The organism is Paracoccus aminovorans, from assembly GCF_900005615.1.
Taxonomy (GTDB): domain Bacteria; phylum Pseudomonadota; class Alphaproteobacteria; order Rhodobacterales; family Rhodobacteraceae; genus Paracoccus; species Paracoccus aminovorans.
Genome location: NZ_LN832559.1, coordinates 1152433 through 1261918, shown reverse-complemented (window position 1 = coordinate 1261918; position 109486 = coordinate 1152433). Strand labels below are relative to the sequence as shown.

The window sequence follows — 109486 nt, the reverse complement described above, 5'->3', positions numbered from 1 at the left end:
CGGCGGCGGCACGCTGGCCCTGCCCCCGGCGGCCGAGACCCGGCCGCTGTATGCCGCCATCGATCCTGCCGAAACCGTGCCCTTCGCCGCCCGCGTGGCCCTGCTGCGCGAGATCGATGCCTATGCGCGCGACCTGGACCCGCGCGTGGTCCAGGTTTCGGCCAGTATCGCGACCTCGGTGCAAGAGGTGGCGATCCTGCGCCCCGAAGGCGGGCTTGCGACCGACGTCCGGCCGATGGCGCGCATCAACGTCTCGGTGATCGTGGAATCGAACAGCCGCCGTGAATCGGGCAATGCCGGCGGCGGCGGCCGGGTGGCGCTGGACGGGCTGATCGCGCCCGAGCACTGGCAGGCCCAGGTGCGCGAGGCGCTGCGCATCGCGCTGGTCAACCTGCGCTCGGTCCCCGCCCCTGCCGGGGTGATGGACGTGGTGCTGGGACCGGGCTGGCCGGGGATCCTGCTGCACGAGGCGGTGGGCCACGGGCTGGAGGGCGATTTCAACCGCAAGGGCCATTCCGCCTTCGCCGGGCTGCGCGGCCAGCGCGTGGCGGCCCCGGGCGTCACCGTGGTGGACGACGGCACCATCCCGGACCGGCGCGGTTCGATCTCGGTCGACGACGAGGGCACGGCGCCGGGCCGCAACGTGCTGATCGAGGATGGGGTGCTGGTCGGCTATATGCAGGACCGTCAGAATGCCCGGCTGATGGGGGTCGAGCCGACCGGCAACGGCCGCCGGCAGAGCTATGCCCATGCGCCGATGCCGCGGATGACCAATACCTTCATGCTGGCGGGTTCCGAAGACCCGGCCTCGATCCTGTCGGGACTCGAGGACGGCATCTATGCGGTCGGCTTCGGCGGCGGCCAGGTGGACATCACCAACGGCAAGTTCGTCTTCTCCTGCACCGAGGCCTATCGGGTCAGGAACGGCCAGGTCGGCGATCCGATCCGGGGCGCGACGCTGATCGGCGACGGCGCGACGGCGCTGCAACAGATCCGCGCCATCGGGAATGACCTGTCGCTGGATCCGGGAATCGGCAATTGCGGCAAGCAGGGGCAATGGGTGCCGGTCGGCGTCGGCCTGCCCACGCTGCGCATCGGCGGGCTGACCATCGGCGGATCGGCCGCTTAATTCATTGCGATAACAGTCTTTTGCAAGAATCTTTGGGCGGCTAACGCATTCTTAACCATTGCCATGCGATGACTCGTCTTGCGGATGAGGCAAGGCGAATGACGATGGCAAGACCGCTTCCTTTTGAACCCCACCACACCACACTCACCCCGAAGGGGGACGGGATCGCCACACTGCGCCTCATCCGCTCTCGCAAGGTCGGGCCGGCGACCTTTCACCGGCTGCTGGCCGAACATGGCAGCGCCGAGGCGGCACTGGCCGCCCTGCCCGAAATCGCCCGCGCCGCGGGGATCGAGGATTACGCCCCCTGCCCGCCTGCCGTAGTCCATGCCGAGATCGAGGCCGGCCGCCGCGCCGGCGCCCGGCTGCTGACCTGGGACGATCCCGACTATCCCGCCCTGCTGCGCAACGTGGCCGAGGCGCCGGCGGCGCTGTGGCTGCGCGGCGACCTTGCGGTGCTGGACCGGCTGCCGGTGGCGGTGATCGGGGCGCGCAACGCCTCGTCGCTGGGGCTGCGCATGGCGCGGGGCATGGCGGCCGGGCTGGCGCAATCCGGCGCGGCGGTGATCGCCGGGCTGGCGCGGGGCATCGACACCGTGGCGCATGAAGCCGCGCTGCAGGCCGGCACCGTCGCGGTGATGGCCGGCGGCATCGACATGATCTATCCGGCCGAGAATGCCGCCCTGGCGGAATCGATCTGCGACACCGGGCTGCTGATGACCGAACAGCCGCCGGGGGTCGAGCCTGTGGCACGGCATTTCCCGGCCCGCAACCGCATCATCTCGGGCCTGTCGCGCGCCGTGGTGGTGGTCGAGGCGGCCCATCGCTCGGGCAGCCTGATCACCGCGCGCTGCGCGCTGGACCAGGGGCGCGAGGTCATGGCCGTGCCCGGACATCCGATGGATGCGCGGGCCAGCGGCTGCAACGCCCTGATCCGCGACGGCGCGACGCTGGTGCGCAATTCGGTCGACGTGCTGACCGCCCTGCAATCGAACGGCGCCCCGGAAAGCCGCGAAGCCGCCGAGCCGCTGCCCATGGCCGCGCCGGCTGCCGCCCCTGCCCCTGTCAGTATCGCCCGCGTCTGGCAACCCGCCGCCGTCGCCCGCCGCCTGGCCGATTTGGGCCACGGCCTGCGTCACCGGCCCGAGACGCATACCCTGCCCGCGCAGGGCGGACCGGTCAATCTGGAGGCTCGGATCCTGGACCGGCTGGGACCAAGCCCGACCGAGGAAAACCTGCTGATCCGCGACCTGGGCCTGCCCGCCGCGGTCATCGCCCCGGCGCTGCTGGCGCTGGAGCTGTCGGGCCGGGTCCAGCGCATCACCGGCGGCAGGCTGGCCCTGACCGGCAGCTGACAGGCCGCACGACCTTCAGAAACTTCGCGCAGGCGGCAATCCGCCGTCGGATGCGGATAACGGTGCCCTCACGCGGTTGTTGGGGAACCTTGCCATGCGGCCTCGGGTTTTCTGGCATTCCATGACCATCGGAAAGAGGACCGTCATGCGTCGCATCTACAAGACCACCACCGCAATGGTGGCTTGCCTGTCGATGATCGCCCCGCAGCTTGCGGTGGCGCAGGCCCAACAAGAGCAGACCGGCGACCAACAGGTCATCCTGCCCAATCAGAAAAAACCCGAGGAGACCCGGGCCGAGAAGGCCAAGAAACGCAAGGCCGAGCAGCAGCAGGAGCAGCAGGCCGAGCAACCGGAACCTCAGCGCCGGCAGGCGGAAAAACCGCAGGCCCGGCAGGAAGCTCCGGCCGAGGCCGAGGCCGGACAGCAGCGAAAGCCGCGCCGGCAAGCCGAACCGCAGGGCGAGGCGCAGCAGCAGCCCGAGCAGCGCGAGGCCGCGCCGCAGCGCCAGCCGGAAAAACTGCGCGAACGCATGCAGAAGTCGCAAGGCGATGCCGAGGCCGACGCGCCCCGCCGCAAGCCGCCGGTGACCCAGGCCGACGAGCCGCGCGAGAAGCCGCCGGTCGTCGAAGCCGAGACACCCCGCACCAAGCCCGCCGACGCAGAAAACGCGGCGCGCCGGGCCGAGCAGATGCAGGAAGAGGCCCGGAAACAGCCCGCGCCGAAGCCCGACAGCGCCAAGGCGGTGACAACCTCGGATCCCGCTCCCGGTGAGCGACCGCAGCAAGAGCGGCCCCGGCGGGAGAAGCCAGCGGCGCAGGCGCCCCAGCCCGCCGCCGAAAAGGGCGACACTCCCGACGCGGACCAGCTGAAAAAGGCACTCGAAGCCCGGAACGGCGGCGAGGCGCACCCCAAACCTGGCCAGATGCAGCCGGGCGAAGCGGACTCGGCGCTGCCGCGGAAAGAGCAGGAAAAGGGAGCGCGCGACGCGGCTGGCGCCGACCGGCGTCAAGAGGACCAGCAACAGCGCAAACAAAACCAGCGCGGCCAGCAGCAAGCCGATGAGCAGCAGCCCGGCCAGCGCGCGCCTGGCAAGCCGCCTCAACCCGCCCCGCGCGCGGCCGGAGACCAACCCGAGGCTCCGGATGCGGCCGAACTCGGCCGGCGCCTGCAGCAGGAGCAGCAGCAGGACCGTCAGGCCCAGGACAACCAGAAAGGCCGTCCCGGCGAAGCCCAGCCCGGCGAGATCGAGGCCCCCGAGGCGCGGGTGCGGCCCAATGACGTCGCCCGCCGCGCGGCCGAGAGCCTGCCGCCTGCGGCAGCAACGGCGCTCGCCGCTGCCGGCCAGCAGCAGGAGCAGGGCGAACTCGACGAGGTGCGCATCACCCGCGACAACGCCCGCCGCTCGGACCAGGATTTCGAGACCTCGATCATCAAGGGCCTGCAAGGCGAGCCGCAGCGCGAGACCAAGCGGGACAAGGACGATGACACCCTGAAGGATATCGGCAAGATGCTGCTGGCCGGGGCCGCGGGCATGGCCGTCGGCAAGATGCTGTCGAACGACCGCCAGGTGGCTTTGAACACCGGCGACCGGGTGGTGGTCACCCTACCCGACGGCAGCCAGCAGGTGATCCGGGACGACAACGCCCTGCTCTACCAGCCCGGCTCGGACGTGCGCACCGAACGGTTCGACGACGGCTCGACCCGCACCACGGTGCTGCGCGAGGACGGCAGTCGGGTGGTCACCATCCGCGATGCCGACATGAACATCCTGCGCCGCACGCTGGTGCGCGCCGATGGCAGCGAGACGCGGCTGATCGACGACACCGCGGCCGAGCCGGTGCGGATCTCGACCCTGCCGGCCCCGCCGCCGGTCGAGATCAGCCGCCGCCCGCTGGATGAGACGGCGCTGCGCGAGGCCCTGCGCCGCGAGGCCGCGGTGGACCGGCGTTTCAGCCTGGGCCAGATCCGCGACATTCCCGAGGTGCGCGCGCTGGTGGCCCCGGTGAACGTGCCGGAGATCACCTTCGACACCGGCTCGGCCGCGATCACGCCCGACCAGGCGCAACAACTTGCGACGCTGGGCAAGGTAATCCGCGACAGCATCGACCAGGATCCGCGCGAGGTCTACATGATCGAGGGCTATACCGACGCCGTGGGTTCGGATGCCGCGAACCTGGCGCTGTCGGATCGCCGCGCGGAATCGGTGGCCCTGGCGCTGACGGAATATTTCCAGGTCCCGCCCGAGAACATGGTCGTGCAGGGCTATGGCGAACAGTTCCTGCTGGTGCCGAGCGACGGCCCCGAACGCGACAACCGCCGCGTCGCCGTCCGCCGCATCACCGACCTGCTGGAGCTAGCGCAGAACTGAACAGGCGGCAAGCCGCCGCACTATAGATCGATTGGGCCGGGCGCGGATTGCGCCCGGCCCTTGCGATGCAGGACATGCCTGTCGCCGTCGGCGCGTTGCGCGGGCAAGCGGGCCGAACTTTCGGTTTCAAGGCATAGAGCTCCATCATCGGCCGGTGCGATCAGAAGCAGCAGATGGTCCCCGGATTTCCGCCGCAGAGCTCAGCGTGTCCCTTGCGTCGCATCTGAGCATGTTTCGTGTGCCTGGATTTACTCGCACCAGCGATCCTCGGACAAAGGCCATGACCGCCGTTGACGCGCGATGTTTCGAGACCTGTCGGGTTAAGACGCTTTCTGCGGCAATGCGCGGCGTCCGGCCTAGCAGGCTGCTGGGAAGTCCGCGATCAGGGCATTCGCGGCCGGAAACGGGAAATCCGATTCGTATCGGCCGGGATTGCCCATTTTCTGGTCGGTTTGGGCCGAGGCTGTGTGGAAACTCAGTCGAGCATGGTCGGACGCGGAAGGATGTTCGCCCGCGGGCATTGCGGAGAGACTTGGTTCTCAAGCCGGCCGCATTTCCAAGGAAACTGTTCTTCGTAAATTTTCGGAATTAGAGTTTTCACACAGCCTCGGCCGGACTTGGGATGACCCCGCCACAGTGCCCTTTAAGGATCCTCTATTGGCAGCTTCCGAGAGGTTCGCCACCGTCCGGCCGGGCCCAGACCCGCTGACGGTCAGCCCAGCGAATAGCCGGCGCCGCGCACCGTGCGCACCGGGTTGTCGCCGCCATGGGCCATCAGCGCCTTGCGCAGCCGGCCGACATGCACGTCGATGGTGCGGGTGTCGACATAGATGTCGCGACCCCAGACCCGGTCCAGCAACTGCTCGCGCGTCCAGACCCGACCCGGCTTTTCCATCAGCGTCGAGAGCAGGCGGAACTCGGTCGGACCCAGATGCAAAGGCTGGCCGCCGCGGAACACGCGGTGCTCGGAGGCATCGAGGATGATGTCCGAAAAGCTCAGCCGCTCGCCCATGGCCGCCGGGCGGGTGCGGCGCAGCTGGGTGCGCAGCCGCGCCATCAGCTCGACCACCGAATAGGGTTTGACCACGTAATCATCGGCGCCGGTTTCCAGGCCGCGCACCCGGTCCACCTCTTCGGAGCGGGCCGAGAGCATGATGATCGGGATCTGCCGCGTCGAGGGATCGGCCTTGACCCGCCGGCAGACCTCGATGCCCGAGACATTGGGCAGCATCCAGTCCAGCACGATCAGGTCGGGCTGTTCCTCGGCCACCAGCAGCATGGCCTCGTCGCCATTCTCGGCCATGACCACCTGGAAGCCCTCGGCCTCCAGGTTGTATTTCAGCACCTCGCGCTGCGCGCCCTCATCCTCGACCACCAGGACGCAGGGTTGGGACTGTGCCATCTCAGGCACCTTCCATGCGCGGCACGCTTTCGCCCTTGGGCCGCGGGTCGTCGGGCAGCTCGCCCGTGGCGATGTAGATGACCTGCTCGGCGATGCCGGTGGCATGGTCGCCCATGCGCTCAATGTTCTTGGCGATGAAATGCAGGTGCATGCAGGCGGTGATGTTGCGCGGATCCTCCATCATATAGGTCAGGAACTCGCGGAACAGCGCGTTGTACATCTGGTCGACTTCCAGGTCGCGCTTGCGCACGTCCTCGGCCAGGGCGGCGTCGCGCTGGATATAGCTGTCCAGGGCATCCTTCATCATCGCCTCGACCGTGGCCGACATGCGGCGAAGCGCCATGCCGGCGCCCTCGATGGCGGGCATCTCGGCCAGGACGTGGCTGCGCTTGGCGATGTTCTTGGCATAGTCGCCGACGCGTTCCAGGATATGCGAGATCTTGATCACCGACAGCACCATGCGCAGGTCGGTGGCGCGGGGCGCGCGCAGGGCGATCAGCCGCGCGGCCTCTTCGTTGATCTGCATCTCCAGCGCGTCGATGGCCTTGTCGCGGCGGCGCACCTCTTCGGCCAGCTCGTCGTCGCGGGTTTCCAGCGCGATGGCCGCGTCGTGGATGGCGCTTTCGACCATGCCGCCCATCTTGACGACCAAGGCCTGCACGGTTTCCAGGTCGCGGTCGAAGGCGGACAGGATGTGGCGTTCGCTGTTCATGTCTTGTCCTTTCCGGCTCAGCCGATGCGGCCCGAGATATAGCTTTCCGTGCGCGGGTCGCGCGGATTGGTGAAGATGTCGTCGGTGCTGCCGTATTCCACCAGGTTGCCGAGGTGGAAGAAGGCGGTCTTCTGGCTGACCCGCGCCGCCTGCTGCATCGAATGGGTCACGATCACCACCGAGAACGCGGACCGCAGCTGGTCGATCAGCTCCTCGACCTGGCCGGTGGCGATGGGGTCCAGCGCCGAGCAGGGCTCGTCCATCAGCAGAACCTCGGGCTGGGTCGCGACGGCGCGGGCGATGCACAGCCGCTGCTGCTGGCCGCCGGAAAGCCCGGTGCCGGGGTCCTGCAGCCGGTCCTTGACCTCGTTCCACAGCGCGGCGCCGCGCAGGGATTTCTCGACGATCTCGTCCAGCTCGGCGCGGTTGCGCGCCAGGCCGTGGATGCGGGGGCCGTAAGCCACATTGTCGTAGATCGACTTCGGAAACGGGTTCGGCTTCTGGAACACCATGCCGACGCGGGCGCGCAGTTGCACCGGATCGACGCGGCGGTCGTAGATGTCCTCGCCGTCCAGCGCGATCTTGCCCTGGACCCGGCAGACGTCGATGGTGTCGTTCATGCGGTTGATGCAGCGCAGGAAAGTGGACTTGCCGCAACCCGAGGGACCGATGAAGGCGGTCACGGTCTTGTCGAGAATGTCGACGTTCACGTCCTTGATGGCATGCTTGTCGCCGTAATAGACCTGCACATCCCTCGCCGAGATCTTGTTTTCCGTCTGCTCCACGGCACGCTCCAGAATACTCATGTCGTTCATATCGGTTCTCCGTCCCGGGTTTACCACCGACGCTCGAACTTGCGGCGCAGGAAGATGGCGAGAAGGTTCATGCAAAGCAGGAACACCAACAGGACGATGATCGCCCCCGAGGCGCGTTCCATGAAGGCGGGGTCGGCGCGCTGGGTCCAGTTGTAGACCTGCACCGGCAGGGCCGAGGCGGGATCGAACAGCCCTTCCGGCGGCGCGGCGGGGAAGTTCTTGACGAAGGCCACCATGCCGATCAGCAGCAGCGGCGCGGTCTCGCCCAGGGCCTGGGCCAAGCCGATGATGGTGCCGGTCAGGATGCCCGGCATCGCCAGCGGCAGGACGTGGTGGAACACCGACTGCATCCGGGACGCCCCCACCCCCAGCGCCGCGTCGCGGATCGAGGGCGGCACCGCCTTCAGCGCCGCGCGGGTGGCGATGATGATGGTGGGCAACGTCATCAGCGTCAGCACCAACCCGCCGACGATGGGCGCCGATTGCGGCAGGCCGGCGAAGTTGATGAAGGCGGCCAGGCCCAGGATGCCGAAGACGATGGACGGCACCGCGGCCAGGTTCGAGATATTGACCTCGATGATGTCGGTCCAGCGGTTCTTGAGTGCGAACTCTTCCAGATAGATCGAGGCCGCGACCCCGATCGGCACCGACAGCAACAGCACCACCAGCATCATGTAGAGCGAGCCGAGGATGGCGATGCCGACACCGGCCGATTCCGGACGCTGGTCCGAACTGTCGGGCATGGTCAGGAAGGACCAGTTCCACTCGGTCGCCAGCATCCCCTGCGCTTTCAGCGCATCCGCCAGTTGCAGCTGCGCCGGCGAGGTATTGCCGTCGCGCGCGGCGCTCTCCATGCTGACGCGGCCCTTGTAATAGCCGTCGACGCGGCCGTTCACCAGCACGCGGGTCTCGACGGTCTGGCCGATCAGCTCGGGGTCGGCCAGCACACGGTTGCGCAGCTGGGCCGAGGCCTCTTTCGAGATCAGGTTCGCGCGGTCCTTGTCGGACAGGTCGACGACCTGGATGCCCTTGTCGGCGATGGCCCTGTCCAGCGCCTGCTGCAGGATCTTGCCATAGGTCAGGGTCAGCACCTTCTTGATCGCTTCGGGATCGCGGGTGCCGGACTTGTCGAGCTGCGCCGCGTCCAGCGTCACCGGGATCTCCAGATAGGTCTGGCGAAAGGCGCCGAGGCCGCCGGTCAGGATGGTGAACAGAAGCACCACCAGCATGACCATCGAGACGATGATCGCCGCCAGCCCATAGCCGCGAAAGCGGGATTCGGCGGCATTGCGCTTGCGGGTATGCGGGTCGGCGACCAGCAGCGAGGCCTTCTGCCCGCCGGAAAAGGTGGCGTCGCTCATTCGTACTGCTCCCGGTATTTGCGCACGACGTAAAGGGCGATGATGTTCAGGATCAGCGTGACGACGAACAGCGTCAGGCCCAGGGCAAAGGCGACCAGCGTCTCGGGTGCGGCGAAATCGGTGTCGCCGGTCAACTGGCTGACGATCTTGACGGTGATCGTGGTCATGGCCTCGAAGGGGTTCACGCTCATCTGCGCGGCGGCGCCGGCACCCATGACGACGATCATGGTCTCGCCGATGGCGCGGGACGCGGCCAGCAGGATGGCGCCCACGATGCCCGGCAGGGCGGCGGGCAGCACCACCTTCTTGATGGTCTCGGAATGGGTCGAGCCCAGCCCCAGCGCGCCGTCGCGCAGGCTCTGCGGCACGGCGTTGATGATGTCGTCCGACAGCGAGCTGACGAAGGGGATCAGCATGATACCCATGACCAGCCCCGCTGTCATCACCGACGACCCCGAGGCCCCCAGCCCCAGCGGCTGGGCGAAATAGTCGCGCAGCAGCGGCCCGACGGTGATCAGCGCGAACAGCCCGTAGACGATGGTCGGAATGCCGGCCAGCACCTCGATCGCGGGCTTGGCGATGCTGCGCAGCCGGGGCGAGGCGTATTCCGACATATAGATCGCCGCGAACAGCCCGATCGGCACCGACACCGCCAGCGCGATCAGCGAGATATACATCGTGCCCCAGACCAGCGGCAGGATCCCCAGCTGCGAGCCGCCGCCGAATTTCGGCGACCAGGTGGTGCCGAAGAAAAAATCCTGCCAGGGATATTGCTGGAAGAAGTTCCCGGTCTCGAACAGCATCGAGAAGACGATGCCGGCGGTGGTCAGGATCGCGATGCTGGAACACAGGATCAACAGGCCCTTGACCATGCTTTCGACGGCATTGCGGGCGCGGAACTCGGGCTGGGTCCGGGTCAGCGCAAAGGCCAGCCCCAGGGCGGCCAGCGCCAGCCCGGCCACCGCGATCAGGGTGGTGTTCGCGGCAGGCTGGACGAAGCGCCAGATGGCGATCAGGAACAGGGCGGGCAGCGCGGTCAGCAGCGCCGCATTCCAGCCGTAATAGCTGGGCCGCGAATGCAGCTTGCGGGTATCGCCGCCGGTCAGCGCGACGGCGCGCGCGCGGGTGGCAAGATAGCCCGCCAGTGCCAGCGCAAGCACGATCAGCAGGGTCCAGGAGACAGGCATGAGGCCCTCGTGACTGGGGGAATTGACTGGGAAACGGAACGGGCGCGGGACCCCTGCCCCGCGCCCGAAACCTCACTCGGCGATGGTCACTTCATCGGCGACCGCCTGCTGCGTGGCGGCCAGTTCCGGGTCGGCGACCAGGCCATAGGCAGCCAGCGGGCCCTCGGGGCCGGCGATCTCGTCCGAGACGAAGAATTCGGCGAATTCCTTCAGGCCCTGGATCTCGCCGATGTGCTGTTTCTTGACATAGAAGAACAGCGGGCGCGACACCGGGTATTCGCCCGAGGCGATGGTCTCGGTCGAGGGCGTCACGCCGCCGATTGTCGCCACCTTCAGCTTGTCGGTGTTGTTTTCATAGAAGGACAGGCCGAAGACGCCGATGCCGTTCTTGGCCGACTGGATGCGGGCCAGGGTCTCGGTATAGTCGCCGTCGATGTCCACCGACTTGCCGTCGGTGCGCAGCGCCATGCAGGCTTCCTTGGCCTTGTCCTCGTCGCCCTTCTCCTTGGCAAAGATCTCCTCGGCGCCGGATTCCTTGCAGCCGGCCGCGATCACCTTCTCCTCGAAGACCTCGCGGGTGCCGTGCTTGGTGCCGGGCACGAAGGCCAGGATGTCCTGCTCGGGCAGGTCGGCGCGGATCTCGCTCCATTTGGTATAGGGGTTCTTGACCACCTTGCCGTCCTTGACCACCTCGGCGGCGAGCGCGTTGAACCAGTCGGCGGCGGTGAACTGGAAATCGTTGCCCGCGATCTCGCTGGCGAAGACGATGCCGTCATAGCCGATGCGGACCTCCATGATCTCGGTCACGCCGGCGGCCTTGCAGGCGGCCTTCTCGCTGTCCTTGATCGGACGCGATGCGTTGGCGATGTCGATGGTGTTCTGGCCCACGCCCTCGCAGAACTTCTTCAGACCCGCCGAGGACCCGCCCGATTCCACCACCGGCGTCGGGAAGTCGGTGTTCTCGCCAAAGGCTTCGGCGACGATGGTCGAATAGGGCAGCACCGTGGACGAGCCGGCGACTTGGATCTGGTCGCGGGCCGAGGCGACCGAGGCGGTGGCGGCGATCACGGCCAGGGCCGAAACGGTGAGTTGGGCGGGTTTCATCGGATCACTCCTGAATTTCACTGGGCCGTCTTGGCCTGCGCGCTGTCTAGGCCGGCGATGCGACGGTTATGCGAAATGAATGTGACAGACTTGCGACAATCGGCGCTGTCGCAGGGGTATTTGGAAAACGGAAAGAGCGGCTGCCGCCGCGCCCCGGCTTTTTCCGTTTCGGAAATACCCCATGGGGTGAATTGACCCGCAAAGCGGGGCAAGAGGGGAACAGCGTTCCCCTGCCCGCGCCTCAGCCGATTCGTCCGCGCTGGCCGCCGGTCTGGGCCCGGTCCAGCAGCAGGTGGTCCAGGATCACGCAGGCTGCCATCGCCTCGCCGATCGGCACGGCGCGGATGCCGACGCAGGGGTCGTGGCGGCCCTTGGTGACCAGCTCGATCTTCTCGCCCTTGCGGTTGATGGTCCGGCGCGGGGTCAGGATCGAACTGGTCGGCTTCACCGCGAAGCGCACCACGATGTCCTGCCCGGTCGAGATCCCGCCCAGGATGCCGCCCGCATGATTCGACAGGTAGCTCGGCCCGTCGTTGCCCATGCGGATCTCGTCGGCGTTCTCGGTACCGGTCAGGGCCGCCGCCGCCATGCCCTCGCCGATCTCGACGCCTTTCACCGCATTGACCGACATCATCGCCGCGGCGAGGTCGGTGTCGAGCTTGGCATAGACCGGCGCGCCCAGGCCCGGCGGGCAGCCCTGGATCAGCACCTCGAGCGCGGCACCGACGCTGTCCTGGGCCTTGCGGATGCCGTTCAGGTAATCCTCCCAGGCCGGCACGGCCGAGGCGTCGGGCAGGAAGAACGGGTTGTTGCCGATCTCGGCCGCATCGAAATGCGCGCGGTCCAGGTGCAGCGCGCCCATCTGCACCATGTAGCCGGTGATCTTCAGCCCCGGCACCAGGTCGCGCAGCACCGCCTGGGCGACGCCCCCCGCCGCGACGCGCGCCGCCGTCTCGCGCGCACTGGAGCGCCCGCCGCCGCGATAGTCGCGGATGCCGTATTTCAGGTGATAGGCGATGTCGGCATGGCCGGGGCGAAAGGCCTGGGCGATGTCGCCGTAATCCTTGCTGCGCTGGTCGGTGTTCTCGATCATCAGCTGGATCGGCGTGCCGGTCGTCTTGCCCTCGAACACGCCCGACAGGATGCGGACCTGGTCCGGCTCCTGCCGCTGGGTGGTGAATTTGGACGTGCCGGGCCGGCGGCGGTCCAGGAACTGCTGGATCCAGGCCTCGTCCAGCGCGACGCCGGGAGGGCAACCGTCCACGGTGGCGCCAAGCGCCGGGCCGTGGCTTTCGCCCCAGGTGGTGAAGGTGAAGACGCGGCCGAATGTATTGACGCTCATGGTTCCCGGACCCCCTTTTTGCCTGCGATAGCCGCGAGGGCCGCAAGGGGCAATCCCCCGGCCGCCGAAGCTTCGGCTGGGCGAAGCCGGGGCGCCCACGGGCGCGGCAACGATTCCGCTTTCCTTTCAGGGGCCAGAACATATTTCACGCCGCCTTCACGACCCCGGGCGCACTCTCTTTCCACAAGGATGGACACGCTCCGCGCCCATCCGGACGACAGGAGGAGAACATGCCTACGGGAACAAACGGCAACGACACCCTCATCGGTACGTCTGCCAGCGAAGTCTTCGACGCCCTTGCCGGGAACGACTACGTCCTGGGCCTGGGCGGCAACGACACGATCTATGGCGGCTCCGGCAACGATTATCTGTCGGGCGGCGACGGCAACGACTATATCAGCGCCGGCTCGGGCACCGACACGGTGCATGGCTGGAACGACAACGACACCATCGTTTCCAGCGGTGCCGGCCAGTATTTCGGCGATGCCGGCAACGACTACATCTATTCCGGCCTCGGCGTCCTCGAGACGCTGGACGGCGGCACCGGCACGGACTGGCTGAACACCACGACCTTCACCGGCGCCTATCTGGTCAACCTGGCCACCGGCGCCACGAATTTCGCCGGCGAAAGCTTCGTCAACTTCGAGAACATCTATTCCGGCTCGGGCAACGACACGCTCTACGGCACCGACGCCGCCAACACCATGTATGGCAATAACGGCAACGACTACATCTATGGCTACGGCGGCAACGACTATATTTCCGGCGGTGCCGGGAACGACTACCTGCATGCCGGCACCGGCAGCGACACGATCTATGGCGGCACCGATCAGGACACCATCGTCTCCAGCGGCGGCGGCCGCTATTATGGCGAATCCGGCAACGACTACGTCTATTCCGGTCTCGGCGTCTCCGAAACGCTGGACGGCGGCGCGGATACCGACTGGCTGAACACCACGACCTTCACCGGCGCCTATCTGGTCAACCTGGCCACCGGCGCCACGAATTTCGCCGGCGAGAGCTTCGTCAACTTCGAGAACGTCTATTCCGGCTCGGGCAACGACACGCTCTACGGCACCGACGCCGCCAACACCATGTATGGAAACGACGGTGCCGATTACGTCTATGGCTACGGCGGCAACGACTATCTCTATGGCGGCAACGGCGCCGACTATTTGCACGCCGGCACCGGCACAGACACGCTGTACGGCGCGGCGGACAATGACACGCTGGTCTCCAGCGGGTATGGCCAATACTATGCCGGCGACGGCGACGATTACGTCTATGCCGGATCGGGCGGCGGCGAAACCCTGGATGGCGGCGCCGGAACCGACTGGCTGAATACCGCGTCCTGGTCGGGCGCCTATTCCGTCAACCTGACGTCCGGGGCCACCAATTTCAGCGGCGAGAGCTTCGTCAATTTCGAGAATCTGCATTCCGGCTCGGGCAATGACACGCTGTTCGGCACCGCCGGGGCGAATACGATCCGCGGCAATCTGGGCAACGACGTGATCGACGGGCTGGATGGCGACGACCGCCTGGAAGGCGGCGCCGGCGACGATCTGCTGAACGGCGGCAACGGCAACGACCTGTTGCTGGGCGGGGCCGGGAACGACACCCTGCTGGCGGTCTCGGGCCAGGATACCCTGCGCGGCGGTCTGGGCCATGACCGCCTGGTTTCCAGCGGCTCCGGCCTCTACCTGGGCGAGGACGGCAACGACACCATCCTGGCCGGCCTCGGCACCAGCGAGACCCTGAACGGCGGCGCCAGCACCGACATGCTGGACGCCCGCAGCTATGCCGGCGCCTATGCCATCAACCTGCAGACCGGGGCGACGAATTTCACCGGCGAGAGCTTCGTGAACTTCGAGAATGTCCTGACGGCCGCCGGCCATGACACGCTGACCGGCACGGCCGGCGCCAATCTGATGAATGCCGGGGCAGGAAACGACCGGATCTATGGCCTTGGCGGCAACGACACCTTGCAGGGGGCGGCCGGCAACGACCTGTTGTCCGGCGGTCTGGGCGTCGATCTTATCCAGGGCGGTGCCGGCAATGACACGCTGGTCGGCGGAGGCGGCGCGGATACGCTGGCCGGCAACGCGGGGGCGGATGTGTTCCGGTTCGTGGCGCTGTCCGACTCGGCCGTCGGTGCGGGGGTCGACCTGATCAACGGCTTCGACGGCCCGGGTGCCGCGCCCGGCGACCGCTTCGACCTGTCGGCCATCGACGCCAATGCGCTGATCGCAGGCAACCAGGCCTTTGTCTTCCATGGCACGACGGCCGGCGGCGCCGGCACCGCATGGGTCGTCAACAGCGGCACCGAGACCTGGCTGCAGGTCAATGTCGACGGCGATGCCGCGGCCGAGATGCGGATCCGCATCAACGACGGCGCAACGCTCGCGGGGCAGTATTCCGCGGCTGACTTCATTCTCTGAGGCCGGTTTCCCTTCCCCCCGGCCCAGAAGAAGACGGGCGCGGTCCGAAAGGGCCGCGCCTTTCGCGTTCCGGGCTGATGTGCTGCACGGATGCCGAACCTGCGCCAGAGCTGCACGTCGCGTTCAGTATCGGTTAATCCTGCGGCACAATGCTGGGCAGCCGAGGGCGGAAGTGCGAGAAATGGCCTGCAGAGGGCATTGTCAAGGCGATGGCCGAGCGATTGGCCCGCTTGCCATTGGTTGCAGACCATGCGGCGGAACCGGGCGCATTGAAGCGGTTGATGAGCGACTTCGGCCGCTTGATGGCTCGGGTAGCGCGATGCGTTCCCCGAGAGCCTTGAAATCGAAAGCGGCGGCGTGCGCAAGCCGCAGATGACGCAGCTTGGGAAATCCGCCTCTGCAATTCGGCTAGTTGCCGGTGGATCTCGGCCATGTCCTTAGATTCGGCCTTCTTGCCGCAATGCGGCTCTTCCTCATCCGGAATGGGTCCAATGCTGCTGGCCGTGCCCCAGCCCGCAGCTGGAGGACCATCTGCTGCTGACGCAGGGCCTCGAAGACCGGCACCGAGGACATCGGATTCGGGAAGGTGGACAGATTCTCTACCATCTTCAACTCACCCTCGCGCAGCATTTCGACGCACGGCCAGAAATTGCGGCCCCTGGTTCGAGCGGATCCTGCCGGGTCCTTGCCTCCGACTTCGGAAGTGATAGTCGGACTCGCGCTTCCAGAGCGAACAGGAACCGTGACGGCGTCGGTGCCCGAGGTCGGGACGAAATAGCCGACAAGGCTGTTTCAGTGCAAAATGTTCAGGTCTGACGAATGCCTCGCGCGCTGGCCGCGGACAATTCGTTGCGTGCCTTGGCGGCCGGGCGAACCGGTCGCCATCCGGCCACCTTTTCAATCAACCGATCACGCTTGCAACGCCCGCACTCCGACCTCGCCTTCCCCGCGCGACTTGATCGCCGCCACGGCCGCGATGCTGCCCGCCGCCGTGGTGTAATAGGGGATCTTGTCGTTCAGCGCGACGGCCCGGATCTCGCGCGAGTCGGCGATGGCTTGCGCGCCTTCGGTGGTGTTCAGCACCATGGCGATCTCGCCGTTCTTCAGGCGGTCCACGATGTTCGGGCGGCCTTCGTAGACCTTGTTCACCAGCTCGGTCTCGACCCCGGCCTCACGCAAGAAGCGGGCGGTGCCGGCGGTGGCGACCAGCTTGAAGCCCATCTCGGTCAGGTCGCGGGTGGCCTGGGCCAGCGCCTCGGACTTGTCGGCGTCGCGGACCGAGATGAAGACCAGCCCCTCGGAGGGCAGCGTCGTCCCCGCCCCCATCTGCGCCTTCAGGAAGGCGCGGGCGAAGTTGCGGTCCCAGCCCATGACCTCGCCGGTCGAGCGCATTTCCGGGCCCAGCAGCGTGTCGACGCCGGGGAAGCGGGCGAAGGGCAGCACCGCCTCCTTGACCGAGAACCAGGGCGTGTTCGGATCGGCCAGCGTCAGCGGGTCGGCGAAGGGCAGGCTGTCTTCGGGGCCGACGCCCTCGGGATAGGCGGGCCGGGCCGGGAAGTTCGCCATCGGTTCGCCCGCCATCAGTCGCGCGGCGATCGAGGCGATGGCGCTGTCGGTGGCCTTGGCGACGAAAGGCACGGTGCGGCTGGCGCGCGGGTTCACTTCCAGCACATAAATCGCACCGTCCTTCAACGCGAACTGCACGTTCATCAGCCCGACGACGTTCAGGGCGCGGGCCATGGCGACGGTCTGGACCTTCAGCTCGGCGATGGTGGCGGGGTCCAGCGTGTGCGGCGGCAGCGAACAGGCCGAGTCGCCGGAGTGGACGCCGGCCTCCTCGATATGCTCCATGATGCCCGCGACATGCACGGTCTTGCCGTCCGAGAGCGCATCGACATCGACCTCGATGGCGCCCGAGAGGTAGCTGTCCAGCAGCACCGGGCTGTCGCCCGAGACCTTGACCGCCTCGCGGATGTAGCGGTTGAGCTGGTCCATATCGCGCACGATCTCCATGGCGCGGCCACCCAGCACATAGGAGGGGCGGATGACCAGCGGGAAACCGATGCGCTCGGCGATCTCGATGGCCTCGGCGTCGGAATGGGCGATGCCGTTGATCGGCTGTTTCAGGCCCAGATCGTTCAAAAGCTTCTGGAAGCGCTCGCGGTCCTCGGCCAGGTCGATGGCGTCGGGGGTGGTGCCGAGGATCGGGATGCCCTCCTCCTCCAGCGCATTGGCCAGCTTCAAGGGCGTCTGGCCGCCGAACTGGACGATGACGCCGTGCAGCGTGCCGTTTTCCTGCTCGATGCGCAGGATTTCCAGGACGTGCTCCAGCGTCAGCGGCTCGAAATACAGCCGGTCCGAGGTGTCGTAATCGGTCGAGACCGTCTCGGGGTTGCAGTTGACCATGATCGTCTCGTAGCCGGCCTTGGTCAGCGCGAAACAGGCGTGGCAGCAGCAATAGTCGAACTCGATGCCCTGGCCGATGCGGTTCGGACCGCCGCCCAGGATCACCACCTTCTTGCGGTCGCTGGGGCGGGCCTCGTTTTCGACGTCGCCCATCGCCGGGGCTTCATAGGTCGAATACATATAGGGGGTCTGGGCCTCGAACTCGGCGGCGCAGGTGTCGATGCGCTTGAAGACCGGGTGCAGGTCATGGCCGCGGCGCGCCTCGCGCACGGCTTTTTCGCCGGTGCCGGTCAGGTCGGCCAGCCGGGCGTCGGTGAAGCCCATCATCTTCAGCCGGCGCAGGCCCTCGGCATCCTTGGGCAGCCCGCCCTCGCGCACGGCATTCTCGGCATCGACGATCTCGCGCAAGCGCGCCAGGAACCAGGGATCGAAGGCGGTGGCGTGCTGGATCTCGTCGTCGGTCAGCCCGTGGCGCATGGCCTGGGCGATCAGGCGCAGCCGGTCGGGGGTCTGGGCGCTGATCGCCTTGACCACGGCGGCCTTGTCGGGCGCGCCGGGAATCTCAATGTCGTCGAGGCCGGTCAGTCCGTTCTCCATCGAGGCTAGCGCCTTTTGCAGCGATTCGTGGAAGCTGCGGCCGATGGCCATGACCTCGCCCACGGATTTCATCGCCGTGGTCAGTTCGGGCTTCGAGCCGGGGAATTTCTCGAAGGCAAACCGCGGGATCTTGGTCACGACATAGTCGATCGAGGGCTCGAACGAGGCCGGCGTCACCTTGGTGATATCGTTGTCGAGTTCGTCCAGCGTATAGCCGATGGCCAGCTTCGCCGCGATCTTGGCAATGGGAAAGCCGGTCGCCTTCGAGGCCAGCGCCGAGCTCCGCGACACGCGCGGGTTCATCTCGATCACCACCATGCGGCCGTCTTTCGGATTGACCGCCCATTGCACGTTCGAGCCGCCGGTTTCGACGCCGATCTCGCGCAGCACGGCGATCGAGCCGTTCCGCATGCGCTGGTACTCGCGGTCGGTCAGGGTCAGCGCCGGCGCCACGGTGATCGAATCGCCGGTATGCACGCCCATCGGATCGACGTTCTCGATCGAGCAGACGATGATGGCGTTGTCGGCGCGGTCGCGCACGACCTCGAACTCGTATTCCTTCCAGCCCAGCAGGCTCTCGTCCACCAGCACCTGCGCCACGGGCGAGGCTTCCAGCCCCGAGCGCACGATGCGCTCGTAATCGTCGCGGTTATAGGCGACACCGCCGCCGGTGCCGCCCAGTGTAAAAGCGGGGCGGATGATCGCCGGCAGGCCGATCTCCTCCAGGTCGACCATGGCCTGGGCGATCCCCGAGGCGATGTCGTATTTGCCGCTGGCCAGCTTCGGCGCGGCGACGATGGTCGCGCGGGGGTTTTCCAGCCCGATGCGGTCCATGGCCTCGCGGAACAGCTTGCGGTCCTCGGCCATCTCGATGGCGGCGCGTTGCGCGCCGATCAGCTCGACGCCATAGCGGTTCAGGACGCCCATGTCGGCCAGCGCCAGCGCGGTGTTCAGCCCGGTCTGCCCGCCCATGGTCGGCAGCAGCGCGTCGGGCCGTTCCTTGGCGATGATCTTCTCGACGATCTCGGGGGTGATCGGCTCGATATAGGTGGCATCGGCCATCTCGGGATCGGTCATGATCGTGGCCGGGTTCGAGTTCACCAGAACGACCCGATAGCCCTCTTCGCGCAGCGCCTTGCAGGCCTGGGCGCCGGAATAGTCGAATTCGCAGGCCTGGCCGATGACGATGGGACCGGCGCCGATGATCAGGATGGATTTGATATCGGTTCTCTTCGGCATGACGGTCCCTCGGGCTGGCGGCTGATAAATCGTCCGGGGTTATAGCCGTGGCAGGCCAAGGCGCAAGGGTCCGCGCCGCGCCCCCGGGAAAAAAGCCGGGCGCCGCCCATCAGGCGACGCCACCGCCCCTTTCCGTTTTCCAAATACCCATGCATCCGCGCCACAGGCGGCGCGATCACGCCTTGGGCGCGCGCTTCTTTAACCCCTTGCCGTGGTTCGAGATCCAGTCCATCGCCGCCAGCAGCACACCCGAGACGACGAAGACCAGGTGGATCACCACCATCCAGCGGATCTGGTCGGGGGCATATTTGCCGACATCCATGAACACCTTCAGCAGGTGGATGCCCGAGATCGCCACGATCGAGGCCACCAGCTTCAGCTTCAGCCCCGAGAAATCGACCTCGCCCTGCCATTCCGGCCGGTCCTCGTGTTCGCTCAGGTTCATGCGGCTGACGAAATTCTCGTAGCCGGAAAAGATCACGATCAGCAGCAGATTCGCCGCCAGGCTCAGGTCGATCAGCGCCAGCACCCCCAGCACCGCGTCGTTCACCTTCATCACCGGCAGGATCTGCAGCAGATGCCAGAACTCCAGGCCAAAGACCCAGAGCAGCAACAGAAGCGACAGCGACAAGCCGACATACATCGGCGCCATCAGCCAGCGGCTGGCGAAAAGGCTGCGTTCGATCAGGTGTTCCATGTCGTCCCTCGTTATGCGTCGCAGCCGATCTAGTCACGCCGCAGCGCGGCGAAAAGCCCCCGTGCGCCGGCCGGGCGCAAACGGGGGCTTTCTCTGTTTTCCCAATACCCCGGCAAGGGCAGGAACGCGGCTCAGGCCTCGATGAATTCGCGCACGAAGGGCGTCGCCGGGCGGGCGCGGATGTCCTGCGGCCGGCCGATCTGCTCGATCCGGCCCATGGACATCACCACCACAAGGTCGGCAAGCTCCATGGCCTCGTCCTGGTCATGGGTGACGAAGACCGTGGTCAGGCCGGTGGTGTCGTGGATCTCGCGCAGGCCCTGGCGCAGCTCCTTGCGCACGCGGGCGTCAAGCGCACCGAAGGGCTCGTCGAGCAGCAGCATGCGCGGCTCGATGGCCAAGGCGCGCGCCAGGGCGACGCGCTGGCGCTGGCCGCCCGACAGCTGGCTCGGGAAGCGCCTGGCGATCTGCGGCAGCTGGATCAGGTCCAAGAGCTTCGACACCCGGCGCTGGATCTCGGCCGCGGGCGGGCGCGAGGCGCGCGGCCGGGCGCGCAGCCCATAGGCGATGTTCTCGAACACCGTCATGTGCTTGAACAGCGCATAGCTCTGGAACACGAAGCCCGCGCGCCGCTCTTGCACAGTCATGCCGGTCGCGTCCTGGCCGTCGAACAGCACCCGGCCGGAACTCGGAAACTCCAGCCCGCCCAGGATGCGCAGAAGCGTGGTCTTGCCCGAACCCGAGGGTCCGAGCAGCGCCACCAGCGCCCCCGAGGGGATGGCCAGGCTGACCGGCTTCAGCGCCGTGGTGGCGCCGAATTCCTTGGCGATCTCGTCGATCTCGATATGCATCGGACACCTCAATGTCTGCGGGTTGCGGCAAGCTGGTCGGCGTGGCGCCATTCCAGCACGGTCTTCAGCGCCAGCGTCAGCAGGCCCAGGGCCGCCAGCACGGCAGCCAGCGAAAAGGCCGCCACCGAAAGATACTCGTTATACATCATCTCGATGGTGATCGGCATGGTGGCGGTGACGCCGCGGATCTTGCCCGAGACCACGGCCACGGCACCGAACTCGCCCATGGCGCGGGCGTTGCACAGCAGCACCCCGTACAGCAGCGCCCATTTGATGTTCGGCAGCGTCACGGTGCGGAACACCCGCCAGCCCGAGGCGCCCAGCGTCAGCGCCGCCTCCTCCTCGGCCCGGCCCTGCTCTATCATCACCGGGATCAGCTCGCGCGCGACGAAGGGGAAGGTGACGAAGACCGAGGCCAGCACGATCCCCGGCAGCGCAAAGATGATCGGAAAGCCCTGCGCGACCAGCCAGCCGCCGATCAGGCTGTTGGTGCCGAACAGCAGCACCAGCGCCAGCCCGGCGACGACCGGCGAGACCGAGAACGGCAGGTCGATCAGCGTGATCAGGAACGCCTTGCCCCGAAAGTCGAACTTGGTGATGGTCCAGGCGGCGGCGATGCCGAAGACCGCGTTCAGCGGCACGGCGATGGCCGCGACCAGCAGCGTCAGCCGGATCGCCGATTGCGCGTCGCGGTTCCCCAGCGAGGCGATGGCGGCGCCCGCGCCCTTGGCCAGGGCCTCGGCAAAGACCACGGCCAGCGGCGCCAGCACCAGGATGCCAAGCCCGACCAGGGCTACGGCGATCAGCGCAATGCGGGCCGGGCGGCTTTCCTCGGTCACCGGGCGCCACTTGGCGGGGGCTTGCGTATCAGACATGGCCAATCCTCCGGCGGCTCCAGATCTGGATCAGGTTGATGGCCAGAAGCATGGTGAACGAGATCAGCAGCATGGCGATGCCGATGGCCGCCGCACCGTCATAGTCGAATTCCTCCAGCTTGATGACGATCAGCAGGGGCGCGATCTCGGTCTTCAGCGGCAGGTTGCCGGCGATGAAGATGACCGAGCCGTATTCGCCGACAGCCCGCGCCAGCGACAGCGCGAAGCCGGTCAGCGCGGCCGGCATCAGCATCGGCAGGATCACCCGATACAGCGTGTAGAACCGGCTGGCGCCCAGGGTGGCGCTGGCCTCCTCAACCTCGCGCTCGATCTCGGCGATCACCGGCTGCACGGTGCGGGTGACGAAGGGCAGGCCGACGAAGATAAGCGCGATCAGAATGCCCCATTGCGTATAGGCGATCTTGACGCCCAGCGCCTTGGCGACGCTGCCGAAGACGCCGTTCGGCGCATAAAGCGCGGTCAGCGCGATGCCCGCCACCGCCGTCGGCAGGGCGAAAGGCAGGTCCACCATCGCATCGACCAGCCGCCGGCCGGGAAATTCATAGCGCGCCAGCACCCAGGCCAGCAGCGTGCCGAAGACCAGGTTGAACAACGCCGCGAAAAACGCCAGCCGGAACGACAGATAAAGCGCCGCCCAGACCCGCGGCGTGTTCACCGTCTGCCAGACGCCCTCGATGCCGTAGCTCGCCCCCTGGGCCAGCAGTGCGCCGACCGGCAGGATCACGATCAGCGACAGCATGGTCAGCGTAATGCCCATACCCAGCGCAAAGCCGGGCATGGGAGATTTCTGGATGCGCAAAGCCTGCATCGCCTACTTCCCGGAATAGATCTGGTCGAAGGTGCCGCCGTCGCCGAAATGCTCGGGCTGGGCCTGCTTCCAGCCGCCGAAATCGGCGATGGTCACCAGGTCGAGCTTGGGGAAACGGGCCACGTCGTCCGGATTGGCGGCGCTGGTGTCCCAGGCGCGGTAATAGTGCTTGAAGGCCAGCGCCTGCCCCTCGGGCGAATAGAGGAAGTCCAGATAGCCGTCGGCCAGCGCCTTCTGCTCGTCATCGGCGATGTTCTTGTCCACCACCGCGACCGGCGGCTCGGCCAGGATCGAGACCGAAGGCACCACGATGTCGAACTGATCCTCGCCCAGCTCGTTCAGCGCCAGATAGGCCTCGTTCTCCCAGGCCAGCAGCACGTCGCCGATCTCGCGCTGGGTGAAGGTCGTGGTCGAGCCGCGCGCGCCGCTGTCCAGCACCGGCACATGGGCGAAGAGATCATGCACGAATTCCTTGGGATCCTTGCCGTTCTTCTGCGCCCAGGCCCAGGCGGCAAGATAGTTCCAGCGCGCCCCGCCCGAGGTCTTGGGGTTCGGGGTGATGACCTCGACGCCTTCCTTGACCAGGTCGCCCCAGTCCTTGATGCTCTTCGGATTGCCCTCGCGCACCAGGAAGACGATGGTCGAGGTATAGGGCGAGCTGTTGTGCGGCAGGCGCGACTGCCAGTCCTCGGGCAGAAGCCCCTTTTCGGCGATCTTGTCGATGTCCGAGGCCAGCGCCAGCGTCACCACCTGCGCCTTGAGCCCGTCGATGACCGCCCGCGCCTGCGCGCCGGAACCGCCATGCGAGGTCTCGATCTGCGGCGCCGGATGGCCGTCGGCCTGCCATTTCGCGGCAAAGGCGGCATTCACGTCGCGGTAAAGCTCGCGCGTCGGGTCGTAGCTGACGTTGAGCAGACTGTTGTCGGCATGGACCTGCCCGGCCAGGCCAAGTCCTGCGACCGTCACCGCGACGCCCATCGCACGCCGCAAGCCGAAGCAACGATCCCAGAAACCGGCCCTCAGCGGATAGCCGGTCATGCGCTTGGTTCCGTCATCGACCGTCAGCCGGCCGTCCAGATAACGGCGAATCACGCGGCCATGGGCCAGCTGGCTGTCGGTCACGCGAATGGTGCGGATCATGTTGCCTTCCTTCTTCGACGCCCTGTCACGGGCTTCTTCATGTCCTTAATTACGACAGGGTTTATCGTTTATTTCAAGAAAAAAGACGCGTTTCCCTATCGTTTTTAATATCTATATATATCAGACACTTATATAGTAATTTCGCAGCATCGCACCGCTCTCCACCTCTGCCGCGACGATCCGCGCCACCGGAATCAGGACTTCGCGACCGGCTTTCCCTTGCGACCCCAAAGGCTTTGTTCCAGCCTGCCCCGCCAGAAAGCGACAGCGGAGCCAAGCGCGACATGAGCCTGACAGCCTTTGCCACGGTGCTTTTTGCGGCCGCGCTGCATGCCGGCTGGAACGCCATCGTCAAAGGGGGTCGCGACAAGCTACTGTCCACGGCGCTGATCGCGGTCTTCGCCTCGGCCATCGCTGCGGCGGCCCTGCCCTTCCTGGCGCAGCCGGCGCCGGCAAGCTGGCCCTATATCCTGGGTTCGGTGCTGTTGCAGTGCGGCTATTTCGTGCTGGTCGCGCGGATCTACCATGTCGCGGACATGAGCCTCGCCTATCCGGTGATGCGCGGCGCGGCGCCGCTGCTGGTGGCGCTGGCCAGCATCATCCTGCTCCACGAAAGCCTCAGCCCGCCAGCGGTGCTGGGCATCGCCATCATCTGCGCGGGCGTGCTGGGCATGGCGGCGGCGGGCCGGGGCGGCGACAGCCGCGGCCTGCCGCTGGCGCTGCTCAACGCGGTGGTGATCGCCAGCTATACGCTGGTCGATGGCGTCGGCGTGCGGCTGTCGGGGGCCCCGGCGGGCTACGCCTTCTGGATCTTCCTGCTGACCGGCCTGCCTTTCCTGGCCTGGGCGCTGGCGCGCCGGCGGCAGGACTTCGCCGCCTATCTGGCCCGCCACGCCCGCACGGGGCTGATCGGAGGCATCGGCACCTCGGCCTCCTACGGGCTGGCGCTCTGGGCGATGACGCTGGCGCCGGTGGCGACGGTCTCGGCCCTGCGCGAGACCTCGATCCTGTTCGGCACCGCCATCTCGGGCCTGGTCCTGCATGAAAGGCTGGGCCGGAACCGGATCGCCGCCGCCGGCCTGATCGCCGCGGGCGCCATGGTCCTGCGGCTGGGCTAGGCCGTCACCCGCGCTTCTTCGTTCCCCAAATACTCAAGCGGCCGCGCAACCGGCGCTCAGCCTGGCAGCTGGTCCTCGGCCTTCTGGGCCAGCGCCTCGGCACGGGCGGCCAGTTCGGCCATGCCCTCGAGCAGGCTTTCGGGCACCACCGGCACCTCGACCCGCTGCGGGTTGCTCTTCAGCCGCGCCAGTTCGCGCTCGGCGGCCGCGGCGCGATCCTCCAGCGCCGAGGTGCGGTCGGCCAGCATCAGCCCCGCCAGCAACAGCAGCCGCGGCTCGGGCATCCGGCCGGCCTGTTCCAGGATCACCTGCGCCTCGGCATCCAGCAGCGCGGCGGCGCGCTTCAGCAGCCGCTCCTCGCCCTCCTGGCAGGTCAGGGTATAGGCCTTGTGACCGATCGAGAAATCCACTTCGGCCATGTTCAGCCCCTTTCGCTTTCGGCGGGTTCGGTCGCCGGCGCGGCGCCCGGCCATGCACGGTCCGCCGCATCGCCCGCATCGACATCGGCACCGGCCATGCGGTCCAGCGTGTCGATGATGTCGCCCATCTGGGCCATCTCGGCGGCGCGGGCGGCGCGCAGCGATTCGATCTCGGCCTCCAGCGCGCGTCGGGCCTCGTCCTGCGGCAGATCGGCGGCGTCGATCAGGGCGCGGTTGGCGCGGGCCAGGTCCTCGTTCGCGGCCGACAGGCGCGCCGCCTCCTGTCCGGCGGCGACCAGGCGCTCATGCGCCTCGGCCAGCCGCGCCTCGCAGGCGGCCAGGGTTGCCGATTGGCGCTCGTGCAGCGCCGCCAGCTCCTGCGACAGGCGCCGATTCTCGGCCCGGCTGTCGTCCAGGCCGGATTCGCCGTCGCCGTTCTCGGGACCGGGCCGAACCGCCCGGTCGATCAGCCGGTCGATGCGGTCCAGGGCGGCGGCCAGCCGCTTCTCGCTGGCGTTCAGGTCGTCTCTCATCGGCCGGGCTCCTTCCGGGTCGATTATCCTCGGGCATCGCTCGTCACTTTTTGGCACCCCATGGGCCATATGACAAGGACGGCGGGGGTTTCCCGCCGCAACCCGCGCTTTTCAGCCGCCGGATCGGGTCCTATAAGGCGGCGAGCCTGCATGAGGAGAGACCCCAGATGCGCCGCGCAAAGATCACCCGCGACACGGCCGAGACGCGGATCGAGGTCGAGATCGACCTGGACGGCACCGGCCGTTACGACAATCAGACCGGCGTCGGCTTCTTCGATCACATGCTGGACCAACTGTCGCGGCATTCGCTGATCGACATGACCGTTCGGGCGCAGGGCGACCTGCATATCGACGACCACCATACGGTCGAGGACACCGGCATCGCGCTGGGCAAGGCGCTGGTCCAGGCGCTGGGGGACAAGAAGGGCATCCGCCGCTATGGTTCCTTCCACCTGGCGATGGACGATGCGCTGGTGCGGGCGGCGCTGGATCTGTCGGCGCGGCCCTTCCTGGTCTGGAACGTCGATTTTCCGACGGCGCAGATCGGCCGCTTCGACACCGAGCTGGTGCGGGAATTCTTCCAGGCGCTCGCGACCCATGGCGGGATCACGCTGCATGTGGACCGCATCCACGGGCTGAATTCGCATCACATCGCCGAGGCCGCCTTCAAGGCCGTGGCCCGCGCGCTGCGCGAGGCGGTCGAGCCGGACCCGCGCATGGCCGGCGTGCTGCCCTCGACCAAGGGGGCGCTGTGATGCGCGTCGCGCTGGTCGATTACGACAGCGGCAACCTGCATTCGGCGGAAAAGGCCTTCGCGCTGATGGGGCGCGAGGCTGGAGTCGAGGTGGTGGTGACCTCGGACCCCGCGGTGGTCGCGCGCGCCGAACGCATCGTCCTGCCCGGCGACGGCGCCTTTCCGGCCTGCCGGGCGGCGCTGGACGCGGTGCCGGGCATGGTCGAGGCCCTGCGCGAGGCGGTCCTGGACCGCGCCGTGCCCTTCATGGGCATCTGCGTCGGCATGCAGATGCTGGCCGATATGGGCCACGAATACCGCGACACCCCCGGCCTGGGCTGGATCGGGGGCCGGATCGACGCCATCGACGCACCGGGACTGAAGGTGCCGCATATGGGCTGGAACGATCTCGAGGTGCTGCGCCCGCATCCGCTGCTTGATGGCATCGCCACCGGCGATCACGCCTATTTCGTGCACAGCTGGCAGTTCCGGGTCGCCGATCCGACCCATCTGCTGGCGCGTGCCGATTATGGCGGTCCGGTGACGGCGGTGGTGGGCCGCGACAATATCGTCGGCACCCAGTTCCATCCCGAGAAGTCGCAGGCGGTCGGGCTGCGCATCATCGCGAATTTCCTGCGCTGGCGCCCCTGAGAGGCGCGGGCGGGGGCTCCGCCCCCCGCCTTTCCGGCCCCTCGACGGGGCTGGAAAGGCGTCCCCCGAGGTATTTTTCGAGCAAAGAAGCCGACGGTGCGGACTACTTGACCCGGATCCAGCGCTGCGTCTTGCAAAAGACCGCGATGCAGCCCGACACGTTCAGCGTCTTGCCGTCGAGTTGCATCTTCGACTTGTAGGTCTTGTCGGCGCCCGGGTCCCAGATCGTGCCGCCCGAGAACTTGCCGCCGCCGTCATCGCCCATGCCGGCGACGATGTTCTTGCCGGTATGGGGCGAGGCGATCTCTTTGCCCGCCCTGTCGAAGCTCTTGATCAGCTTGCCGCAATACTTGCCGCCGCAGTCGTAGAACTGGACCATGCCGACATTGCCGTCGTCATTGGCCTGGGTCTGGAAGATGCCGCCGATGCCTTCGGCCTGGGCGGCGGCGGCGGCGAGCACGAGCGATGCGGCAAGAGCCAGTGTTCTCATGGTGATTCCCCTCCCCTGGGGTTGTGATCCGGCGCAGGATGCGGGCGCCCGCCGCCGCCGATCAAGCCTGACGTGAGGTCGCGGCCCGGGGCCTCGGGCCTTTCGGATCCGCGCCGGCTGTGGCAAAGGGGCGCCACGCTATCAGGAGAGATGCGATGATCCTTTATCCCGCGATCGACCTCAAGGACGGCAATTGCGTGCGCCTGCTGCGCGGCGACATGGAGGCGGCGACCGTCTTCGGTTCGGACCCCGCCGCCCAGGCCCGCGCCTTTCAGGACGCCGGGGCGGAGTGGCTGCATCTGGTCGACCTGAACGGCGCCTTTGCCGGCAAGCCGGTGAACGCCGCCGCGGTCGAGGCGATCCTGGCCGCCATCGACGTGCCGGCCCAGCTGGGGGGCGGCATCCGCGACATGGCGACCATCGAAGCCTGGCTGGACCGCGGGCTGGCGCGGGTGATCCTGGGCACGGTCGCGGTCGAACAGCCCGACCTGGTGCGCGAGGCGGCGATGGCCTTTCCCGGCAAGATCGCCGTCGGCATCGACGCCCGCGGCGGCCGGGTGGCGACGCGCGGCTGGGCCGAGGAGACCGACGTGACGGCCGTCGACCTGGCGCATCGCTTCCAGGACGCCGGCGTGGCCGCGATCATCTATACCGACATCGACCGCGACGGCGCCATGCAGGGGCCGAACCTTGCCGCCACCGAGGCATTGGCGCGCGCCGTCAGCGTTCCGATCATCGCCTCGGGCGGGGTTTCCTCGATGCAGGACCTGCTGGCGCTGCGCGACACCGGCGTCATCGCCGGGGCGATCTCGGGCCGGGCGCTCTATGACGGCGCCATCGACCTGAACGCCGCGCTGAAGGCGCTGGCCTGACGGCGCCGGGCGAGGTAACAAGGCGCCATGCTGAAGACCCGTGTGATCCCCTGTCTGGATGTCGCCGATGGCCGCGTGGTCAAGGGCGTGAACTTCGTCGATCTCGTCGATGCCGGCGACCCGGTCGAGGCGGCGCGCGCCTATGACGCCGCCGGCGCGGACGAGATCTGTTTCCTCGACATCCATGCCACGCATGAGAATCGCGGCACCATGTACGACCTGGTGACCCGCACCGCCGAGGCCTGTTTCGTGCCGCTGACCGTCGGCGGCGGGGTGCGCAGCCACAAGGACGTGCGCGACCTGCTGCTGGCCGGGGCCGACAAGGTCAGCTTCAACTCGGCCGCCGTGGCGAACCCCGACGTGATCGCCGAGGCCGCCGACCGCTTCGGCAGCCAGTGCATCGTCTGCGCCATCGACGCCAAGACCGTGGCGCCCGGCAAGTGGGAGATCTTCACCCATGGCGGCCGCAAGCCCACCGGCATCGACGCGGTGGATTTCGCGCGCACCGTCGCCGCCAAGGGCGCGGGCGAAATCCTGCTGACCAGCATGGACCGCGACGGCACCAAGGCGGGTTTCAACATCCCGCTGACCCGCGCCGTGGCCGATGCGGTGAACGTGCCGGTGATCGCTTCGGGCGGGGTCGGCGCGCTGGAGCATCTGGCCGAGGGCGTGCTGGAAGGCCATGCCAGCGCCGTGCTGGCGGCCTCGATCTTCCATTTCGGAACCTTCACCGTGCGTGAGGCCAAGGAGCATCTGGTCGCCGCCGGCATTCCCGTGAGGCTGACATGAGCGGATTGCAGCGCTTGGCCGAGACCGTCGAGGAACGGAAATCCGCCGATCCCGAATCGAGCTGGACCGCCAAGCTGCTGGCGAAAGGCCCCGAGAAATGCGCCGAGAAATTCGGCGAAGAGGCCATCGAGGCGATCATCGAGGCGGTCAAGGGCGACCGCGACAAGCTGATCGCCGAGGCCGCCGATACGCTTTACCACCTGCTGGTCATGCTGGCGGCGCGCGGCGTGACGCTGGCCGAGGTGGAACATGAACTCGACCGGCGCGAGGGGCGTTCGGGGATCGAGGAAAAGGCTTCCCGAAAATAACGCGATCCTTCTCGGGGGTTTTTCGGCCGCAGACCCCTTCAGCCCGGCAGGCCCGCCGTGTTCGGCAGGCTGCCGAAAAAGGGTGCCGAAGGGTGCCGGGCGGAATCGCCGTGGATTCGGATGCGGATCGACATGAAGACTGGGCATTGTCGGCCGAATTGAGGCGAATCTCCGGGCTTTCGGCCCGGACTCTTTCGTCGCAAGGCGTTTTTCAGCAACCTGTCGGGCGGGCAGCAGCGCCCTGCCCGAGGCCCCCGATTGCGGCATGAAGCCTTTGCGCTGCCTTGGCCGGTATTGTTCGCCCCACGCTTGGCGGCAGCGGCGCCGGCCGGCATGAAGCCTGAACAGTTGCACATCGCCTTCTGACGGGATCGCCGCGGCGACCATGCCCCGCGTGCGTTCTCGACGATCCGACGCGATGCCGTCGCGAAACAAATGCCCCGGGGCAGCGCGGCTAGCCGCCGACCGGCACCACTTTCACAGCGCCGTTATGCGCCGAAAGCGCGATCTCGCCCGCCGCAAGCCGCAGCGCGTCCTGGCCGAAGACCTCGGCCCGCCAGCCCGACAGCGCCGGCAGGTCGCGCGCGCCCGAGGCCAGCGCGTCCAGTTCCGCCGCCGAGGCGATCAGCCGCGGCGCCACCCCCGCCGCATCCGACTTGGCCTTCAACAGCACCCGCAGCAGGTCGGCCAGCGCGGCATTGCCGGGGCGGCCGGGTTCCTCGGGGGCGGGCTTCGGCAGGTCCTTGGTCTCCAGCCCGGCCTTGACCGCGGCCAGGATGCCGTTCGCGATCTCGCCCCGGCGGGCGTCGCGCAGCAGCAGCCGCGACTTGGCCAGGTCGGCCTCGGTCAGCGGCTTGGTCGAGGCAAGCTCGATCAGGGCGTCGTCCTTGAACACCCGCGCGCGCGGGATGTCGCGTTCCTGCGCGAAGTTCTCGCGGAAGCGGGCCAGTTCGCGCACCACCGCCAGAAAGCGCGGCGAGCCGGACCGGGTCCGCACCCGGGTCCAGGCCTCGTCCGGGCGGGTGATATAGGTTTCCGGGTTCAAGAGCACCGCGACCTCTTCGCCCAGCCAGGGTGCGCGGCCGGTCTTGTCGAGCTGGGCCGAAAGGAACTCGTAGATCGCCCGCAGATGCGTCACGTCGGCCAGCGCATAGGCCGCTTGCGCCTCGGACAGCGGCCGGTGCGACCAGTCGGTGAAGCGCGAGGACTTGTCCAGCGGCTGGCGCGCGATCTTCTTGACCAGGGTCTCGTAGCCCGCCTGTTCGCCGAAGCCGCAGACCATGGCGGCGATCTGGGTGTCGAACAGCGGGTCGGGAAAAACGCCGGCGTCGTGGAAGAAGATCTCGAGGTCCTGGCGGGCGGCGTGAAAGACCTTGACCGTCGCCTTGTGGCGGAACAGGTCGTAGAGCGGCTCGAGCGACAGCCCCTCGGCCAGCGGGTCGATCAGCACCGCCGTGCCCCCCGCCGCCTTGCTGCCCGAGGCGGGCGGCAGCGCGGCCTGGATCAGGCAGAGCTTCGAGTAATAGGTGCGCTCGCGCAGGAATTCGGTGTCCAGCGTGACATAGGGCTGGGCCTTGGCCAGTTCGCAGAACTCGGCCAGCTCGGCGGTGGCGGTCAGGGTGCGGATGTCGGCCTTGCGGTCGTTCGTGACGTTTGCGGACATAGGGTTCTTTCAGGAGGGCGGTTCCGCCGCCGGCGATTCCCTTTGGGGATTATCGAAGGTCTGCAGAAAATCAAGGTATTACCCGGCGTTCGACAAAGGTTCTATGTCGCCCTGTGCTCGCATTGCCTCGAATTGGGCGACGAAACCGGCCAGCTCCCCGCGCGAGATCGCATCGCGCAGCCCCGCCATCAGCTCCTGGAAGTAATGCAGGTTGTGCCAGGTCAGCAGCATGCCCGAGATCATCTCGCCGGCGCGGAAGACATGGTGCAGATAGGCGCGGGAATAGCCGGTGCAGGCAGGGCAGGTGCAGGATTCGTCCAGCGGGCGCGGGTCGTCGGCATGGCGGGCGTTCTTGATGTTGACCTGGCCGCGCCGGGTCCAGGCCTGGCCGGTGCGTCCGGAGCGCGAGGGCAGCACGCAATCCATCATGTCGACGCCGCGCAGAACCGCGCCGACGATGTCGTCGGGCTTGCCAACGCCCATCAGGTAGCGCGGCTTGTCCGCGGGCAGGAAGCCCGGCGCGTAGTCGAGGACGCCGAACATCGCCTCTTGCCCCTCGCCCACGGCAAGGCCGCCGATGGCATAGCCCTCGAAACCGATCGCCTTCAGCGCCTCGGCCGATTCCTCACGCAACGCGCGGGTGACGCCGCCCTGCATGATGCCGAACAGCGCATGGCCCGGCCGGTCGCCGAAGGCGTCGCGGCTGCGCTGCGCCCAGCGCATCGACATGCGCATGGATTGCGCCACCTCCTCCTCGGAGGCCGGCAGCGCCGGGCATTCGTCGAAGGCCATGACGATGTCCGAGCCCAGCAGGCGCTGGATCTCCATGCTGGTTTCGGGCGAGAGATGGTGCTTGCTGCCGTCGATATGGCTGGAAAAGGTCACGCCTTCCTCGGTCAGCTTGCGCAGCCCGGCCAGAGACATGACCTGGAAGCCACCCGAATCGGTCAGGATCGGGCGTTCCCAGTTCATGAACTTGTGCAGCCCGCCCAGCCGGGCGATGCGCTCGGCCCCGGGGCGCAGCATCAGGTGATAGGTGTTGCCCAGCAGGATGTCGGCGCCGGTGGCACGCACCGATTCGGGCAGCATGGCCTTGACCGTGGCGGCGGTGCCCACCGGCATGAAGGCGGGGGTGCGGATCTCGCCCCGCGGGGTCCGGATCGCGCCGGTTCGGGCGCGGCCGTCGGTGGCATGGACGGAAAAGGAAAATCTGTCGCTCATGGCCCGGCACATAGGCGCTTTGCCGGGCGGATGCAAAGCCGGCTTACGCCCCCGCCGCACGCAGCAGTTTCGCCCGCGCCGGGGGAATGGCGCCGATCTCGAGCCCGGTGAAGACATGCAGCGTGTCGAGCTGGCGGTCCACCACCGCGTGGTCGCTGACCCAGCCGCCCATGGCCAGGTAGCTGCGCAGCAGCGGCGGCATCGCCGCCACGGCGCGGCGCGGATCGGGCTTGCGCAAGCGCAGCGCGCGGGCAAAGCGGAACACCTGCGGCGCCTTCACCCGCGGCAGCCAGCGCTTCGGCGCCAGATGCCGCTCGCGCAGCATGGCGAAGGTGTCCTCGTAGCCCTGGGTGTCGGTGCCGATGAAGCTGGAGCAGCCGAAGAGCATCGCCACCCCTTGCTCGTCCACATGCCGCGCCAGCGCGCCCCAGGCCAGGCGCAGGATGTCGGGGTCCCGCACCTCGGGGTGGATGCAGAAGCGGCCGATCTCGACCATCTTGCCGTCGAAATCGCGCAGACGTGACAGGTTGTAATAGCGCGCCGAATAGCTTTCGCCGATCTCGACCCCGCCCGAAAGCGTCATCATGCGAAAGCAGGCGACCAGCCGGCCGCCGGTTTCGCGAATCAGTACATGGGTGCAGCGGGCGTCGTAATCGTCGGCGTCCAGCGCCTCGGGGGCGTCGGCGGGGCGGCCCCGGCCGATGAAGCACAACCAGCGCAGGCGCTGCGCCTCGCGGATTTCCCCTGCGGTTTCAGCGAAACCGACCTCGTAACGGCCCTTGCGAAATCCCATCATGGCGCCCTGCCCGATCCGTTGCATGGCCGCGACCGGCCGTGATCCGACTTGTTACCGCCTTCCCTGCACCTATCTTGTAACAGCAGCATAGCAGGATTGAAGGGCAAGATGTCAGAACGCATAGTCAAGACCGACGAGGAATGGCGGCAGGCGCTGGACCCCGAGACCTATCGCGTCACCCGGCAGGCGGGAACGGAACGGCCCTTCTCGCATCCGGGGTTTCCGAACGGGCCCGGCCATTACGAATGCGTCTGCTGCGGGGCGCGGCTGTTCGACGGCGACACCAAGTTCGAAAGCCATTGCGGCTGGCCCAGCTTCTCGCGCCCCGGCGGCGGCATCGACGAACACCGCGACATCAGCCACGGCATGATCCGGACCGAGGTGCGCTGCCACCGCTGCGACGCGCATCTGGGCCATGTCTTCCCGGACGGCCCGCCGCCGACCGGGCTGCGCTATTGCATCAACGGCGTGGCGCTGCGCTTCGTGCCGGACACCTGAGCCGCCTATTGCTGGTCCAGCAGCTGGCCGGCCGAGACGCGGCCGACGTTGCCCAACAGCTGCCGGATCAGCCCCAGGCTGGTCACGCCGCTGTCGGTGACGCGCTGCGACAGCACCACCACGCGGCCGCGCTCCAGCCCGAACCGCTCGACATTGCTGACGGTGCCGGATTCGGTGAAGCTGACGGCGACCACCTGGCGGTTGACCTCGCGCGGCTCGCGGGCACCGAAATATTCCCAGCGCGAGCCGACGTAATACCAGGCCGAGCCGGTCAGCAGGCCCTGCGCCGAGGGCCGGCCGATCAGCCCCTCAAGCTCGCCCTGCCCGGTCCGGCCGACCTCGACCTGGGCCAGCTGCTCTTCGGGCGGAACATAGCCGTGGTTGCGATAGGTGGCCTGGCAGGCGGAAAGCGCAAGAGGTGCGACCATTGCCAAGGCCATGATCTGCCGCCGGGAAATCTTCATCGTCTCTCTGCCCCTCTACGCGCCTGTTGACGCCGCGCGACCGGCTTAGCAAACTCATGCCCCGCGCTCAAGAATATCCAGACCCAGGGCGAAGCCGCCCGCGAAAGGCCACCGATGACGACTTCCAAGACTCCGCAGGCCCGCTTCCGGGTGGCCCATCTGAATCCGCATCAGCCGACGGCGTTCTCGCTTGCGCCCGACGCCGCCGCCCGCCAGGCGCTGGCGGACGAGCTGGGGCTTTCGGCCCTGCCGCGGCTGCGCTTCTCGGGGCGGATCCGCGCAGTGGCCAGCGACGCCTGGGAGGTGACCGGCCAGCTGGACGCCAAGGTGGTGCAGCCCTGCGTGGTCACCCTGGCCCCGGTCGCGACCACTTTGCAGGAAGAGGTGCAGCGGGTGTTTTCCCCCCATGTCGCCACCCCCGAGGGCGACGAGGCCGAGATGCCCGACGACGAGACCGAGCCGCTGGGCCAGTTCATCGACGCCGAGGCGATCATGGTCGAGGAACTGTCGCTGGCGCTGCCGCTCTATCCGCGGGCCGAGGGGGCCGCGTTGGACGCCGCCGAACCCGAGGAAGCCGAACAGGTCCGCAAGCCTTTCGCCGGGCTCGCGGACCTGCTGAAAGATTCGAGGAAACCAGACTAACCTAGGCCGAACGCTGCCTTTCCCGCCAGTCCGGGTCCATGGCGGGTGCCAGGTTCAGCGGCGCCAGCATGCCTTGGCCCAGGATATGGTCGGCGGCCTTTTCGCCGGTCATGATCGAGGGCGCGTTCAGGTTGCCGTTGGTGATGCGCGGGAAGATCGAGCTGTCGGCGACGCGCAGTCCTTCGACCCCGATCACCCGCAGCTCGGGGTCCACCACCGCCATGTCGTCGTCAGCCCGGCCCATGCGGGCGGTGCCGCAGGGGTGGAAGGCCGACTCGGCATGCTCACGGATGAAGGCGTCGATCTGCTCGTCGGTGACGACACCCTCGCCCGGCTGGATCTCGTAGCCCTTGTAATCGGCAAAGGCCGATTGCTCGAAGATCTCGCGCGTCAGCCGCACACAGGCGCGGAACTCGGCCCAGTCGTCGGCGTGGGACATGTAGTTGAAGCGGATTGCGGGCGCCTCCTTGGGGTCGCTCGACTTCAGGCGCACCGTACCGCGCGATTTCGACCGCATCGGCCCGACATGGACCTGGAAGCCATGGCCTTCGGCCGCCGCCTTGCCGTCGTAACGCACCGCCAGCGGCAGGAAGTGATACTGGATGTCCGGATATTCCACCCCGGCGGCCGAGCGGATGAACCCGCAGCTCTCGAACTGGTTCGAGGCACCCAAGCCCGTCCCGGTCGCCATCCATTGCGCCCCGATCGAGCCCTTGCCCCACAGGTTCCAGTGCTTGTAAAGCGTGATCGGCTTGGTCGCGGTATATTGCATATAGATCTCAAGGTGATCCTGCAGGTTCGACCCGACGCCGGGTCGATCCGCCCGGACCTCGATGCCATGCTCGCGCAGATGGTCCGCCGGCCCGATCCCCGACATCATCAGGATCTTCGGCGTATTGATCGAGCTGGCCGAGATGATCACCTCATGTTTGGCCCGGAACACGTTGACGCCGCGGGTATTCCTGACCTCGACGCCGACCGCGCGGCCATCCTCGAAGACCACGCGCTGCGCCAGCCCGCGCCGCAGCCGCAAGAGGCCGGTCTCCTGCGCCGGGCGCAGATAGGCATTGGCGGCCGACCAGCGCCGGCCCTCCCAGATGGTGGCCTCCATGGCGCCGAAACCCTCTTGCCGGGCGCCGTTGTAATCGTCGGTCATCGCATAGCCGGCCTCGTTGCCGGCGCGGATGAAGGCGTTGAACAGCGGGTTCTTGCGCGAACCGCGCGTGACATGCAGCGGCCCCTCGGTGCCGCGATAGGCGCTGACCGCGCCATGCGAGGTCTCCATGCGCTTGAAATAGGGCAGGACGTCGGCATAGGCCCAGCCATGCGCGCCGCTTTCCGCCCAGAAATCGAAGTCGCAGGCATGGCCGCGCACGAAGACCATGCCGTTGATCGACGAGGACCCGCCGATGACCTTGCCGCGCGGCGTGACCAGCCGCCGCCCGCCCAGGTGCTCCTCGGGCTCCGAGGAAAAGCCCCAGTCGTAGCGGCGCATGTTCATCGGATAGGACAGCGCCGCCGGCATCTGGATGAAAGGCCCGATGTCCGAGCCGCCATATTCGATGACATCGACGCGCTTGCCGGCCATCACCAGCCGATAGGCCAGCGCGCAGCCGGCCGACCCGGCACCGACGATCACATAATCGGGAATCATGCTTGGCCTCCTTGCGCCGCCCTTGCGGGCTTCTTCGTTCTGCAAATACTCATGCCGGCCTTCCCGCCGGCGCGACGTCGCTCAATAGGGCGCATCGACGCCCCCCATGCCGACATAGACCGATTTCAGCTGCGAATAATGCTCGATGGCCGCGGCCGAGTTCTCGCGCCCGATCCCCGACAGCTTGACGCCGCCGAAGGGCGCCTCGACCGGGGTCAGGTTATAGGCGTTGATCCAGGTCGTCCCCGCCTGCAACGCCGCCGCCATCCGGTGGCCGCGCGCCAGGTCGCGGGTGAAGACCCCGGCCGCCAGCCCGTAGGGCGTGGCATTGGCGCGGGCGACGACCTCGTCCTCGGTGGCGAATCCCAGCACCGACATCACCGGACCGAAGATCTCTTCGCGCACGATCTCCATCTCGTCCGAGGCGTCGGCAAAGACCGTCGGCGGCACGAAGGCGCCCTCGCCCGGCCCGCCGCAGACCAGACGCGCGCCCTCGGCCTGGCCCTTGCCGATGGCTTCGCGGATCTTCGCGGCCTGGGCCGGGCTGACGATAGGGCCGTACTGGGTCGCTTCGTCCAGCGGGTCGCCGATCCTCACCTGCGCCAGCCGGACGGAAAGCCGCTCCAGAAAGGCCGGCAGGACGCCCTCTTGCACGAAGACCCGGGTCCCGTTCGAGCAGATCTGCCCCGAGGAATAGAAATTCGCCAGGATCGCCGCCCCCACCGCGTCATCGAGGCCGGCGTCGTCGAAGACGATCAGCGGCGACTTGCCGCCCAGTTCCATGGTGACATGGCGCATGCCCTCGGCCGCCGCGGCATAGACCTTTCGCCCGGTGGCGACCGAGCCGGTCAGCGACACCTTGTCCACCCGCGGATCGGTGACCAGCGCCGCGCCGACCGCGCCGCGCCCCTGCACCACGTTGAAGATGCCGGCCGGCAGCCCGGCCTCGATCAGGATCTCGGCCAGCTTCAGGGCGCCCAGCGGGGTTTCCTCGCTGGGCTTGAACACCATGGCATTGCCCATGACCAAGGCCGGCGCCGCCTTCCAGCAGGCGATCTGGCTGGGATAGTTCCAGGCGCCGATGCCGGCGCAGACCCCCAGCGCCTCGCGGATCGTATAGACGAAATCGCCGCCCAGCGGGATCGCCTGACCGGTGACGGTCGGCGCCAGCCCGCCGAAATACTCCAGCGCATCCGCGCCCGAGGGCCAGTCGGCCACCCGCGTTTCCTGGATCGGCTTGCCGGTGTCCAGCGTCTCCAGCCGCGCCAGCTCCTCGCCGCGCTCGCGGATGATCTGGGCGGCGCGCAGCAGCACCCGGCCGCGCTCGACCGGGCGTAGCGCCGCCCAGGCGGGTTGCGCGGCCTCGGCGGCGGCGGTGGCCTGCGCGACCTGCGGCAGGGACGCCTCGCGCAGGGTGGCGATCACCTCGCCCGTATAGGGGTAATGCACCGCCAGCGCGGCGCCTTCGCCTTCGACAGGCGCGCCGCCGATGTAGAGGCTGGCGGCGGGTTGGGCAGAACGGCTCATGGCAGCACCTTTTCCAGATAGTCCAGTGTCGTGCGTTCGGCGGCGACGGCATCGGCGTCGTTCGACAGCGCCGCGCGCAGGTAAAGCCCGTCGATCAGCGCGCCCAGGGTGCGGGCGATGCGCTCGGCCCCCGCCCCCGCCAGCGGCCGCAGCGCCACCAGCAGGTTCGAGCGCAGGCGCCGGTGATAGACCCGCAGCAGCCGCGCCGCCTCGGGCTCGACCAGCGCCAGGGCATAGAAGTTCAGCCAGGCGGCGATGGTCTCGCGCCCGAAGTTCGCCGACGAGAAATTCGCCTTGACCACGGCGTTCAACCGCTCGCGCGGCGACTGCGATTCGGACAGCAGCGCGCGGGCGCCCGCGCCATAGCCGGCTAGGATGTGCCGCATCGCCGCCAGGAAGATCCGTTCCTTCGAGCCGAAATAGTGGTGGGCCAGCGCCGAGGACATGCCCGCCTCGCGCGCGATCTGGGCCACGGTCACGTCAAGCGACCCCGCGCGGCCCACCGTCGCGATGGTAGCGTTGATTAATGCTGCCTTTCGGATAGGCTCGACACCCAGTTTGGGCATGAGAGGACACCCTTTTGCCGTTTCCTTTAACCTTCGCCGGGAAAAACCGCGCGATAGACCCGTATCTGACAGATCTTTGATTGACTCGTCAATCAATAAAAGTATTAATCAGGCAACGAGTCACCAAGCAGGGAGATAAAGATGACATTTGGCCGCACCGCAGCATTGGCTGTCGCCTGGCTCGCCGCCACGCTCGGACCCGTCGGGGCCGCATGGGCGGAAGAGCCGATGGAATGTCGCAAGGTCGTCTTCTCGGACGTGGGCTGGACCGACATCAGCTCGACCACCGGGCTGGCCTCGACCGTGCTGCAGGCCCTGGGCTACCAGACCGAGACCAAGATCCTGTCGCTGCCGGTGACCTATACCGCCATGGCCAAGGACGACGTTGACGTGTTCCTGGGCAACTGGATGCCCAGCCAGGAAAACGACCTGAAGCCCTATCGCGACGCCGGCACGGTCGAGGTGCTGCGCACCAACCTGACCGGCGCGAAATACACCCTGGCCACCAACGAGGCCGGCGCCAAGCTGGGCATCGACGATTTCAGCAAGATCGCCGCGCACAAGGCCGAGCTTGAGGGCAAGATCTACGCCATCGAGCCGGGCAACGACGGCAACCGCCTGATCCTGGAAATGGTGGCCGAGAACAAGTTCGACCTGGGCACCTTCGAGGTGCTGGAAAGCAGCGAACAGGGGATGCTGGCGCAGGTCGCCCGCGCCGACGCCGCGGGCAAGCCGGTCGTCTTCCTGGGCTGGGAGCCGCATCCGATGAACACCCAGTTCAAGCTGACCTACCTGGCGGGCGGGGACGATGTCTTCGGTCCCGACTTCGGCGGCGCGCGCGTCGATACCAACGTGCGCATGGGCTATGCCGAGAAATGCCCCAATGTCGGCAAGTTCCTGCAGAATCTCGAATTCACCCTGCCGATGGAAAACGAGGTCATGGGGCTGATCCTGAACGACGGCGAGCAGCCGCAGGATGCGGCGCTGAAATGGCTTAAGGCCAATCCCGATGCGGTCAAGCCCTGGCTCGCGGGCGTGACCACCGCCGACGGCGGCGACGCGCAGGCCGCGCTCGACAAGGTGCTGGGCGAATGATCGGCCGCGGCGGCGCCCGGACCCGGCGCCGCCGCCTGCCCGCGCCTGCCGTGCCCGCGCCGCCATCGCGCGCGCCTCGGGCCCTCACTCCCTTTCCCTGCCCCGCCGGAGCCGCACGGTTCCCGGCGCCCGGAATCGAACATTCCGCCACTCCGAACAACCCCGGGTCGCTGGACGACCCCGAACGGTAGTAAAGGACGCATGGACAAAATCACCGCTTTGTTGACCGACACCAAGATCCCTGTCGGCCGGACCGCCAAGGCCATATTCGATTGGCTGAAAGACAATGCCTCGGTCATCTTCGATGCCATCTCGAAATTGCTCGAGGGGCTGATCAACGGCATCCTGAACATTCTCGAATTCCCGCATCCGCTGGTGTTCACCCTGTTGGCCGTCGCCCTGACCTGGGCGTTGCAGCGCAGCTGGAAGACCTGCCTGCTGGTCCTGCTCAGCCTGCTCTTCATCCTGAACCAGGGCTATTGGGACGAGACCATGCAATCGCTGACCCTGGTGCTGTCGGCCTGCGTGGTCTGCATGGCGGTGGGGGTGCCGATCGGCATCGCCGCGGCGCACCGGCCCCGGCTCTACGCCTGGATGCGGCCGGTCCTGGACCTGATGCAGACGCTGCCGACCTTCGTCTACCTGATCCCGGCCATCGTCTTCTTCGGCATCGGCATGGTGCCGGGCCTGATCGCCACGGTGATCTTCGTGCTGCCGGCGCCGATCCGGCTGACCCACCTGGGCATCAGCTCGACCCCGCAGGCGCTGGTCGAGGCCGGCATCGCCTTCGGCGCCACGCCGCGCCAACTGCTCTGGAAGGTCGAGCTGCCCTGCGCCGCCCCGCAGATCATGGCCGGGCTGAACCAGACCATCATGCTGTCCTTGTCGATGGTCGTCATCGCGGCGCTGGTCGGGGCCTCGGGCCTGGGCGTGCCGGTGGTGCGGGCGCTGAACAGCGTGAACACCGCCCTGGGTTTCGAGAGCGGCTTCATCATCGTCGTGGTCGCCATCATGCTGGACCGGATGCTGCGCGTGGGGAAACACAATGACTGAACGCAACGCCGTCGAATTCGACAACGTCAACATCGTCTTCGGCGACCGGCCGCTGGCCGCGCTGCCGCTGATGGACCGCGGCATGGACCGCGGACCGATCAAGGCCGAGACCGGCCAGGTCCTGGGCGTGCACAATTGCAGCCTGAACGTCAAGGAAGGCGAGATCCTGGTGCTGATGGGCCTGTCCGGCTCGGGCAAGTCCACGCTTCTGCGCGCGGTCAACGGGCTCAACGCGGTGTGCCGCGGCGAGGTGCGGGTCTGGGACGGCAACGGCATGGCCTCGGTCAGCAAGGCGCATGGCGCCGAGCTGCGCCGGCTGCGGCGCGAACGCATCGCCATGGTCTTCCAGCAATTCGGCCTGCTGCCCTGGCGCACCGTGCGCGAGAACGTGGGCCTGGGGCTGGAACTGGGCGGCATGCCCGCGGCCGAGCGCGCCAAGCGCGTCGATGCGCAGCTGGCGACGGTGAACCTGACCGAATGGGCCGACCGCAAGGTGGGCGACCTCTCGGGCGGGATGCAGCAGCGCGTGGGCCTGGCGCGCGCCTTCGCCACCGAGGCGCCGATCCTTCTGATGGACGAGCCTTTCTCGGCGCTGGACCCGCTGATCCGCACCCGGTTGCAGGACGAGCTTCTGGAGCTGCAGAAACGCCTGCGCCGCACCATCGTCTTCGTCAGCCACGACCTGGACGAGGCCTTCCGCATCGGCAACCGCATCGCGCTGATGGAGGGCGGCCGCATCGTGCAGGTCGGCACCGCGCGCGAGATCATCGCCAATCCGGTCGACGCCTATGTCGAGGATTTCGTCGCCCACATGAACCCGCTGGCCGTGCTGACCGCCGAGGACATGGCCGAACCCGGCGAGGCTCCCGGCACGCCAATCGACCGCGAAACCCCGGTGCGCGAGGTGATGCGCAGCCTGGCCGCCAGCGGCGCCGAGGCCATGCCGCTGCAAGGCGGCGGCCGCATCACCCAGACGGGCATCCTGTCGCGGCTCGCGGCCGAACGCCAGGGCGGCGGCGCCGTCGAGCACTGACCCAAGGGGCGGCCCGCGCGACGGGCCGTCCGCCCAAGGCGCAGGTCTCAGCCCCGCAGCACCAATCCCAGCGCGATGCTCCACATCATCGCCCCCACCAGCGCATCCAGCACCCGCCAGGCCGCCGGCCGGGCAAACACCGGCGAAAGCCAGCGCGCGCCATAGCCCAGCGCAAAAAAGAACAGCACCGATCCGCTGATCGCGCCGATGGCGAAGCCGGTCCGGTCCGGCCACCCGGCCGAGATCGAGCCGATCAGCACCACCGTATCCAGCCAGACATGCGGGTTCAGCCAGGTCAGCGCCGCCAGCACCCCCAGCGTCGCGGCCAGGCCGGCGGCACCCTGCCCGGCGCGCAGGCTTTCGCCGCCGCGCCAGGCGGCGCGAAAAGCCCGGGCGCCATAGACCAGCAGGAAGGCCGCACCGCCCCAGCGCATCGCCTCCAGCACCCAGGGCGCGCGGCCGGCCAGCGCCCCCGCCCCCAGCACCCCGGCCGCGATCAGCAGCGCGTCCGAAGCGGCGCAGAACAGGCAGGTCGCCAGCACATAGCGCCGCATCAGCCCTTGCCGCAGCACGAAGGCATTCTGCGCCCCGATGGTGACGATCAGTGAAAGCGAGGTGCCGAGACCGGCGAGATAGGCATGCATGGCTGTCTCCTTCGCCGCGTTCTTGCCCGGGCGCCCCAATTCAGGCAAATTCAAAATGATTACGCTGATTAAGGCTGCCTTATGCTCGACTATCCCGCCCTCGCCGCACTGGCCGAGATCATCCGCCGCGGCAGTTTCGAGGCGGCGGCGGCAGCGCTGAACGTCACCCCCTCGGCGGTGTCGCAGCGCATCAAGGGGCTCGAGGAACGCATGGGCCAGGTGCTGATCCATCGCGGCCCGCCGGCGCGCGGCACCGCAACCGGCCTGCGGCTGATGCAGCACCTCGACCAGGTGCGGCTCTTGGAGGACACGCTCGACGCCGCGCTGCGCCCCGCCTCCGGCCCGGCCACGCTGCGGCTGGCGGTGAACGCCGACAGCCTCGCGACCTGGTTCCCCCCGGCGATGGCGGCGCTGCCGGTGCTCTACGACCTAGTGCTGGACGATCAGGACCACGCCCGCGACGGGCTGCGCCAGGGCCAGGTCTCGGCCGCGATCAGCTCGGACCCCGAACCGGTGCCGGGCTGCGACGTGCTGCCGCTCGGGGCGATGCGCTATCTGGCACTGGCGACGCCCGATTTCCTGGCCCGGCATTTCCCCGGCGGCGTGACCGAGCCCGCCCTGCGCGCTGCCCCGGCGGTGATCTTCAACCACAAGGACGGGCTGCAATCCCGCTGGGTGCAAAAGGCCACCGGCAAGCGCCTGCACCTGCCCGGCCACCTGATCCCGGCCTCGGAACCCTTCGCCCGCGCGGTGGAACTGGGCCTGGGCTGGGGCATGATCCCCGAAGCCATGGCCGCGCCCCGCCTGCGCCCGCTCCTGCCCGACCTGCCGCTGGACGTCCCGCTCTACTGGCACGTCCAGCGCGCCATGGTGCCTGCCCTTACGCCCCTCACCGCCGCGATCAGAAAAAGGGCCGCAGCAGACCTGCGACCCTGATTTCTCTGTTCCCCAAATACTCCCGCCGGAGGCGTCACTCCAATTGCGCCGCCACATCCTCGGGAATGTCGAAGTTCCCGGTGACGTTCTGCACGTCGTCATCCTCTTCCAGCGCATCGATCAGCTTCATCAGCTTCGTGGCGGTCTCCAGATCGATCTCGGTCGGCGCCTGCGGCTTCCAGATCAGCTTGGCCGATTCCGACTCGCCCAGAGCCGCCTCCAGCGCATTCGAGACCTCGGCCAGATCGGTGTCGGCGGTATAGATCCAGTGCCCGTCCTCGTCGCTCTCGACATCCTCGGCGCCGGCATCGATCGCCGCCATCATCACCGTATCGGCATCGCCGGCGCTGGCCGGATACATGATCTCGCCCTTGCGGTCGAACATGAAGCTGACCGAGCCGCTCTGCCCCAGATCGCCGCCGTATTTGGTGAAATAGCTGCGCACGTTGGAGGCGGTGCGGTTGCGGTTGTCGGTCATCGCCTCGACCATGATGGCGATGCCGTTCGGGCCGTAGCCCTCGTAGCGGATCTCGTCATAGTTCTCGGCATCGCCGCCCATCGACTTCTTGATCGCGCGGTCGATCACGTCCTTGGGCATCGAGTTCGATTTCGCCTCTTTCACCGCCAGGCGCAGACGCGGGTTCTTCTCGGGGTCAGGGTCGCCCATCTTCGCGGCGACGGTGATCTCTTTGGCCAGTTTCGAAAACAGCTTCGAGCGCAGCTTGTCCTGCTTGCCCTTGCGATGCTGGATATTGGCCCATTTGCTATGGCCTGCCATGGTCTTTCCCAATTCTGGATATGTGAGGCGGCTTTTAGTCAGCCAGCCCCTGCGCTGCAAGCTTTTGCCGGATCTCCGCCAGAACATACAGCCGCAGCGCCGTCGCCAGCCCCACCGCGGGCGGCCGGGCGGCATCGATCCCGGCGATCAGCGCGGCCACGGTGCGGCCGCGGTCCTGCGCGATCCCCCGCAATTCGCGCCAGAATGCATCCTCAAGACTGACCGAGGTGCGATGCCCGCCGATGGTGACCGAGCGCTTGGCCGGCGGCGCCATGGCCGGCAGGCGCAGAGCTTCTGCGATGGAATCATTCGTCGTCATGGTCGGAAGCCTCGCGCTGGTGCTGGTCCAGATGGCGGGCGGCACGCACGGCGGCGTCCTTCTCGGCGAGCTTCTGGGATTTGTCGCGGCCGAACCTGGCCGCATTCTCGTCGCCCTTCCTGCGGGCGGCGTCGCGGGCGGCGGTCTTGCGGGCCTGCCGCAGGTTGACCACCTTGCCGCTCATGGCTCGACCATCAGCTGCCAGCTGACGCCGAAGGGGTCCGCGACCCAGGCGTAGCAGGGCGAGAAATCATAGCGCCCCAAGGGCATCAGCACCTGCCCGCCCTCGCCCAGGACCTCGGCCAGCCGGGCGACCTGATCGGCATCGTCGCAGACGATCAGCAGCGAAAAGGCGGGGGTGAAGCCGAAACCATGCATGGGCGGGCTGTCGAAAAGCCGCAGCTTCTGGCCGGCGATCTCGACCTCGGCCGGATTGCCGGGACGCAGCACCATGTCGGGAAAGGCGCGGCGCCACAGCGCCAGTGCCCCCTCCATGTCACCCTGGAACATCAGCTGCGGAACGGCGCGCATCAGTCCTCCGGACCGACCATCTGCTCGGGACGCACCACCTTGTCGAAGGTCTCGCCATCGACCAGACCCAGGGCGATGGCCTCCTCGCGCAGCGTGGTGCCGTTCTTATGCGCGGTCTTGGCGACCTTGGTGGCGTTGTCATAGCCGATGGTCGGCGCCAGCGCCGTCACCAGCATCAGCGATTCCTTCATCAGCTTGTCGATGCGCGGAATGTTCGCCTGCGTGCCCACGACCATGTTGTCGGTGAACGACCCCGCCGCGTCGCCCAAAAGCTGCATGGATTGCAACACGTTGTAGGACATCATCGGGTTATAGACGTTCAGCTCGAAATGGCCCTGCGAACCGGCAAAGCCGATGGCGGCGTCATTGCCCATGACGTGGGCGCAGACCATGGTCAGCGCCTCGGCCTGGGTCGGGTTCACCTTGCCCGGCATGATCGAGGACCCCGGCTCGTTCTCGGGTAGGATCAGCTCGCCCAGGCCCGAGCGCGGCCCCGAACCCAGCAGCCGCATGTCGTTGGCGATCTTGAACAGCGACCCCGCCACCGTCTTCAGCGCGCCCGAGAAGAACACCATCGCGTCATGCGCCGCCAGCGCCTCGAACTTGTTCGGCGCGGTGACAAAGGGCAGGCCGGTGATCTTGGCGATCTCGGCGGCGATGGCCGTGTCCCAGCCTTTCTTGGTGTTCAGCCCGGTCCCGACCGCGGTGCCACCCTGCGCCAGCTCATAGATGTCGCCGAGCGCCAGCTTCACCCGCTCGATGCCCTTGGCAACCTGATGGGCATAGCCGCCGAATTCCTGGCCCAGGGTCAGGGGCGTCGCATCCTGGGTATGGGTGCGGCCGATCTTGATGATGTCCTTGAACTCTTCCGACTTCGCGACCAGCGCCTTGTGCAGCTTTTCCAGCCCCGGGATCAGCACGTCGCGCGCCTGCATGGCGATGGCGACATGCATCGCGGTCGGGAAAGTGTCGTTCGAGGATTGCCCCATGTTCACATGGTCGTTCGGGTGCACGGGCTTCTTGGAACCCAGCTCACCGCCCAGGATCTCGATGGCGCGGTTCGAGATCACCTCGTTCGCGTTCATGTTCGACTGCGTGCCCGAGCCGGTCTGCCAGACCACCAGCGGGAAGTTGTCGTCGAACTTGCCGGCCACGACTTCCTGCGCCGCCTGCACCATCGCCTCGCCCAGCTTCGGGTCCAGATTGCCCGTCGCCATGTTCACCTGCGCCGCGGCTTGCTTGATCACGCCCAGCGCGCGCACGATGGCGACCGGCTGCTTTTCCCAGCCGATGGGAAAGTTCTGGATCGAGCGCTGGGTCTGCGCGCCCCAATACTTGTCGCCGGGGACTTCCAGCGGACCGAAGCTGTCGGTCTCGGTGCGGGTGGTCTTGGTCATCGCATGCTCCCTCACGGTGTCGCGAGGGGTTCTAGGCAAGACGGCGGGGATTCGCAATCTGTATGCCGTCGCATGCCATGCGCAGGCCGCGGATCACTTGCGCCACTTGTCCAGGCTGACCACCTCGGCGCCGCTATTCGGCTCATCCGCGCCCGAAGCTTCGGATTCGTCCTCCTCGTCGGACTCGTCCTCTTCCTCCTCGTGGTTCTCGAAACGCAGACCGAACTCGACCGAAGGGTCCACGAAGGTGCGCAGCGCGTCGAAGGGGATGTAAAGCGGCTCCGGCGAATTGCCGAAGTTCAGGGTGATGCGGAAACCCTCGTCCGAAATCTCCAGATTCTCGAACCAGTGCTGGATGACGATGGTCATCTCCTCGGGATAGCGCTCGCGCAGCCAGTCGGCCATCTCGACCCCGGAATCGCGAGTATCGAAGGTGATGAAGAAATGGTGCTCGCCCTGCAGGCCCTCGGCCGCGACCTGGGCCAGCACATCGGCGATCAGCCGCACCATCGAGCGATGCATCATCCCGCCGTAATCGATTCCGCGTGCCATGGGCCCTCCGTCTCTCTGGCGCCAGCATAGGGAATTGGCTCGGCTTGAAAAGCCCCTGAAACCCGCGACGCCGGCCGGGCAACCGCGCGCGGCCCGGCCTTCTTCGTTCTTCAAATACTCATGCGGCCGCGACGAAAACGCGACCGTTCAAGCCTTTCGGAACGGATGAAAATGGCGCGGTTGACGGGACTCGAACCCGCGACCCCCGGCGTGACAGGCCGGTACTCTAACCAACTGAGCTACAACCGCGCTTTTCTTGGCGATATCCGGAAATGGTGGCGCGGTTGACGGGGCTCGAACCCGCGACCCCCGGCGTGACAGGCCGGTACTCTAACCAACTGAGCTACAACCGCGCAGACCATTTCCCCGGATCGCCGTCCGGGGTGCGAGGGGGTTTACGCACGGGGGCGGATGGCGTCAAGGCCGTTCTTGCGCAAAAAGCCGAAGGGGCGCCCGAAAGCACCCCCCGCCGTCTTCCAAAGCCGCGAACCGGCTTATTTCCGCACGGTCTTTTCGTCGAAGTCCGGCAGCGCTTCCAGCTCGGCCTTGGTGTAGTTGGTGGCGAAGAAGGTGTCGTTGCCCACCGTCACCAGGTGGATGGCGTTCTCGCCCAGCAGCACCTTCTTGGCGCCGATGCCCAGGAAGCCGCCGATATCGGCGATATAGCCCACGACCTGGCCCGAATCATCCAGCACGATGTCGTTCACCTTGGCGATGTCCTGCCATTCGGCCGGGCGCTCTTCCAGCTGCGGATCGACCCATTCGGTCGAGGACGGCTGGTTGGTGGTCCAGATGCGGCGGCTGGTCACCCAACTCGACAGCACCCCGGGCTCGGCTTCCGAGATCGCGGGCGCATTCACGTCGGGCGGCGTGACCGGCGCAGCCTCGGTCGCCGCGTCGGCGGCTTCCTGCGCGGCGCTGTCGGCGCTGGCCGCAGCATCGTCGGCGGCGGCTGCCGCGTCATCCGCGGCCTGCTCGCCCATCCCGGCGGCGGCATTGGCCGCATCGTCTGCCGCGGTGGCGGCAGCGTCGGCAGCGTTGTCGGCCGCCGCGGCGGCGTCATCTGCGGCCTGCTCGGCCGGGGCGCCGGCCTGGTCGGCGGCCTGATCCGCAGCCGTGGCGGCCTGGTCCGCCGCCTGTTCGGCGGTGTTGGCGGCATCCTGCGCCTGCTCGGCGGGGGTAACGGCCGTGGCGGCGGGATCGCTTTGCGCCAGCGCGGCGCCCGCCAGAGCCAGGGTCGTCGCGGCAATGACAAGAGGTTTCATGGACGCTGTCCTTTCCGGTTGTCTTCGTCACAGACGGCGCGAGGCCGTCAGATGCGGACCCAACGCGGCTTTTTCGGCTTCGTTCCCGGAAAATGCCGCCGAAAGCGGCAAAGGCGGAACTTCGCCACCGGCAAGGCGCTGAAATCCATGCCCCTCAACCGGACCCCAGACTCCGGCCGGGCGGGCTGATCCGCCCGCCGCAGACCGGCTCCGGCGCCCCGGTCGTCCCCGGCCCCGAGGTCGGCAGGCCGCGCAACACCCGCACCGCCAGCCAGCCAAAGGCCTGCGCCTCCAGCATGTCGCCGTCCAGCCCCGCCGCCTCGACCGGCGCCACCGCGCAGGGCAGCCGCGCCGCCAGCGCCGCCATCATCGCGGCATTGTGCCGGCCTCCGCCACAAACCAGCACCCGACCGGGCACCCGCTCCAGCAGCGCAAGCCCCGCCGCCACCGCCGCCGCCGCGGCATGGGTCAGCGTGGCCGCGGCATCGGCATCGCCCAGATGCGCCACGTCCAGCGTTCCGGCAAAGGCGTCGCGATCCAGCGACTTCGGCAAAGGCCGGGCGAAATGCGGATGGCGCAGGAAATCGGCCAGGACATCCTCGTCGGGGCTGCCCTGCAGGGCCAGATGCCCGCCCTCGTCCCGCGCCAGCCCACGCCGCCCCCGCATCAGGTCGTTCAGCGGCGCATTGGCCGGGCCGGTGTCGAAGGCGATGCAGGCGCCCGGCGCCTCGGGCGCCCCGGCCGCGGGATCCACCACGGTCAGGTTGCCGACGCCGCCCAGGTTCAGGAACCCCACCGACTCGGCCGGCAGATGGCCCTGCGCCGCCGCCCATGCCGCGCAGGCCCAGTGGAAGAAGGGCGCAAGCGGCGCGCCCTCGCCGCCCCGCCGCACGTCCTCGCTGCGGAAATCCCAGACCACGCGCCGCCCCAGCCGGCGCGCCAGCGCAGCACCGTCGCCGGCCTGATGCGTGCCCCGCCCCCTTTGCGTCTTCGTGCCCGGATCATGCGCCAGCGTCTGGCCGTGATAGCCGACCAGTTCCGCCTCGGGGAAACCCTCGGCCAGCGCGGCATGGGCGGCGACGGAAAGCGCCCCCGCCTCGGCCACGGCCGGCCCGCCCGGCCATTGCCCCAGCGCGGCATGCAGCAGCCCCGATTCATTGCCGGAATAGGCGCGATAGGCGCTGCGGCCGAAGCCGGCGATGCGGATGCCGTCGGTCTCGATCATCGCCGCATCCACCCCGTCCAGCGAGGTGCCCGACATCATCCCCAGCGCACGGATCATCCTGCTTTCCCTTTTTTCGCCCCAACGGTATATCCGCGCCATTCGAAAGGAAAAGCCCATGACCTACCATGCCAAATCCGACTTCCTGAACGTGATGATCGAGCGTGGCTATCTGGCGGACTGCACCGACCTGCAATCGCTGGACGACGCCCTGATCAACGGCCCGGTGACGGCATATATCGGTTATGACGCGACGGCGGCCAGCCTGCATGTCGGGCACCTGCTGAACATCATGATGCTGCGCTGGTTCCAGCGCACCGGCAACCGCCCGATCACCCTGATGGGCGGCGGCACCACCAAGGTCGGCGACCCCAGCTTCCGCAGCGAGGAGCGTCCGCTGCTGACCCCGGACGCGATCCAGGCGAACATCGACGGCATGCAGCAGGTCTTTGCCCGCTACCTCGACTATGGCGAGGGCCGCGCGATGATGCTCAACAATGCCGAATGGCTGGACGGGCTGAACTACCTCGATTTCCTGCGCGACATCGGCCGGCATTTCAGCGTCAACCGGATGCTGTCGTTCGAATCGGTCAAGTCGCGGCTGGATCGCGAGCAATCGCTGAGCTTCCTCGAATTCAACTACATGATCCTGCAGGCCTATGACTTCCTGGAACTGTATCGCCGCTACGACTGCCGGCTGCAGATGGGCGGCAGCGACCAGTGGGGCAATATCGTCAACGGCATCGACCTGACCCGCCGCGTGCTGGACGGCGAGATCTGGGGCCTGACCTCGCCGCTGCTGACCACCTCGGACGGGCGCAAGATGGGCAAGTCGCAGGGCGGCGCGGTCTGGCTGAACGGCGCGATGCTGAGCGCCTACGAGTTCTGGCAGTTCTGGCGCAACACCACCGACGCCGACGTGGGCCGGTTCCTGAAGCTCTATACCGATCTGCCGGTCGCGGAATGCGACCGCCTCGGCGCGCTGTCGGGGTCCGAGATCAATGCCGCCAAGATCATCCTGGCGAACGAGGTGACGACGCTTCTGCACGGCGCCGAGGCCGCCGCCTCGGCCGAGGCGACGGCGCGCGAGGTGTTCGAGCAGGGCGGCGCCGGCGGCGATCTCGAGGTGGTGACGGTCGGCGCGGAGGCGCTGCCCCTGTCGGTGGTGCAGCTGCTGGCGCAAACCGGCATCGCCGCCTCGGGGAAAGAGGCCAAGCGGCTGATCGCCGAGGGCGGGCTGCGGCTGAACAACGACCCCGTCAGCGACCCGCAGCTGGCGGTGGACGCGGCGCTGATCGGCGACGGGCTGAAGGTCTCTGTCGGCAAGAAGAAGCACCGCATGGTGCAGCTGGGCTAGGCGGCAAGGCCGGGGGCGACCCCGGCCTTTTCGTCAGAAGCGCCAGGTGGCGCCCAGGATCGGCCCGGCCATGGTCACGTCCAGCCTGGTGCCGCCGTCGCGATAATCGACGTTCAGTTGCCGATAGCCGCCCGAGACGTAAAGCTGGTCGGTGACCTGGTAATTCACCGTGGCCAGGAACTGGCTGGTGTGCTCGGACCCCGCGCCGAAGCCGCCGACATCGGCGTAGAGGATCGCCGACCATTGCGGCGCCAGCGCCACATTGGCCCGCAAGGCCAGGATCGGATCGATGAAATCCTTGCCGGGCGAGGCCTGGATCGCGCCGCCGGCCACCTTGATCCGGCTTTCGACCCGCCAGGCCCGCGCACCCGCCAGCGCATCCAGCGTCATGCGGTCGTTGGAAACCACGCGCCAGCCGGCAAGCAGCGTCAGCGAGCGTTGGGTGACCTTGCCCTCGGCCGGCACGCCCGGCGGCAGGACGCCCGCCTTGGAGCTGGACGACCAGCTGAAATCCCCCATCAGCACCAGCCGGTCGCGCCGGGCGAAGCCGGACAGGAAGAAGGCGCCGTCGGTATCCTCGAGCACCTCGGACAGCGACTTGTCGAAGGACAGCGTCGGCGCCCCGGCGAAGGGAGTCACGTCGCCGCCCAGGCCCGCGCCCCAGACATAGGGCGTGATCTGGCCCGACCAGTCCTGCGCCATGGCGGGCGCAAGCCCCGTGGAAAGCGCCGCCGCGGCGGCCGCCAGGAATCCGCGCATCCTTACCCCCCTTGCAACTCGTTCTTGAACAGGCGGCCGTTCTTCATGATCAGCCGCAGATTGGCGGTATCGGCCAGCCAGTCGAGGTTCGCCTCGGTATCGCCGTCGATGACCAGCAGGTCGGCCGGCGCGCCCTCGGCGATCACGCCCAGCCGCCCGTCATAGGGCGCGCGCGCGCCCGACATCGCCAGCAGCTCGCCCGCGGCGCCGGTGGCGCGATGCAGCGCCGCCAGCGGCGACATGAAGCGCGCCAGTTTGGCCAGCTGCCGGCCCTGCGATTCGCTGCCGCCATACAGGATGTCGGTGCCGAAGGCCCAGTTCACCCGATGCTTGTCGGCCCATTCGAAGGCCTGCACCGTGCCGTCGGCCACCGCCTTTTGCGCGGCGACGGCCTTGGGCTCGGTATAGTGGTTGGCGTCCTCGTCGGCCAGGAAGGGCTGGATCGACCACCAGGTGCCGTGATCGGCCATCATCCGCACGGTATCCTCGTCGGCCAGCTGGCCGTGCTCGATGGATTTCACCCCGGCCTCGATGCAGCGGCGGATGCCGGGCGCGGTATAGACATGGGCGCAGACATAGGTGCCCCAGTCGCTGGCCGCATCCACCGCCGCCCGCATTTCGTCCAGGGTATATTGCAGCGCTTCCAGCGGGTCGTATTGCGAGGCGACGCCGCCGGCGGCCGAAATCTTGATCTGGCTCGCGCCCTTCATCAGCTGCTCGCGCGCGCGGCGCAGCACCTCGGGAACGCCGTCGGCCAGCGCCGTCATGCCCTGGCGGGAGGCATAGTCCGCCGGGTCCGAGGGCATCATCGGCAGCGCGTTCAGGAAGCGGAAATCGCCATGGCCCGAGGTCTGCGACAGGATCGCGCCCGAGGGGAAGATGCGCGGCCCGGTGACGACGCCGCGGTCGATGGCCGCCTTCAGCCCGAAGGCCGGCCCGCCGACGTCGCGCACGGTGGTAAAGCCGCGCATCAGCGTCTCGCCGGCCAGCTTGCCCGACATCAGGTGCACGAAGCCGATATCCTGCGTCATCGCCACGACCTGGCTGACGCCCGCCAGCGTCGCGTGCCAGTGGCAGTCGATCAGGCCCGGGATCACCGTGCGCCCACCGCAGTCGATGCGCTCGGCCTCCTGCGGCCCCTGCCCCACGCCCGGCAACCCGATGATGCGGCCCGAATCGACCAGGATCTCGACCCCCTCGCGCAGCGACAGGGTCTGGCCGTCGAAGAACCGCAGGTTGGTCAGCAGCAGCAGCCGCTCCGGGGTCTGGGCCCGCAGCTCGCGCGGGGCCAGGCCGAAGCCCGCGAACATGCCGACCACCGCGGCCATGCCGCCGATCATCTGCCGACGCGAGATGTCGGCCTCGATCCGGGCCATGGCGGCCAGGGTCTGGGGACTGCCGCATTGGCAGAAGCGCACCGTGCCGGTGCTCGCGACGGCTTCAAGACAGGTCAGGCACATGCACGCTCTCCATGTCGAGACGCCGCGGCATACCCGCCCGGCGGCAATCGGAATGAGAGTATATCATGTGCTTATCAGTCAAATGGCAACAGGATTCAGCACGGCGCCTGCCCCCGCCCGACCCTAGCGCACCCGCTGCGCCGCCGCCATGACCCGATCGAGCGATTGCAGGAAACGCGCCCGTTCGGCCTTGCCGAAGCCGCCGCCCCGGCCCTGCAGGAACGGGTCCGAGGCGCGCAGGTCCTGCATCAGGTCGCGCGTGGCCAGCCTGCCGCCGATATTGGCCAGGGTCAGCACCTCGCCGTCCGGCTGGACCACCTGCGCCCCGGCCTTGAGGCAGCGGTCGGCCAGCGGGATGTCCGAGGTCACCACCACGTCGCCCGGCCCGCATTCGGCGGCGATCCACTTGTCGGCCTCGTCCGGGCCGTCGGGGACGATCCGCAAGCTGACGAAAGGGTTCGCCGAGGGCCGCAGCCCGCCGTTGCAGACCAGCACCATCGGCAGCCGCAGCCTTGTCGCGACGCGCTCGGCCTCGGCTTTCACCGGGCAGGCGTCGGCGTCGATGTAAAGCGTGGTCATCGGTCCTCCTGCGATGGAAAAGCCCCGCGAGGGCGGGGCTTTCTGGGTCGGGTCGGCCGGATCACTCCTGAACCGTGACCTTGACCATGTAATCGGGCTCGACCACCGCGCCATTGGCGGCCGGATCGCCCTTCTTGATGGCGTTCAGCACATCCCAGCCGTCGACCAGCTGGCCCACGACCGTATACTGGTTGTCCAGGAACTCGGCCGGGGCCAGGTCGATGAAGAACTGGCTGTTGGCGCTGTTCGGATCCTGCGAGCGCGCCATGCCCACGGTGCCGGCCTGGAAGCTGACATCGTTGAACTCGGCCTTCAGGTCCGGCAGGTTCGAGCCGCCCATGCCGGCGCGCGCGGTGTCGCCGCCATGCTTGCCGAATTCCACGTCGCCGGTCTGGACCATGAAGCCGTCAATCACGCGATGGAACACCACCCCGTCATAGGCCCCGGATTTCGCCAGGCCGACCAGACGCTCGACATGTTTCGGCGCCTTGTCGTTGTAGAGATCCAGCACGATCTTGCCCTTGGCGGCGCCCTTGGCGTCGGCGACCTCGATCACCAGGTTCGGACCCGGCCCGTCGGTCACGCCCGGCAGGCCCGCCGCATGCGCCGAGGCCGCGCCCAGAACCAGCGCGGGGATCAGCAGCTTATTCCACATCGGCCGCCACCTTCACCGAGATCATCCGGTCGGGGCTCGCCGGCGGCTCGCCGCGGGCGATCTTGTCGACATGCTCCATGCCCTCGATGACGCGGCCATAGACGGTGTACTGGCCGTTCAGGAAATGGTTGTCCTTGAAGTTGATGAAGAACTGGCTGTTGGCCGAGTTCGGGTTCATCGAGCGCGCGGCGCCCAGCGTGCCGCGGTCATGCGGCAGGCGCGAGAACTCGGCCGGCAGGTCCGGCAGGTCCGAGCCGCCGGTGCCGGCGCGGCCGGGGTTGTAGTCGCTTTCCATGTTGGCATGTTCCACGTCGCCGGTCTGGGCCATGAAGCCCTCGATCACGCGGTGGAAGGCCACGTTGTCGTATTTGCCGGCCCGAGCCAGTTCCTTCATGCGCTCGACGTGCTTGGGCGCCACGTCGGGCAGCAGCTCGATCACCACCGGGCCGTCCTTCAGCGCGATGATGACCGTGTTCTCGGGATCCTTGATCTCGGCCATGGGGTTCTCCTTCTGATGGCTTTGGCAAAGGCATAAGCATTTCGTGCCGTGCAGACAACGCCGCCATTGCGGGGCGGTTCGCCGCCGGCGCCGGCCAGAGCGCCGGTTGACGAAAATGTCATGATGCGGGAAAACCCGGCACGGGCGCGTCAGCCCGACAGGAAAGGGACGAGAGCATGGCGGACTTCAACACGATCGACGACCTGGATCTGGACGGCAAGGTGGTGCTGGTCCGCGTGGACGTGAACGTCCCGGTCGAGAACGGCCAGGTTACCGACGCCACCCGGATCGAGAAGATCGTGCCGACCGTCAAGGACATCCAGGCCAAGGGCGGCATCCCGGTGCTGCTGGCGCATTTCGACCGTCCCAAGGGCAAGCGCGTGGATTCGATGAGCCTGAAGATCGTGCTTCCGGCGCTGGAGGCGGCGCTGGGCCAGCCGGTGAAATTCGCCGAGGAAGCCATCGGCGGCCCGGCCAAGCGCGTGGTGGCCGACCTGAAGCCGGGCGACGTGGCGCTGCTGGAAAACACCCGCTTCTATCCCGGCGAAGAGGAAAACGACGCGACCTTCGCCGCCTCGCTGGCGGCGCTGGGGCAGGCCTATGTCAACGACGCCTTCTCGGCCGCGCATCGCGCCCACGCCTCGACCGAGGGGCTGGCGCGGCTGCTGCCCGCCGCCGCCGGCCGGCTGATGGAGGCCGAGCTGAAGGCACTGGACGCGGCGCTTGGCAATCCGCAGCGCCCGGTGGTGGCGGTGGTCGGCGGCGCCAAGGTCTCGACCAAGCTCGACCTGCTCGGCAACCTGATCGAGAAGGTGGATCACCTGGTGATCGGCGGCGGCATGGCGAACACCTTCCTGGTCGCCCAAGGGGTCGAGGTCGGCAAGTCGCTGGCCGAACGCGACATGGCCGATACCGCCCGCGAGATCCTGGCCAAGGCCGAGAAGACCGGCTGCAAGATCCATCTGCCCACCGACGTGGTGGTGGCGCGGGAATTCAAGGCCGGCGCGGCCAGCGAGACGGTGGCGGCCGACGCCTGTCCGCCGGATGCGATGATCCTGGACGCCGGCCCCACGACCGTGGCGCATATCCGTGAGGTCTTCGAGTCCAGCCGGACGCTGATCTGGAACGGCCCGCTGGGCGCCTTCGAGATTCCGCCCTTCGACGCCGCGACCAATGCCGCCGCGCAAGAGGCGGCGCGGCTGACGCGCGAAGGCAAGCTGATCTCGGTCGCGGGGGGCGGCGATACGGTGGCGGCGCTGAACAAGGCCGGGGTGTCGGCCGATTTCACCTTCATCTCGACCGCCGGCGGCGCCTTCCTGGAATGGATGGAGGGCAAGGAACTGCCCGGCGTCGCGGCGCTGCGAAAGTCCTGACGGCTGACGCTGCCCCGGTTCAGTCGGCCTGCCCGCGGTTGCCGGCGGGGACGGCGGACTGAACCGCCAGCGGCGAGGACTGGGCCGGGACCGGGCGCGAACGCTTGGACTCGGCGGTAACGAACAGCGCCACTCCGACGCCGGCAATGGCGACTGCCAGCGCCATGGCGACGATGGGGACGATGCGGGGCGAATGGCTGCCGTGCGACATGGGACGTTTCCTTTCCCGGCACAACCCGCCCCGACGCGGGGCGGTTCCCGCGACGGTTGTCAACGAAACACCTTTACCGGCCGCAGCGCGACTAGCGGTCCGGGGCGTTATTGCTTCGGTGCGGGCGCAGGTTCCGCCGGGGCGGCGATCGCCGGAGGCGGGTTGCGCTCGATGTCCTTGGGACCGGTGTCGAGAAACAGGACGTAGAGAAAGGTGCCGATCGCGATCACGAACGCCAATCCCAGCACCAGAAAGAAGGGCCGGTTCTGGCGGATCTGTTCTGGAATGCCGGCCGGATCTTCGTTTGCCATGGGAAGTCCCTCCCGTATAGCTGACGCAAGGGAAACGCCCGGCGGGCTTGCGGGTTCCGTTAGCGCAACCCGGATTGCCCTTCGCCGGGGGTCTGCTAAGCAGCCGCCATTCTCGACATGGAGTTCCCGATGCAGATGACCGATACCGTCCGCAAGATCCTCGCGAATTACGAGGGCGAAGCGCCTGGTGTGAAGGCCCAACTGGCCCGCATGCTGATGACCGGCAAGCTGGCCGGCACCGGCAAGATGATCATCCTGCCGGTGGACCAGGGCTTCGAGCATGGGCCGGCGCGCAGCTTCGCCCCGAACCCGGCCGGCTATGACCCGCATTACCATTACCAGCTGGCCATCGACGCCGGGCTGAACGCCTATGCCGCCCCCTTGGGCATGATCGAGGCGGGCGCCGACACCTTCGCCGGCCAAATCCCGACGATCCTGAAAGTGAACTCGGCCAATTCGCTGATGTCGGACACCGCCGGCAAGAACCAGGCGATCACGGCTTCGGTCGACGACGCGCTGCGGCTGGGCTGCTCGGCCATCGGCTTCACCATCTACCCGGGCTCGGACATGGCGCTCGACATGGTCGAAGAGATCGTCGAGATGCGGAAAGAGGCCGCCGCCAAGGGCGTGGCGACCGTGATCTGGTCCTATCCGCGCGGCGAGGCGATCACCAAGGACGGCGAAACCGCCATCGACATCGCCGCCTATGCCGCCCAGATCGCGGCGCTGATCGGCGCGCATATCATCAAGATCAAGCTCTCCACGGACCACCTGATGCTGCCGGAAGCGAAGAAAGTCTACGAAGACAAGAAGATCGACATCTCGACCCAGGCCAAGCGCGTGGCGCATTGCATGGAAGCCTCGTTCAACGGCCGCCGCATCGTGGTGTTCTCGGGCGGCGCGGCCAAGGGTGCGGACGCGGTCTTTGACGACGCCCGCGCCATCCGCGACGGCGGCGGCAACGGCTCGATCATCGGCCGCAACAGCTTCCAGCGTTCGCGCGAGGATGCGCTGGAGATGCTGCAGAAGCTGGTCGACATCTATCTGGGCAAGGCCTGATCTCGCGGCTCGTGGGTGTCGTATCTCACGATCACTGATCCTGCGGTAACAGTGGGTTTGACCTCGGAAGAGCCGCGACGTCCGTAGACCATCCGAGGCGGTCCGGCGGTCGGTTATGCACCGGACCGGCCGGGCCGGCCTTCCCGTTTCCGCCAGTCATGGATCGCGGGCCCTGCCGACGCGGCGGCTGCGCGTGAAATGCTGCGCGACATCCGAGGCGATTTCCGCGAAGGTCGGTCGACCCGCGCGGCGATCAAGGTCTGCAACTCCGGGTCGTTCAGTTTTTTCGGCGCGCCCGAAGCGGTGTCGACGGCGATGCTCTGCCACGAGAACAGGCGAGATCGGCAAGCCGCCAGAGGATGAGAACCGGCGGCTCAAACGCATGTTCGCGGATGTGGACGTGCAGCCTGATCTGCCGAAGGAAGCCTTGGAAAAAATGACACGGCCCGCACAACGCCGGGAACTGGCCGAGAAGGCTGTGGCGACGAAGGGGACAGGGGACTGCGCTGACCTGCCGTGCCTTCGGTGTCGGCGAGACCTGCTTTCGATACAGTTCGAAGCGCGATGAGCATGTCGCGAAGCTGCTGGAAGGGCTGACAAAGACACACAGAATCTGGGGCTTCTGTGCTTCTTGCACATGCGCAACGTCCAGGGGCGCCCATGGAACCGCAAGCCTGTCCATCGGATCCATTGCGAACTGACGTTGAACGTGCGGATCAAGCCCCAGCGATGGATCAGGCGTGACAAGCCCGAAGTGCCAAGCGTTCCGGAGGCTCCCATACAGTCTGGTCCATGGAATTTGCTTCGCGGATCTTCGATTCATGGCCGACTGTCTCGCCGATGGCCGCCAGCTCCGCCTGCTGAAGGTGCCGGACGACTTCAACGGCGAAGGCCTGGGCATCGAGGACGTCTCGCTTCCGTTCGAGCGCGGGCTCCGGTCGCTGAACCAGATCATCGGGAAAACAGTCCACTGGACCGTTTCCCGCCCCTCCTCCACATCGAATGGCGTGGCCGACCCTGGGCTATACGGTCGACAATGGCCCGGAATACATCCGTTCAACGCCGATGGTCCCGCCCGGTAAACAGGGCATTGCGCTGAACCACATTCAGCCCGGCAAGCCACAGCAGAACGCTGTGTCGTGCGTTGCGGCCGGACGGTGCGGCATGAATGGCTGGACCATCGAGAAGCCGCAGCAGATCGCGACTGACCGGCTGTGGACGTGCAACAACGAACGTCCCGCGATGGGCACCGGCAGCATGAAACCCGCTCAGAAACCGAAGATGACCGCCTGAAGTCTGCTTCAGCCACATTAAAGCGAGAAGAATAAACGCCATTCTTAAGTTTCTGGTATCAAACCGCATAGGATTTACCCATCGCAACAATTTGATTTTATTATATATAATTTCGATTCAAAATCAAACCTTTCGAAATTCGCCGTGGGGCTCTGCCCCACCCCGGGATATTTGCCCAAAGAAAGAAGCGGCGCCGGTTTCGCGGCGCCCTTTTCCTTTCGGCCGGGAAAGCCTAGGTTCCGGGCGATTGGCAAAAGGATCTGGCATGTCGTTTTTCTCGAAGCTGCGCGACCGGCTGACGCGGTCCTCCTCGAAGATCGGCGAGGGGCTGGACGGGATCGTCTCTGAAGGCGAAGCACCCGTCGCGGCGCCGGCGCCTCAGCCCGAGGCGGCGAAGCCCGGTCTGCTGGGCCGGATCTTCGGCGGCGCCGAGACTGCCGAGCCGCGGCGCGAGCTCGACGACGAGATGCTCGAGCAGTTGGAAGAGATGCTGATCCAGGCAGACATGGGGGTCGAGACCGCGCTGCGCGTCACCGCCAATATCGCCGAGGGCCGCATGGGCCGCCGCATCTCGGCCACCGAACTGAAGGAGCTTCTGGCCGCCGAGATCGCCCGGATCATGACCCCGGTCGCCAAGCCCCTGCCGATCTATCCCAAGCGGCCGCAGGTGGTGCTGGTGGTGGGCGTGAACGGCTCGGGCAAGACCACCACCATCGGCAAGCTGGCGAGCCAGTTCAAGGCGGCGGGCAAGAATGTCGTCATCGCCGCCGGCGACACCTTCCGCGCCGCCGCTGTCGAGCAATTGCAGGTCTGGGGTCAGCGCGCCGGCGTCCCGGTGATGACCGCGCCCGAGGGTTCGGACCCCGCCAGCCTCGCCTTCGACGCCATGACCCGGGCCGAGGCCGAGGGCGCCGACCTCTTGATGATCGACACCGCCGGCCGCTTGCAGAACCGCCAGGACCTGATGGAGGAACTGGCCAAGATCGTCCGCGTCATCCGCAAGAAGGACCCCTCGGCGCCGCACAACACCCTGCTGGTTCTGGACGCCACCACCGGCCAGAACGCGCTGAGCCAGGTCGAGACCTTCCGAAAGCTTGCCGATGTCTCGGGCCTCGTCATGACCAAGCTCGACGGCACCGCGCGCGGCGGCGTGCTGGTGGCGCTGGCCGACCGCTTCGGCCTGCCGATCCATGCCATCGGCGTCGGAGAACAGATCGACGACCTCGACGCCTTCGACGCCCGCGACTTCGCCCGGGCGCTGGTCGGCCTCGACTGAGGCTTTTTCCGTTTTTCAAATACTCAATTGCGACCGGGCAAGCCGGGGTAAACGTCAGGGATCGACCAGATGCGTATCCGTCTTGGTCGTTTCCTCGGGCACGACATTGCCGTCGCTGGTCACGGCCGGCATCGACACATCCTTGGGCTGCTCGAAGGCGGCGGTCAGCTCGGCCGTCTTGGCCTTCTTGTCGTAGATGCAGACATAGCGGTCGGCGCCGCCGTCGGCCAGCGTGGTGATCAGCAATGCCGCGCCATAGTTCTCGGACCCGAAGGGGTTGATCTCGATCGCCGTCTCGCCCTCGGCCGGCGCCAGCGCCGTGCAGGCCTTTTCCACGTCGGCGCGGAACTGCTCCCAGGCTTCGTCGCTGGAGGCCAGGGCGGGGGTGGCGGCGGCAAGGGCGATCAGCAGGATGGGCAGGCGCATCGGTTTCCTCCGGTTGGTTGCCAAGGGAAACGCCCCTGCCCCGCCCGCGGTTGCTAGATCCCCAGCCGGGCGGCGAATTCCCGCACCTCGGCCTCGTCCCCGGCCGCGACCGAGCGCAGCAGCGTCGCCTGGCTGCGCAGGATCGGCGCGCCCTCGATGATCTTCAGGTGGTTCGCCCGCAGCGTCTCGCCCGAGGAGGTGATGTCGGCAATCGCCTCGGCGGTCAGGTTGGCCACCGTGCCTTCGGTCGCGCCCTGGCTGTCGACCAGCTGGTAATCCGCGACCTCCTCGACCGAAAGCCAGGCCCGCACCAGCCGATGGTATTTCGTGGCGATGCGCAGGCGAAAGCCGTGCTCGGCACGGAAGTCGCGGGCGATGGTGGCGAAATCGTCCAAGGTCTCGCAATCGCGCCAGCAGGCCGGCACGGCCAGGATCAGGTCAGCATGGCCGAAGCCCATCGGCGCCAGTTCCTCGACATGGCTGCGCCAGCCGGCCAACTTCTCGCGGATCAGGTCGGTGCCGGTCACGCCCAGATGGATGCGGCCGGCCTGCAGTTCGCGCGGGATCTCGCCCGCCGACAACAGCACCAGCGCGACATTCTCTGCACCATCGACCCGGCCGGCATATTCGCGGTCCGAGCCCGCGCGCGACAACCGCACACCGCGGGCCGCGAACCAGTCGAAGGTCTGCTCCATCAGCCGCCCCTTGGACGGCACGCCCAGCCGGATCATGCGAGCCCCCCCAGTTCATGGACCAGCCCGGGGCGGATGATGCCGCCCACCGCCGGGATCGCGCGGTCCTGCGCCTGGCCCAGCACCGCGGCCAGCGCATCGTAGCGCCCGCCGGTGGCGACCGGCGGCCAGTCGGCCCGGCCCGGGGCGGTGAAGCTGAAGGTCATGCCGTCGTAATATTCCATCGTGTGCCGGCCGTGGCTGGCGTCGAACCGGATCGCCCCGACGTCGATGCCGCGTGCCGAGAGCAGGCCGAGGTTGCGTTCCAGCCGGTCCACCGCCGGCGCGATGTCGGGGATGTCGGCGGCAAGCCCGCGCAGCTCGCGCAGCGCCTCGGGCGCCGGGGCGTCGATGGCAAACAGCCGCTCGAGCCGCGCGACCCAGAGCGCCGGCAGCGGCGCCTCGGCGGCATCGGCGCGCAGGCGGTCGAGCCGCGCCTGCATCTCTTCCGGGCTGCGCAGCCCGGTCCAGGGCGCCGTGCTGTCGGCCCAGGTGCGCGGTTCGCACGGCGCGGCGAACCGCGCCAGCGCCTTGGCAAAGCGGTGCGGCCGCCAGATGTGGTGCAGAAGTGCGGCGCGGCGCGCGCCCGACAGCGGCAGCGCGCGCACCGCATCCATCAGCAGGTCCATGTCGCCCATGCTGGCCCGCAGGCCCAGCGGCTTCAGCACGCCGTGAAACAGCGCAAACACCTCGGCATCGGCATCCGGGTCTCGGGCGAAAAGCTCGAATCCGGCTTGCAGGTATTCGTTGTCGCGCGGGTGCTCGGGCTGGGTCTCGCCATGGTCCTGCTTGCGGAACACCTCGCCCAAGTAGCAATAGCGCGCGGGCTCGGCGCCGTTCTGCATATGCATCTGCACGACCGGCACGGTGAAGTCCGGCCGCAGCATCATCTCGCCCCGGATCGAGTCCTGGGTGACATAGGCGCGCGCGCGGATATCCTCGCCGTAAAGGTCCAGCAGCGTCTCGGCCGGCAGCAGCAGGTCGGGGGCGACCTCCTGCGCGCCGGCGGCGCGGAAGGCGGCGAGGATCTGCTGGCCGATGGCCTGTTTCTCGCGCTTGCTCATCCGAGGATGCGCCGCACTTCGGCGACCAGCCGGTCGCACGGCACCTCGGTCTGGGCGGGCTGGGATTTCCATTCCTCGTGGCTGGCCTCGGCAGCGATCTTCGCGCCCAGGATCAGGTCTTTGACCTGCACCACGCCGCGCGCCGCCTCGTCCGCGCCTTGGATGATCGCGACCGGCGCGGCACGCTTGTCGGCATATTTCAGCTGGTTGCCGAAGTTCTTCGGGTTGCCCAGATAGACCTCGGCGCGGATGCCGGCGGCGCGCAGTTCCGCCGCCATGGCCTGGTAATCAGCCATGCGCTCGCGGTCCATGACGGTGACGACGACCGGACCCGGCTCGGTGCCGCCCATCAGCCCCTTGGCGCGCAGCGCGGCCAGAAGCCGATCCACGCCGATGGAGACGCCGGTCGCCGGTACCTTCTGGCCGGTGAAGCGTTCGACCAACCCGTCGTAGCGTCCGCCGCCCGCGACCGAGCCGAACTGGCGCTTGCGACCCTTGTCGTCGAGGATCTCGAAGGTTAGCTCGGCCTCGAAGACCGGGCCGGTGTAATAGCCCAGGCCGCGCACGATCGAGGGGTCGATGACGGCGCGATCCTCGCCCACACCCATGGCGGCGAGCATCTCGCTGATCTGGGCCAGTTCCTCGACCCCCTCGGCGCCCACGGCCGAGGCACCGACGGCGGCGCGCAGGTTTTGCAGCGTCGCGGCGTTGTCCGCGCCCTTCGAGGTCAGGAAGGCCAGCACCGGCCCGGCCTGTTCCGGGCTCAGGCCCACGCCGTCGATGAAGGCGCCGGACTCGTCCTTGCGGCCCGAGGTCAGCAGCTGGCGCACGCCCTCTTCGCCGACCTTGTCGAACTTGTCGATGGTGCGCAGCACGTCGTCCGCGGGCTTGCCCTCGGCCACGCCCATGGCTTCCAGGATGCCGTTCAGCACCTTGCGGTTGTTGATGCGGATCAGGTAGTCGCCGCGGGCGATTCCGGCATGTTCCAGCGCCGCCGCCAGCATGGCGCAGATCTCGGCATCCGCGGCGACCGAGGCGGAACCCACGGTATCGGCATCGCATTGATAGAACTGGCGGAACCGGCCCGGCCCCGGCTTTTCGTTGCGCCAGACCGGGCCCATGGCATAGCGGCGATAGGGGCTGGGCAGGTCGTTTCGGAACTGCGCCGCCACGCGCGCCAGGGGCGCGGTCAGGTCATAGCGCAGCGCCAGCCAGTCGCCGGCGCCGCCGCCCGGCACCTCGGCCTCTTGCCAGGCGAAGACGCCGGCATTGGGACGGTCCACGTCGGGCAGGAACTTGCCCAGCGCCTCGACGGTCTCGACGGCGCTGGTTTCCAGGGGCTCGAAGCCGTGGCGATGATAGATCTCGGCGATGCGGTCCAGCATCTGCTTGCGCTCGGTCACGTCCGCGCCGAAATAGTCGCGGAACCCCTTGGGCGTTTCCGCCTTGGGTCGGGGCTGTTTCTTCTGATCTTTCGCCATGGTTTGCCTCGGGCTTTTCCAGGCGGCGGTCTAACGGATGGAGGCTGGATGGACAAGGACGAGCAAAGCTTGCGGCTGGAAGAGGCCGTGGCGCATCTGACCCGCGTGGTCGAGGATCTGTCCGAGGTCGTGGCGCGGCAGGAGCGCGAGATCGCACGGCTGTCGCGGCGGGTGGGCCTGCTGCTGGAACGCGAGGCCGAGCGCGAGGCCGAGGGCGGCACCATCCCGCTGGCGGACCAGCGGCCACCGCACTGGTAGGGGCTCCGCCCCTCGCCCCTGCGGGGCTCACCCCGGGGTATTTGGGCAACGGTAAGATCAGCGGCTGGCGGGGCCGAGGCGCGGGCCGACGGGGGCTGCGGGCTGCGGCGCGGTCAACGGCGGTTCCGGCACGCGGGCCTGCGGCGGCTGCTTGGGCATGGCGCGCATCGGCTGGCTGAAGGGGGCACGGACCGGCGCGGGTTCGGGCTCTGCCGGTGCGGGTTCGGGCTGCGACACGGGCGCGGCCGCTTCCAGCCTGGGGGCCGGCTCGGCGGCCAGGGAACGGCGGAAGATCAGCAGGTTGTGATAGACGGTGCTGCGGCTGGTCAGGCCCGAGCGTTCCTCGGCCGGCAGGGTCTCGGCGCGGACATAGTCCCAGCCGTCGCGGGCCATGTCGTTCAGCACATCGGCCAGCGTTGCGGCAAAGCGGTCGATCCCGGTCTTGGCGCCCTTCGCCTTTTCGCCGCGCGCCGGGGCGGGAATGACGGTGTATTCGTAGCTGCTCATGCGGTTGCCTTTCCTTTGGCGGCGAAATTAGGCGAGAAGCGCCGGCAAGGGAAGCGGTGAGCGGCCCTGTTTCACGGCACGCTTCCAGGCCGAGCCTTCCCTTTCCTTTGCCGAGATCAGCCGGTGGGTTGCGTGCCGGGGATGCTGAGGGCCGTGAACCGGTCCAGGACCGCGATACGGGTTTGGAGCGCGCGGCGGCCTGGCAATCGAGGTCTCGGGCCATGCGCTTCTGGCCGAGCAGTTCATGCAGTTCATCCCGCCCTCGGCCCGGCTTCTGCGGCGAGCCGACGATGTCGTCGTTGCCGTCGCCGGTGAACAGGCTCACGCTCCTGGTCGTCCAGTCCGAGGCCGGCCCGTTCCGCGCCGTGGATGCGCTCCACGCCCGTGAAGATCAGCCATCAGATCCGAGCTGTGCAATGCCAGTATCCCAGGCGTCGAGACGCACAAAGGCGCCGGGCCCCTCGATGAATAGCCGGTCCCCGCCGGGATTACCGGGTGTATAGGGTTGGCGTCGAAGGTGTCGGCGCCGCCGATGATGGTTGCCGCTCCGCCTGTCCAGTCGCACTCGTCGTGTCCGGCAAACCCTTCGATCAGGTCGCCGGCCGTGATGCGAATGATGTCGTTTCGTGCCGTGGGCATGATTACCTCATGAAATAACCCGCCGAAGCGGGCTGACATGCTATGCTGAGATTGCCGCTCCTCTGCAGAGCCTGCGGCCTTCGGCCTTCTACCGGTGCGCACACAGGACAGCGGGGGCCGATTGGGGTGGACGCCGAATGCCGCCATGCCTCGATCTGGACGCTTGCTTTATGGCAAGACCCGGAACGCACCGTTCGATTTCCTGTTGGCCTTTGTGTGGCGTCTATCGCCACAGCCCCCAGCGCCCCAAGCGCATCACGGCGCTGGGGGCACCTCCACCGGCCTGTCGAAAGAGACAAGTTGCCGCGCACGTCAAGCGGGTGCAAATAGCACGCATGGCCGGAAGGGTTGTGTGTCGTGTTTCCGAGTTTCCTTCCGGCCAAGTTACCTCGGCATCAGGGATGATGCCCGATATCGAGCCTCGCGTCGATCGTGCGCAGGCCGTCGAGGATCAGGATCGGCCGCTCGTCCTGCCGCGCCGTCGTCGTCTCCATGGCGCGGATCCGGGCCTCATTCGCCGACAGATACGCCGCGTGATCGGTAAGTTGAACTACTCCCCGGAAATCGGCCAGTGACGGAAGCTACGATCTGACGTCTGCTGGTCTCCAAGGACGAGGGGATCAGAACATGAGGAAGCACAGGAACCATGACGCGGGCTTCAAGGCGCGGGTGGCATTGGAAGCCGTGAAGGGCGAGCGCACGGTATCGGAGCTGGCGGCCGAATACGGCGTGCATCCGACGATGATCCATCAATGGAAGAAAGCGCTGTTGGAAGGCGCTGCGGATATCTTCGAGCGGGGCAGTCGGAAGCCGGTGGAGGTGGACGAGGAGACGGTCCGATCGCTGCATGCCAAGATCGGAGAACTGGCTGTCGTCAACGATTTTTTGTCACGAAAGCTCAAGCCGTGGACCGGAAAATGAGGCGCGGGATGATCGAGCGGGACCATCCTGCGCTGTCGATCGGCGTGCAGTGCCGCTTGCTGTCGATCTCGCGCTCGTCGTTCTACCACGAGCCATTAGGTGAGACGGAAGTGAACCTGGCTCTGATGCAGCTGATCGACCGGCAGTTCCTGGATACACCCTTCTATGGCGTCCGGCAGATGACCTGGCATCTGCAGAACGAGGGTCACGGTGTGAACCAGAAGCGAATCCGGCGGCTGATGCGGCTCATGCGCTTGATGCCGATCTACCAGAAACCCAACACCAGCAAGCCGAGAAAGGGCCACAAGACCTATTCCTACCTGCTGGGCGGGCTGCGCGTGGACCGCCCCGGTCAGGTCTGGTGCGCCGACATTACCTACCTGCCGATGCGGCGCGGCTTCCTGTATCTCGTCGCCATCATGGACTGGTTCACCCGCAAGGTGCTGGCGTGGCGGATATCGAACACGCTGGAGGCCGACTTCTGCCTCGAGGCGCTGAACGAGGCCATCCATCGCTTCGGCGCGCCCGGGATCATGAACACGGATCAGGGCAGCCAGTTCACATCCTTCGCCTGGACGGATCGCCTGAAGCGGGTCGGCACCCGGATCTCGATGGACGGCAAAGGGCGCTGCATCGACAACGTCTTCATCGAGCGTCTGTGGCGATCCCTGAAGTATGAATGCGTTTACCTGCACGCCTGGGAGACCGGCTCGCAGGCCAAGACTGCAATCGGTCGCTGGATCACCTTCTACAACCACCAGCGGCCCCACGCCGCCCATGGCGGACAGCCGCCCGCCGTGGACTACTTCAACCAGATCGAAACCGACCAGTAGGCGAAGGCAGTAGCTTAGACGGTCCGGAAATCTGTCCAATGATCAGGGAGTAGCTCAAACCCAGCAGGAGAGGAGCGGCGCGCGCTTTTCGACAATCTCACCACGCTGCTGGATAGAGACAATAGGCAGGTCTGAACGAATCGTGCGTCGTGCGCAAAACTGCGCACGACATCCACCCTAACCAATTGATTTTCTTATAAGAATTTTCGCGATCCCACGAAAATGGCGACTTTCGCGCCGAAAGGCTCAAACCTTTTGTCACCTGTCAGATGGGACCGAAGGGGCGTCCCCCGGGGTATTTCCGCAACGGAAAAAGCCGGTCAGGCGTCCAGGTCGACCCAGACCGGGACATGGTCGCTGGGCTTGTCCTTGGCGCGTTCGTCGCGGTCGATGCCCAGATCGATCAGCAGGTCGGCCGCCTGCGGCGACAGCAGCACGTGATCGATGCGGATGCCGTCGTCCCTTTGCCAGGCGCCGGCTTGGTAGTCCCAGAAGGTGAAGGGACCGCGACTGCCGTCCGCGTCGCGCAGCCGCACCGCCTCGATCCAGCCCTGGTGCAGGATGCGGCGGAAGGCGGCGCGGCTTTCGGGCCGGAAGAGCGCGTCGTCCAGCCATTTTTCCGGTCTGGCGGCATCGCGGGCCTCGGGGATCACGTTGTAGTCGCCCATCATCAGCACCGGCATTTCGGTCGCGAGCAATTGGCGCGCGTGGTCGTGCAGGCGCTGCATCCAAGCCAGCTTGTAGTCGAATTTCGGTCCCGGCTGCGGATTGCCGTTGGGCAGGTAGAGCCCCGCCACCCGCAACGCCCGATGGCCGACCACCGTCGCCTCGATATAGCGCGCCTGTTCGTCGGTGTCATCGCCCGGCAGGCCGCGGGTCACGTCCTCGAGCGGCAGCTTCGACAGGATGGCGACGCCGTTGAAGCCCTTTTGCCCATGCGTCTCGATATTGTAGCCGAGGTCGGCGATGGGCTCGCGCGGGAAGCCCTCGTCCTGGCACTTGATCTCTTGCAGGACCACGACGTCGGGCTCAGCCTCGGAAAGCCAGCCGGTCAGGGTCTCGATCCGGGCGCGGACGCCGTTGATGTTGAATGTCGCGATTTTCATGCGCGCGAGACTAGCCGCCCGCGCCGGCTCGCGCCAGATCAGATCGAGAAGGACGTGCCGCAGCCGCAGGACGAGCTGGCGTTCGGGTTGTCGATGGTGAAGCGCGCCCCGATCAGCTCGTCGGCGAAGTCGATGGTGGCGCCGGCGAGGAAGGGCAGCGACACCGGGTCGACCACCACGGTCTGGCCGTCGCTTTGCAAGAGCAGATCGTCCTCGGCCGCGTCGTCCAGCCGGATGTCGTATTGAAAGCCCGAGCAGCCGCCGCCCGCAACCGCGACCCGCAGCGGCCGCGCCGGGCCGCCCTCGTTGATCTCGGCCAGGCGCTGGAAGGCGCGCTCGGTCACCCTGGGGGGCAGGTTCAGTTCCACGTTCATGGGGCGTTCCCGTTTCCGTCGTCAGGCATGGAATATAGGGTTCGCCGCAAACGCCTGCAAGGAACGGACGCGATGACGGCACCCTATGCCTGCCAGCCCGAAGCAAGCCGCGGTCGCCGCTGGCCCGAGCGCATGTCCACCTTTCGCAGCCCCTGGCAGCGCGACCGCGACCGCATCATCCATTCCTCGGCCTTTCGCCGGCTGAAGCACAAGACCCAGGTCTTCGTCGAGCACGAGGGCGACTATTACCGCACCCGCCTGACCCATACGATCGAGGTGGCGCAGGTCGCCCGCACCATCGCCGGCACCCTGGGCCTGAACACCGACCTGGCCGAGACGGTGGCCCTGGCCCACGACCTTGGCCACCCGCCCTTCGGCCATACCGGCGAGGATGCGCTGGCCGCGCTGATGACGCCCTATGGCGGCTTCGACCACAACGCCCAGGCGCTGCGCATCGTGACCAAGCTGGAACGCCACTACGCGGATTTCGACGGGCTGAACCTGACCTGGGAAAGCCTGGAGGGCATCGCCAAGCATAACGGTCCCGTCACCGGCCCCCTGCCCTATGCCCTGGCCGAGGTGAACGCGGAATGGGACCTGGAACTGCACACCAACGCCAGCGCCGAGGCACAGGTGGCGGCCGTGGCGGACGACTGCGCCTATAACCACCACGACCTGCACGACGGCTTGCGCGCCGGCCTCTTCACCGAAGCCGACCTGGCAGAACTGCCCGTGGTGGGCGAGGCCTTCGCGCAGGTGGATGCGCTGCACCCCGGCCTGGAACCGATGCGGCGCCGGCATGAGGCACTGCGCCGCGTCTTCGGCGTGATGGTCGAGGACGTGATCGCGGTCGCCCAGAACCGCCTCGCCAGCCTGCAGCCGCAAAGCGTGGACGACATCCGCGCCATGGAGGGGCCGATCATCCGCTTCTCGAAGCCGCTTTACCAGAACCTCAAGGCGATCAAGCTGTTCCTGTTCCAGCGCATGTATCGCGCCCCGACCGTGGTGGTCGAGCGCCGGCGCGTGACCGAGATGCTGAACGGCCTCTTTCCGTTGTTCCTGAACGACCCCTCGAAAATGCCCGAGCACTGGTTCCAGGCGGCCGAGGCGGCGGCGGACGAAACGCAGCGCGCGCGAATCGTCCTCGATTATGTCGCAGGCATGACCGATCGTTTCGCGATCCAGGAGGCCGAGCGGCTGCTCTGAGACTTGCATCCCGCCGCGACGGCTGGCATTCAAGCCGGGTTCTCAGGGCGGGGCGGAATTCCCCACCGGCGGTAAGCAGCGATGCAAGCCCGCGAGCGCCTTGCCCCGGCAAGGGTCAGCAGACCAGGTGCGATTCCTGGGCCGACGGTCACAGTCCGGATGGAAGAGAGCGTGCGAGCCGGCCCCGAAGGGGGGCGGGCCCTCATGTGATCGCCTTGGGTGACGTGTCACTTGCAAGGGAGATCACGGATGACACACACCCGCTATGCCTTCATCAAGGCGAACTGGCACGCCGACATTGTCGACCAGGCGCTGGAAGGTTTCTGCCAGACCTTGCCGCGCGACCAGGTCGATGTCTTCGACGTGCCCGGCGCTTTCGAGATGCCGCTGATGGCCCGCGACCTGGCGACGACCGGCCGCTACGCCGCGGTGATCGCCGCCGCCTTGGTGGTCGATGGCGGCATCTATCGCCACGATTTCGTCGCGCAAGCCGTGGTCGACGGGCTGATGCGCGCCGGGCTCGACAGCGGCGTTCCGGTGCTGTCGGTGTCGCTGACGCCGCATCACTACCAGGAAACCGAGCATCACAACGCCATCTTCCGTGCGCATTTCGTGCAGAAGGGACGCGAGGCGGCCGAAGCCGCGACCCGCATCGTCGCGGCGCGGGCGGCGATCCAAGGCTGAGCCCCGGCTGGGCGGCGTGCAGCCGCCCAGCCTTTCCGCCGCCCGGGATCGCACCGCAGCCCGGGCGCCGCATGTTTCCGTTTCCGAAATACCCGGGGAGGGCTACCCGCCCGCAGGCACCGGTGCAGCCGCGACCGCCCTATTCGGCCGCGCCATGCGCCTTGAGCCAGTCCTGCATCATCGCGATCTCGGCCTCCTGGGCCTTGATGATCTCTTCGGCCAGCTTGCGCACCTCGGGATCCTTGCCATGCGCCAGCACCACCCTGGCCATGTCGATGGCGCCCTGGTGATGCGGGATCATGCCGCGCATGAAATCGACATCGGCGTCGCCGGAATAGTCGATCATCATGTCCCGGTGCATCTTGTCCATCGCCTGCGTAAAGGCGGCGGTCGACGCCGCGTCGCCGCCATGGGCGGAATGATCCATGCCGGCATGCTCCTGCGCGACGGCAGGCACGGCCAGCAGGGCGGCGAGGGCGAAGGGGACGATACGCATGGAATTCTCCTTTGTCTGCGGCGGCATGCAAGCGCGGCGCGCAGCCGGGAGCAAATGACAAAGCCGTCAGCGCAGGAAGATCAGCGCCATGCCCGCGACCGCCAGCGTGGCCCCCGCCCATGAGGTCGCCGAGGGCCGCGCCCCGGTCATCGCCCAGAGCACGGGCAGGATCAGCACCGGCGACAGCGCCGACAGCGTCGAGACGATGCCGACCTTGCCGCCCTGCAGCGCGAACATCAGCAGCGTCATCCCGGCGACCATGGCCACCAGCCCCGATAGCGCGGTCAGCAGCAACACCCGCGGCGTCGGGCGCGCCAGCGGCTTCACCGCCCGGATCGGCAGCGCCATCAGCAAGATCAGGCAGGCGACCGCGACCGAGACCCGGATCAGCGAGGCGACATAGGGGTCGAAGCCATGCGCCATCACCGGGCGCGCGATCAGCGATCCCAGCGCCTGCCCGGCCGCCGCCAGCAGGCCGAGGCCCGCGGCGATCCAGACCGAGCCCTGCACCGCCTCGAAACGATGCCCGCCGGCGCGTCCGGGGCTGCCCAGCACCGCCATGGCGACGCCCAGCGTGGACAGGACCACCCCGGCCACGGCCGCGGGCGACAACGCCTCGCCCAGCGCCAGCCAGCCCATCAGCGCGGCCATGGGCGCGTTCAGCGCAAACAGCGCGCCCGAGCGGCGCGGCCCCAGCCGGATCAGCGTGACGTAAAGCAGCGTGTCGCCCAGGAAGATGCCGATCACCCCGGACAGCGACAGCCGCCACAGGTCCTCGGCCGCGATGCCCTGCCAGCGCCCGGCGGCCAGGACCAGCGCGGCCAGCATCGCCGCCACCATGGCCTGGCGCAGCCGGTTGAATCCGAAGGGTCCCAACGCCTGCGCCGCCGATTGCGACAGGATGCCGGTGACCGCCCAGCAGGCGGCCGCGCCCAGCGCCGCCAGTTCGTGCAGCGGCATTCGTCCCCTCCCGGTCCCCGCGTCGGCCCTTGGGATAGGCCGGCGCGGGAAACCGTGCAAGCCGCCGCGCGTTGGGGTCGCGACCCCGTGGCAAAAGGAGAAAGACATGATCGTGAACCATGGCTCGGCGAAATGGCAGGGCGGGCTCAAGGACGGCAAGGGCGTGCTCTCGACCAAGTCGGGCGCGCTGTCGGACCAGCCATACGGCTTCAACACCCGTTTCGAGGACAAGCCGGGCACCAACCCCGAAGAGCTGATCGGCGCCGCCCATGCCGCCTGTTTCAGCATGGCGCTGTCGATGATCCTGGAACAGGCGGGGGTGACGGATGTCGACATCCAGACCACCTCGCAGATCGGCCTCGACAAGGAGGGCGACGGCTTCGCCATCAAGACCGCGCATCTGGTCACCCGCATCAGCGGCAAGGGCGACAAGGCGGTGATCGAGGACTGCGCCCGCAAGGCCGAGAAGGGCTGCCCGGTCAGCAAGGTGCTGAACGCCGAAATCACCATGGAGGTGACGGTCGCCTGACCCGCGACCGCCGCGCGCTTCCCAGTCGGGCCGTCCCTCCGGGCGGCCCGATTTCGTGTGCGCCCCGGCGAATGTCGCATTCCGTCCTTGAAATTGTCGCAATCGCAAGGTCCCGGGGCCCGAATTGCCCGGCTGCCCCTCTTGCTGCGGTTGCGAAGGAATGCATCTATCCGCGCACCGGAGGCCCCACCCCGCAACAGGCTGTCCAGGCCGGGCATCTTCGGACGTGACGAGGAGACCCGGCCCGGCCGGGGTGGGACGAGAGGACCAAGGGGACAATATGACAAACCACGCGGAAGCGGCGGGCGCCCGGCTTGTAAGCCTGGACGAGGCGCCGCTGAAACCCATCCACATCATCGCCGTCGCCGCATCGCTGGGCGGTGCGGCCCTGGACGGCTACGTCCTGGGCATCGTCGGCCCGTCGCTGACGCTGGCCAGCCGCGAGCTGGCGCTCTCGGCACTGAGCCAGGGCCTGATCGCCGCCAGCGCGCTGATCGGCGTCTTCGTCGGCGGGATGTTCTTCGGCAATCTCGCCGACAAATACGGCCGCCGGCCGGTGTTTTCCTACAACCTGCTGGCCTTCCTGGTGCTGTCGCTGTTGCAGATGCTGGTGACCGAGGTCTGGCAGCTGGTGGCGCTGCGGCTGGCGCTGGGGCTCGCCATCGGGGTCGAATACGCGGTCGGCACCTCGGTCCTGGCCGAATTCTCGCGCCGCAAGGGCCGCGGCGTGCTGCTGGGCTGCTTCTCGCTGGGCTGGCAGGTGGGCTTCACCGCCGCCTTCGTCGTCGGCAGCCTTTACCACGGCACCGACTGGCGCTTCCTGCTGGCGACCAGCGCGGTGCCGGCGCTGATCACCTTCCTGTTGCGGCTGCGGCTGCCGGAAACCCCGATGTGGCTGAAGGCGCGCGGCCGCGACGCCGAGGCCCGGGCCGTCGTCACCAGGCATTTCGGCGCCGAATACGACATCCCGGACGTGGTGCTGGAGAAATCCCACGCCTCGCCGATCGAGCTGATCCAGTCGCCCAACTGGCGCCAGCACGTCTATTCCGGCCTGTTCTGGTTCTGCCAGGTGGGCCCGTTCTTCGCCATCTTCACCTTCGTCGGCCCGGTCTTCCAGATGCTGCAGATCCACGACGCCACCGTGGTCGACATCTGGCTGAACAGCCTGCAGATCCTGGGCGCGGTCTTCGGCCTGTTGCTGCTGCACTGGCTGACGCGGCGGCATTTCGTGATCTGGACATTCGCGGTCATGTTCGCGGTGCTGCTGGCCATCGGCCTGTTCCCGCAAGCCCCGGTCTGGGTCGTGGTGGCGCTGTTCGCGGTCTAAATGTTCGTGGCCCCGGCGGCGAACAACATCGAATACGTCTATCCGGCCGAGATCTTCGAGACCCGGCTGCGCTCGACCGGCGTCGGCTTCTCGGCGGCCTTCTCGCGCATCTCGGCGGCGACGGCGGTCTATCTGCTGCCGACCTCGCTCGAGATGTTCGGTGCCTCGAAGACCATGATCGTGATGGCGCTGTTCCCGCTGATCGGCCTGATCTTCTCGATCCTGTGGGCGCCCGAGACCAAGCGCAAGCAGCTGCGCTGAACGACGCCCGTGGCGGCGGGCCTTGCCGCCACGGGATTTTCTCAGACCATCATTTCCTTGGTCGCGGTCAGCTTCAGCTCGGGGTGATCGCGGCTTACCCGGTCGATGTCCCATTGCAGCCGGGTCAGATAGACCAGATCGCCGTCGTGATCCTGCGCCATGTGGCCCTTGTTCGACTGGGCAAAGGCTTCCACCTTGTCCTTGGGCCCCGAGACCCAGCGCGCGCTGGTGAACTGGCTGGATTCGAAGCGCACCGGCAGGCCGTATTCGATCTCGATCCGGCTCGCCAGCACCTCGAATTGCAGCGCGCCGACCACGCCGACGATGAAGCCCGAGCCGATCATCGGCTTGAACACCTTGGCGGCGCCCTCTTCCGCGAATTGCATCAGCGCCTTTTCCAGGTGCTTGGCCTTCATCGGATCGCCCGCCCGCACGGTCTGCAGCAGTTCCGGCGCGAAGCTGGGGATGCCGGTAAAGCGCAGCGCCTCGCCCTCGGTCAGCGCGTCGCCGATGCGCAGCTGGCCGTGGTTCGGGATGCCGATGATGTCGCCGGCCCAGGCCTCTTCGGCCAGTTCGCGGTCGGCGGCCAGGAACAGCACCGGGTTGCTGACCGCCATCGGCTTCTTCGTGCGGACATGGGTCAGCTTCATTCCGCGCTCGAAATGGCCCGAGGCCAGGCGCACGAAGGCCACCCGGTCGCGGTGCTTGGGGTCCATGTTCGCCTGCACCTTGAAGACGAAGCCGGTCACCGGCTTTTCCTCGGGCGCGATCTTGCGCTCGGCGGTGGGCTGGGGCTGCGGCTCGGGGCCGAACTTGCCGATGCCGTCCATCAATTCCTTGACCCCGAAGGAATTGATCGCCGAGCCGAACCAGATCGGCGTCATATGCCCTTCCAGGAAGCTTTTCGCGTCGAAACTTGGCAGCAACTCGCGCGCCATCTCCAGCTCTTCGCGCAGCTTTTCCAGCAGGTCGGCGGGGATGTGCTCGGCTAGCTTCGGATCGTCGAGGCCCGCGATCTGCACGGTCTCGGCCACGCGGTTGCGGTCGGCGCGGTCCATCAGCTCCAGCCGGTCGTTCAGGATGTCGTAGCAGCCCAGGAAGTCGCGGCCCGAGCCGATGGGCCAGCTTGCCGGCGCCACGTCGATGGCCAGGTTCTCCTGGATCTCGTCGATGATCTCGAAGGTGTCGCGCGCCTCGCGGTCCATCTTGTTGCAGAAGGTCAGGATCGGCAGGTCGCGCAACCGGCAGACCTCGAACAGCTTGCGGGTTTGGCTTTCCACGCCCTTGGCGCCGTCGATGACCATGATCGCCGCGTCCACGGCGGTCAGCGTGCGATAGGTGTCCTCGGAAAAGTCGCTGTGGCCGGGCGTGTCCACCAGGTTGAAGCGGTATTGCCCGAAGTCGAAGCTCATCGCCGAGGCCGAGACCGAGATGCCGCGGTCCTGCTCCATCTTGATGAAGTCCGAGCGCGTGCGCCGCGCCTCGCCCTTGGCGCGCACCTGCCCGGCCATCTGGATGGCGCCGCCGAACAGCAGGAACTTCTCGGTCAGGGTGGTCTTGCCGGCGTCGGGGTGCGCGATGATCGCGAAGGTCCGGCGGCGGGCGATTTCGGGCGGGAGGGCGGGACGGTTGCTCATGCCCGGCCCTTTATCGCGCGCGACGGGCGGCCTCAAACGAATTGTTCGCGGATCAGCCGTTCCTCCAGCCCGTGGCCGGGGTCGAAGAGCAGGCTGTGCCGGATCGAGTTCTCGGACCGGATCTCGACCCACAGCACCGAATCGACGCCGCGCGAATCGGCATCGGCCATCACCGGGCGCTTGTCGGGGTCGAGGATGTCGAAGCGCACCGTCGCATCCTTGGGCAGGATCGCGCCGCGCCAGCGCCGGGGCCGGAAGGCGGCGATCGCGGTCAGCGCCAGCACGTCCGAACCCAAGGGCAGGATCGGCCCGTTCGCCGAATAGTTGTAGGCAGTCGAACCGGCGGGGGTGGAAAGCAGCGCGCCGTCGCAGGCCAGCTCCTCCAGCCGGACGCGGCCGTTGACGCTGATGCGCAGCCGCGCCGCCTGCGGCCCGGCCCGCAGCAGGCTGACCTCGTTGATTGCCAGGGCGCAATGCTCGTGCCCGTCGGTGGTGCCGGCGGTCATTGCCAGCGGGTTAATCACCGTCTCCTCGGCGGCGGCGATGCGGGCGGGCAGGTCGTCCTCGGAATAGGCGTTCATCAGGAAGCCGACGGTGCCGCGGTTCATGCCATAGACCGGCAGGCCGCGATTCTGATGCATTACCGACAGCATCAGCCCGTCGCCCCCCAGCGCCACGATCACCTCGGCCTCGCGGATCGGCACATGGCCGTAGCGCGCGGACAGCGCCTCTGCGGCGGTCGCGGCGGCTTCGGTGCTGGAGGCGATGAAATGCAGCTTCATGCGGCCATCATGGCGCGGTGCCGGCCGGGCGCAAGGGCCTTTGACACATGGGATAATCTACCGCATCCGCGTCGCATCCGTCCTAGCCGCGCCCGGCAAAACCGGCTAGAAGGCAGGCAAGCCTTTCTTTGCATGAGGACCCCATGACCGACACCGGCTTTTTCACCGAGGCACTTGACAGCCGCGACCCCGATATTTTCGGTGCGATCCGGCAGGAGCTTGGCCGCCAGCGCGAGGAGATCGAGCTGATCGCGTCCGAGAACATCGTCTCGAAGGCGGTGCTCGAGGCGCAGGGCTCGGTCCTGACCAACAAATACGCCGAAGGCTACCCCGGCAAGCGCTACTACGGCGGCTGCCAGTATGTCGACATCGTCGAGGACCTGGCCATCGAGCGCGCCAAAGAGCTCTTCGACTGCGGCTTCGCCAACGTGCAGCCGAACTCGGGCAGCCAGATGAACCAGGCCGTGTTCCTGGCGCTTTTGCAGCCGGGCGACACCTTCATGGGGCTCGACCTCAATTCGGGCGGCCACCTGACCCACGGCTCGCCGGTCAACATGTCGGGCAAGTGGTTCAACGTCGTCAGCTACGGCGTGCGCCAGCAGGACCAGCTCCTGGACATGGAGGACGTCCGCAAGAAGGCGCATGAGCACAAGCCCAAGCTGATCGTCGCCGGCGGCACCGCCTATTCCCGGATCTGGGACTGGGCCGAGTTCCGCAAGATCGCCGACGAGGTCGGGGCCTATCTGATGGTCGACATGGCCCATATCGCGGGCCTGGTCGCCGGCGGCCAGCATCCCTCGCCGCTGCCGCATGCCCATGTCGTGACCACGACCACGCACAAATCCCTGCGCGGCCCGCGCGGCGGCATGGTGCTGACCAACGACGAGGCCATCGCCAAAAAGATCAACGCGGCGGTGTTCCCCGGCCTGCAGGGCGGCCCGTTGATGCATGTGATCGCGGCCAAGGCGGTGGCCTTCGGCGAGGCGCTGCGCCCGGGCTTCAAGGATTACGCCGCGCAGGTGGTGAAGAACGCCCAGGCCATGGCCGACGAGCTGATGAAGGGCGGCATCGACATCGTTTCGGGCGGCACCGACAACCACCTGTGCCTGGCGGACCTGCGTCCGAAGGGCGTGACCGGCAAGGCGACCGAGGCGGCGCTGGGTCGGGCGCACATCACCTGCAACAAGAACGGCGTGCCCTTCGACCCGGAAAAGCCCTTCGTGACCTCGGGCATCCGCCTGGGTGCGCCGGCGGGCACGACGCGGGGCTTCGGCGAGGCCGAGTTCCGCCAGATCGCGCGCTGGATCGTCGAGGTGGTCGACGGGCTGGCGGCGAACGGCGAGGACGGCAATGCCGCGGTCGAGGCCAAGGTGAACGCCGAGGTCGAGGCGCTCTGCGCCAAGTTCCCGCTCTACAGCGGCATGTGATCGCGCCTGCCCACGGCAGGACGCACCACAACGCCGGCCCCCAACGGGGCCGGCGTTGCGCGTCGGGGCCGGCCGCAGATTGCTTGCGGCTTGTTGCAGAGATGACGGCCCCGATGAGGGTCCACGACCTCCTGGCCGCCCGAGTGGGCCGACCGCGATCCCGCGGAAGTCCTATGTTTGCCGGATCGGCTCGATGGGAACATCCACGCCCCGCCAACCTTCAGACGTTGCGGACACCTTCCCTCATGCGCCTAACGTCACCCCAGTTGCTGGCCGGCTCCGCAAATATTCCATCAGCGGCGATGGCCGGAGTGACCAGGCTCCAGACATCGGTCGTCAAAGCCGGAAGATGACGGTTCTTGGCACTTTCATCGCGGCGGATTTCGGCATTGACCCGAGCCGCCGTTGATGGGGCGGCTGACTTTCGCTGCCGGTATCGCAATGTGCGGCATCCGGTGCGGCCATGCTGCCCCTGAGCGGCGCCATCCGTGAAGACGATTACCCCGGTCGGGTTGGATCTGTCCCGGAGGTGTTTCAGGTTCATATAGCCGATGCCCCCGGCGCGAGCATGATCCTGCGTCAGGTCCGTCGAGCCGAGGTGCTTTCGTTTTCTCGCACCTATCCCTCCTGATCGCATCGAAGCCTGCGTCGCAGCGTATTATTGGACACGTGAATTGATGACCTCGGTGACGGAGTTCCGCAGATGCCGCCGTGTCATGTCAAACCTTCGTTTGGCGACGCAAACCGGACAGAGACGAGGGCCTGCGATCCAGCCGCATAAGCCGATGGCCGATGCCTAGCCGATCTGCGCTGTCGTGATCCCGCCCTCCTGAGCGCCCTGGCGGACAAGGCCAAAGCACAGCAAGCGGTGCTGACGCAACATCCGCTACGGACGTTTCTGGTTCGCTAGCCGACCGGCTTGTCGACGCGATCCGCGGATTTGGCATCGTTGTGACCCTAGGGCGTTCAGCACAGGAATGCTGTCGTCACAGACCAAAGCGGGCGATTTGCCTACCCGCCGCTGGACCTGCTCGCTATCGCTTCGGGCCCCATGGGCGGCAATGCGCATCGATGCCATCGCCGCTGAGCCGCGTGTCGAGGCAAACAAGATTTCCCAAAAGGTTGCAAAAGATGTGGGGGATCCACCCTTTGCCCCTACCACCGCCGGGACTGATATGTCGGCCGCCGCTCGACGCCCGGCTTGACTGCCTGGCTGGGGTTCGACCCCGAAACCGCAATCCGGCGGGACAACAAGGGGATGGGCGCGATCTGGGAGATCGGCGATCGGCATTATCCGACGGGGTTCTATCTCGGTGTCAGGACCTCCATCCGCAGGCGCTCGGAACCGGGCGAGGAATGGCCGGCACGCGTGCAGACAAGGAAACTGCTCAAGGTCGCGGTCCTCGCATTGGCAAACCGTACGGCGCGACAGGTCTGGGCGAGCCTCAGAAACGGGTGCGGCTTGGCGTGCGGCGTCGGCAAATAGAATCCGAACGGAGCGGCGAGGACAATGTGAGATGATGGCATGCTGACGAACAAGAGACCGCTCGGACCGAGGATTGCAGGCCGATGATCGGGGCCGGAGCCTCGCGGACATTCATCAGGACGTATGGAGCGCAGTTCAGACGCCGGATGCACGCCCGCACCTGCGCCAAAAGATGCCCAAACAACTTGTTGCGCAGCCATCCATACATGGTTCAAACCCAATGGCGAGGCCGATCTTTTAGCTGGGCCGCACATGATCTCGATTCGAGCGCGGCGCTCGTAGCGCGGTCTGTCGTAGCGGGCCGTCTTGTCGCTCGATTTCCGGCCCAAGGGCCCAGGGGATGTATCCCCGTGTTGTTCAAAGAAGCCCCGACCCATTCGGCTCATAGCCGGATGAGCGATATGCCGTTGAAGCAAACCGTACAGCAGCACCGTCGCCCGGATCCATTCGCTCTCCTGTCCTGCGCTCCTGAAGAACCGCAGAGTCTCTGGCGCCGGTGAGACGTGCCGCCTATGTCCTTTCCCCATCTGCGCACCCGCTCACGCGCCGCCGCCGGATGAACGAGGGACCGCGCCACGCGGCGGCGGCCCCTCGCCGAAATCCTTACCGGACGCGGATGGCAAAGGCCTTGCGCACGGTTTCCTCGGTCTTCCAGATGCCGTCGAAACCGGCCTCGATGAAAAACACGTCGCCGGCGACGAAGGTGCGCGGCTCCTGGTCCTTGTCGATCAGCGTGGCCTTGCCCTCGAAGAACTGGATGAACTCATCCACCTCGTATTTGACCCGATAGCTGCCGGGGGTCGCCTCCCAATAGCCGGTCAGGAACTTGCCGTCCTCGGACTGGTGCTCGATCCAGGTCTTCATCGTGGGCGAGCCCTCGACCGGATGCCACCAATCCAGATCCTCGGTGATCGGCGCGACCGTAGGCGCCTTGTAATTGCCGAATTTCTTGATCGCCATTCCCGTTCCCCCATGCCGGTTTGCAAAAGACCGGCGCAGCCTAGCACGGGCTCAGCCTTCTCCAAAGGAAATATTTATTCCCGATAGGAACGACGCGCATAGAGCAGCCGCGGACGGGCGATCTGGAGCATTACGCCCCTTCTTGCCGCGCGTCAGCCAGTGCTAGGCCAGCCGGCGCCAAGCCACCACCCCGGCAGCAATCACCAGCGCCAGTAGTCCCAGCGCCACGCTGGCCGCCACGCGCGCGGCACCGTCCTGCCACCGGATGCGCCGGCCCAGCGGACCCAGATAGCCGGTCAACGCCCGATAGGCGCGCTCGAACTGGGGAAAATCCACTTGCCGTGCCAATTTGGGCTGCCCGGCGACCCGATCGGCCTCGGCGAGAAGGCGTGCGGCACGGCGCAGGCGGCGCGGCAACGCACCGCCGCGCCTGCGCAGCATGCTGTCCAGATCGGCCTGCTGGCCGCGCCTGACGCCGCCGAAGCGCGCCGCCATCAGGCTGGCGATCTCGTCGGCCTTCGGCCTTATGTCGTCGATGCCCATCGCCGCTTCCCTTTGCGCCCAGGCTAGCGCCTCTGGCGCGACTGCGCCAGAGGCGCTAGGGTCCGCGCATGATGTTGAACATGATCGAAACAGGGGTGGATTCGGACCGGCCGCCGGTATTGCTGGCACATGGACTGTTCGGATCAGGGCGCAATCTCGGCGGGCTTGCCCGCCGCCTGGGTGAAAGCCGGCGCGTGATCTCGGTCGACATGCGCAACCACGGCGACAGTTTCCACGACTCCGACCACGGCTATCCCGCCCTGGCAGCCGACCTGGCCGAGGTCATCGCGGCACGGGGCGGCACGGCGGACGTGCTTGGCCACTCCATGGGCGGCAAGGCGGCGATGGTGCTGGCCCTGACCCGGCCCGAGACCGTGCGCCGGCTGGTGGTCATGGACATCGCCCCCTTCGCCTATGACCACAGCCAAACCGAGCTGATCGATGCGATGCAAGCCGTCGACCTGTCCGGGCTGCACCTGCGCTCCGAGGCCGATGCCCGTCTGGCCGAACAGGTCGCCGATCCGGGTGTCCGCGCCTTTCTGCTGCAATCGCTGGATCTCAAAGCCCAGCCGGCACGCTGGAAGCTGAACCTGGCCGCGTTGCGCGATCAGATGCCCTTGATCACAGGCTGGCCCGAGATGCCGAAGGCGGTCTTTCCCGGTCCCGCCCTTTTCCTTGCCGGAGCGGATTCCGATTACTGCGGTCCGGCGCAGCTGCGGGCGATCCGGGAATATTTTCCCGAGGCCCAGATCCGCATCGTCGAAGGCGCCGCGCATTGGCTGCATGCCGACCGGCCGGTCGAGGTGGCCGAGGCAGTGGCCCGCTTCCTGGATTGACCCGACGCAAAGGCCCTCGGTGGCAGGCCGCAGCGGATAGTCACCGGGACAGCCGCAAGGAAGGCCCCCTGTCATCCCGGGTCGCAGCGCAGCGAAACCCGCGCCTCGCCGGTATCGCCGGGAATGCGGCTGCGCAGGCTGTTGCGGATCACTGCGCAACCCGTCGTCCGTTCGACCGCCGTCACCATCAGTTCCGGCACCGGTGCGCGCTGGCGTCGGGTCAGGTAGCCCAGGCGGATCACCTCGGCTTCCTCCGATTTCTGGAAAACGGCAAAGCGGATGCCGTCCAGCGTGATGTCATGGCGCGTCGCCCCCAGGAATTGCGGGGCCGGCGAGGCGCAGGCGGAAAGCAGCAGGAAAAGCAGAATCATACGCATGCTTTCATCCTGACCCCCAAAGGTTAAGGAAGTCTCAACGGCCGCCCGGAACCCACAGCGGCCGGAAGCGTTGAGCGAAAGGCATCCTCACCCAGGAGTTTGAATATGCGTCCGTTTTTCCAAGTTGCACCGCTTCTGGCGCTGCTGGCCCTGGCTGCTTGCCAGACAGTGCAGGGCGCCGGGCGCGACATGCAGAGCGCAGGACAAGCCATCAGCCGCGAAAGCCAAAAGGCCCAGGCGGACATGTAGGGCGGCCTAGCCGCGCCCGGCGCAATCGGCGCAGAGAGGCGTGTCCGGCAGCAGGTCCAGACGGGCATCAGCGATGCGCTCGCCACAGCGGGTGCACCAGCCGTAGTCGCCATCAGCGATCCGGCGCAACGCGGCGTCGATGCGTTTCAACTCGGCCTGTTCGGCATTGCCGAGGGCCTGAAGGACTTCGTCATCCTGTTGCTCGATGGCGGCATCGTCCCAGTCCTTGGGCAACGGATCGTCCAACGCATCTTCGATCTGCTCCAGATGGGCCAGGATGGCATTGCGGCGCGCCGTCAGCATGGCCGCTCGAGTTGTCAGATCCATGGGAAAGCTCCTGTTGCTCTTTGCAGCCTACGCCGCGGCGGCGCGCCCGCCATGACATACGTCAATTTCCCGGGGGCCTGGTTTCGGCTGGGTTCCGCCCGCGGAGAGCGCCGCGCGGGAGGAATTCCGCCGATCCGTTCCGGGAAGGCGCTGCTCGCGCTTCCGTGTGGTGGAGGCGCAAGGCAGCGGCTTTAGAGTCCCGCTCCACGAGCAGAAAAGAAAGGGACAATGATGAACAGGTTTATTGCTGTCGGCACGCTTCTGGCAGCGACGGCCGTCTCGGCCTGCGAGACGATGCAGGGCGCCGGGCGCGACATGCAGACCGCCGGGCAACTTCTGACGCAGCAGGCCGCCGAGAGCCAGACCCAGGTCGGCAGCTACGCGCCACCCGGGCCTGCGGTGACCCCCATGCCGTATTGAGAGAGGAACTCCGGACCTGCGACGGGGATTAAACCGTGAGCCCTGTTGCAAAAGGACCAAGACCCATGAAGAACCCCTGGATGAGCGCCTGGCTGTCCGTGGCCAATGGCCTTATCGCCCCGGCGCGCGGCCAGATCATGGCCGAGATGCAGAAGAGCCAGCGCCAGATGATGCTGGATTGGCAAAGGCTATGGATGGAGAGCTGCTTGGCGCTGTGGTTTCCCGGCGGGCGATGGAAGCGCTGATTGCATGGCCGGGCGAAGCGAGGTCGCCTTCTCGCTAGCCGAGCGGGTCCCTCTGGTCGCTGAGGCAAACTCTCGAATGGCGCGGTAAGTCCTTGCCGGTCAGGCTCGACACAGGCTTGATGATCTGGGCTGAAAGGCAAGGCATCGCTCTGACCCACATTCAGCCAGGCCCGTCGTCGGGGAACAGTCCGCTGTACTGTTTGCTGCCCCCTACCCAGCAGAACGCTTATGGCGAGCGCGCCAGCCGGACGGTCCGTCATGAGGGACTGGACCATCCTTGAAACCTGCGACGAGGTGCAGCAGATCAATACCGGATGGCCATGGACTGACAGCAACGAACGCCGACCATAGGCGCCGGCGGAATTGCACCAGCTGAAAATGGCCGCGTAAGCTCTGCAGTCGAACCCCGTCAAAACGCGGGGGTCAGCTTTGGGCCGGCAACAAAGCATCTTTTGCTGCAGGGTTTTTCACTCATCCATCCATTTTCAGCGCCTGGATAAACGCCGTCTGCGGGATCTCGACCTTGCCGAACTGGCGCATCTTCTTCTTGCCGGCCTTCTGCTTCTCCAAGAGCTTCTTCTTGCGCGTCGCGTCGCCGCCGTAGCATTTCGCGGTGACGTCCTTGCGCATCGCCGACAGCGTCTCGCGCGCGATCACGCGCGAGCCGATGGCCGCCTGGATCGGGATCTTGAACATGTGGCGCGGGATCAGCTCTTTCAGCTTTTCGACCATCACCCGGCCGCGCGATTCCGCCCGGTCGCGGTGGACCATGATCGACAGCGCGTCCACCGGCTCGTCGTTCACCAAGATCGACATCTTGACCAGGAAGTCCTCGCGGTATTCCGAGAGCTGGTAGTCGAAGCTGGCATAGCCCTTGGTCACCGATTTCAGCCGGTCGTAGAAGTCGAACACCACCTCGGCCAGCGGCAGGTCATAGACCACCATGGCGCGGCTGCCGGCATAGGTCAGGTCCATCTGGATGCCGCGGCGGTCCTGGCACAGCTTCAGCACGTCACCCAGGTATTCGTCGGGCACCATGATCGTGGCCTTGATGCGCGGCTCCTCGATATGGTCGACATAGGTCAGGTCGGGCATGTCGGCGGGGTTGTGCAGGTCGCGCACCTCGCCGTCCTTCATGTGCAGCTTGAACACCACCGAGGGCGCGGTGGTGATCAGGTCCAGGTCGTATTCGCGCTCCAGCCGGTCGCGGATCACCTCCAGGTGCAGCAGGCCCAGGAAGCCGCAGCGAAAGCCGAAGCCCAAGGCTGCGGACGTCTCCATCTCGTAGGAGAAGCTCGCGTCGTTCAGCGCCAGCTTCTCGATAGCGTCGCGCAGGGCCTCGAAGTCGTTGGCGTCGACCGGGAAGAGGCCGCAGAACACCACCGGCTGGGCGGGCTTGAAGCCCGGCAGCGGCGTGTCGGTGCCCTTGCGTTCGTGGGTGATGGTATCGCCGACACGGGTGTCGCGGACCTGCTTGATCGAGGCGGTCAGGACGCCGATCTCGCCCGGGCCCAGCTCGGCGATGTCCTGCATCTGCGGGCGCAGCACGGCAAGCTTGTCGATACCGTAGACCGCGTTGGTCTGCATCATGCGGATGCGGTCGCCCTTCTTGATGACCCCGTCCATGACGCGGATCATCACCACCACGCCCAGATAGGCGTCGTACCAGCTGTCGACCAGCATCGCCTTCAGCGGCGCGTTGCGGTCGCCCTTGGGGGCGGGCAGGCGGGTGACGATGGCCTCCAGCACGTCGGGAATGCCAAGCCCGGTCTTGGCCGAGATCGGGATCGCGTCCGAGGCGTCGATGCCGATGACTTCCTCGATGTTCTCCTTGACCCGCTCGGGCTCCGCGGCCGGCAGGTCGATCTTGTTCAGCACCGGCACGATCTCGTGCCCGGCGTCGATGGCCTGGTAGACGTTGGCCAGCGTCTGCGCCTCGACCCCCTGCGAGGCATCGACGACCAGAAGCGAGCCCTCGACCGCCCGCATCGAGCGGCTGACCTCATAGGCGAAATCGACGTGGCCGGGGGTGTCGATCAGGTTCAGCACGTAATGCCTGCCGTCCCTGGCCGGATATTCGATCCGCACCGTGTTGGCCTTGATGGTGATGCCCCGCTCGCGCTCGATGTCCATGCTGTCGAGCAGCTGGGCCTTCATGTCGCGTTCGGCCACTGTCCCCGTCATCTGGATCAGGCGGTCGGCCAGGGTGGATTTGCCGTGGTCGATATGGGCCACGATCGAGAAATTGCGGATGAGGTCAAGGTCGGTCATGGCCGGGCTATACAGGGGCTTTGGCGTTGCGGAAAGGGGGTTTCAAGGGGTCAGGAATCCGGCCTCGCGCAGCATGCGCCGGCGCAGCCGCGCCTCGCGCAGCATCATGTAGCAGCCCGAGCCGACGATGATCGCCGCGCCGGTCAGGGTCAGCGCATCCGGCCGCTCGTCGAAGACGATGAAGGCCAGGATCAGCGCAAAGACCAGCCGGGTATAGCGATAGGGCGCCAGGGCCGAGGCCTCGCCCAGCCGGGTCGCCGCGACCAGCAGCGCATAGCCGCCGACGCCGAAACCCATGCAGATGCCGAAGATCAGCCATTGCCGCGCCGTCGGCATGACGAATTCGTGCCCCAGCACCGGCGCCATCAACAGGCCCGAGACGAAGACCGCGAAAAAGGCCGAGGCCGCCAGCTGGTCGGACCGGATATGCGGCGGGATGCGCCGCGTGGCAAGATCGCGCGCGGCCAGTCCCAGCACCGCCAGCAGCGCCATCAGAGACACCGGCCGGAACCCCTCCAGCCCGGGCCGGATCACCAGCAGCACGCCCAGAAAGCCGACGATGATCGCGCTCCAGCGCCGCCAGCCGACCGGCTCGCGCAGGAAAAGCGCCGCGCCCATCAGGATCATCAGGGGCAGCGCCTGCTGGATCGCCGAGGTCGAGGACAGGTCGGTCAGCGCCAGCGCCATGAAGAAGCCGACCGAGCCCACCGCCTCGCCCAGGCTGCGCAGCAGCACGATGGGCCGCACCAGTTCGCGGGTCCACAGCCGGCCGCCCTTGAGCTTCAGCAGCAGCACGAAGCACAGCGTGCCCAGCAGCCCGACGACGGCCAGCACCTCGGTATAGGGCATCTCGCCCGACAGAAGCTTGATGAACACGTCCTCGAACGCGAACAGCACCATCGACAGGACCATCAGGATCGCGCCACGGAAATTTTCGGTGACCATTAGCCGCAGCCTCATGTCGGGGAATTGCGCCTGCCGCGCGTTGCGGCGATCATAGTCCGGTTGCAGAACGGGCGAAAGGACGGGCCGATGAAATTCCACGTCGAGGACATGAGCTGCGGCCATTGCACCGCCGCCATCGAAAAGGCCGTGGCCGAGGCCGGCGGCCGGGCCGCCGCCGATCTCGCCACCCGCGAGGTCGCGGTCGAGGGCCTGGACGCCGACCGCGCGGCGCAGGTGATTCGCGACGCCGGCTATACGCCGCGCCCGGTCTGAGCGGCCGCGACCCCGCCGGCAGCGCATATCTTGCGGCTGCCGGGGGCTTTCGCCGCGATCCGTGGTCACGGCCCCGCGATTGAGCCGTGTGCCGCCTTCTGCTAGACTTCCGGGACAAAACTGCGGCCGCAAGAGGGGTGGAACCCCCATCGCCGTGGCAGGAGCCGAGGAGACAGACATGATCAACCGACTGATGATCGCCGCCGCCGCGGTGGTCCTGACCGCGCCGCTCGCCGTTGCCGGTCCCATCGATTCCGCCTGCATGCGCTCGGATCGCGCAGCCGGCAACCGCCAGGCCTGCGGCTGCATCCAGCAGGTCGCCGACCAGACCCTGTCGCGCGCCGACCAGCGCCGCGCCGCCCGCTTCTTCCGCGATGCGGACGAGGCGCAGAAGGTGCGCATGTCGAAAAGCGACGCCGACAACGCCTTCTGGTCCCGCTACAAGACCTTCGCCTCGGCGGCCGAGGCCTATTGCGCGCGCTGAGCCCCGCCATGCGCATCGCGGTGCTGACCGGGGCCGGCATCTCGGCAGAAAGCGGGATCAGGACGTTCCGCGCGACCGACGGGCTGTGGGAGGAGCACCGCATCGAGGACGTGGCGACGCCCGAGGGCTTTCTCCGCGACCCGGGACTGGTGCATCGCTTCTACAACATGCGCCGGGCCGACGCGGCCCGCGCCCAGCCCAATGCCGCGCATCGGGCGCTGGCGGAACTGGCCCGGCACCACCAGGTGACGCTGATCACCCAGAACGTGGACGACCTGCACGAACGCGGCGGCTCGCCCGAGGTGGTCCACATGCACGGCAGCCTGCTGGGCGCGCTTTGCGCCGGCTGCGGCCATCGCTGGCCGGCCTCGCTGGTGATGCGCGCGGCCGACCCCTGCCCCGCCTGCGGCCGGCCGCAAACCCGGCCCGACATCGTCTGGTTCGGCGAGATCCCCTATCACATGGAACGGATCTGGGAGGCGGTCGAGCGCGCCCAGGTCTTTGCCGCCATCGGCACCTCGGGCCAGGTTTATCCCGCGGCCGGCCTGGCCCAGCACGCCCGCCGCGCCGGGGCCGAGACGATCGAGCTGAACCTCGCCGCATCCGCCGTCGCCGGCGACTTCGCGCGGCGCCAGACCGGCCCGGCGACCCGCGTGGTGCCGGAATGGGTGGCCGGGCTGTGCCGCTGAATCTCATGCCGCGCTTTTTCCGTTGCCGAAATACCCCGGGGGAACGCCGGCCCCCGGGCCGGCGTGGGGGCAGAGCCCCCGGCGACCGCGCCGGGCAGCCAGCGCCGCCGCCGCCGAATCGTCCCGCCCGTCCGATGACCGAACGCCCGCGCCAAGGCCCGCCATGACCCGCACCATCCTCGCCAATGCCCGCCTGATCCTGCCCGAAGCGGTGATCCCCGGTGCCGTGGTGATCGAGAACGGCATCATCGCCGCCGTCCAGCCGGGCGAGACGCTGCCGGCGCCCGGCCCCGGGGACGCGGTGCTGCTGGACATGGCCGGCGATTTCCTCGCCCCTGGCCTGGTCGAACTGCATACCGACAACCTGGAACGCCACATGCGACCGCGCCCCGGGGTCAACTGGCCCCATGCCGGCGCCATCCTGGCGCATGACGCCGAACTGGCGGGCTGCGGCATCACCACCGTCTTCGACGCCATGCGCGTGGGCTCGATCCCGAATGACGGCCCGGACGACGACTATGACAAATACGCCCGCGAACTGGCGCATGAGTTGGCCGCCATCCGCGACCGCGGCGTGCTGCGCATCAGCCATTTCCTGCACCTGCGCGCCGAGATCTGCTCCGAGACCCTGCTGGCCGAACTGGACGAGTTCGGCCCCGAGGACCGGGTCGGCATCATCAGCCTGATGGATCACACCCCGGGCCAGCGCCAGTTCCGCGACATCGCCAAGCTCGCGCAATACGTCCAGGGCAAGTATAAGCTTTCGGACGCGGAATTCGCCGATCACGTCGCCCGGCTGAAGGAATTGCGCGCCCGCTTCGGCGACCGGCACGAGGCCGCGGCGGTCCAGATCGCGCATCGCCTGGGCGCGGTGCTGGCCAGCCATGACGACACCACCGCCGAACATGTCGCGGTCTCGGCCGGGCACGGCGTGCGGCTGGCCGAATTCCCGACCACGCCGGAAGCGGCGGCCGCCTGCCACGATCACGGCATCATGGTGATGATGGGGGCGCCGAACCTGATCCGCGGCGGCAGCCATTCCGGCAATGTCTCGGCCGCCGAGTTGGCACGGGCCGGGCTACTGGACATCCTCAGTTCGGATTACGTGCCCTCGGCGCTGCTGGCCGGGGCGATGATGCTGGCCGCGATCTGGGACGACCTGCCGCGCGCCATGGCGACGGTGACGGCCAATCCGGCGCGGGCGGCGGGGCTCGACGACCGCGGCCGGCTGGAGCCGGGGTTGCGCGCCGACGTGATCCGTTTCGCGGCGATGGAGCAGACGCCGGTCCTGCGCGAGACCTGGGTGCGCGGCCGGCGGGTCTGACTTCCCTCTTATCTTCGTAAATTCGCATATATCTTGACCTGGATCAAGCCGCGTCGCCTGCGGCCGGGCTAGCACCGGCTTGCCGGAAAAGGAGGGCAAGCCATGGGCTACAAGGCCAAGATCGACGGGATGCGGGGCGAGCTGCGGGTGATGAACAAGGCCATCCCCGAGGTGATGAAAGGATTCGGCGCGCTGTCGAAGGCCGTCGACGCCGGCCCCGCGCTGCAGGCGAAGACCAAAGAGATGATCGCGCTCGGCATGGCCGTCGTGCAGCGCTGCGAACCCTGCATCCTGCTGCACGTCGAGGCGCTGAGGCGGGCCGGCGCCACGCGCGAGGAACTGGCCGAAGTGCTGGCCATGGCGATCCAGATGAGCGGGGGCCCAGGCATGATGTATGCCGGCCACGCGCTGGCCTGCTGGGACGAGCTGGCGGCGGGCTGACCCCGCCGCCGCCCCTTCAGGTGACGACGTCGGGCTGGGTGCGGCCCGTGCGGGTGCGGATGCCGGCGATCTCGTCGGCGGCGGCGATGATCGCGGCCAGCGCCTGCTGCGGCTCGTCCTGCATCCGGGCGGGATCGGTCTCGACCCGTTCCAGATAGACGCGCAGGGTGGCGCCCTCGGTGCCGGTGCCCGAAAGCCGCAGCACGATGCGCCCGCCGCCCTCGGTCATGATGCGCAGGCCCTGGGCCTCGGTGCGCGAACCGTCCACCGGGTCGTCATAGGCGAATTCGTCCGCCACCTCGACGCGCAGCCCGGCGACGGTCCGGCCCGACAATTCGGCCAGGCCTTCGCGCAGCGCCTGCATCAACTCGGCGGCGGCGGCGGCGTCCACCGCCTCGTAATCGTGGCGCGAATAATAGTTGCGGCCGTATGTCGCCCAATGGTCGGCCATGACCTCGGCCACCGATTGCCGGCGCTCGGCCAGCAGGTTCAGCCAGAACAGCACCGCCCACAGCCCGTCCTTCTCCCGCACATGGTCCGAGCCGGTGCCGGCGCTTTCCTCGCCGCAAAGCGTGGCGCGGCCGGCATCCAGCAGGTTGCCGAAGAACTTCCAGCCGGTCGGCGTCTCGTAGCAGGCGATGCCCAGGGCCTCTGCCACCCGGTCCAGCGCGCGCGAGGTCGGCATCGACCGCGCCACGCCCTTCAGCCCGCCCGCATAGGCCGGGATCAGCGTCGCATTCGCCGCCAGCACCGCCAGGCTGTCCGAGGGGGTGACATAGCAGTTCCGGCCCACGATCATGTTACGGTCGCCGTCGCCATCGGAAGCCGCGCCGAAGTCGGGCGCATCGGGCCCGAACATCGCCGCCATCAGGTCCTTGGCCCAGATCGGGTTCGGGTCGGGATGGCCGCCGCCGAAATCGGGACTGGGCTCGGCATTCACCACCGAACCGGCGGGGGCGCCCAGCTCGCCCTCCAGGATCGCCTTGGCATAGGGGCCGGTCACGGCATGCATGGCGTCGAAGCGGATGCGGAAGCCGCCGGCCAGCAGCGCCCGGATCTTGTCGAAGTCGAAGATCGCGCGCATCAGTTCGGCGTAATCGGCGACCGGATCCACGACCTCGACCTGCATTCCGCCCAGCGTCCGGGTGCCGGGGGTGGACAGGTCCACGTCCTGCGCGTCGACGATGCGGTATTCGGTCAGGGTCTTGGTGGCCTCGAAGATCTTCTCGGTCACGCTTTCGGGGGCCGGGCCGCCATTGCCGGTGTTGTACTTGACGCCGAAATCCTCGGTCGGGCCGCCGGGGTTGTGGCTTGCGGACATGATGATGCCGCCGTCCGCCCTGCGCTTGCGGATCAGGTTCGAGGCGGCGGGGGTCGACAGCAGCGCGTTCTGCCCGACGATGACCTTCTTCGCGCCCGAGGCCGCGGCCATGCGCAGGATCACCTGCGCGGCGCGGTCGCCGAAATAGCGGCCGTCTCCGCCCAGCACATAGGTCTTGCCCTCGGCGCCGCCGGTGCCGTTCCAGATCGCCTGCACGAAGTTTTCCAGGTAATGCGGCTGCATGAAGACCGGGGTCTTCTTGCGCAGGCCCGAGGTGCCGGGCTTCTGGCCCTCGATCGGCTGGGTCGGAACGGTGTGAACGGTCATGGAGCTCTCCCTAGCGTTCGTTGTCGCGCATGATGCTGGCAGTTCGCGCCACGCTGGGCAAGGCGGCGAAATCCGCCGCCGCCACCGGCAGGCGCTGCTGCCAGTTCGGATATTCGGTCACGGTGCCAGGCAGGTTCGGCTGCGCCTCGATGTCCAGCAGCACCTCGGCCTGAACCGCGACCAGCCGCGCGGGGGCCCGCGCCAGGAAGGCGTGCAGCCCGTCCATGCCTGGGGCGGGCAACATCTCGTCCAGCGCCGCGACCTCCTGCGCCCGCTCGGCCAGCTGCGGCCCGGGATCGCCGCCCGACAGCGCCGCGCGGGCGGCGATGTCGGCGCCTTGCCGCCAGCCGCGCCAGGTCGGCAGGTCGTGGGTCGAGAAGCTGGCGACGGCGCCGCGGTCATAGGCCTCGGCCGGGCGGAAGCGGGGCGGATGCCAGCCCTCGCGCTCGAACATCGCCACGCGGCAGCCGAGGATGCCCGAGGCGGCCAGGGCATCGCGCAGCCCGTCGGGGATATTGCCCAGGTCCTCGCCGACGATGGCGGCGCCGGCGCGGGCGACCTCGATCCGGGCCACGGCCAGCATGGCGTCGCGCGGCATGGCGACATAGGCGCCGGGCGCGGCGTCGGGGACCCAATAGGCGCGCTCGAAGCCGAGGATGTGGTCGATGCGCAGCAGGCCGGCGAATTGCAGCTGCCGGCGCAGGGTCTGGGCCAGCGGCGCATAGGCCTGCGCGCGCAGACCCAGCGGGCTGAAGGGCGCAAGGCCCCAGTTCTGGCCCTCGGGCGCGAAGGCGTCGGGCGGCGCGCCCAGCGAAGCGCCGAAGGCGAAGCTGGCGCGGTCCTCCCAGGTCTCGGCGCCGAAGGGATGGGTGCCGACGGCCAGGTCCAGATAAAGCCCCTGCGCCATGCCGCCGCCCCGCGCCGCCTGTCCCGCCGCCGCCAGCGCCCGCTCGGCCCGCCATTGCAGCCAGGCGTGAAAGCGCATCTCGGCCGCGAGATCGTGGCGAGCGGCAAGCGCCGCAGGGGTGTCGGGCGTGGCCAGCGTCGCCGGCCAATCGCCCCAGAACGCGCCGTGCAGGCCCGAAAGCGCCTGGTGCAAGGCGAAGCGTTGCAGGCTTTCGCCCTCGCCCGCCTGCCAGTCCTCGAAGGCGGGGTCGCCGGGGAAGGCGTCGTATTCGGCCCGCAGCAGGGCCATGCGGGCGGGGATGTCGCGGGCGTAATCGACCAGCGGACCGGGCGTCCCCCGCCCGGCCGCGACATGGATCACGTTCAGGCGCCGGCGATGCGAGGGGGTATAGGGGCTGAACAGCCCCGGCACGGACGGAAAGCCGGCATGGATCGGGTTGATGCCCAGAAAGCCAGCGCCCTGCCCGGCCATGCCCCGCGCCAGCGCCGCGAGGTCGTCGTAGCTGCCGATCCCGCTGGCCGAGAGGCCGTAGAGCGGCGCGATCAGCCCCCAGGAGCGCGCAGGCTCGGGCAGGCGCGGCGGCGCCGAAAGCAGCGTGTAGTCGCGCCCGTCGGCATGCAGCCGGTGGATGCCCAGCGGCAGCTCGGGCAAGGGGCCGGCGCCTTCGGCCTGCGTCCCGTCCTCATGGGTCAGCTGCCATGCCGCGGGCGAAAGATCGGGGCGACCGCCGGCCGCGCAGATCAGGTCCTGCGGCAGCAGATCGGCATGGGCGTCCAGCGCCGCCTGCGCCTCGGGTTCCGAGGGCACGGCCAGGCCCATGGCCGCGAGCAACGCCTCGGCGCTATCGACCGAGGTCGCGCGCCATTGCCCGGAAAGGTCGTGGAAGCCGGGCAGCACGCCCATACGTTCGGCCAGGCGCAGACGGGCGTCAGTCAAGCGCGCGCTCCAGATCGAAGGCCAGCACGGATTGCCCGTCGATGCGCAGCCGCGCATCCTCGACCAGCTGCGGCTCCAGCTCGGGGCGGCTGCTGTCCAGATGCAGCCGCCAGCGCCAGCCCTCGGGGGGCTCGGGCAGGACCAGATCCAGGGGGGCGCCATTGTTCAGGACCAGAAAGATCGCCTCCTCGCGCTGCGCGTAATCGGGGGTGCCGGCGGCGATGCGCAATTCGGCGCAGAGCACGCGCAGATCGGGCTCGGCCCAGTCGGCGGGGGTCATCTCCTGCCCGTCCGGGCGCAGCCAGAACAGGTCGGGCAACCCGTCCGCCGGCCGGGTGCGCGAATGCAGGAAACGCTTCTGGCGCAAGATCGGATGGGCGCGGCGGAAGGCGATCAGCCGGCGGGTGAAGTCCAGGAAGCCCTGGTCCGCCGCGTCCCAGTCCACCCAGCCGATGGCATTGTCCTGGCAATAGGCGTTGTTGTTGCCCTGCTGGCTGTTGCCCAGCTCGTCCCCGGCCAGCAGCATCGGCGTGCCCTGCGACAACAGCAGCGTCGCCAGCAGGTTGCGCCGCCGCCGGGCGCGGGCCTCGATGATGGCGGGATCGTCGGTCGGCCCCTCGGCGCCCATGTTGTCCGAGAAATTCTCGGAATGGCCGTCGCGGTTCTCTTCGCCGTTCGCCTGGTTGTGCTTGGCGTCGTAGCTGACCACGTCCATCAGCGTGAAGCCGTCATGCGCGGTCAGGAAATTGATCGACGAGGTCGCCGGCCGCCCGGAATGGTCGAACTGGATCGCCGACCCGGCCATGCGGTCGGCCAGTTCCGGCACCTGATGCGCGTCGCCGCGCCAGAAGCGGCGGATGCCGTCGCGATACTTGTCGTTCCATTCCAGGAAGGGCGGCGGGAAGCCGCCCAGCTGATAGCCGCCCGGCCCGATGTCCCAGGGCTCGGCGATCAGCTTGACCCGCGTCAGCACCGGATCCTGGCGGATGGCGTCGAAGAACGAGGCGCTGCGGTCGAAGCCGCCCCGCGCCCGCCGGCCCAGCGTCGCGCAAAGGTCGAAGCGGAAGCCGTCCACATGCATGACCTCGACCCAATAGCGCAGGCTGTCCATGACCATGCGCAGCACCATCGGGTGGTTCACGTTCAGCGTGTTGCCGGTGCCGGTGTCGTTGATGTAATAGCGCGGGTCCTCCTGCAGCCGGTAATAGCTGCGGTTGTCGAGGCCGCGGAAGCTCAGCGTCGGGCCAAGCTCGCTGCCCTCGCAGGTGTGGTTGTAGACCACATCCATGATGACCTCGATCCCCGCCGCATGCATCCGCGCGACCATGTGCTGGAACTCGGCGATCTGGCCGTGGGACAGGTAGCGCGGGTCGGGGGCGAAGAAGCCCAGGGTCTGATAGCCCCAATAGTTGACCAGCCCCTTCTCGACCAGGAAACGGTCGTTCAGGAAGGCCTGCGCCGGCAGCAGCTCCAGCGCGGTGATGCCCAGCGATTGCAGGTGGTCCAGCACCGGGTCCGAGGCCAGCCCCAGGAAGGTGCCGGGGTTCGGCACGTCCGGGTGCAACTGGGTCAGGCCCTTGACATGGGCCTCGTAGATCACGGTCTCGGCGATGTCGCGGTGCGGCGGGCGGTCGGGGCCCCAGGCGAAGGACGGATCCTCGACCACGCAGCGCGGCATGTATTTCGCGCTGTCGCGGCGGTCGAAGCTGAGGTCGGCCTCCGCCGCGCCGACGGTGTAGCCCATCAGCGCATCGTGCCAGACCGGGTGCCGGGTCAGCCGCTTGGCATAGGGGTCGAGCAGTAGCTTGTTGTAGTTGAAGCGGTGGCCCTCGGCCGGCGCATAGGGGCCGTCGGCGCGCAGCCCGTAAAGCTGGCCGGGGCGCAACCCGGGGACATAGCCGTGCCAGACGTCGCCGTCGCGCTCGGGCAGGTCCAGCCGATGCGTCTCGGTCTTGCCGTCGGCCGAGAACAGGCACAGCGTCAGCCGGCGGGCGTGCTGCGAGAAGACGGCGAAATTCACCCCGTCGCCGTCGAAGGTGGCGCCCAGCGGATCGGCGCGGCCGGCAAGGATACGCAGCTGCGGCATCAGGCGGTCATCGCCCTGAAGAGATCGGCATAGGCCCCGGCCGAGGCGTCCCAGCCCACCGGCTGCGCCATGGCGTTGCGGGCCATGCGGTCCCAGACCGCCGGCTGGCGCCACAACGCGCAAAGCCGCGACAGCGCGCGCGACAGCGCCTGCACCGTCACCGGGTGGAACTGCACCCCGGTCGCGACCCCGGCGGCCAGCGCGGCGGCCGAGGCGTTGACGACGGTATCGGCCAGCCCGCCGGTCAGCGCCACCAGCGGCAGCGTACCGAAGCGCAGCCCATAGAGCTGGGTCAGCCCGCAGGGCTCGAAGCGCGAAGGCACCAGGATGGCGTCGCCGCCGGCGATCATGCGCCGGGCCAGCGCCTCGTCATAGCCCAGCCGCAGCCCGACGCCGGGATGGCGCGCGGCGGCGTCGCGGAAAGCGATCTCCAGCCCCGCATCGCCCGAGCCCAGCACGGCCAGCTGCCCGCCGCCGTCCAGCAGCACCGGCAGCGCCTCGATCAGCAGGTCCAGCCCCTTCTGCCCGGTCAGGCGCGAGACCACGACGCAAAGCGGGCCGTCGGACTCGGGCAGGCCGAACTCGGTCCGCAGCGCCTTGCGCAGCGGCGCCTTGCCGGCGGGGGTCTGATAAGGCGGCGTCCAGGCGTCCAGGTCGATGCCGTTCAGGATGCCGGTGAAATCGGCCGAGCGCGCGGCCAGCACCCCCTCCATCCCCATGCCGAATTCAGGGGTCAGCAGTTCCTCGGCATAGGTCGGGCTGACGGTCGAGACCTTGTCGGCAAAGACGATCCCAGCCTTCAACGCCGAGATCTTGCCCCAGTATTCAAAGCCCTGCGGGTTGAAAAGCTGCGCCGGCAGACCCAGCGCGCCCAGCAGATGCGCGGGCGCGATGCCCTGGAAGGCGATGTTGTGGATGGTCAGCAGGCAGCGCACGTCCTGCACGCCCAGCTGGCGCAGATAGACCGGCGCCAGCCCCGCCTGCCAATCGTGCAGGTGCAGCGCCCGGGGGCGCCAACCGTCCACCCCTTCGGCGCCGATCAGGGCGGCGGCCTTGCACAGGGCCGCGAAGCGCTGGGGGTTGTCGGGCCAGTCCTTGCCGTCCGGCGCCAGGTAGAGCCCGCCGTCCCGGGCATAAAGATGCGGCGCGTCGAGGATATAGAGCACCGTCCCGCCCAGGCTGCCGCGCAGGATGCGGGCCGGGCCGCCGAACAGGTCGGGGATCTGACGCACCGGATCGGCATCGGCCTGCGCCGCCAGCACCGCCGGATAGCCCGGCAGCAGGGTCCGCATCTCGACCCCCTGCCCGGCCAGCGCCGCCGGCAGCGCGCCCGCCACGTCGGCCAGCCCGCCGGTCTTGACCAGCGGCACGCATTCCGAGGTGACGGACAGAACCCTTGTCATTTGGACGCTTCCCTTCGGTCCAGCATGTCTTGCGTGATCAGCGTGACGCCGCCTTCGGTGACGCGAAACCATTTCGCGTCCTCCTCGGGGTCCTCGCCGACGACGAGCCCTTCGGGGATTCTGACGCCGCGGTCAATGACCACATTGGTCAAACGCGCGTGCCTTGCGACATTGACATAGGGCAGCGCCACCGCGCCCTCCAGGCTGGCATAGGAATTGGTGTGGACCTGGGTGAACAGCAGCGACTGCCGGATCTCGGTCCCCGAGATGATGCAGCCGCCCGAGACCAGAGAGCTGACGGCGGTGCCGCGGCGGTCGGGTTCGTCATGGATGAACTTCGCCGGCGGCACCGATTCGGAATAGGTCCAGATCGGCCAGTCGCGGTCCCAGAGGTTCAGCTCCGGGTTGAAGTCGGTCAGGTCGATATTGGCGCGCCAGAAGGCGTCGACGGTGCCGACGTCGCGCCAATAGACCGGCTCGTCCTCGCCGCGCACGCAGCTGTCGGAAAAGCGATGCGCCTGCGCCTTGCCGTCCCGCACGATGGCCGGGATCAGGTCGTTGCCGAAATCGTGGCTGGAATTGCTGTCCTGCATGTCGCGGATCAGCAGGTCGCGCAGGAAGTCCCAGCGGAACACATAGATGCCCATCGAGGCCAGCGTGACCTCGGGATCGTCGGGCGTCCCGGGCGGGTCCTTGGGCTTTTCCAGGAAGCTGGTGATGACGTCGCTGCCGTCCACCGCCATGACGCCAAAGGCCGAGGCCTCGGCCCGCGGCACGGTCAGGCAGCCCACGGTGACGTCGGCGCCGGCCTCGACATGGTGGCGGATCATCAGCTCGTAATCCATCTTGTAGATGTGATCGCCGGCCAGGATCAGGACGTATTCGATGCCGTAGCTGTCGATGATGTCGATGTTCTGCGCCACCGCATCCGCCGTGCCGCGATACCACATCGATTCGTCGTAGCGCTGCGAGGCGGGCAGGATGTCGATGAACTCGTTCCGCTCGGCGCGGAAGAAGTTCCAGCCGCGCTGGACATGGCGGATCAGCGAATGCGCCTTGTATTGCGTGGCCAGCGCCATCCTGCGGATGCCCGAGTTCAGCGCGTTCGACAGCGCGAAATCGATGATCCGCGACTTGCCGCCGAAATAGACGGCCGGCTTCACCCGCCGGTCGGTCAGCTCGCGCAGCCGCGAGCCGCGCCCGCCGGCCAGCACGAAAGCCACCGTTTTCCTGGAAAGCCTTTCCTCGCGCGGTGCCATATTGAACCCTCCCTTTGTGCCCGGCTTCGCGGGTCTGTCGTCATGCGGTCGTGCCGTCGTCCTTGATGAAGATCACCGCGGAAAGCGGCGGCAGCACCACCGCGGCATGGGCGGGCTGGCCGTGGCTTTCGCCGGGCCGCGCCTCCACCCGGCCCAGGTTGCCGCGTCCGCCGCCGCCATAGCTTTCCGCATCCGTGTTCAGCGCCTCGCGCCAGGGCCCCGGCTGCGGGAATCCCAGGCGATAGGCCGGGCGCTCGATCGGGGTGAAATTGCAGGCGACCACCACCTCGGGGTCGCCGGGGTTGCCGCGCCGGATCCAGGCATAGACGGATGCGTCGGCGTCGTTCGCCTCGATCCACTGGAAGCCCGAGCCGTCGCAGTCGCGCGCGTAAAGCGCGGGCGTGGCCGCATAAAGCCGGTTCAGGTCGCGCACCAGCGCCTGCATGCCGTAATGCAGCGGATTGCCGAGGCACGCCCAGTCGATTTCCGCGTCGTGGTTCCATTCCGCGCCTTGCGCGAATTCCTGGCCCATGAACAGCAGCTTCTTGCCCGGATGGCCCCACATGAAACCGTAATAGGCCCGCAGATTGGCGAATTTCTCCCATTCGCCGCCCGGCATCTTGCCCAGCATCGAGCCCTTGCCGTGCACCACCTCGTCATGGCTGATCGGCAGGATGAAATTCTCGGAAAAGGCGTAATGCAGGCCGAAGGTCATCTGGTGGTGATGGTGCTTGCGGTGGATCGGCTCGCGCTTGATGTAATCCAGCGTGTCGTTCATCCAGCCCATGTTCCACTTGAAGCCGAAGCCCAGGCCGCCGTCATGCACCGGCCGCGAGACCTTGGGATAAGAGGTCGATTCCTCGGCCACGGTCATGATGCCCGGTTCCTCGCCATAGGTCAGGCGGTTCATGTCCTGCAGCATGGCGATGGCTTCGTAATTCTCGCGCCCGCCGTCCTTGTTCGGGACCCACTCGCCCTCGGCGCGGGAATAGTCGCGGTAAAGCATCGAGGCCACCGCATCCACCCGCAGCCCGTCGACGTGATATTCCTTCAGCCAATACAATGCGTTGGCGGTCAGGTAGTTCATCACCTCGGCACGGCCGTAATTGTAGATCAGCGTGTTCCAGTCCTGGTGGAAACCCTCGCGCGGGTCGGCATGCTCGTAAAGCGCGGTGCCGTCGAACCGCGCCAGACCATGCGGATCGGTGGGGAAATGGCCGGGCACCCAGTCCAGGATCACCCCCAGCCCAGCCTTGTGCGCTGCGTTCACCAGATCGCGGAACTCGTGCGGCGGACCGAAGCGGATCGTCGGCGCGAACAGCCCGACCGGCTGATAGCCCCAGGAGCCGTCGAAGGGATATTCGCTGATCGGCAGCAGCTCGATATGGGTGAAGCCCATGTCGCGGGCGTATTCGACCAGTTCCACCGCCGCCTCGCGGTAGGAGATCGGCCGGCCGCCGTCCTTCCTGCGCCAGCTGCCCAGATGCACCTCGTAGATCGAGATCGGCCGGTCGAGGCGCTGCGCCTCGGCCCGCGTTCCCATCCAGCCGCCATCCGACCAGCCATAGCCCGAGATGTCGCGCACCACCGAGGCCGTCGCCGGCGGATGCTGGGCACCGAAGCCGACCGGATCGGCCTTCTGGTGCAAGCCGCCGTCGGCGCCGAGGATCTCGTATTTGTAGGCGGTGCCCTCGCCCAGGCCGGGCATGAAGATTTCCCAGACGCCGGTGGCGCCGCGGCGGCGCATGACGTGGCGCCGCCCGTCCCAGGCGTTGAAATCCCCGATCAGCGAGACGCGGCGGGCATTGGGGGCCCAGACCGCGAAATGCGTGCCGGCGACGCCCTCGTGGACGGTCATATGCGCGCCCAGCGCCTGCCACAGGCGGCGATGCGTGCCCTCGCCCAGCAGGTATTCGTCGATCTGGCCCAGGACGGGGCCGAAACGATAGGCGTCCTCGACCAGCCATTCCTGGCCTTCGCGCCGGCCGCGCAGCAGATAGGGTTTGGCGCCCGGAACCTTGCCGTGGAACAGGCCCGGATAGCCCGCGACCGGCGCCAGCCCATGCGCCTTGCCGGCGACCACCGCCGCCATCTCGGCCGCGCCGGGGTCATAGGCGGTGACATGGCGCAGCCGGCCGCGCCGATGCGGGCCCAGCACCGCGAAAGGGTCGTCGAAACCGCCGGCCGCCAGCCGGTCCAGGACCTGGGGATCCGCCACTTCCTTCGGGTCGATCATCGCCGTGCCTCCCCTTTGCAAGGCCGTCACTGGTCGAGCAGGCTTTCCGCCTCCCAGATGTCGCGCATGTAACCGCGGATGGTGCGGTCGGACGAGAACCAGCCCGAGCGCGCCACGTTCAGCGCCGCCATCCGCGCCCAACCCTTGCGGTCGGCATAGGCGAAGTCCACCTCGCGCTGCGCCCGCCAGTAATCAGCGAAATCCGAGGCGACGAGGAAATAATCCGCCTGCGTCAGGTTCGCCACGATGCCGGCATAGCGGTCGGGCTCGCCGGGGCTGAAGGTGCCGCCGCGGATCGCCTCGATGGCGCGGGACAGGCGCGGATCGCCGGCCACGGCATGGGCGGCGTGGTCGGGGACCGTGCGCCGCGCCTCGGCCTCGTCCGCGGTCAGGCCGAACAGAAAGAAGTTCTCGGGTCCGACCAGATCGCGGATCTCGACATTGGCGCCGTCCAGCGTGCCGATGGTCAGCGCCCCGTTCAGCGCGAATTTCATGTTGCCGGTGCCGGAAGCCTCCTTGCCGGCGGTGGAAATCTGCTCGGACAAGTCCGCGGCCGGGATCAGCCGCTCGGCCAGGGTGACGTTGTAGTTCGGCAGGTAGAGCACCTGCAGCTTGCCGTTCGTCGCCGCATCGGCATTGATCACCGCGGCCACGTCGTTGATCAGCCGGATGATGTCCTTGGCAAAGAAATAGCCCGGCGCCGCCTTGCCGCCGAAGATCTTGACCCGCGGCGTCCAGTCGTCCGAGGGATGGGCCCGCATCTCCTGCCACAGCGCGATGGCCTCCAGGATGTTCAGGTGCTGGCGCTTGTATTCGTGGATGCGCTTGATCTGGACGTCGAACAGTGCGTCCGGGTTCAGCATCACGCCCTGTTCGCGCGCCACCCAATCGCAGAGATCGGCCTTGTTGGCCGCCTTGACCCGGGCGAAGCGGTCCAGCCAGCCGGCATCCTCGACAAAGGGCGCCAGCTCCGCCAGCCGCTCCAGATCGGCGGTCCAGCCCTCGCCGATGGTGTCGGTGATCAGCCGCGACAGGCGCGGATTGCAGCTGTGCAGCCAGCGGCGGGGGGTGACGCCGTTGGTCTCGTTGACGATGCGGTCCGGCCAGATCCGGTTCTGGTCGGCAAAGACCGTGGTCTTCATCAGCCCGGTATGCAGCGCCGAGACGCCGTTGACGCGATGCGACATGATGAAGGACAGCTCGCCCATCCTGACCTTGCCGTCGCCGCGGGCGGTGTTGCGGCGGTCCGGGTGGGCCCTGGCGTCCTGGTCGTCGATGCGGTCGATGATCTGCAGGTGCCGCGGCAGCAGGTCGCCGAACAGCCCTTCGTCCCAGCTTTCCAGCGCCTCGGGCAGCAGGGTGTGGTTGGTGTAGTTGACGCAGCCGCGGGTGATCTCGACCGCCTCGTCGAAGGGCAGCCCGCGTTCGTCGTGCAGGATGCGGACCAGTTCGGGCGCGGCCACGGCCGGGTGGGTGTCGTTCATCTGGATCGCCACCCGCTGCGGCAGCAGCCGCAGGTCGGTATGGTCCTGCTCGAACCGGCGGATGATGTCGCGGATCGAGGCGGCCGAGAAGAAATATTCCTGGGTCAGCCGCAGCCGCTTGCCCTTCTCGGTCGAATCCTCGGGATAGAGCACGCGCGAGATGGTGCGGGCCAGCGCCTCGGCCTCGGCGGCGGCGGCGAAATCGCCGGCGTTGAAGCGGTCCAGGTCGAAGGGATCGACCGCCCGCCCGGCCCAGAGCCGCAGCGTATTGGCCCATCTGCCCTGCCAGCCGACCACCGGCGTGTCGAAGGCCTCGGCCTGCACGAAATGGTCGGGCTGCCACAGGGTCTTGCAGTCGCGCACCGTCACCTGCCCGCCGAAGCCCAGGGTGAAGCGCGCCTCGGGCCGCTCGAATTCCCAGACGTTGGGCTGGCGCAGCCAGTCCTCGGGCGCCTCGTGCTGGCGACCCTCGACGAAGCTCTGCCGGAACAACCCGTGTTCGTAGCGGATGCCGTAGCCATAGGCCGGGCAACCCAGCGTCGCCAGCGATTCCATGAAACAGGCCGCCAGCCGGCCCAGCCCGCCGTTGCCCAGCGCGGCGTCGGGTTCGTCCAGCAGCACCTCGCGCCAGTTCAGGCCAAAGCCCTCGATGGCGGCCTGGGCCTGGTCGGCAAGCTGCAGGTTGACGATATTGTCCTCCAGCAGGCGTCCGATCAGGAACTCCATCGACAGGTAATAGACCCGCTTGGCGTCGGCGCGATAGGTCTCGCGCGTCGAGGTCATCCAGCGGTCCACGATACGGTCGCGCACCGCGTGGCTCAGCGCCAGCCGCCAGTCGAAGACCTGCGCATGATCGGGGTCCTTGCCCAACGTATAGGTCAGGTGCCACAGGATCGCATCACGGAAATCGGTCTTCGCCACTTCGTCCCTGGCCATTCATCCACCTGTAACAATCGTCCCGGCCGGCGGAAAAGCCGCCAAGCCCAAGCCCGAGTGTGCTTAAACCACGGTCGAGCGCAACCCGGCCAAGGAAAAATGTTAGCGATAACCGCTTTTTCCGCCAGCGTGATCCATCCGCCGACCCCCGCATGGCGCGCATGCGGGAAAAGATCGAGGATTTTCGATCAGCTTACTGGATTTAATTCTATTTTCTTAAAACTGGCCGATCAGAAATCCAGTCCCAGGTCCAGCGTCCGCGCCGAATGGGTCAGCGCGCCGACCGAGATGTAATCGACTCCGCTGGCGGCGACCTCGGCCACGCGCCCGAGTCGCATGTTCCCCGAGGCTTCCAGCACCAGCCGGCCGGCGTTCATCGCCACCGCCTCGTACAACCGGGGCGTGTCCATATTGTCCAGCAGCACCACATCGGCGCCGCCCTCGTCCAGCACCTCGGCCAGCTGGTCCAGCCGGTCCACCTCGATCTCGACCCGCATCATATGCGAGGCGCGGGCCTTGACCGCCTGCAGCACCGGCCGGATGCCGCCCGCCGCGGCGATGTGGTTGTCCTTGATCAGGATCGCATCCGACAGGCCGAAGCGGTGGTTGAAGCCGCCGCCATGCAGCACCGCCTGCTTCTCGACCAGCCGCAGCCCCGGGGTGGTCTTGCGGGTGCAGGTGATGCGGGCCTTGGTGCCCCGGGTCTCGGCCACGAATTCCGCCGTCTGGGTGGCGATGCCGGTTAGGCGGCCGGCAAAGTTCAACGCCACCCGCTCGGCCGACAGGATCGACCCCGCCTCGCCCTCGATCTCGGCCAGCACGGCGCCGCGGTCGAAGCGGGCGCCGTCGGCGACGCGGGCGCGAAAGGCCAGCGCCGGATCGACCAGGCGAAAGGCGATGGCCGCAAGCTGCATCCCCGAGGCGACGCCCGGCTCGCGCGCGACGATGCGGGCGGCATAGCGGGTGCCGGGCGGGATCACGGTGCGGGTGGTGATGTCGCCGCAGGTGCCCAGGTCCTCGGCCAGGGCGGCGCGGACCAGCGGTTCCAGCATCATCTCGGGCAGCGGGGGCAGCGGGGTCATGTCGTCTCCGTCGTCAGGCTGTCGCGCAGGGCCAGCGCCTCGGACAGCCGCAGACGCGAGCGGCGGCCCTGGGGCGCGGTCTGCGGGAAATCGGTGCGGCAATGGGCGCCGCGGCTTTCACGCCGCATCAGGGCGGCGGCGGCGATCAGCGTGGCGGTCGCCGTCATGTTCAGCAGCGCCGGGCAATCGGGCTGCGCCGCCTCGATGGCCGCGATCTCGCGCAGGCAGCGGGTCAGGCCCTGGGCGTCGCGCAGCACCCCCGCGCCCTCGGTCATGGCGCGGCGCAGGCGCGCGACCAGCGCCGGGTCGGGCACCGGGCCCGGCGGCAGGTCGGGCAGCAGCACCGGCGCGGCATCCGCCGCCGGCCCCAGCGCCGCCTCGATCGAAAGCGCGCAGCGGCGGGCATAGACCAGCGCCTCCAGCAGCCCGTTCGAGGCCAGCCGGTTCGCGCCGTGCAGCCCAGTCGAACTGGCCTCGCCGCAGACCCACAGCCCCGGCAGGCTGGCGCGGCCGTCGCTGTCCACCGCCACACCGCCCATGTGGTAATGCGCCGCCGCCGCCACCGGGATCTGGGCGCGGGCGGGGTCGATCCCCGCCCGGGCGCAGGCCCCCGCGACGGCCGGGAATTCGGTCAGGATGCGCGCGCCCAGGGCCTGGCGCGTGTCCAGCGCCGGCCGCAACCCCGCCTGGCTCTGGGCATAGATGGCGCGGGCCACCACGTCGCGCGGCGCCAGCTCGGCATCGGGGTGCAGGGCGGGCATGAAGCGTTCGCCCAGCCGGTTCACCAGCTGCGCACCCTCGCCCCGCAGCGCCTCGGTCGCCAGCGGCGCCGGATCCTCGCCACAATCGATGGCGGTGGGGTGGAACTGCACGAATTCCGCATCGGCGATCACTGCGCCGGCCCGCGCCGCCATGCCGATCACCTGGCCGCGGATGCGCGGCGGGTTCGTGGTCAGCGCGTAAAGGCCGCCAGAGCCGCCGCCGGCCAGCAGCACCGCCGGCGCCCGGATCAGCACCGGCGCCGAGCCCTGCGGTCCCGACAGCGCGACCTCGACCCCGGCAACGCGGCCGGATTCGACCCGCAGCCCGGTCGCCAGCACGCCCTCCAGCACCTGCACCGAGGCCGTCTCGCGCACCTGCGCCACCAGAGCGCGCATGATCTCGGCCCCGGCCTGGTCGCCGCGCACCCGCACCACGCGGGCGAAACTGTGCGCGGCCTCGCGCGACAGCACATAGCCGCCGTCCGGCCGCCGGTCGAAGGGCGTGCCCAGCCGGGTCAGGTCCAGGATATGCGCCCGCGCCTCTTCGGTGACCAGCCGCGCCACCGCCGGATCGACGGTGCCGGCGCCGGCCAGCAGCGTGTCGCGGGCATGGGCCTCGGCGGTGTCGGCGGGGTCCATCGCCGCGGCGACGCCGCCCTGCGCCCAGGCCGAGCTCGCCCCCTGCCCCAGCACCTCGGGCGAGATCATCAGCACCGGCCGCGGCGCCAGCTTCAGCGCGGCGTAAAGCGCGCCCAGGCCCGCACCGACGATGACGACGCGGGCGGTCGGGATGTCCTCCATCAGGCCGCCAGGCGTTGCGACAGGTCGATCATCCGCTGCACGGCCAGTCGCGCGCGGCCGGCGACCTCGGGGTCGACCTCGACGGCGCCGGTCATGGAATGCAGCGACCACAGCACCTTTTCCAGCGTGATCTTCTGCATATAGGGGCACATGTTGCAGGGGCCCAGGAACTCGACCTCCGGATTCGCGTCCGAGATGTTCGAGGCCATCGAGCATTCCGTGACCAGCATCACCTGCTTCGGATGCTCCTTTTCCACCCAGTCCTGGATATTGGCGGTCGAGCCCGCATAATCGGCCTCGGCCACCACCTCGGGCGGGCATTCGGGATGGGCGATGATCTTCAGCCCCGGGTTCCAGTCGCGGAAGTCGCGCAGGTCCTGGGCGGTGAACTGCTCGTGCACGATGCAGGCGCCGTCCCACCAGACGATGCGCTTCTGCGGCACCTTGTTGGCGACGTTCTGCGCCAGCCATTTGTCGGGCGTCATGATGATCGTGTCGCCATCCAGCGCCGCCACGATCTGCGCCGCATTGGCGCTGGTGCAGCAGATGTCGGACGCCGCCTTCACCTCGGCGGTGGTGTTGACATAGCTGACCACCGGCGCGCCCGGATAGCGCGCGCGCATCTCGGCGATGCCTTCGGCGGTGATGCTTTCGGCCAGCGAGCAGCCGGCCTCCATGTCGGGCATCAGCACCGTCTTCCGCGGGTTCAGGATCTTCGAGGTCTCGGCCATGAAATGCACGCCGCATTGCACGATGACCTCGGCCTCGACCCTGGTGGCGGCGATGGCCAGCGCCAGGCTGTCCCCCACCACGTCCGAGATGCCGTGATAGATCTGCGGCGTCATGTAGTTATGCGCCAGGATGACCGCGCCCCGCTCTTTCTTGAGCCGGTTGATGGCGGCGACATAGGGCGCGTGGATCGCCCAGTCCGGCCAGGGCATGACGCGGCCCATGCGGGCATGGATGTCGGCCATGCGCTCGGCCAGTTCGAGCGAAGGTTCGAGATCGTAGCAGGCGGCAAGTTCGCCCCGGATCGTCGTCAGATCGAGCATGATGGTCCCCCCGGCTCTGCCCGCGTCGCAACGCCCCCAGGATATAATGCGGCCGGGCCCTGATACCAGAGCCGCAAGGGGGTGCGATTCGGGGTTCCTAAAGGAACGGTGACGCCGGGGCAACGGGGATGCGCCCCGGCGGCGGCGCCAGGGCCGGCAGCCGCCGGCTTTTCCCGGGAAATGGCGCGAAAAACCTGCGGTTCGGTCGCGCCCGTCTCTGGACCTGGGGGACCGGCGCGGTAAACAGGTTTCATGGAAGATGACACGCAGAACAACCGGAACGTGCCCCCCAGCCTGCGAAACCTGCAGATTCTCGAGGTGCTGGCCCATGCCGCGCGGCCGATGACCGCGACCGAGATCAATGCCGCCGGGCTGGGCCTGCCCAAGCCCACCATCCACCGCCTGGTCACCCATCTGGAACAGGAGGGCTATCTGTCGCGGCAGCTGGACGGGCGCAGCTACCTGCCCGGCCAGAAGTTGCGGCAGATGATGCTGGGGGTGATGCACGCCAGCCAGTTCGACCTGCCCCGCCACGACGTGCTGGTGCGGCTGTTCGCCTCGGTGCGCGAGACCTGCTCGATCTCGATCCCCGACGGCGACGCGCTGGTCTATGTCGACCGGGTGGAAACCCACTGGCCGCTGCGGCTGGTGATCGAGCTGGGCGCCCGCGTGCCGCTGCACGCCACCGCCGCCGGCAAGGTCTCCCTGGCGCATATGCCGGCCGCCGCGGCCGAGAAATACCTGCGCAACGCCCGGCTGCACCCGCATACCGAGCGCACCTTCACCGAGGCCGAGGCCCTGCTGGCCGAATTGCCGCGCATCCGCGAACAGGGCCACGCGACCGACGAGCAGGAGTTCATCCCCGGCATGGTCGGCGCCTCGGCCCCGGCGCTGGACCCGCGCGGCCGGGTGCTGGCGCTGCTGACCTTCCACGGGCCGATCCAGCGGCTGTCGATGCAGCAGGTCATGGCGCATCTGCCGGCGCTGAAGCGCGCGGCCGGCGAAATCGCCGCGCTGGGCTGAGCCTCAGCCCGCCCAGACCGCCGGCATCAGCCCGCGCAGCGCGTTGCCGACCCACAGCCGGACGCGCGGCAGGTCCGCGCCGGCCAGCACCTCCTCGGTGCAGGCGCCCGAGGACAGCAGTTCCGCCCGCAGGACGCCGTCGAGCAGGCCCGAGGACAGCGGCGGCGTCCGCAGCCCCTGGCCGCGGTCGAAGAACAGCGTGGTGATGCTGCCGTCGCAGACCTCGCCGCGCCGGTTCAGGAAGATCGCCTCGTCGATCCCCTCGGGCAGCGCGGCGCGGGCGGCGTCGTAATGCGCCCGCCGCGTGGTCTTGAGCCGCAGCCAGGGATCGTCGGCGTCCAGCCGCACCGCCGCCAGCGCCAGCCGCCATTCCGACGGCGAGGGCGGCAGCGCGGCACGCGTCGTCTCGATCCAGCCCGCCCGGTCCAGCGTCAGCCGCAGCCGCGCCGGCCGCCCGGGCTCGCCCCTCAGCGCGGCCCGGGCGGCGTCGGGGTCGCAGGGCCAGCCCAGCGCCCGTGCGCCCCGCGCCAGCCGCGCCAGATGCCCCTCGATCCGCGGACAGGCGGCGCCGTCCCAAAGCGCGGTCTCGATCAGGCGCAGTTCGGGGTCGTCAGATCCTGTGCGTAGCGGGCTTTCCATAGCGCCTCCTCCCATTCTCCCTCCGCGGTCGAATCCTGCACCACGCCGCCGCCGACGTTCAGCGTGACCTCGCCGTCCGGCCAGACCGACAGCGTGCGGATCGCGACCGAAAAGGCGGCGGCGCCGTCCGGTGCCATCCAGCCGATGGCGCCGCAATAGACGCCGCGCGCAAAGGGCTCGACCTCGCGGATGATCTGCATGGCGCGGATCTTGGGGGCGCCGGTGATCGAGCCGCAGGGAAACAGCGCCCGCATCATCGCGCCCAGCTCGGCCGGCCGCTGCAGCTGCCCGACCACGCGCGAGCTCATCTGGTGCACGGTTGCGAAGCTGTCCACCGCGAAAAGTTCGGGCACACGCACCGAGCCCACGCGCGAGATGCGGGCAATGTCGTTGCGCAGCAGGTCCACGATCATCAGGTTCTCGGCCCGGTTCTTTTCCGAGGCCGCCAGCGCCGCCGCCAGCGCCGCGTCCCGCGCGGGGTCGGGATCGCGCGGCGCGGTGCCCTTCATCGGTCGCGCCTCGATCCGGCCCTCGGCATCCAGGCTGAAGAACAGCTCGGGCGAGCGCGACACGACCACCGGCCCCGCACCCGGCCCCAGGTCCAGGAAGGCGCCGAAGCCCACCGGCTGGCGCGCGGCCAGCGCGGCGTAAAGCTGCAAGGGCGTGCCGCGCAGCAGCCGCGCGGACAAGGGAAAGGTCAGGTTGATCTGGTAACAGTCGCCGGCCGCGATATAATCCAGGGTGCGGTCGAAGGCCTGCCGGTAATCCTGCTGCGAGATCAGCGGTTTCAATGCGGAAAGTTCGACATTTTCCAGGCCCTGGGGCGCGGGCGCGGGTTCCGGTGCACCGTAGGCGGCGAAGGCCAGCAGCGGCGTGCGCCGCCCCGCGGGCATGTCACGGGCCAGCGCCGGTTCCAGCGCATAGCCCAGTTCATAGGACAGATAGCCGGCGATCCAGGCGCCCTGCCGGCGCAGCGCCTCCAGCCGGTCCAGCGCCGGCGCCACGTCCTCGGCCCGGTCGACGACCACCCGTTCGCTCGGCTGCCGGAACAGCACCGGCCGCCCCGCCGGACCGAATTCGCAAAGGATCACGCGCGCCTCCATTCTCGCGGCGCGGGGTAGCACGGCCGGCCGGGCCCGAACAATGGGCTTCGACCGGCCCGGGCCCCGGCTGTCCTGGCGGCGCCGGAGGTTTCCGGCGCCGCGGCCCGCGTCAGCTGTCCAGCAGCCGGCGCAGGCTGGCCATGGCGCGCGCAGGATCCTCCTG

Annotated in this window: 107 protein-coding genes, 2 tRNA genes, 3 pseudogenes and 1 riboswitch (2 of these 113 running past the window's edge); of the genes and pseudogenes, 41 read left to right on the top strand and 71 right to left on the bottom strand. The window is 67.8% G+C overall.

The genetic code is table 11. The features are described from left to right. The 3 genes from tldD to JCM7685_RS06365 form a co-directional block, all read left to right on the top strand. Positions 1–1129: the 3' portion of a metalloprotease TldD gene (tldD, locus tag JCM7685_RS06375; protein ID WP_074966575.1), read on the top strand. It extends 293 nt beyond the left edge of the window; 1129 of the gene's 1422 nt are visible here — the last part of the coding sequence; the start codon falls outside the window, past its left edge; it ends in the stop codon at positions 1127–1129. A gap of 104 nt (positions 1130–1233) precedes the next feature. Continuing rightward, complete coding sequence (gene dprA / locus JCM7685_RS06370; RefSeq protein WP_170848896.1) at positions 1234–2484, top strand: DNA-processing protein DprA; 1251 nt, start codon at positions 1234–1236, stop codon at positions 2482–2484. Positions 2485–2629: 145 nt separating this feature from the next. After that, the gene (locus JCM7685_RS06365) at positions 2630–4852 is read left to right on the top strand and encodes an OmpA family protein (RefSeq protein ID WP_074966573.1); all 2223 of its coding nucleotides are present in this window, start codon (positions 2630–2632) and stop codon (positions 4850–4852) included. 712 nt (positions 4853–5564) lie between these two features. Here JCM7685_RS06365 and phoB read toward each other — a convergent pair. The 7 genes from phoB to aroC form a co-directional block, all read right to left on the bottom strand. After that, positions 5565–6254: a phosphate regulon transcriptional regulator PhoB gene (phoB, locus tag JCM7685_RS06360; RefSeq protein ID WP_074966572.1), complete on the bottom strand. Its 690-nt coding sequence runs from the start codon at positions 6252–6254 to the stop codon at positions 5565–5567. 1 nt (position 6255) lies between these two features. After that, a complete protein-coding gene (phoU, locus tag JCM7685_RS06355; RefSeq protein ID WP_074966571.1) occupies positions 6256–6966 on the bottom strand; it encodes a phosphate signaling complex protein PhoU in 711 nt (236 codons plus the stop codon). Positions 6967–6983: 17 nt separating this feature from the next. Next, on the bottom strand, positions 6984–7781 hold the full coding sequence (pstB, locus tag JCM7685_RS06350; RefSeq protein ID WP_074966570.1) for a phosphate ABC transporter ATP-binding protein PstB: 798 nt from the start codon (positions 7779–7781) through the stop codon (positions 6984–6986). A gap of 20 nt (positions 7782–7801) precedes the next feature. Beyond that, the gene (pstA, locus tag JCM7685_RS06345) at positions 7802–9142 is read right to left on the bottom strand and encodes a phosphate ABC transporter permease PstA (RefSeq protein WP_074966569.1); all 1341 of its coding nucleotides are present in this window, start codon (positions 9140–9142) and stop codon (positions 7802–7804) included. Then, on the bottom strand, positions 9139–10329 hold the full coding sequence (pstC, locus tag JCM7685_RS06340) for a phosphate ABC transporter permease subunit PstC (RefSeq protein ID WP_074966568.1): 1191 nt from the start codon (positions 10327–10329) through the stop codon (positions 9139–9141). Before pstC ends, pstA begins: the two co-directional genes overlap by 4 nt. A gap of 72 nt (positions 10330–10401) precedes the next feature. After that, positions 10402–11433 carry a substrate-binding domain-containing protein gene (locus tag JCM7685_RS06335; RefSeq protein ID WP_074966567.1) on the bottom strand — a complete coding sequence of 344 codons (1032 nt, stop codon included), beginning with the start codon at positions 11431–11433 and terminating at the stop codon, positions 10402–10404. A gap of 241 nt (positions 11434–11674) precedes the next feature. Next, positions 11675–12775 (bottom strand): chorismate synthase, encoded by a 1101-nt coding sequence (aroC, locus tag JCM7685_RS06330; RefSeq protein WP_074966566.1) that lies wholly within the window; start codon positions 12773–12775, stop codon positions 11675–11677. A 230-nt stretch (positions 12776–13005) separates the two neighbouring features. Between aroC and JCM7685_RS06325 the strand changes: the two genes are divergently transcribed. Beyond that, entirely contained in the window at positions 13006–15213 is a 2208-nt protein-coding gene (locus JCM7685_RS06325; protein ID WP_074966565.1) for a calcium-binding protein, read from the top strand. 909 nt (positions 15214–16122) lie between these two features. On the opposite strand, the gene carB is transcribed toward JCM7685_RS06325, so the two are convergent. The 6 genes from carB to JCM7685_RS06290 all read right to left on the bottom strand — a co-directional run bounded on the left by carB (position 16123) and on the right by JCM7685_RS06290 (position 23847). Beyond that, positions 16123–19455 carry a carbamoyl-phosphate synthase large subunit gene (carB, locus tag JCM7685_RS06315; protein WP_074966564.1) on the bottom strand — a complete coding sequence of 1111 codons (3333 nt, stop codon included), beginning with the start codon at positions 19453–19455 and terminating at the stop codon, positions 16123–16125. Positions 19456–19630: 175 nt separating this feature from the next. Further along, positions 19631–20152, bottom strand: coding sequence for a TIGR00645 family protein (locus tag JCM7685_RS06310; protein WP_074966563.1), 522 nt, complete (start codon positions 20150–20152; stop codon positions 19631–19633). 131 nt (positions 20153–20283) lie between these two features. After that, a complete protein-coding gene (locus JCM7685_RS06305; RefSeq protein WP_074966562.1) occupies positions 20284–21003 on the bottom strand; it encodes a sulfate/molybdate ABC transporter ATP-binding protein in 720 nt (239 codons plus the stop codon). Positions 21004–21011: 8 nt separating this feature from the next. Further along, positions 21012–21878: a sulfate ABC transporter permease subunit CysW gene (cysW, locus tag JCM7685_RS06300; protein WP_074966561.1), complete on the bottom strand. Its 867-nt coding sequence runs from the start codon at positions 21876–21878 to the stop codon at positions 21012–21014. Beyond that, a complete protein-coding gene (gene cysT, locus JCM7685_RS06295; RefSeq protein ID WP_074966560.1) occupies positions 21871–22707 on the bottom strand; it encodes a sulfate ABC transporter permease subunit CysT in 837 nt (278 codons plus the stop codon). The genes cysW and cysT overlap by 8 nt, the downstream gene beginning before the upstream one ends. Positions 22708–22710: 3 nt before the next feature. Then, positions 22711–23847, bottom strand: coding sequence for a sulfate ABC transporter substrate-binding protein (locus JCM7685_RS06290; RefSeq protein ID WP_074966559.1), 1137 nt, complete (start codon positions 23845–23847; stop codon positions 22711–22713). Positions 23848–24131: 284 nt separating this feature from the next. Between JCM7685_RS06290 and JCM7685_RS06285 the strand changes: the two genes are divergently transcribed. Further along, on the top strand, positions 24132–24965 hold the full coding sequence (locus JCM7685_RS06285; protein WP_074966558.1) for an SMR family transporter: 834 nt from the start codon (positions 24132–24134) through the stop codon (positions 24963–24965). Positions 24966–25021: 56 nt separating this feature from the next. Here JCM7685_RS06285 and zapA read toward each other — a convergent pair whose 3' ends face one another. Next, the gene (gene zapA / locus JCM7685_RS06280; RefSeq protein ID WP_074966557.1) at positions 25022–25384 is read right to left on the bottom strand and encodes a cell division protein ZapA; all 363 of its coding nucleotides are present in this window, start codon (positions 25382–25384) and stop codon (positions 25022–25024) included. A 2-nt stretch (positions 25385–25386) separates the two neighbouring features. Then, on the bottom strand, positions 25387–25917 hold the full coding sequence (locus tag JCM7685_RS06275; RefSeq protein ID WP_231964692.1) for a hypothetical protein: 531 nt from the start codon (positions 25915–25917) through the stop codon (positions 25387–25389). A gap of 167 nt (positions 25918–26084) precedes the next feature. Between JCM7685_RS06275 and hisB the strand changes: the two genes are divergently transcribed. Continuing rightward, positions 26085–26672 carry an imidazoleglycerol-phosphate dehydratase HisB gene (gene hisB, locus JCM7685_RS06270; RefSeq protein ID WP_074966556.1) on the top strand — a complete coding sequence of 196 codons (588 nt, stop codon included), beginning with the start codon at positions 26085–26087 and terminating at the stop codon, positions 26670–26672. Then, positions 26672–27301 (top strand): imidazole glycerol phosphate synthase subunit HisH, encoded by a 630-nt coding sequence (hisH, locus tag JCM7685_RS06265; protein WP_074966555.1) that lies wholly within the window; start codon positions 26672–26674, stop codon positions 27299–27301. The genes hisB and hisH overlap by 1 nt, the downstream gene beginning before the upstream one ends. A gap of 103 nt (positions 27302–27404) precedes the next feature. On the opposite strand, the gene JCM7685_RS06260 is transcribed toward hisH, so the two are convergent. After that, positions 27405–27791: a DUF2147 domain-containing protein gene (locus JCM7685_RS06260; protein WP_074966554.1), complete on the bottom strand. Its 387-nt coding sequence runs from the start codon at positions 27789–27791 to the stop codon at positions 27405–27407. Between the two features lie 155 nt (positions 27792–27946). On the opposite strand from JCM7685_RS06260, the gene hisA reads away from it, so the two are divergent. The 3 genes from hisA to JCM7685_RS06245 are packed head-to-tail and all read left to right on the top strand — an operon-like array spanning position 27947 to position 29760. Then, complete coding sequence (hisA, locus tag JCM7685_RS06255; RefSeq protein WP_074966553.1) at positions 27947–28663, top strand: 1-(5-phosphoribosyl)-5-[(5-phosphoribosylamino)methylideneamino]imidazole-4-carboxamide isomerase; 717 nt, start codon at positions 27947–27949, stop codon at positions 28661–28663. A gap of 27 nt (positions 28664–28690) precedes the next feature. Then, positions 28691–29452 carry an imidazole glycerol phosphate synthase subunit HisF gene (gene hisF, locus JCM7685_RS06250; RefSeq protein ID WP_074966552.1) on the top strand — a complete coding sequence of 254 codons (762 nt, stop codon included), beginning with the start codon at positions 28691–28693 and terminating at the stop codon, positions 29450–29452. Next, a complete protein-coding gene (locus JCM7685_RS06245) occupies positions 29449–29760 on the top strand; it encodes a phosphoribosyl-ATP diphosphatase (RefSeq protein ID WP_074966551.1) in 312 nt (103 codons plus the stop codon). Before hisF ends, JCM7685_RS06245 begins: the two co-directional genes overlap by 4 nt. Before the next feature lie 454 nt (positions 29761–30214). On the opposite strand, the gene rnd is transcribed toward JCM7685_RS06245, so the two are convergent. From rnd to JCM7685_RS06230, 3 genes are all read right to left on the bottom strand, one after another. After that, a complete protein-coding gene (gene rnd / locus JCM7685_RS06240) occupies positions 30215–31387 on the bottom strand; it encodes a ribonuclease D (protein ID WP_074966611.1) in 1173 nt (390 codons plus the stop codon). 114 nt (positions 31388–31501) lie between these two features. Then, positions 31502–32644, bottom strand: coding sequence for a tRNA guanosine(34) transglycosylase Tgt (tgt, locus tag JCM7685_RS06235; protein WP_074966550.1), 1143 nt, complete (start codon positions 32642–32644; stop codon positions 31502–31504). A 43-nt stretch (positions 32645–32687) separates the two neighbouring features. After that, positions 32688–33440, bottom strand: a complete 753-nt coding sequence (locus tag JCM7685_RS06230; RefSeq protein ID WP_074966610.1) for a GNAT family N-acetyltransferase — start codon at positions 33438–33440, stop codon at positions 32688–32690. 108 nt (positions 33441–33548) lie between these two features. On the opposite strand from JCM7685_RS06230, the gene msrB reads away from it, so the two are divergent. Then, positions 33549–33938: a peptide-methionine (R)-S-oxide reductase MsrB gene (gene msrB / locus JCM7685_RS06225; protein WP_074966609.1), complete on the top strand. Its 390-nt coding sequence runs from the start codon at positions 33549–33551 to the stop codon at positions 33936–33938. A gap of 5 nt (positions 33939–33943) precedes the next feature. Here msrB and JCM7685_RS06220 read toward each other — a convergent pair whose 3' ends face one another. Further along, positions 33944–34402, bottom strand: a complete 459-nt coding sequence (locus JCM7685_RS06220) for an outer membrane protein assembly factor BamE (RefSeq protein ID WP_074966549.1) — start codon at positions 34400–34402, stop codon at positions 33944–33946. A 114-nt stretch (positions 34403–34516) separates the two neighbouring features. On the opposite strand from JCM7685_RS06220, the gene JCM7685_RS06215 reads away from it, so the two are divergent. Then, entirely contained in the window at positions 34517–35044 is a 528-nt protein-coding gene (locus JCM7685_RS06215) for a YceD family protein (protein WP_074966548.1), read from the top strand. A 1-nt stretch (position 35045) separates the two neighbouring features. Here the strand turns inward: JCM7685_RS06215 and betA are convergent, their stop codons facing one another. From betA to betI, 3 genes are all read right to left on the bottom strand, one after another. Continuing rightward, on the bottom strand, positions 35046–36698 hold the full coding sequence (gene betA, locus JCM7685_RS06210) for a choline dehydrogenase (protein ID WP_074966547.1): 1653 nt from the start codon (positions 36696–36698) through the stop codon (positions 35046–35048). An 81-nt stretch (positions 36699–36779) separates the two neighbouring features. Next, positions 36780–38225: a betaine-aldehyde dehydrogenase gene (gene betB / locus JCM7685_RS06205; protein ID WP_074966546.1), complete on the bottom strand. Its 1446-nt coding sequence runs from the start codon at positions 38223–38225 to the stop codon at positions 36780–36782. Next, positions 38222–38791 carry a choline-binding transcriptional repressor BetI gene (gene betI / locus JCM7685_RS06200; RefSeq protein WP_074966545.1) on the bottom strand — a complete coding sequence of 190 codons (570 nt, stop codon included), beginning with the start codon at positions 38789–38791 and terminating at the stop codon, positions 38222–38224. The genes betB and betI overlap by 4 nt, the downstream gene beginning before the upstream one ends. Positions 38792–38932: 141 nt before the next feature. On the opposite strand from betI, the gene choX reads away from it, so the two are divergent. The 3 genes from choX (at position 38933) to choV (ending at position 41972) form a co-directional block, all read left to right on the top strand. Further along, on the top strand, positions 38933–39886 hold the full coding sequence (gene choX / locus JCM7685_RS06195) for a choline ABC transporter substrate-binding protein (RefSeq protein ID WP_074966544.1): 954 nt from the start codon (positions 38933–38935) through the stop codon (positions 39884–39886). A 201-nt stretch (positions 39887–40087) separates the two neighbouring features. Continuing rightward, the gene (gene choW, locus JCM7685_RS06190) at positions 40088–40939 is read left to right on the top strand and encodes a choline ABC transporter permease subunit (protein ID WP_074966543.1); all 852 of its coding nucleotides are present in this window, start codon (positions 40088–40090) and stop codon (positions 40937–40939) included. Next, the gene (gene choV / locus JCM7685_RS06185) at positions 40932–41972 is read left to right on the top strand and encodes a choline ABC transporter ATP-binding protein (protein ID WP_074966542.1); all 1041 of its coding nucleotides are present in this window, start codon (positions 40932–40934) and stop codon (positions 41970–41972) included. Before choW ends, choV begins: the two co-directional genes overlap by 8 nt. Before the next feature lie 47 nt (positions 41973–42019). On the opposite strand, the gene JCM7685_RS06180 is transcribed toward choV, so the two are convergent. After that, complete coding sequence (locus JCM7685_RS06180; protein ID WP_074966541.1) at positions 42020–42616, bottom strand: LysE/ArgO family amino acid transporter; 597 nt, start codon at positions 42614–42616, stop codon at positions 42020–42022. A gap of 81 nt (positions 42617–42697) precedes the next feature. On the opposite strand from JCM7685_RS06180, the gene JCM7685_RS06175 reads away from it, so the two are divergent. Continuing rightward, a complete protein-coding gene (locus JCM7685_RS06175; RefSeq protein ID WP_074966540.1) occupies positions 42698–43552 on the top strand; it encodes a LysR family transcriptional regulator ArgP in 855 nt (284 codons plus the stop codon). 34 nt (positions 43553–43586) lie between these two features. Here JCM7685_RS06175 and JCM7685_RS06170 read toward each other — a convergent pair whose 3' ends face one another. The 10 genes from JCM7685_RS06170 to JCM7685_RS06125 form a co-directional block, all read right to left on the bottom strand. After that, entirely contained in the window at positions 43587–44330 is a 744-nt protein-coding gene (locus JCM7685_RS06170) for a YebC/PmpR family DNA-binding transcriptional regulator (protein ID WP_074966539.1), read from the bottom strand. 34 nt (positions 44331–44364) lie between these two features. After that, positions 44365–44649 (bottom strand): ribbon-helix-helix domain-containing protein, encoded by a 285-nt coding sequence (locus JCM7685_RS06165; protein ID WP_083412597.1) that lies wholly within the window; start codon positions 44647–44649, stop codon positions 44365–44367. After that, positions 44636–44833, bottom strand: coding sequence for a DUF4169 family protein (locus tag JCM7685_RS06160; protein WP_074966537.1), 198 nt, complete (start codon positions 44831–44833; stop codon positions 44636–44638). Before JCM7685_RS06160 ends, JCM7685_RS06165 begins: the two co-directional genes overlap by 14 nt. Further along, a complete protein-coding gene (locus JCM7685_RS06155; protein ID WP_074966536.1) occupies positions 44830–45180 on the bottom strand; it encodes a VOC family protein in 351 nt (116 codons plus the stop codon). The genes JCM7685_RS06160 and JCM7685_RS06155 overlap by 4 nt, the downstream gene beginning before the upstream one ends. Continuing rightward, positions 45180–46577, bottom strand: coding sequence for a class II fumarate hydratase (gene fumC / locus JCM7685_RS06150; RefSeq protein ID WP_074966535.1), 1398 nt, complete (start codon positions 46575–46577; stop codon positions 45180–45182). Before fumC ends, JCM7685_RS06155 begins: the two co-directional genes overlap by 1 nt. A 93-nt stretch (positions 46578–46670) precedes the next feature. Continuing rightward, a complete protein-coding gene (locus JCM7685_RS06145; protein WP_074966534.1) occupies positions 46671–47129 on the bottom strand; it encodes an SspB family protein in 459 nt (152 codons plus the stop codon). 172 nt (positions 47130–47301) lie between these two features. Then, positions 47302–47378: transfer RNA gene (locus JCM7685_RS06140), tRNA-Asp, on the bottom strand. Between the two features lie 27 nt (positions 47379–47405). After that, positions 47406–47482, bottom strand: a tRNA-Asp gene (locus JCM7685_RS06135). Between the two features lie 141 nt (positions 47483–47623). Beyond that, the gene (locus JCM7685_RS06130; protein WP_074966533.1) at positions 47624–48394 is read right to left on the bottom strand and encodes a PRC-barrel domain-containing protein; all 771 of its coding nucleotides are present in this window, start codon (positions 48392–48394) and stop codon (positions 47624–47626) included. 154 nt (positions 48395–48548) lie between these two features. Continuing rightward, positions 48549–49676: an anhydro-N-acetylmuramic acid kinase gene (locus JCM7685_RS06125; protein ID WP_074966532.1), complete on the bottom strand. Its 1128-nt coding sequence runs from the start codon at positions 49674–49676 to the stop codon at positions 48549–48551. Between the two features lie 58 nt (positions 49677–49734). Between JCM7685_RS06125 and tyrS the strand changes: the two genes are divergently transcribed. After that, on the top strand, positions 49735–50973 hold the full coding sequence (tyrS, locus tag JCM7685_RS06120; protein ID WP_074966531.1) for a tyrosine--tRNA ligase: 1239 nt from the start codon (positions 49735–49737) through the stop codon (positions 50971–50973). A gap of 33 nt (positions 50974–51006) precedes the next feature. Here the strand turns inward: tyrS and JCM7685_RS06115 are convergent, their stop codons facing one another. The 5 genes from JCM7685_RS06115 to JCM7685_RS06095 all read right to left on the bottom strand — a co-directional run bounded on the left by JCM7685_RS06115 (position 51007) and on the right by JCM7685_RS06095 (position 54925). Then, on the bottom strand, positions 51007–51732 hold the full coding sequence (locus JCM7685_RS06115; protein ID WP_074966530.1) for a hypothetical protein: 726 nt from the start codon (positions 51730–51732) through the stop codon (positions 51007–51009). 2 nt (positions 51733–51734) lie between these two features. Continuing rightward, positions 51735–53192, bottom strand: a complete 1458-nt coding sequence (locus JCM7685_RS06110; RefSeq protein ID WP_074966529.1) for a metal-dependent hydrolase family protein — start codon at positions 53190–53192, stop codon at positions 51735–51737. Positions 53193–53315: 123 nt separating this feature from the next. Beyond that, on the bottom strand, positions 53316–53771 hold the full coding sequence (locus tag JCM7685_RS06105) for a YaiI/YqxD family protein (RefSeq protein WP_074966528.1): 456 nt from the start codon (positions 53769–53771) through the stop codon (positions 53316–53318). A 61-nt stretch (positions 53772–53832) separates the two neighbouring features. Beyond that, complete coding sequence (locus JCM7685_RS06100) at positions 53833–54426, bottom strand: peptidylprolyl isomerase (RefSeq protein WP_074966527.1); 594 nt, start codon at positions 54424–54426, stop codon at positions 53833–53835. Beyond that, entirely contained in the window at positions 54416–54925 is a 510-nt protein-coding gene (locus JCM7685_RS06095) for a peptidylprolyl isomerase (protein WP_074966526.1), read from the bottom strand. The genes JCM7685_RS06100 and JCM7685_RS06095 overlap by 11 nt, the downstream gene beginning before the upstream one ends. Before the next feature lie 176 nt (positions 54926–55101). Here JCM7685_RS06095 and JCM7685_RS06090 point away from each other — a divergent pair, with 176 nt between their 5' ends. Beyond that, positions 55102–56298: a phosphoglycerate kinase gene (locus tag JCM7685_RS06090; protein ID WP_074966525.1), complete on the top strand. Its 1197-nt coding sequence runs from the start codon at positions 55102–55104 to the stop codon at positions 56296–56298. Between the two features lie 19 nt (positions 56299–56317). On the opposite strand, the gene JCM7685_RS06085 is transcribed toward JCM7685_RS06090, so the two are convergent. Together JCM7685_RS06085 and JCM7685_RS06080 are read right to left on the bottom strand one after the other, a co-directional pair. Beyond that, the gene (locus JCM7685_RS06085; RefSeq protein ID WP_074966524.1) at positions 56318–56509 is read right to left on the bottom strand and encodes a hypothetical protein; all 192 of its coding nucleotides are present in this window, start codon (positions 56507–56509) and stop codon (positions 56318–56320) included. A 107-nt stretch (positions 56510–56616) separates the two neighbouring features. After that, positions 56617–56820 (bottom strand): hypothetical protein, encoded by a 204-nt coding sequence (locus tag JCM7685_RS06080; protein ID WP_074966523.1) that lies wholly within the window; start codon positions 56818–56820, stop codon positions 56617–56619. A gap of 129 nt (positions 56821–56949) precedes the next feature. On the opposite strand from JCM7685_RS06080, the gene JCM7685_RS06075 reads away from it, so the two are divergent. The 4 genes and pseudogenes from JCM7685_RS06075 to ftsY all read left to right on the top strand — a co-directional run bounded on the left by JCM7685_RS06075 (position 56950) and on the right by ftsY (position 60448). Continuing rightward, positions 56950–57879, top strand: coding sequence for a class I fructose-bisphosphate aldolase (locus JCM7685_RS06075; RefSeq protein ID WP_074966522.1), 930 nt, complete (start codon positions 56950–56952; stop codon positions 57877–57879). 198 nt (positions 57880–58077) lie between these two features. Continuing rightward, positions 58078–58242, top strand: a complete 165-nt coding sequence (locus JCM7685_RS19830) for a hypothetical protein (RefSeq protein ID WP_170848895.1) — start codon at positions 58078–58080, stop codon at positions 58240–58242. Further along, a pseudogene (locus JCM7685_RS20210) lies at positions 58226–59172 on the top strand (IS3 family transposase); the annotation flags it as partial. The gene JCM7685_RS19830 and the pseudogene JCM7685_RS20210, both read left to right, overlap by 17 nt. A 265-nt stretch (positions 59173–59437) precedes the next feature. After that, entirely contained in the window at positions 59438–60448 is a 1011-nt protein-coding gene (ftsY, locus tag JCM7685_RS06065) for a signal recognition particle-docking protein FtsY (RefSeq protein WP_074966521.1), read from the top strand. A gap of 54 nt (positions 60449–60502) precedes the next feature. Here the strand turns inward: ftsY and JCM7685_RS06060 are convergent, their stop codons facing one another. Genes JCM7685_RS06060 through hisS form a run of 4 tightly spaced genes read right to left on the bottom strand, consistent with a single transcriptional unit; the run spans position 60503 to position 64150 of the window. Continuing rightward, positions 60503–60874 carry a hypothetical protein gene (locus tag JCM7685_RS06060; protein ID WP_074966520.1) on the bottom strand — a complete coding sequence of 124 codons (372 nt, stop codon included), beginning with the start codon at positions 60872–60874 and terminating at the stop codon, positions 60503–60505. A gap of 53 nt (positions 60875–60927) precedes the next feature. Further along, the gene (gene hisG, locus JCM7685_RS06055; protein ID WP_074966519.1) at positions 60928–61605 is read right to left on the bottom strand and encodes an ATP phosphoribosyltransferase; all 678 of its coding nucleotides are present in this window, start codon (positions 61603–61605) and stop codon (positions 60928–60930) included. Continuing rightward, the gene (locus JCM7685_RS06050; RefSeq protein ID WP_074966518.1) at positions 61602–62669 is read right to left on the bottom strand and encodes an ATP phosphoribosyltransferase regulatory subunit; all 1068 of its coding nucleotides are present in this window, start codon (positions 62667–62669) and stop codon (positions 61602–61604) included. The genes hisG and JCM7685_RS06050 overlap by 4 nt, the downstream gene beginning before the upstream one ends. After that, on the bottom strand, positions 62666–64150 hold the full coding sequence (gene hisS / locus JCM7685_RS06045; RefSeq protein ID WP_074966517.1) for a histidine--tRNA ligase: 1485 nt from the start codon (positions 64148–64150) through the stop codon (positions 62666–62668). The genes JCM7685_RS06050 and hisS overlap by 4 nt, the downstream gene beginning before the upstream one ends. Positions 64151–64198: 48 nt before the next feature. Here hisS and JCM7685_RS06040 point away from each other — a divergent pair, with 48 nt between their 5' ends. After that, positions 64199–64408, top strand: a complete 210-nt coding sequence (locus tag JCM7685_RS06040) for a SlyX family protein (RefSeq protein ID WP_074966516.1) — start codon at positions 64199–64201, stop codon at positions 64406–64408. Positions 64409–64465: 57 nt separating this feature from the next. On the opposite strand, the gene JCM7685_RS06035 is transcribed toward JCM7685_RS06040, so the two are convergent. After that, complete coding sequence (locus tag JCM7685_RS06035; RefSeq protein ID WP_074966515.1) at positions 64466–64915, bottom strand: DUF4177 domain-containing protein; 450 nt, start codon at positions 64913–64915, stop codon at positions 64466–64468. A 1266-nt stretch (positions 64916–66181) separates the two neighbouring features. Between JCM7685_RS06035 and JCM7685_RS06030 the strand changes: the two genes are divergently transcribed. Then, positions 66182–67308 (top strand): IS3 family transposase gene (locus JCM7685_RS06030; protein WP_408634322.1). Its coding sequence is split into 2 segments (ribosomal slippage): positions 66182–66449 and positions 66449–67308, totalling 1128 coding nucleotides; the frame shifts between segments, so codons are not numbered across the junction. 320 nt (positions 67309–67628) lie between these two features. On the opposite strand, the gene xth is transcribed toward JCM7685_RS06030, so the two are convergent. After that, a complete protein-coding gene (gene xth / locus JCM7685_RS06025; protein WP_074966512.1) occupies positions 67629–68414 on the bottom strand; it encodes an exodeoxyribonuclease III in 786 nt (261 codons plus the stop codon). Positions 68415–68452: 38 nt separating this feature from the next. Next, complete coding sequence (locus JCM7685_RS06020) at positions 68453–68788, bottom strand: HesB/IscA family protein (RefSeq protein ID WP_074966511.1); 336 nt, start codon at positions 68786–68788, stop codon at positions 68453–68455. 72 nt (positions 68789–68860) lie between these two features. Here JCM7685_RS06020 and JCM7685_RS06015 point away from each other — a divergent pair, with 72 nt between their 5' ends. Together JCM7685_RS06015 and JCM7685_RS06010 are read left to right on the top strand one after the other, a co-directional pair. Next, entirely contained in the window at positions 68861–69994 is a 1134-nt protein-coding gene (locus tag JCM7685_RS06015) for a deoxyguanosinetriphosphate triphosphohydrolase (protein WP_074966510.1), read from the top strand. Between the two features lie 34 nt (positions 69995–70028). Continuing rightward, positions 70029–70169, top strand: a riboswitch (FMN riboswitch). 74 nt (positions 70170–70243) lie between these two features. Beyond that, positions 70244–70678, top strand: coding sequence for a 6,7-dimethyl-8-ribityllumazine synthase (locus JCM7685_RS06010; RefSeq protein ID WP_074966509.1), 435 nt, complete (start codon positions 70244–70246; stop codon positions 70676–70678). A 139-nt stretch (positions 70679–70817) separates the two neighbouring features. On the opposite strand, the gene copM is transcribed toward JCM7685_RS06010, so the two are convergent. Further along, the gene (copM, locus tag JCM7685_RS06005; protein ID WP_074966508.1) at positions 70818–71174 is read right to left on the bottom strand and encodes a CopM family metallochaperone; all 357 of its coding nucleotides are present in this window, start codon (positions 71172–71174) and stop codon (positions 70818–70820) included. Positions 71175–71240: 66 nt separating this feature from the next. Then, positions 71241–72134 carry a DMT family transporter gene (locus JCM7685_RS06000; RefSeq protein WP_074966507.1) on the bottom strand — a complete coding sequence of 298 codons (894 nt, stop codon included), beginning with the start codon at positions 72132–72134 and terminating at the stop codon, positions 71241–71243. Between the two features lie 106 nt (positions 72135–72240). Here JCM7685_RS06000 and JCM7685_RS05995 point away from each other — a divergent pair, with 106 nt between their 5' ends. After that, positions 72241–72663 (top strand): OsmC family protein, encoded by a 423-nt coding sequence (locus tag JCM7685_RS05995; protein ID WP_074966506.1) that lies wholly within the window; start codon positions 72241–72243, stop codon positions 72661–72663. A gap of 160 nt (positions 72664–72823) precedes the next feature. After that, a pseudogene (locus tag JCM7685_RS05990) lies at positions 72824–74251 on the top strand (MFS transporter). Between the two features lie 41 nt (positions 74252–74292). On the opposite strand, the gene JCM7685_RS05985 reads toward JCM7685_RS05990, so the two are convergent. Continuing rightward, positions 74293–75888, bottom strand: coding sequence for a peptide chain release factor 3 (locus tag JCM7685_RS05985; protein ID WP_074966505.1), 1596 nt, complete (start codon positions 75886–75888; stop codon positions 74293–74295). A gap of 32 nt (positions 75889–75920) precedes the next feature. Continuing rightward, the gene (locus JCM7685_RS05980; protein ID WP_074966504.1) at positions 75921–76670 is read right to left on the bottom strand and encodes an NAD kinase; all 750 of its coding nucleotides are present in this window, start codon (positions 76668–76670) and stop codon (positions 75921–75923) included. Between the two features lie 143 nt (positions 76671–76813). Between JCM7685_RS05980 and glyA the strand changes: the two genes are divergently transcribed. Further along, positions 76814–78097, top strand: a complete 1284-nt coding sequence (gene glyA / locus JCM7685_RS05975) for a serine hydroxymethyltransferase (protein WP_100526037.1) — start codon at positions 76814–76816, stop codon at positions 78095–78097. Positions 78098–79298: 1201 nt separating this feature from the next. Beyond that, on the top strand, positions 79299–79583 hold the full coding sequence (locus tag JCM7685_RS05970) for a hypothetical protein (RefSeq protein WP_139218057.1): 285 nt from the start codon (positions 79299–79301) through the stop codon (positions 79581–79583). Positions 79584–80186: 603 nt separating this feature from the next. Here the strand turns inward: JCM7685_RS05970 and JCM7685_RS05965 are convergent. Together JCM7685_RS05965 and JCM7685_RS05960 are read right to left on the bottom strand one after the other, a co-directional pair. Then, positions 80187–80543: a cupin domain-containing protein gene (locus JCM7685_RS05965; protein WP_074965976.1), complete on the bottom strand. Its 357-nt coding sequence runs from the start codon at positions 80541–80543 to the stop codon at positions 80187–80189. A gap of 162 nt (positions 80544–80705) precedes the next feature. Continuing rightward, positions 80706–81086 (bottom strand): hypothetical protein, encoded by a 381-nt coding sequence (locus tag JCM7685_RS05960; RefSeq protein ID WP_074965975.1) that lies wholly within the window; start codon positions 81084–81086, stop codon positions 80706–80708. Positions 81087–81157: 71 nt separating this feature from the next. On the opposite strand from JCM7685_RS05960, the gene JCM7685_RS05955 reads away from it, so the two are divergent. Continuing rightward, a complete protein-coding gene (locus JCM7685_RS05955; protein ID WP_074965998.1) occupies positions 81158–81922 on the top strand; it encodes an alpha/beta fold hydrolase in 765 nt (254 codons plus the stop codon). A 71-nt stretch (positions 81923–81993) separates the two neighbouring features. On the opposite strand, the gene JCM7685_RS05950 is transcribed toward JCM7685_RS05955, so the two are convergent. After that, entirely contained in the window at positions 81994–82299 is a 306-nt protein-coding gene (locus JCM7685_RS05950; RefSeq protein ID WP_074965974.1) for a hypothetical protein, read from the bottom strand. Between the two features lie 105 nt (positions 82300–82404). On the opposite strand from JCM7685_RS05950, the gene JCM7685_RS05945 reads away from it, so the two are divergent. Beyond that, the gene (locus JCM7685_RS05945) at positions 82405–82548 is read left to right on the top strand and encodes an entericidin A/B family lipoprotein (protein ID WP_074965973.1); all 144 of its coding nucleotides are present in this window, start codon (positions 82405–82407) and stop codon (positions 82546–82548) included. Between the two features lie 6 nt (positions 82549–82554). Here the strand turns inward: JCM7685_RS05945 and JCM7685_RS05940 are convergent, their stop codons facing one another. Beyond that, the gene (locus JCM7685_RS05940) at positions 82555–82851 is read right to left on the bottom strand and encodes a TraR/DksA family transcriptional regulator (RefSeq protein ID WP_408634321.1); all 297 of its coding nucleotides are present in this window, start codon (positions 82849–82851) and stop codon (positions 82555–82557) included. A gap of 255 nt (positions 82852–83106) precedes the next feature. On the opposite strand from JCM7685_RS05940, the gene JCM7685_RS05935 reads away from it, so the two are divergent. The 3 genes and pseudogenes from JCM7685_RS05935 to JCM7685_RS20700 all read left to right on the top strand — a co-directional run. Next, positions 83107–83295: an entericidin A/B family lipoprotein gene (locus JCM7685_RS05935; protein WP_100526112.1), complete on the top strand. Its 189-nt coding sequence runs from the start codon at positions 83107–83109 to the stop codon at positions 83293–83295. Positions 83296–83360: 65 nt separating this feature from the next. Beyond that, a complete protein-coding gene (locus JCM7685_RS05930; protein WP_074965970.1) occupies positions 83361–83540 on the top strand; it encodes a hypothetical protein in 180 nt (59 codons plus the stop codon). A gap of 19 nt (positions 83541–83559) precedes the next feature. Beyond that, positions 83560–83914, top strand: a pseudogene (locus JCM7685_RS20700) (hypothetical protein); the annotation flags it as partial. Positions 83915–84011: 97 nt separating this feature from the next. On the opposite strand, the gene lepA reads toward JCM7685_RS20700, so the two are convergent. Further along, positions 84012–85811, bottom strand: coding sequence for a translation elongation factor 4 (gene lepA / locus JCM7685_RS05925; protein WP_074965969.1), 1800 nt, complete (start codon positions 85809–85811; stop codon positions 84012–84014). Between the two features lie 42 nt (positions 85812–85853). Next, positions 85854–86771 (bottom strand): DMT family transporter, encoded by a 918-nt coding sequence (locus JCM7685_RS05920; RefSeq protein ID WP_231964691.1) that lies wholly within the window; start codon positions 86769–86771, stop codon positions 85854–85856. A gap of 72 nt (positions 86772–86843) precedes the next feature. Here JCM7685_RS05920 and JCM7685_RS05915 point away from each other — a divergent pair, with 72 nt between their 5' ends. The 5 genes from JCM7685_RS05915 (at position 86844) to JCM7685_RS05895 (ending at position 89967) form a co-directional block, all read left to right on the top strand. Next, on the top strand, positions 86844–87029 hold the full coding sequence (locus JCM7685_RS05915; protein WP_074965967.1) for a heavy-metal-associated domain-containing protein: 186 nt from the start codon (positions 86844–86846) through the stop codon (positions 87027–87029). Positions 87030–87207: 178 nt separating this feature from the next. Continuing rightward, a complete protein-coding gene (locus JCM7685_RS05910; RefSeq protein ID WP_074965966.1) occupies positions 87208–87513 on the top strand; it encodes a hypothetical protein in 306 nt (101 codons plus the stop codon). Between the two features lie 8 nt (positions 87514–87521). Next, positions 87522–88202 (top strand): NAD-dependent deacylase, encoded by a 681-nt coding sequence (locus JCM7685_RS05905; protein WP_074965997.1) that lies wholly within the window; start codon positions 87522–87524, stop codon positions 88200–88202. A 163-nt stretch (positions 88203–88365) separates the two neighbouring features. Next, a complete protein-coding gene (locus JCM7685_RS05900) occupies positions 88366–89526 on the top strand; it encodes an alpha-D-ribose 1-methylphosphonate 5-triphosphate diphosphatase (RefSeq protein WP_074965965.1) in 1161 nt (386 codons plus the stop codon). Positions 89527–89628: 102 nt separating this feature from the next. Then, on the top strand, positions 89629–89967 hold the full coding sequence (locus JCM7685_RS05895; protein WP_074965964.1) for a carboxymuconolactone decarboxylase family protein: 339 nt from the start codon (positions 89629–89631) through the stop codon (positions 89965–89967). 16 nt (positions 89968–89983) lie between these two features. Here JCM7685_RS05895 and JCM7685_RS05890 read toward each other — a convergent pair whose 3' ends face one another. From JCM7685_RS05890 to nadA, 10 genes are all read right to left on the bottom strand, one after another. Then, complete coding sequence (locus tag JCM7685_RS05890; RefSeq protein WP_074965963.1) at positions 89984–91615, bottom strand: alpha-D-glucose phosphate-specific phosphoglucomutase; 1632 nt, start codon at positions 91613–91615, stop codon at positions 89984–89986. A 10-nt stretch (positions 91616–91625) separates the two neighbouring features. Beyond that, positions 91626–93458, bottom strand: a complete 1833-nt coding sequence (locus JCM7685_RS05885) for a 4-alpha-glucanotransferase (RefSeq protein ID WP_074965962.1) — start codon at positions 93456–93458, stop codon at positions 91626–91628. After that, positions 93451–95544 (bottom strand): glycogen debranching protein GlgX, encoded by a 2094-nt coding sequence (glgX, locus tag JCM7685_RS05880; protein ID WP_074965961.1) that lies wholly within the window; start codon positions 95542–95544, stop codon positions 93451–93453. The genes JCM7685_RS05885 and glgX overlap by 8 nt, the downstream gene beginning before the upstream one ends. After that, positions 95544–96947: a glycogen synthase GlgA gene (gene glgA / locus JCM7685_RS05875; protein WP_074965960.1), complete on the bottom strand. Its 1404-nt coding sequence runs from the start codon at positions 96945–96947 to the stop codon at positions 95544–95546. The genes glgX and glgA overlap by 1 nt, the downstream gene beginning before the upstream one ends. Next, positions 96944–98206 carry a glucose-1-phosphate adenylyltransferase gene (gene glgC, locus JCM7685_RS05870; protein ID WP_074965959.1) on the bottom strand — a complete coding sequence of 421 codons (1263 nt, stop codon included), beginning with the start codon at positions 98204–98206 and terminating at the stop codon, positions 96944–96946. Before glgC ends, glgA begins: the two co-directional genes overlap by 4 nt. A 40-nt stretch (positions 98207–98246) precedes the next feature. Continuing rightward, positions 98247–100442, bottom strand: a complete 2196-nt coding sequence (glgB, locus tag JCM7685_RS05865; protein ID WP_074965958.1) for a 1,4-alpha-glucan branching protein GlgB — start codon at positions 100440–100442, stop codon at positions 98247–98249. A gap of 26 nt (positions 100443–100468) precedes the next feature. Next, on the bottom strand, positions 100469–102862 hold the full coding sequence (locus JCM7685_RS05860; RefSeq protein ID WP_074965957.1) for a glycogen/starch/alpha-glucan phosphorylase: 2394 nt from the start codon (positions 102860–102862) through the stop codon (positions 100469–100471). Positions 102863–103092: 230 nt separating this feature from the next. Further along, on the bottom strand, positions 103093–103944 hold the full coding sequence (nadC, locus tag JCM7685_RS05855) for a carboxylating nicotinate-nucleotide diphosphorylase (protein WP_074965956.1): 852 nt from the start codon (positions 103942–103944) through the stop codon (positions 103093–103095). Then, positions 103941–105506, bottom strand: a complete 1566-nt coding sequence (locus JCM7685_RS05850) for an L-aspartate oxidase (RefSeq protein WP_074965955.1) — start codon at positions 105504–105506, stop codon at positions 103941–103943. The genes nadC and JCM7685_RS05850 overlap by 4 nt, the downstream gene beginning before the upstream one ends. After that, positions 105506–106558: a quinolinate synthase NadA gene (gene nadA / locus JCM7685_RS05845; protein ID WP_074965954.1), complete on the bottom strand. Its 1053-nt coding sequence runs from the start codon at positions 106556–106558 to the stop codon at positions 105506–105508. The genes JCM7685_RS05850 and nadA overlap by 1 nt, the downstream gene beginning before the upstream one ends. A gap of 252 nt (positions 106559–106810) precedes the next feature. Here nadA and JCM7685_RS05840 point away from each other — a divergent pair, with 252 nt between their 5' ends. Next, complete coding sequence (locus JCM7685_RS05840) at positions 106811–107581, top strand: IclR family transcriptional regulator (protein WP_074965953.1); 771 nt, start codon at positions 106811–106813, stop codon at positions 107579–107581. A gap of 3 nt (positions 107582–107584) precedes the next feature. Here JCM7685_RS05840 and JCM7685_RS05835 read toward each other — a convergent pair whose 3' ends face one another. From JCM7685_RS05835 to JCM7685_RS05825, 3 genes are all read right to left on the bottom strand, one after another. Continuing rightward, on the bottom strand, positions 107585–108220 hold the full coding sequence (locus JCM7685_RS05835; protein WP_074965952.1) for an aminotransferase class IV family protein: 636 nt from the start codon (positions 108218–108220) through the stop codon (positions 107585–107587). After that, positions 108172–109311 carry an aminodeoxychorismate synthase component I gene (locus tag JCM7685_RS05830; protein WP_074965996.1) on the bottom strand — a complete coding sequence of 380 codons (1140 nt, stop codon included), beginning with the start codon at positions 109309–109311 and terminating at the stop codon, positions 108172–108174. Before JCM7685_RS05830 ends, JCM7685_RS05835 begins: the two co-directional genes overlap by 49 nt. Before the next feature lie 121 nt (positions 109312–109432). Further along, positions 109433–109486: the final stretch of an SCO family protein gene (locus tag JCM7685_RS05825; protein WP_074965951.1), read on the bottom strand. 567 nt of this gene lie beyond the right edge of the window; 54 of the gene's 621 nt are visible here — the last part of the coding sequence; its start codon lies off the right edge, out of view; the stop codon is at positions 109433–109435.

What these genes read in the sequence shown, in the direction of transcription:
- dprA (WP_170848896.1), top strand. Translation starts at nt 1,234, where the DNA reads ATGGCAAGACCGCTTCCTTTTGAACCCCACCACACCACACTCACCCCG.
- JCM7685_RS06365 (WP_074966573.1), top strand. Translation starts at nt 2,630, where the DNA reads ATGCGTCGCATCTACAAGACCACCACCGCAATGGTGGCTTGCCTGTCG.
- phoB (WP_074966572.1), bottom strand. Translation starts at nt 6,254, where the DNA reads ATGGCACAGTCCCAACCCTGCGTCCTGGTGGTCGAGGATGAGGGCGCG.
- phoU (WP_074966571.1), bottom strand. Translation starts at nt 6,966, where the DNA reads ATGAACAGCGAACGCCACATCCTGTCCGCCTTCGACCGCGACCTGGAA.
- pstB (WP_074966570.1), bottom strand. Translation starts at nt 7,781, where the DNA reads ATGAACGACATGAGTATTCTGGAGCGTGCCGTGGAGCAGACGGAAAAC.
- pstA (WP_074966569.1), bottom strand. Translation starts at nt 9,142, where the DNA reads ATGAGCGACGCCACCTTTTCCGGCGGGCAGAAGGCCTCGCTGCTGGTC.
- pstC (WP_074966568.1), bottom strand. Translation starts at nt 10,329, where the DNA reads ATGCCTGTCTCCTGGACCCTGCTGATCGTGCTTGCGCTGGCACTGGCG.
- JCM7685_RS06335 (WP_074966567.1), bottom strand. Translation starts at nt 11,433, where the DNA reads ATGAAACCCGCCCAACTCACCGTTTCGGCCCTGGCCGTGATCGCCGCC.
- aroC (WP_074966566.1), bottom strand. Translation starts at nt 12,775, where the DNA reads ATGAGCGTCAATACATTCGGCCGCGTCTTCACCTTCACCACCTGGGGC.
- JCM7685_RS06325 (WP_074966565.1), top strand. Translation starts at nt 13,006, where the DNA reads ATGCCTACGGGAACAAACGGCAACGACACCCTCATCGGTACGTCTGCC.
- carB (WP_074966564.1), bottom strand. Translation starts at nt 19,455, where the DNA reads ATGCCGAAGAGAACCGATATCAAATCCATCCTGATCATCGGCGCCGGT.
- JCM7685_RS06310 (WP_074966563.1), bottom strand. Translation starts at nt 20,152, where the DNA reads ATGGAACACCTGATCGAACGCAGCCTTTTCGCCAGCCGCTGGCTGATG.
- JCM7685_RS06305 (WP_074966562.1), bottom strand. Translation starts at nt 21,003, where the DNA reads ATGCATATCGAGATCGACGAGATCGCCAAGGAATTCGGCGCCACCACG.
- cysW (WP_074966561.1), bottom strand. Translation starts at nt 21,878, where the DNA reads ATGTCTGATACGCAAGCCCCCGCCAAGTGGCGCCCGGTGACCGAGGAA.
- cysT (WP_074966560.1), bottom strand. Translation starts at nt 22,707, where the DNA reads ATGCAGGCTTTGCGCATCCAGAAATCTCCCATGCCCGGCTTTGCGCTG.
- JCM7685_RS06290 (WP_074966559.1), bottom strand. Translation starts at nt 23,847, where the DNA reads ATGATCCGCACCATTCGCGTGACCGACAGCCAGCTGGCCCATGGCCGC.
- JCM7685_RS06285 (WP_074966558.1), top strand. Translation starts at nt 24,132, where the DNA reads ATGAGCCTGACAGCCTTTGCCACGGTGCTTTTTGCGGCCGCGCTGCAT.
- zapA (WP_074966557.1), bottom strand. Translation starts at nt 25,384, where the DNA reads ATGGCCGAAGTGGATTTCTCGATCGGTCACAAGGCCTATACCCTGACC.
- JCM7685_RS06275 (WP_231964692.1), bottom strand. Translation starts at nt 25,917, where the DNA reads ATGAGAGACGACCTGAACGCCAGCGAGAAGCGGCTGGCCGCCGCCCTG.
- hisB (WP_074966556.1), top strand. Translation starts at nt 26,085, where the DNA reads ATGCGCCGCGCAAAGATCACCCGCGACACGGCCGAGACGCGGATCGAG.
- hisH (WP_074966555.1), top strand. Translation starts at nt 26,672, where the DNA reads ATGCGCGTCGCGCTGGTCGATTACGACAGCGGCAACCTGCATTCGGCG.
- JCM7685_RS06260 (WP_074966554.1), bottom strand. Translation starts at nt 27,791, where the DNA reads ATGAGAACACTGGCTCTTGCCGCATCGCTCGTGCTCGCCGCCGCCGCC.
- hisA (WP_074966553.1), top strand. Translation starts at nt 27,947, where the DNA reads ATGATCCTTTATCCCGCGATCGACCTCAAGGACGGCAATTGCGTGCGC.
- hisF (WP_074966552.1), top strand. Translation starts at nt 28,691, where the DNA reads ATGCTGAAGACCCGTGTGATCCCCTGTCTGGATGTCGCCGATGGCCGC.
- JCM7685_RS06245 (WP_074966551.1), top strand. Translation starts at nt 29,449, where the DNA reads ATGAGCGGATTGCAGCGCTTGGCCGAGACCGTCGAGGAACGGAAATCC.
- tgt (WP_074966550.1), bottom strand. Translation starts at nt 32,644, where the DNA reads ATGAGCGACAGATTTTCCTTTTCCGTCCATGCCACCGACGGCCGCGCC.
- JCM7685_RS06230 (WP_074966610.1), bottom strand. Translation starts at nt 33,440, where the DNA reads ATGATGGGATTTCGCAAGGGCCGTTACGAGGTCGGTTTCGCTGAAACC.
- msrB (WP_074966609.1), top strand. Translation starts at nt 33,549, where the DNA reads ATGTCAGAACGCATAGTCAAGACCGACGAGGAATGGCGGCAGGCGCTG.
- JCM7685_RS06220 (WP_074966549.1), bottom strand. Translation starts at nt 34,402, where the DNA reads ATGAAGATTTCCCGGCGGCAGATCATGGCCTTGGCAATGGTCGCACCT.
- JCM7685_RS06215 (WP_074966548.1), top strand. Translation starts at nt 34,517, where the DNA reads ATGACGACTTCCAAGACTCCGCAGGCCCGCTTCCGGGTGGCCCATCTG.
- betA (WP_074966547.1), bottom strand. Translation starts at nt 36,698, where the DNA reads ATGATTCCCGATTATGTGATCGTCGGTGCCGGGTCGGCCGGCTGCGCG.
- betB (WP_074966546.1), bottom strand. Translation starts at nt 38,225, where the DNA reads ATGAGCCGTTCTGCCCAACCCGCCGCCAGCCTCTACATCGGCGGCGCG.
- betI (WP_074966545.1), bottom strand. Translation starts at nt 38,791, where the DNA reads ATGCCCAAACTGGGTGTCGAGCCTATCCGAAAGGCAGCATTAATCAAC.
- choX (WP_074966544.1), top strand. Translation starts at nt 38,933, where the DNA reads ATGACATTTGGCCGCACCGCAGCATTGGCTGTCGCCTGGCTCGCCGCC.
- choW (WP_074966543.1), top strand. Translation starts at nt 40,088, where the DNA reads ATGGACAAAATCACCGCTTTGTTGACCGACACCAAGATCCCTGTCGGC.
- choV (WP_074966542.1), top strand. Translation starts at nt 40,932, where the DNA reads ATGACTGAACGCAACGCCGTCGAATTCGACAACGTCAACATCGTCTTC.
- JCM7685_RS06180 (WP_074966541.1), bottom strand. Translation starts at nt 42,616, where the DNA reads ATGCATGCCTATCTCGCCGGTCTCGGCACCTCGCTTTCACTGATCGTC.
- JCM7685_RS06175 (WP_074966540.1), top strand. Translation starts at nt 42,698, where the DNA reads ATGCTCGACTATCCCGCCCTCGCCGCACTGGCCGAGATCATCCGCCGC.
- JCM7685_RS06170 (WP_074966539.1), bottom strand. Translation starts at nt 44,330, where the DNA reads ATGGCAGGCCATAGCAAATGGGCCAATATCCAGCATCGCAAGGGCAAG.
- JCM7685_RS06165 (WP_083412597.1), bottom strand. Translation starts at nt 44,649, where the DNA reads ATGACGACGAATGATTCCATCGCAGAAGCTCTGCGCCTGCCGGCCATG.
- JCM7685_RS06160 (WP_074966537.1), bottom strand. Translation starts at nt 44,833, where the DNA reads ATGAGCGGCAAGGTGGTCAACCTGCGGCAGGCCCGCAAGACCGCCGCC.
- JCM7685_RS06155 (WP_074966536.1), bottom strand. Translation starts at nt 45,180, where the DNA reads ATGCGCGCCGTTCCGCAGCTGATGTTCCAGGGTGACATGGAGGGGGCA.
- fumC (WP_074966535.1), bottom strand. Translation starts at nt 46,577, where the DNA reads ATGACCAAGACCACCCGCACCGAGACCGACAGCTTCGGTCCGCTGGAA.
- JCM7685_RS06145 (WP_074966534.1), bottom strand. Translation starts at nt 47,129, where the DNA reads ATGGCACGCGGAATCGATTACGGCGGGATGATGCATCGCTCGATGGTG.
- JCM7685_RS06130 (WP_074966533.1), bottom strand. Translation starts at nt 48,394, where the DNA reads ATGAAACCTCTTGTCATTGCCGCGACGACCCTGGCTCTGGCGGGCGCC.
- JCM7685_RS06125 (WP_074966532.1), bottom strand. Translation starts at nt 49,676, where the DNA reads ATGATCCGTGCGCTGGGGATGATGTCGGGCACCTCGCTGGACGGGGTG.
- tyrS (WP_074966531.1), top strand. Translation starts at nt 49,735, where the DNA reads ATGACCTACCATGCCAAATCCGACTTCCTGAACGTGATGATCGAGCGT.
- JCM7685_RS06115 (WP_074966530.1), bottom strand. Translation starts at nt 51,732, where the DNA reads ATGCGCGGATTCCTGGCGGCCGCCGCGGCGGCGCTTTCCACGGGGCTT.
- JCM7685_RS06110 (WP_074966529.1), bottom strand. Translation starts at nt 53,192, where the DNA reads ATGTGCCTGACCTGTCTTGAAGCCGTCGCGAGCACCGGCACGGTGCGC.
- JCM7685_RS06105 (WP_074966528.1), bottom strand. Translation starts at nt 53,771, where the DNA reads ATGACCACGCTTTACATCGACGCCGACGCCTGCCCGGTGAAAGCCGAG.
- JCM7685_RS06100 (WP_074966527.1), bottom strand. Translation starts at nt 54,426, where the DNA reads ATGTGGAATAAGCTGCTGATCCCCGCGCTGGTTCTGGGCGCGGCCTCG.
- JCM7685_RS06095 (WP_074966526.1), bottom strand. Translation starts at nt 54,925, where the DNA reads ATGGCCGAGATCAAGGATCCCGAGAACACGGTCATCATCGCGCTGAAG.
- JCM7685_RS06090 (WP_074966525.1), top strand. Translation starts at nt 55,102, where the DNA reads ATGGCGGACTTCAACACGATCGACGACCTGGATCTGGACGGCAAGGTG.
- JCM7685_RS06085 (WP_074966524.1), bottom strand. Translation starts at nt 56,509, where the DNA reads ATGTCGCACGGCAGCCATTCGCCCCGCATCGTCCCCATCGTCGCCATG.
- JCM7685_RS06080 (WP_074966523.1), bottom strand. Translation starts at nt 56,820, where the DNA reads ATGGCAAACGAAGATCCGGCCGGCATTCCAGAACAGATCCGCCAGAAC.
- JCM7685_RS06075 (WP_074966522.1), top strand. Translation starts at nt 56,950, where the DNA reads ATGCAGATGACCGATACCGTCCGCAAGATCCTCGCGAATTACGAGGGC.
- JCM7685_RS19830 (WP_170848895.1), top strand. Translation starts at nt 58,078, where the DNA reads ATGCTGCGCGACATCCGAGGCGATTTCCGCGAAGGTCGGTCGACCCGC.
- ftsY (WP_074966521.1), top strand. Translation starts at nt 59,438, where the DNA reads ATGTCGTTTTTCTCGAAGCTGCGCGACCGGCTGACGCGGTCCTCCTCG.
- JCM7685_RS06060 (WP_074966520.1), bottom strand. Translation starts at nt 60,874, where the DNA reads ATGCGCCTGCCCATCCTGCTGATCGCCCTTGCCGCCGCCACCCCCGCC.
- hisG (WP_074966519.1), bottom strand. Translation starts at nt 61,605, where the DNA reads ATGATCCGGCTGGGCGTGCCGTCCAAGGGGCGGCTGATGGAGCAGACC.
- JCM7685_RS06050 (WP_074966518.1), bottom strand. Translation starts at nt 62,669, where the DNA reads ATGAGCAAGCGCGAGAAACAGGCCATCGGCCAGCAGATCCTCGCCGCC.
- hisS (WP_074966517.1), bottom strand. Translation starts at nt 64,150, where the DNA reads ATGGCGAAAGATCAGAAGAAACAGCCCCGACCCAAGGCGGAAACGCCC.
- JCM7685_RS06040 (WP_074966516.1), top strand. Translation starts at nt 64,199, where the DNA reads ATGGACAAGGACGAGCAAAGCTTGCGGCTGGAAGAGGCCGTGGCGCAT.
- JCM7685_RS06035 (WP_074966515.1), bottom strand. Translation starts at nt 64,915, where the DNA reads ATGAGCAGCTACGAATACACCGTCATTCCCGCCCCGGCGCGCGGCGAA.
- xth (WP_074966512.1), bottom strand. Translation starts at nt 68,414, where the DNA reads ATGAAAATCGCGACATTCAACATCAACGGCGTCCGCGCCCGGATCGAG.
- JCM7685_RS06020 (WP_074966511.1), bottom strand. Translation starts at nt 68,788, where the DNA reads ATGAACGTGGAACTGAACCTGCCCCCCAGGGTGACCGAGCGCGCCTTC.
- JCM7685_RS06015 (WP_074966510.1), top strand. Translation starts at nt 68,861, where the DNA reads ATGACGGCACCCTATGCCTGCCAGCCCGAAGCAAGCCGCGGTCGCCGC.
- JCM7685_RS06010 (WP_074966509.1), top strand. Translation starts at nt 70,244, where the DNA reads ATGACACACACCCGCTATGCCTTCATCAAGGCGAACTGGCACGCCGAC.
- copM (WP_074966508.1), bottom strand. Translation starts at nt 71,174, where the DNA reads ATGCGTATCGTCCCCTTCGCCCTCGCCGCCCTGCTGGCCGTGCCTGCC.
- JCM7685_RS06000 (WP_074966507.1), bottom strand. Translation starts at nt 72,134, where the DNA reads ATGCCGCTGCACGAACTGGCGGCGCTGGGCGCGGCCGCCTGCTGGGCG.
- JCM7685_RS05995 (WP_074966506.1), top strand. Translation starts at nt 72,241, where the DNA reads ATGATCGTGAACCATGGCTCGGCGAAATGGCAGGGCGGGCTCAAGGAC.
- JCM7685_RS05985 (WP_074966505.1), bottom strand. Translation starts at nt 75,888, where the DNA reads ATGAGCAACCGTCCCGCCCTCCCGCCCGAAATCGCCCGCCGCCGGACC.
- JCM7685_RS05980 (WP_074966504.1), bottom strand. Translation starts at nt 76,670, where the DNA reads ATGAAGCTGCATTTCATCGCCTCCAGCACCGAAGCCGCCGCGACCGCC.
- glyA (WP_100526037.1), top strand. Translation starts at nt 76,814, where the DNA reads ATGACCGACACCGGCTTTTTCACCGAGGCACTTGACAGCCGCGACCCC.
- JCM7685_RS05965 (WP_074965976.1), bottom strand. Translation starts at nt 80,543, where the DNA reads ATGGCGATCAAGAAATTCGGCAATTACAAGGCGCCTACGGTCGCGCCG.
- JCM7685_RS05960 (WP_074965975.1), bottom strand. Translation starts at nt 81,086, where the DNA reads ATGGGCATCGACGACATAAGGCCGAAGGCCGACGAGATCGCCAGCCTG.
- JCM7685_RS05955 (WP_074965998.1), top strand. Translation starts at nt 81,158, where the DNA reads ATGTTGAACATGATCGAAACAGGGGTGGATTCGGACCGGCCGCCGGTA.
- JCM7685_RS05950 (WP_074965974.1), bottom strand. Translation starts at nt 82,299, where the DNA reads ATGCGTATGATTCTGCTTTTCCTGCTGCTTTCCGCCTGCGCCTCGCCG.
- JCM7685_RS05945 (WP_074965973.1), top strand. Translation starts at nt 82,405, where the DNA reads ATGCGTCCGTTTTTCCAAGTTGCACCGCTTCTGGCGCTGCTGGCCCTG.
- JCM7685_RS05940 (WP_408634321.1), bottom strand. Translation starts at nt 82,851, where the DNA reads ATGCTGACGGCGCGCCGCAATGCCATCCTGGCCCATCTGGAGCAGATC.
- JCM7685_RS05935 (WP_100526112.1), top strand. Translation starts at nt 83,107, where the DNA reads ATGAACAGGTTTATTGCTGTCGGCACGCTTCTGGCAGCGACGGCCGTC.
- JCM7685_RS05930 (WP_074965970.1), top strand. Translation starts at nt 83,361, where the DNA reads ATGAAGAACCCCTGGATGAGCGCCTGGCTGTCCGTGGCCAATGGCCTT.
- lepA (WP_074965969.1), bottom strand. Translation starts at nt 85,811, where the DNA reads ATGACCGACCTTGACCTCATCCGCAATTTCTCGATCGTGGCCCATATC.
- JCM7685_RS05920 (WP_231964691.1), bottom strand. Translation starts at nt 86,771, where the DNA reads ATGAGGCTGCGGCTAATGGTCACCGAAAATTTCCGTGGCGCGATCCTG.
- JCM7685_RS05915 (WP_074965967.1), top strand. Translation starts at nt 86,844, where the DNA reads ATGAAATTCCACGTCGAGGACATGAGCTGCGGCCATTGCACCGCCGCC.
- JCM7685_RS05910 (WP_074965966.1), top strand. Translation starts at nt 87,208, where the DNA reads ATGATCAACCGACTGATGATCGCCGCCGCCGCGGTGGTCCTGACCGCG.
- JCM7685_RS05905 (WP_074965997.1), top strand. Translation starts at nt 87,522, where the DNA reads ATGCGCATCGCGGTGCTGACCGGGGCCGGCATCTCGGCAGAAAGCGGG.
- JCM7685_RS05900 (WP_074965965.1), top strand. Translation starts at nt 88,366, where the DNA reads ATGACCCGCACCATCCTCGCCAATGCCCGCCTGATCCTGCCCGAAGCG.
- JCM7685_RS05895 (WP_074965964.1), top strand. Translation starts at nt 89,629, where the DNA reads ATGGGCTACAAGGCCAAGATCGACGGGATGCGGGGCGAGCTGCGGGTG.
- JCM7685_RS05890 (WP_074965963.1), bottom strand. Translation starts at nt 91,615, where the DNA reads ATGACCGTTCACACCGTTCCGACCCAGCCGATCGAGGGCCAGAAGCCC.
- glgX (WP_074965961.1), bottom strand. Translation starts at nt 95,544, where the DNA reads ATGCCGCAGCTGCGTATCCTTGCCGGCCGCGCCGATCCGCTGGGCGCC.
- glgA (WP_074965960.1), bottom strand. Translation starts at nt 96,947, where the DNA reads ATGACAAGGGTTCTGTCCGTCACCTCGGAATGCGTGCCGCTGGTCAAG.
- glgC (WP_074965959.1), bottom strand. Translation starts at nt 98,206, where the DNA reads ATGGCACCGCGCGAGGAAAGGCTTTCCAGGAAAACGGTGGCTTTCGTG.
- glgB (WP_074965958.1), bottom strand. Translation starts at nt 100,442, where the DNA reads ATGATCGACCCGAAGGAAGTGGCGGATCCCCAGGTCCTGGACCGGCTG.
- JCM7685_RS05860 (WP_074965957.1), bottom strand. Translation starts at nt 102,862, where the DNA reads ATGGCCAGGGACGAAGTGGCGAAGACCGATTTCCGTGATGCGATCCTG.
- nadC (WP_074965956.1), bottom strand. Translation starts at nt 103,944, where the DNA reads ATGACCCCGCTGCCCCCGCTGCCCGAGATGATGCTGGAACCGCTGGTC.
- JCM7685_RS05850 (WP_074965955.1), bottom strand. Translation starts at nt 105,506, where the DNA reads ATGGAGGACATCCCGACCGCCCGCGTCGTCATCGTCGGTGCGGGCCTG.
- nadA (WP_074965954.1), bottom strand. Translation starts at nt 106,558, where the DNA reads ATGCTCGATCTGACGACGATCCGGGGCGAACTTGCCGCCTGCTACGAT.
- JCM7685_RS05840 (WP_074965953.1), top strand. Translation starts at nt 106,811, where the DNA reads ATGGAAGATGACACGCAGAACAACCGGAACGTGCCCCCCAGCCTGCGA.
- JCM7685_RS05835 (WP_074965952.1), bottom strand. Translation starts at nt 108,220, where the DNA reads ATGGAAAGCCCGCTACGCACAGGATCTGACGACCCCGAACTGCGCCTG.